General features: G+C 63.1%; 95 protein-coding genes and 1 tRNA gene (2 of these 96 running past the window's edge). 34 read left to right on the top strand and 62 right to left on the bottom strand.

Going from position 1 to position 112,877, the window contains the following annotated elements; genetic code table 11:
* Positions 1-448: the 3' portion of a hypothetical protein gene (locus ACFPQ5_RS19720; RefSeq protein WP_379759745.1), read on the top strand. It extends 815 nt beyond the left edge of the window; only the last 448 of its 1,263 coding nucleotides appear in the window; its start codon lies off the left edge, out of view; it ends in the stop codon at positions 446-448.
* An 81-nt stretch (positions 449-529) separates the two neighbouring features.
* On the opposite strand, the gene ACFPQ5_RS19725 is transcribed toward ACFPQ5_RS19720, so the two are convergent.
* The 4 genes from ACFPQ5_RS19725 to ACFPQ5_RS19740 all read right to left on the bottom strand — a co-directional run bounded on the left by ACFPQ5_RS19725 (position 530) and on the right by ACFPQ5_RS19740 (position 3,697).
* Positions 530-1,861 (bottom strand): TolC family outer membrane protein, encoded by a 1,332-nt coding sequence (locus tag ACFPQ5_RS19725; RefSeq protein ID WP_379759748.1) that lies wholly within the window; start codon positions 1,859-1,861, stop codon positions 530-532.
* Between the two features lie 40 nt (positions 1,862-1,901).
* A complete protein-coding gene (locus ACFPQ5_RS19730; protein ID WP_136221883.1) occupies positions 1,902-2,225 on the bottom strand; it encodes a rhodanese-like domain-containing protein in 324 nt (107 codons plus the stop codon).
* Positions 2,226-2,235: 10 nt separating this feature from the next.
* Positions 2,236-2,889: a protein-L-isoaspartate O-methyltransferase family protein gene (locus ACFPQ5_RS19735; protein WP_379759752.1), complete on the bottom strand. Its 654-nt coding sequence runs from the start codon at positions 2,887-2,889 to the stop codon at positions 2,236-2,238.
* A gap of 157 nt (positions 2,890-3,046) precedes the next feature.
* Positions 3,047-3,697, bottom strand: coding sequence for a TetR/AcrR family transcriptional regulator (locus tag ACFPQ5_RS19740; protein ID WP_379759755.1), 651 nt, complete (start codon positions 3,695-3,697; stop codon positions 3,047-3,049).
* Between the two features lie 170 nt (positions 3,698-3,867).
* On the opposite strand from ACFPQ5_RS19740, the gene ACFPQ5_RS19745 reads away from it, so the two are divergent.
* Complete coding sequence (locus ACFPQ5_RS19745) at positions 3,868-4,125, top strand: YkgJ family cysteine cluster protein (protein WP_379759763.1); 258 nt, start codon at positions 3,868-3,870, stop codon at positions 4,123-4,125.
* 187 nt (positions 4,126-4,312) lie between these two features.
* Here ACFPQ5_RS19745 and ACFPQ5_RS19750 read toward each other — a convergent pair whose 3' ends face one another.
* A complete protein-coding gene (locus tag ACFPQ5_RS19750) occupies positions 4,313-4,723 on the bottom strand; it encodes a hypothetical protein (RefSeq protein WP_379759766.1) in 411 nt (136 codons plus the stop codon).
* A 243-nt stretch (positions 4,724-4,966) separates the two neighbouring features.
* On the opposite strand from ACFPQ5_RS19750, the gene ACFPQ5_RS19755 reads away from it, so the two are divergent.
* Genes ACFPQ5_RS19755 through ACFPQ5_RS19765 form a run of 3 tightly spaced genes read left to right on the top strand, consistent with a single transcriptional unit; the run spans position 4,967 to position 8,997 of the window.
* Entirely contained in the window at positions 4,967-5,818 is an 852-nt protein-coding gene (locus tag ACFPQ5_RS19755; protein ID WP_379759768.1) for an undecaprenyl-diphosphate phosphatase, read from the top strand.
* A 16-nt stretch (positions 5,819-5,834) separates the two neighbouring features.
* A complete protein-coding gene (recQ, locus tag ACFPQ5_RS19760; protein WP_379759771.1) occupies positions 5,835-7,688 on the top strand; it encodes a DNA helicase RecQ in 1,854 nt (617 codons plus the stop codon).
* Between the two features lie 31 nt (positions 7,689-7,719).
* Entirely contained in the window at positions 7,720-8,997 is a 1,278-nt protein-coding gene (locus tag ACFPQ5_RS19765; RefSeq protein WP_379759774.1) for a sugar MFS transporter, read from the top strand.
* Between the two features lie 173 nt (positions 8,998-9,170).
* Here ACFPQ5_RS19765 and trmB read toward each other — a convergent pair whose 3' ends face one another.
* A complete protein-coding gene (gene trmB / locus ACFPQ5_RS19770) occupies positions 9,171-9,851 on the bottom strand; it encodes a tRNA (guanosine(46)-N7)-methyltransferase TrmB (RefSeq protein ID WP_379759778.1) in 681 nt (226 codons plus the stop codon).
* Positions 9,852-10,029: 178 nt separating this feature from the next.
* Between trmB and ACFPQ5_RS19775 the strand changes: the two genes are divergently transcribed.
* Complete coding sequence (locus tag ACFPQ5_RS19775; protein WP_379759781.1) at positions 10,030-11,148, top strand: succinylglutamate desuccinylase/aspartoacylase family protein; 1,119 nt, start codon at positions 10,030-10,032, stop codon at positions 11,146-11,148.
* Positions 11,149-11,151: 3 nt separating this feature from the next.
* Here ACFPQ5_RS19775 and ACFPQ5_RS19780 read toward each other — a convergent pair whose 3' ends face one another.
* From ACFPQ5_RS19780 to ACFPQ5_RS19790, 3 genes are all read right to left on the bottom strand, one after another.
* A complete protein-coding gene (locus ACFPQ5_RS19780) occupies positions 11,152-11,823 on the bottom strand; it encodes a DUF6064 family protein (protein ID WP_379759784.1) in 672 nt (223 codons plus the stop codon).
* Entirely contained in the window at positions 11,820-12,743 is a 924-nt protein-coding gene (locus ACFPQ5_RS19785; RefSeq protein WP_379759787.1) for an aldo/keto reductase, read from the bottom strand. Before ACFPQ5_RS19785 ends, ACFPQ5_RS19780 begins: the two co-directional genes overlap by 4 nt.
* A gap of 80 nt (positions 12,744-12,823) precedes the next feature.
* Positions 12,824-13,063, bottom strand: a complete 240-nt coding sequence (locus tag ACFPQ5_RS19790) for a hypothetical protein (RefSeq protein ID WP_379759790.1) — start codon at positions 13,061-13,063, stop codon at positions 12,824-12,826.
* A gap of 129 nt (positions 13,064-13,192) precedes the next feature.
* Between ACFPQ5_RS19790 and ACFPQ5_RS19795 the strand changes: the two genes are divergently transcribed.
* Both ACFPQ5_RS19795 and ACFPQ5_RS19800 read left to right on the top strand, forming a co-directional pair.
* The gene (locus ACFPQ5_RS19795) at positions 13,193-13,900 is read left to right on the top strand and encodes a S24 family peptidase (RefSeq protein WP_379759793.1); all 708 of its coding nucleotides are present in this window, start codon (positions 13,193-13,195) and stop codon (positions 13,898-13,900) included.
* Positions 13,900-14,190: a hypothetical protein gene (locus ACFPQ5_RS19800; protein ID WP_379759796.1), complete on the top strand. Its 291-nt coding sequence runs from the start codon at positions 13,900-13,902 to the stop codon at positions 14,188-14,190. The genes ACFPQ5_RS19795 and ACFPQ5_RS19800 overlap by 1 nt, the downstream gene beginning before the upstream one ends.
* A gap of 79 nt (positions 14,191-14,269) precedes the next feature.
* On the opposite strand, the gene ACFPQ5_RS19805 is transcribed toward ACFPQ5_RS19800, so the two are convergent.
* The 3 genes from ACFPQ5_RS19805 to ACFPQ5_RS19815 all read right to left on the bottom strand — a co-directional run bounded on the left by ACFPQ5_RS19805 (position 14,270) and on the right by ACFPQ5_RS19815 (position 16,871).
* A complete protein-coding gene (locus ACFPQ5_RS19805) occupies positions 14,270-15,103 on the bottom strand; it encodes a hypothetical protein (RefSeq protein ID WP_379759799.1) in 834 nt (277 codons plus the stop codon).
* 396 nt (positions 15,104-15,499) lie between these two features.
* Positions 15,500-16,609, bottom strand: a complete 1,110-nt coding sequence (locus ACFPQ5_RS19810; protein ID WP_379759802.1) for an acyltransferase family protein — start codon at positions 16,607-16,609, stop codon at positions 15,500-15,502.
* 188 nt (positions 16,610-16,797) lie between these two features.
* Positions 16,798-16,871, bottom strand: a tRNA-Gly gene (locus tag ACFPQ5_RS19815).
* Positions 16,872-17,108: 237 nt separating this feature from the next.
* Here ACFPQ5_RS19815 and ACFPQ5_RS19820 point away from each other — a divergent pair.
* Positions 17,109-18,056, top strand: a complete 948-nt coding sequence (locus ACFPQ5_RS19820) for a NotI family restriction endonuclease (protein WP_379759805.1) — start codon at positions 17,109-17,111, stop codon at positions 18,054-18,056.
* On the opposite strand, the gene ACFPQ5_RS19825 is transcribed toward ACFPQ5_RS19820, so the two are convergent.
* Positions 18,046-19,446 (bottom strand): DNA cytosine methyltransferase, encoded by a 1,401-nt coding sequence (locus ACFPQ5_RS19825; RefSeq protein ID WP_379759808.1) that lies wholly within the window; start codon positions 19,444-19,446, stop codon positions 18,046-18,048. The two genes, ACFPQ5_RS19820 and ACFPQ5_RS19825, sit on opposite strands and share 11 nt — an antisense overlap.
* 450 nt (positions 19,447-19,896) lie before the next feature.
* Here ACFPQ5_RS19825 and ACFPQ5_RS19830 point away from each other — a divergent pair, with 450 nt between their 5' ends.
* A complete protein-coding gene (locus tag ACFPQ5_RS19830) occupies positions 19,897-20,304 on the top strand; it encodes a very short patch repair endonuclease (protein ID WP_379759811.1) in 408 nt (135 codons plus the stop codon).
* A 636-nt stretch (positions 20,305-20,940) separates the two neighbouring features.
* On the opposite strand, the gene ACFPQ5_RS19835 is transcribed toward ACFPQ5_RS19830, so the two are convergent.
* Complete coding sequence (locus ACFPQ5_RS19835) at positions 20,941-22,089, bottom strand: tyrosine-type recombinase/integrase (protein ID WP_379759814.1); 1,149 nt, start codon at positions 22,087-22,089, stop codon at positions 20,941-20,943.
* A 90-nt stretch (positions 22,090-22,179) separates the two neighbouring features.
* Positions 22,180-24,432 (bottom strand): phage/plasmid primase, P4 family, encoded by a 2,253-nt coding sequence (locus ACFPQ5_RS19840; protein WP_379759817.1) that lies wholly within the window; start codon positions 24,430-24,432, stop codon positions 22,180-22,182.
* 831 nt (positions 24,433-25,263) lie between these two features.
* Here ACFPQ5_RS19840 and ACFPQ5_RS19845 point away from each other — a divergent pair.
* Positions 25,264-25,509, top strand: coding sequence for a hypothetical protein (locus ACFPQ5_RS19845; RefSeq protein ID WP_379760173.1), 246 nt, complete (start codon positions 25,264-25,266; stop codon positions 25,507-25,509).
* Positions 25,510-25,684: 175 nt separating this feature from the next.
* Here the strand turns inward: ACFPQ5_RS19845 and ACFPQ5_RS19850 are convergent, their stop codons facing one another.
* Positions 25,685-26,089: a DUF1249 domain-containing protein gene (locus tag ACFPQ5_RS19850; protein WP_379759820.1), complete on the bottom strand. Its 405-nt coding sequence runs from the start codon at positions 26,087-26,089 to the stop codon at positions 25,685-25,687.
* A gap of 204 nt (positions 26,090-26,293) precedes the next feature.
* On the opposite strand from ACFPQ5_RS19850, the gene ACFPQ5_RS19855 reads away from it, so the two are divergent.
* Positions 26,294-27,031, top strand: coding sequence for a hypothetical protein (locus ACFPQ5_RS19855; protein ID WP_379759823.1), 738 nt, complete (start codon positions 26,294-26,296; stop codon positions 27,029-27,031).
* Positions 27,032-27,124: 93 nt separating this feature from the next.
* Positions 27,125-28,165 (top strand): hypothetical protein, encoded by a 1,041-nt coding sequence (locus ACFPQ5_RS19860; protein WP_379759826.1) that lies wholly within the window; start codon positions 27,125-27,127, stop codon positions 28,163-28,165.
* Between the two features lie 215 nt (positions 28,166-28,380).
* On the opposite strand, the gene ACFPQ5_RS19865 is transcribed toward ACFPQ5_RS19860, so the two are convergent.
* From ACFPQ5_RS19865 to ACFPQ5_RS19875, 3 genes are all read right to left on the bottom strand, one after another.
* Complete coding sequence (locus ACFPQ5_RS19865) at positions 28,381-29,730, bottom strand: hypothetical protein (protein WP_379759829.1); 1,350 nt, start codon at positions 29,728-29,730, stop codon at positions 28,381-28,383.
* A 282-nt stretch (positions 29,731-30,012) separates the two neighbouring features.
* The gene (locus ACFPQ5_RS19870; protein WP_379759832.1) at positions 30,013-31,047 is read right to left on the bottom strand and encodes a TraB/GumN family protein; all 1,035 of its coding nucleotides are present in this window, start codon (positions 31,045-31,047) and stop codon (positions 30,013-30,015) included.
* A 99-nt stretch (positions 31,048-31,146) separates the two neighbouring features.
* Positions 31,147-31,488, bottom strand: coding sequence for a hypothetical protein (locus tag ACFPQ5_RS19875; protein ID WP_379759835.1), 342 nt, complete (start codon positions 31,486-31,488; stop codon positions 31,147-31,149).
* Between the two features lie 57 nt (positions 31,489-31,545).
* Between ACFPQ5_RS19875 and ACFPQ5_RS19880 the strand changes: the two genes are divergently transcribed.
* The 3 genes from ACFPQ5_RS19880 to ACFPQ5_RS19890 all read left to right on the top strand — a co-directional run bounded on the left by ACFPQ5_RS19880 (position 31,546) and on the right by ACFPQ5_RS19890 (position 33,796).
* The gene (locus ACFPQ5_RS19880) at positions 31,546-31,908 is read left to right on the top strand and encodes a VOC family protein (RefSeq protein ID WP_379759838.1); all 363 of its coding nucleotides are present in this window, start codon (positions 31,546-31,548) and stop codon (positions 31,906-31,908) included.
* Between the two features lie 168 nt (positions 31,909-32,076).
* Positions 32,077-32,610, top strand: coding sequence for an LPP20 family lipoprotein (locus ACFPQ5_RS19885; RefSeq protein ID WP_379759841.1), 534 nt, complete (start codon positions 32,077-32,079; stop codon positions 32,608-32,610).
* Positions 32,600-33,796 carry a flagellar assembly protein T N-terminal domain-containing protein gene (locus ACFPQ5_RS19890; protein WP_379759844.1) on the top strand — a complete coding sequence of 399 codons (1,197 nt, stop codon included), beginning with the start codon at positions 32,600-32,602 and terminating at the stop codon, positions 33,794-33,796. Before ACFPQ5_RS19885 ends, ACFPQ5_RS19890 begins: the two co-directional genes overlap by 11 nt.
* Before the next feature lie 166 nt (positions 33,797-33,962).
* On the opposite strand, the gene ACFPQ5_RS19895 is transcribed toward ACFPQ5_RS19890, so the two are convergent.
* The 17 genes from ACFPQ5_RS19895 to ACFPQ5_RS19975 all read right to left on the bottom strand — a co-directional run bounded on the left by ACFPQ5_RS19895 (position 33,963) and on the right by ACFPQ5_RS19975 (position 57,410).
* On the bottom strand, positions 33,963-35,468 hold the full coding sequence (locus ACFPQ5_RS19895) for a UdgX family uracil-DNA binding protein (RefSeq protein ID WP_379760175.1): 1,506 nt from the start codon (positions 35,466-35,468) through the stop codon (positions 33,963-33,965).
* Entirely contained in the window at positions 35,465-36,697 is a 1,233-nt protein-coding gene (locus tag ACFPQ5_RS19900) for a putative DNA modification/repair radical SAM protein (RefSeq protein ID WP_379759847.1), read from the bottom strand. The genes ACFPQ5_RS19895 and ACFPQ5_RS19900 overlap by 4 nt, the downstream gene beginning before the upstream one ends.
* 117 nt (positions 36,698-36,814) lie before the next feature.
* Complete coding sequence (locus tag ACFPQ5_RS19905) at positions 36,815-39,577, bottom strand: M16 family metallopeptidase (RefSeq protein WP_379759850.1); 2,763 nt, start codon at positions 39,575-39,577, stop codon at positions 36,815-36,817.
* Positions 39,578-39,674: 97 nt separating this feature from the next.
* Complete coding sequence (locus ACFPQ5_RS19910; RefSeq protein ID WP_379759853.1) at positions 39,675-41,237, bottom strand: SEL1-like repeat protein; 1,563 nt, start codon at positions 41,235-41,237, stop codon at positions 39,675-39,677.
* A gap of 7 nt (positions 41,238-41,244) precedes the next feature.
* Positions 41,245-43,491 (bottom strand): EAL domain-containing response regulator, encoded by a 2,247-nt coding sequence (locus ACFPQ5_RS19915; RefSeq protein ID WP_379760177.1) that lies wholly within the window; start codon positions 43,489-43,491, stop codon positions 41,245-41,247.
* 7 nt (positions 43,492-43,498) lie between these two features.
* A complete protein-coding gene (locus ACFPQ5_RS19920) occupies positions 43,499-45,652 on the bottom strand; it encodes an HDOD domain-containing protein (protein WP_379759856.1) in 2,154 nt (717 codons plus the stop codon).
* A 273-nt stretch (positions 45,653-45,925) separates the two neighbouring features.
* Positions 45,926-47,212, bottom strand: a complete 1,287-nt coding sequence (locus ACFPQ5_RS19925; protein WP_379759859.1) for a multidrug effflux MFS transporter — start codon at positions 47,210-47,212, stop codon at positions 45,926-45,928.
* A gap of 13 nt (positions 47,213-47,225) precedes the next feature.
* The gene (locus tag ACFPQ5_RS19930) at positions 47,226-48,434 is read right to left on the bottom strand and encodes a THUMP domain-containing class I SAM-dependent RNA methyltransferase (protein WP_379759862.1); all 1,209 of its coding nucleotides are present in this window, start codon (positions 48,432-48,434) and stop codon (positions 47,226-47,228) included.
* A gap of 209 nt (positions 48,435-48,643) precedes the next feature.
* Entirely contained in the window at positions 48,644-49,057 is a 414-nt protein-coding gene (locus ACFPQ5_RS19935) for a CopD family protein (protein ID WP_379759865.1), read from the bottom strand.
* A gap of 12 nt (positions 49,058-49,069) precedes the next feature.
* The gene (locus ACFPQ5_RS19940; RefSeq protein WP_379759868.1) at positions 49,070-50,335 is read right to left on the bottom strand and encodes a glutamate-5-semialdehyde dehydrogenase; all 1,266 of its coding nucleotides are present in this window, start codon (positions 50,333-50,335) and stop codon (positions 49,070-49,072) included.
* A gap of 151 nt (positions 50,336-50,486) precedes the next feature.
* Entirely contained in the window at positions 50,487-51,500 is a 1,014-nt protein-coding gene (gene holA / locus ACFPQ5_RS19945) for a DNA polymerase III subunit delta (protein WP_379759871.1), read from the bottom strand.
* Positions 51,500-52,075: an LPS-assembly lipoprotein LptE gene (locus ACFPQ5_RS19950; RefSeq protein ID WP_379759874.1), complete on the bottom strand. Its 576-nt coding sequence runs from the start codon at positions 52,073-52,075 to the stop codon at positions 51,500-51,502. Before ACFPQ5_RS19950 ends, holA begins: the two co-directional genes overlap by 1 nt.
* A gap of 3 nt (positions 52,076-52,078) precedes the next feature.
* Positions 52,079-54,724, bottom strand: coding sequence for a leucine--tRNA ligase (gene leuS / locus ACFPQ5_RS19955; RefSeq protein ID WP_379759877.1), 2,646 nt, complete (start codon positions 54,722-54,724; stop codon positions 52,079-52,081).
* A gap of 165 nt (positions 54,725-54,889) precedes the next feature.
* Positions 54,890-55,489 (bottom strand): YdcF family protein, encoded by a 600-nt coding sequence (locus ACFPQ5_RS19960; RefSeq protein WP_379759880.1) that lies wholly within the window; start codon positions 55,487-55,489, stop codon positions 54,890-54,892.
* A 137-nt stretch (positions 55,490-55,626) separates the two neighbouring features.
* The gene (locus ACFPQ5_RS19965) at positions 55,627-55,953 is read right to left on the bottom strand and encodes a barstar family protein (protein ID WP_379759883.1); all 327 of its coding nucleotides are present in this window, start codon (positions 55,951-55,953) and stop codon (positions 55,627-55,629) included.
* A 4-nt stretch (positions 55,954-55,957) separates the two neighbouring features.
* Positions 55,958-56,767 (bottom strand): 4-hydroxy-tetrahydrodipicolinate reductase, encoded by an 810-nt coding sequence (gene dapB, locus ACFPQ5_RS19970; protein ID WP_379759886.1) that lies wholly within the window; start codon positions 56,765-56,767, stop codon positions 55,958-55,960.
* A gap of 7 nt (positions 56,768-56,774) precedes the next feature.
* Positions 56,775-57,410: an outer membrane protein assembly factor BamE gene (locus tag ACFPQ5_RS19975; protein WP_379759888.1), complete on the bottom strand. Its 636-nt coding sequence runs from the start codon at positions 57,408-57,410 to the stop codon at positions 56,775-56,777.
* A 78-nt stretch (positions 57,411-57,488) separates the two neighbouring features.
* On the opposite strand from ACFPQ5_RS19975, the gene fur reads away from it, so the two are divergent.
* Positions 57,489-57,923 (top strand): ferric iron uptake transcriptional regulator, encoded by a 435-nt coding sequence (gene fur / locus ACFPQ5_RS19980; RefSeq protein WP_379759891.1) that lies wholly within the window; start codon positions 57,489-57,491, stop codon positions 57,921-57,923.
* 291 nt (positions 57,924-58,214) lie between these two features.
* On the opposite strand, the gene hrcA is transcribed toward fur, so the two are convergent.
* Both hrcA and ACFPQ5_RS19990 read right to left on the bottom strand, forming a co-directional pair.
* Positions 58,215-59,246, bottom strand: coding sequence for a heat-inducible transcriptional repressor HrcA (hrcA, locus tag ACFPQ5_RS19985; RefSeq protein ID WP_379759894.1), 1,032 nt, complete (start codon positions 59,244-59,246; stop codon positions 58,215-58,217).
* A gap of 74 nt (positions 59,247-59,320) precedes the next feature.
* On the bottom strand, positions 59,321-60,037 hold the full coding sequence (locus ACFPQ5_RS19990) for an HAD family hydrolase (RefSeq protein WP_379759897.1): 717 nt from the start codon (positions 60,035-60,037) through the stop codon (positions 59,321-59,323).
* A gap of 217 nt (positions 60,038-60,254) precedes the next feature.
* Between ACFPQ5_RS19990 and ACFPQ5_RS19995 the strand changes: the two genes are divergently transcribed.
* Together ACFPQ5_RS19995 and ACFPQ5_RS20000 are read left to right on the top strand one after the other, a co-directional pair.
* Entirely contained in the window at positions 60,255-60,854 is a 600-nt protein-coding gene (locus ACFPQ5_RS19995; protein WP_379759900.1) for a hypothetical protein, read from the top strand.
* A gap of 20 nt (positions 60,855-60,874) precedes the next feature.
* Positions 60,875-61,510, top strand: coding sequence for a hypothetical protein (locus tag ACFPQ5_RS20000; RefSeq protein ID WP_379759903.1), 636 nt, complete (start codon positions 60,875-60,877; stop codon positions 61,508-61,510).
* 179 nt (positions 61,511-61,689) lie between these two features.
* Here ACFPQ5_RS20000 and ACFPQ5_RS20005 read toward each other — a convergent pair whose 3' ends face one another.
* The 5 genes from ACFPQ5_RS20005 to ACFPQ5_RS20025 all read right to left on the bottom strand — a co-directional run bounded on the left by ACFPQ5_RS20005 (position 61,690) and on the right by ACFPQ5_RS20025 (position 67,609).
* Positions 61,690-61,881 (bottom strand): hypothetical protein, encoded by a 192-nt coding sequence (locus ACFPQ5_RS20005; RefSeq protein ID WP_136221935.1) that lies wholly within the window; start codon positions 61,879-61,881, stop codon positions 61,690-61,692.
* A 187-nt stretch (positions 61,882-62,068) separates the two neighbouring features.
* Positions 62,069-62,845, bottom strand: coding sequence for a 16S rRNA (adenine(1518)-N(6)/adenine(1519)-N(6))-dimethyltransferase RsmA (gene rsmA / locus ACFPQ5_RS20010; protein ID WP_379759906.1), 777 nt, complete (start codon positions 62,843-62,845; stop codon positions 62,069-62,071).
* 13 nt (positions 62,846-62,858) lie between these two features.
* The gene (gene pdxA / locus ACFPQ5_RS20015; protein WP_379759909.1) at positions 62,859-63,920 is read right to left on the bottom strand and encodes a 4-hydroxythreonine-4-phosphate dehydrogenase PdxA; all 1,062 of its coding nucleotides are present in this window, start codon (positions 63,918-63,920) and stop codon (positions 62,859-62,861) included.
* Positions 63,921-63,925: 5 nt separating this feature from the next.
* Entirely contained in the window at positions 63,926-65,314 is a 1,389-nt protein-coding gene (locus ACFPQ5_RS20020) for a peptidylprolyl isomerase (protein ID WP_379759912.1), read from the bottom strand.
* A gap of 60 nt (positions 65,315-65,374) precedes the next feature.
* Positions 65,375-67,609 (bottom strand): LPS-assembly protein LptD, encoded by a 2,235-nt coding sequence (locus ACFPQ5_RS20025; protein WP_379759915.1) that lies wholly within the window; start codon positions 67,607-67,609, stop codon positions 65,375-65,377.
* A gap of 95 nt (positions 67,610-67,704) precedes the next feature.
* On the opposite strand from ACFPQ5_RS20025, the gene ACFPQ5_RS20030 reads away from it, so the two are divergent.
* Genes ACFPQ5_RS20030 through ACFPQ5_RS20045 form a run of 4 tightly spaced genes read left to right on the top strand, consistent with a single transcriptional unit; the run spans position 67,705 to position 72,009 of the window.
* Positions 67,705-68,763 carry an aminoglycoside phosphotransferase family protein gene (locus tag ACFPQ5_RS20030; RefSeq protein ID WP_379759918.1) on the top strand — a complete coding sequence of 353 codons (1,059 nt, stop codon included), beginning with the start codon at positions 67,705-67,707 and terminating at the stop codon, positions 68,761-68,763.
* Positions 68,764-68,783: 20 nt separating this feature from the next.
* Positions 68,784-69,503, top strand: a complete 720-nt coding sequence (murU, locus tag ACFPQ5_RS20035; RefSeq protein WP_379759921.1) for an N-acetylmuramate alpha-1-phosphate uridylyltransferase MurU — start codon at positions 68,784-68,786, stop codon at positions 69,501-69,503.
* Positions 69,500-70,831, top strand: a complete 1,332-nt coding sequence (gene pepP, locus ACFPQ5_RS20040) for a Xaa-Pro aminopeptidase (RefSeq protein WP_379759924.1) — start codon at positions 69,500-69,502, stop codon at positions 70,829-70,831. The genes murU and pepP overlap by 4 nt, the downstream gene beginning before the upstream one ends.
* Positions 70,831-72,009, top strand: a complete 1,179-nt coding sequence (locus ACFPQ5_RS20045) for an FAD-dependent monooxygenase (protein ID WP_379759927.1) — start codon at positions 70,831-70,833, stop codon at positions 72,007-72,009. The genes pepP and ACFPQ5_RS20045 overlap by 1 nt, the downstream gene beginning before the upstream one ends.
* Positions 72,010-72,034: 25 nt before the next feature.
* Here ACFPQ5_RS20045 and ACFPQ5_RS20050 read toward each other — a convergent pair whose 3' ends face one another.
* Genes ACFPQ5_RS20050 through ACFPQ5_RS20060 form a run of 3 tightly spaced genes read right to left on the bottom strand, consistent with a single transcriptional unit; the run spans position 72,035 to position 74,970 of the window.
* On the bottom strand, positions 72,035-73,510 hold the full coding sequence (locus tag ACFPQ5_RS20050; protein WP_379759930.1) for an NAD(P)(+) transhydrogenase (Re/Si-specific) subunit beta: 1,476 nt from the start codon (positions 73,508-73,510) through the stop codon (positions 72,035-72,037).
* Positions 73,507-73,848, bottom strand: coding sequence for an NAD(P) transhydrogenase subunit alpha part 2 (locus ACFPQ5_RS20055; RefSeq protein ID WP_379759933.1), 342 nt, complete (start codon positions 73,846-73,848; stop codon positions 73,507-73,509). Before ACFPQ5_RS20055 ends, ACFPQ5_RS20050 begins: the two co-directional genes overlap by 4 nt.
* Positions 73,849-73,857: 9 nt before the next feature.
* On the bottom strand, positions 73,858-74,970 hold the full coding sequence (locus tag ACFPQ5_RS20060) for a Re/Si-specific NAD(P)(+) transhydrogenase subunit alpha (RefSeq protein ID WP_379759936.1): 1,113 nt from the start codon (positions 74,968-74,970) through the stop codon (positions 73,858-73,860).
* Between the two features lie 248 nt (positions 74,971-75,218).
* Here ACFPQ5_RS20060 and ACFPQ5_RS20065 point away from each other — a divergent pair, with 248 nt between their 5' ends.
* From ACFPQ5_RS20065 to ACFPQ5_RS20075, 3 genes are all read left to right on the top strand, one after another.
* Entirely contained in the window at positions 75,219-75,716 is a 498-nt protein-coding gene (locus tag ACFPQ5_RS20065; RefSeq protein WP_379759939.1) for an NUDIX hydrolase, read from the top strand.
* 1 nt (position 75,717) lies between these two features.
* The gene (mnmA, locus tag ACFPQ5_RS20070) at positions 75,718-76,830 is read left to right on the top strand and encodes a tRNA 2-thiouridine(34) synthase MnmA (RefSeq protein WP_379759941.1); all 1,113 of its coding nucleotides are present in this window, start codon (positions 75,718-75,720) and stop codon (positions 76,828-76,830) included.
* Between the two features lie 199 nt (positions 76,831-77,029).
* Positions 77,030-78,691 carry a methyl-accepting chemotaxis protein gene (locus ACFPQ5_RS20075; RefSeq protein WP_379759943.1) on the top strand — a complete coding sequence of 554 codons (1,662 nt, stop codon included), beginning with the start codon at positions 77,030-77,032 and terminating at the stop codon, positions 78,689-78,691.
* Between the two features lie 220 nt (positions 78,692-78,911).
* Here the strand turns inward: ACFPQ5_RS20075 and ACFPQ5_RS20080 are convergent, their stop codons facing one another.
* Complete coding sequence (locus ACFPQ5_RS20080; protein WP_379759945.1) at positions 78,912-80,717, bottom strand: putative bifunctional diguanylate cyclase/phosphodiesterase; 1,806 nt, start codon at positions 80,715-80,717, stop codon at positions 78,912-78,914.
* A 231-nt stretch (positions 80,718-80,948) separates the two neighbouring features.
* Here ACFPQ5_RS20080 and ACFPQ5_RS20085 point away from each other — a divergent pair, with 231 nt between their 5' ends.
* Positions 80,949-81,674 (top strand): GAF domain-containing protein, encoded by a 726-nt coding sequence (locus ACFPQ5_RS20085; RefSeq protein WP_379759947.1) that lies wholly within the window; start codon positions 80,949-80,951, stop codon positions 81,672-81,674.
* Here the strand turns inward: ACFPQ5_RS20085 and ACFPQ5_RS20090 are convergent.
* The 3 genes from ACFPQ5_RS20090 to ACFPQ5_RS20100 are packed head-to-tail and all read right to left on the bottom strand — an operon-like array spanning position 81,661 to position 83,522.
* Complete coding sequence (locus tag ACFPQ5_RS20090; RefSeq protein WP_379759949.1) at positions 81,661-82,059, bottom strand: ANTAR domain-containing response regulator; 399 nt, start codon at positions 82,057-82,059, stop codon at positions 81,661-81,663. The genes ACFPQ5_RS20085 and ACFPQ5_RS20090 overlap by 14 nt on opposite strands.
* A gap of 9 nt (positions 82,060-82,068) precedes the next feature.
* The gene (locus ACFPQ5_RS20095) at positions 82,069-82,845 is read right to left on the bottom strand and encodes a 5'-3' exonuclease (protein ID WP_379759951.1); all 777 of its coding nucleotides are present in this window, start codon (positions 82,843-82,845) and stop codon (positions 82,069-82,071) included.
* Positions 82,846-82,850: 5 nt separating this feature from the next.
* Positions 82,851-83,522, bottom strand: coding sequence for a glutathione S-transferase family protein (locus ACFPQ5_RS20100; protein ID WP_379759953.1), 672 nt, complete (start codon positions 83,520-83,522; stop codon positions 82,851-82,853).
* A gap of 174 nt (positions 83,523-83,696) precedes the next feature.
* On the opposite strand from ACFPQ5_RS20100, the gene ACFPQ5_RS20105 reads away from it, so the two are divergent.
* Positions 83,697-85,274, top strand: a complete 1,578-nt coding sequence (locus ACFPQ5_RS20105) for a methyl-accepting chemotaxis protein (protein ID WP_379759955.1) — start codon at positions 83,697-83,699, stop codon at positions 85,272-85,274.
* A gap of 48 nt (positions 85,275-85,322) precedes the next feature.
* Positions 85,323-86,159, top strand: coding sequence for a DUF72 domain-containing protein (locus tag ACFPQ5_RS20110; RefSeq protein WP_379759957.1), 837 nt, complete (start codon positions 85,323-85,325; stop codon positions 86,157-86,159).
* A gap of 45 nt (positions 86,160-86,204) precedes the next feature.
* On the opposite strand, the gene ACFPQ5_RS20115 is transcribed toward ACFPQ5_RS20110, so the two are convergent.
* The 4 genes from ACFPQ5_RS20115 to ACFPQ5_RS20130 all read right to left on the bottom strand — a co-directional run bounded on the left by ACFPQ5_RS20115 (position 86,205) and on the right by ACFPQ5_RS20130 (position 89,258).
* A complete protein-coding gene (locus ACFPQ5_RS20115; RefSeq protein ID WP_379759959.1) occupies positions 86,205-86,744 on the bottom strand; it encodes an REP-associated tyrosine transposase in 540 nt (179 codons plus the stop codon).
* Positions 86,745-86,857: 113 nt separating this feature from the next.
* A complete protein-coding gene (locus tag ACFPQ5_RS20120) occupies positions 86,858-87,118 on the bottom strand; it encodes a DUF6587 family protein (protein ID WP_379759961.1) in 261 nt (86 codons plus the stop codon).
* Position 87,119: 1 nt separating this feature from the next.
* Positions 87,120-88,997, bottom strand: coding sequence for a ferrous iron transporter B (feoB, locus tag ACFPQ5_RS20125; protein ID WP_379759963.1), 1,878 nt, complete (start codon positions 88,995-88,997; stop codon positions 87,120-87,122).
* A gap of 3 nt (positions 88,998-89,000) precedes the next feature.
* The gene (locus ACFPQ5_RS20130) at positions 89,001-89,258 is read right to left on the bottom strand and encodes a FeoA family protein (RefSeq protein ID WP_136221979.1); all 258 of its coding nucleotides are present in this window, start codon (positions 89,256-89,258) and stop codon (positions 89,001-89,003) included.
* Between the two features lie 211 nt (positions 89,259-89,469).
* Here ACFPQ5_RS20130 and ACFPQ5_RS20135 point away from each other — a divergent pair, with 211 nt between their 5' ends.
* Both ACFPQ5_RS20135 and bfr read left to right on the top strand, forming a co-directional pair.
* Positions 89,470-89,682, top strand: a complete 213-nt coding sequence (locus ACFPQ5_RS20135; RefSeq protein WP_192055798.1) for a (2Fe-2S)-binding protein — start codon at positions 89,470-89,472, stop codon at positions 89,680-89,682.
* Between the two features lie 94 nt (positions 89,683-89,776).
* Positions 89,777-90,247 (top strand): bacterioferritin, encoded by a 471-nt coding sequence (gene bfr / locus ACFPQ5_RS20140; protein WP_379759966.1) that lies wholly within the window; start codon positions 89,777-89,779, stop codon positions 90,245-90,247.
* A gap of 95 nt (positions 90,248-90,342) precedes the next feature.
* On the opposite strand, the gene ACFPQ5_RS20145 is transcribed toward bfr, so the two are convergent.
* From ACFPQ5_RS20145 to ACFPQ5_RS20160, 4 genes are all read right to left on the bottom strand, one after another.
* The gene (locus ACFPQ5_RS20145) at positions 90,343-91,989 is read right to left on the bottom strand and encodes a CehA/McbA family metallohydrolase (RefSeq protein ID WP_379759969.1); all 1,647 of its coding nucleotides are present in this window, start codon (positions 91,987-91,989) and stop codon (positions 90,343-90,345) included.
* 95 nt (positions 91,990-92,084) lie between these two features.
* Entirely contained in the window at positions 92,085-92,942 is an 858-nt protein-coding gene (locus ACFPQ5_RS20150) for an outer envelope protein (protein WP_379759971.1), read from the bottom strand.
* Positions 92,939-101,530 (bottom strand): GH36-type glycosyl hydrolase domain-containing protein, encoded by an 8,592-nt coding sequence (locus ACFPQ5_RS20155; RefSeq protein WP_379759973.1) that lies wholly within the window; start codon positions 101,528-101,530, stop codon positions 92,939-92,941. Before ACFPQ5_RS20155 ends, ACFPQ5_RS20150 begins: the two co-directional genes overlap by 4 nt.
* A 123-nt stretch (positions 101,531-101,653) precedes the next feature.
* A complete protein-coding gene (locus ACFPQ5_RS20160) occupies positions 101,654-103,231 on the bottom strand; it encodes an aminotransferase class V-fold PLP-dependent enzyme (protein ID WP_379759975.1) in 1,578 nt (525 codons plus the stop codon).
* 151 nt (positions 103,232-103,382) lie between these two features.
* Between ACFPQ5_RS20160 and ACFPQ5_RS20165 the strand changes: the two genes are divergently transcribed.
* The 3 genes from ACFPQ5_RS20165 to ACFPQ5_RS20175 all read left to right on the top strand — a co-directional run bounded on the left by ACFPQ5_RS20165 (position 103,383) and on the right by ACFPQ5_RS20175 (position 106,904).
* Complete coding sequence (locus ACFPQ5_RS20165; RefSeq protein WP_136221987.1) at positions 103,383-103,868, top strand: Lrp/AsnC family transcriptional regulator; 486 nt, start codon at positions 103,383-103,385, stop codon at positions 103,866-103,868.
* 69 nt (positions 103,869-103,937) lie between these two features.
* Positions 103,938-105,071, top strand: a complete 1,134-nt coding sequence (locus ACFPQ5_RS20170) for a branched-chain amino acid ABC transporter substrate-binding protein (RefSeq protein WP_379759978.1) — start codon at positions 103,938-103,940, stop codon at positions 105,069-105,071.
* Positions 105,072-105,083: 12 nt separating this feature from the next.
* Entirely contained in the window at positions 105,084-106,904 is a 1,821-nt protein-coding gene (locus ACFPQ5_RS20175) for a DUF885 domain-containing protein (RefSeq protein WP_379759980.1), read from the top strand.
* A gap of 261 nt (positions 106,905-107,165) precedes the next feature.
* On the opposite strand, the gene ACFPQ5_RS20180 is transcribed toward ACFPQ5_RS20175, so the two are convergent.
* From ACFPQ5_RS20180 to ACFPQ5_RS20195, 4 genes are all read right to left on the bottom strand, one after another.
* Entirely contained in the window at positions 107,166-107,963 is a 798-nt protein-coding gene (locus ACFPQ5_RS20180; RefSeq protein ID WP_379759982.1) for a prohibitin family protein, read from the bottom strand.
* A gap of 169 nt (positions 107,964-108,132) precedes the next feature.
* On the bottom strand, positions 108,133-109,803 hold the full coding sequence (locus tag ACFPQ5_RS20185; protein WP_379759984.1) for a PQQ-dependent sugar dehydrogenase: 1,671 nt from the start codon (positions 109,801-109,803) through the stop codon (positions 108,133-108,135).
* A gap of 99 nt (positions 109,804-109,902) precedes the next feature.
* A complete protein-coding gene (locus tag ACFPQ5_RS20190) occupies positions 109,903-111,591 on the bottom strand; it encodes a M14 family zinc carboxypeptidase (RefSeq protein WP_379759986.1) in 1,689 nt (562 codons plus the stop codon).
* A gap of 30 nt (positions 111,592-111,621) precedes the next feature.
* A protein-coding gene (locus ACFPQ5_RS20195; RefSeq protein WP_379759988.1) for an ATP-binding protein crosses the window boundary here: on the bottom strand, positions 111,622-112,877 show its 3' portion. Its footprint extends 250 nt past the window's final position; the window shows 1,256 of its 1,506 coding nt (coding positions 251-1,506); the start codon falls outside the window, past its right edge; it ends in the stop codon at positions 111,622-111,624.

Genomic DNA, 112,877 nt, shown 5'->3' on the forward strand with positions numbered 1-112,877 from the left:
TGCCGATAACGTGCGGCGGGCTTTCCGTTACGACGCCGGCACCGGTACCCGCCTCGATCTCGGCCTGCTGCCCGGCAGCCAGGGTTCGGAACCACGCGCGATCAACGACGCCGGCCACGTCGTCGGCTATGTGGACTATGCCGACGAGCACCGGATCGCCTTCCTGCACGACGGCACGACCCTGCGCAGCCTGGGCACGCTGAAGGACGGCCGCGCTTCCGAAGCCTATGCGATCAATGCCGGCGGATTGGTGGTCGGGTCGGCGCAAGGGATGGCCGGCCAACGTGCGGTCGCCTGGGGCCCGGGCTATGGCCCGGTCGACCTCAACCAGCGCGTCAAGGACTTGCCGGCGGGGATAAGGCTGGTGGCGGCGCTGGCGGTGGCGGATGACGGCGCAATCGCAGTGCGCACGAACAGCGGTCTCGGCTTGCTGCGGCCGCGCAAGTGAGCGCGCAATGAAAACGGCGCCTGGAGAGGCGCCGTCGTTTATTTGCCTCCTGGGCTCAGGATGCAAATTTTATGTGCAAGCTTACTTTTGCAGCAGGTTGTTCACCGGTACCAGGTCTGCTTCGCGCAGCGAGCCCGACGCGGCCTTCAGGCGCAGGCCGTTCAGGATCGTGTTGTAGCGGGCGCGGGCCAGGTCGGTGCGGGTCGAATACAGCTGGCGCTGCGCGTTCAGCACGTCGATGTTGATGCGCACGCCGACCTGGTAACCCAGCTTGTTCGATTCGAGGGCCGACTGGCTCGACACCTCGGCCGCCTGCAGCGCTTTCACTTGCGCCAGGCCGCTGTTCACGCCGAGGAAGGCCTGGCGCGCCTGCAGGGCCGCGTTGCGGCGCGTCGCTTCCAGGTCGTTACGAGCCTTGTCTTCCAGCGCGATGGTTTCGCGCACGCGGCTGCTCACGCCGAAGCCGCTGAAGATCGGCACCGTCCACTGCACGCCGATGGCGTTGTTGCGGGTGTCGCCCGAACCGGCGCTGCGCCCGGACACGTCGGTGCGCGAGGAGCTGGCGACCAGGTCCAGGGTCGGCAGGTGGCCGGCGCGGCTCTTCGAAATCTCCCGCTTGGCCGATTCGACCGACAGTTGCGCCGCCGTGACGCCGTAATTCTGGTTTTCGGCCGAGGACACCCACTGGTCGACGGTGGCCGGGTTCGGCGGCGCCAGCGTGATGCCGGTCTGCAGCGGCGCCAGCGTGCCCGGTTCGGCGCCGATGATCGCCTGCAGCGCGCTGCGCTTGTTGTCCAGGTCGTTCACGGCGGCGAATTCCTGCGCCACCACCAAGTCATACGCGGCTTGCGCTTCGTGCGTATCGGTGATGGTCTGGGTGCCGACTTCGAAGTTGCGCTTGGCCGACGCCAGCTGCTCGGTCACGGCGGTCTTTTGCGCGCGGGTCGATTCCAGCGTGTCTTGGGCCGACAGCACGTCGAAATAAGCTTGCGCCACGCGCGTGATCAGGTCTTGCTGGGCCTGCGCGAACTGGGCTTCGGCAATCGATTGCGCCAGCTTGCTTTGTTCGTAGGTCTGCCAGCGGTCCCAGCGGAACAGCGGCTGGCTCAGCGCCAGCGTGTACTGGTTGCTGCGCAGGTTGGAACCGCCGGCAATGAAACCGTTCTGCGCCACGCTGAACTGCGAGACATCGCTGTCGTTCTTGCCGTAGGAACCCGACAGGCCGACCGTCGGCAGCAACCCCGCCCGCCCCTGGGGTACGCGTTCCCGGCCGGCCGCGAGCGAAGCGCGGGCGCCGGCGAAGGTGGCGTCGTTGGCCAGGGCCTGCTGGTACACCTGGATCAGGTCGATCGCATGCGCATTGAGCGACACGAAAGCGCTGGCCAGCAGCACGGCGATGAGGGGTTTCTGCATTATGGTCTCCGTCGGAGTCATCAAGGTTTTGGAAAACAGGTCAATACTTCGGCATCGCCGGATCGACCTGCACGGCCCAGGCGTGTATTCCGCCCGTCAAATTCGTTACGTTCTCGAACCCGTTACGTTCGAGGAAAGCTGCCACCTGCATGCTGCGCGCACCGTGGTGGCAGATGCAGACGATGTCCTGATCGTCCGGCAGTTCGCCGGCGCGGATCGGGACCAGGTGCATCGGGATCTGGGTCGAGCCTGCGATGTGGCAGGTCTCGAATTCCCAGTTCTCGCGCACGTCGAGCAGGAGCGGACGCGGCTTCGATTCATCCGCCAGGCGCTGCGCCAGCTCCGGCGCGGTCATGTGTTGCATGCTCGTCGCCTCAGAAGGTGAAGCGCGAGACGGCCGGCGCGCCCGTCAGCTGCTTGACGTTGGTCTCGAACACGGTCACGGTGTCGTAAGCCGCTTCCGAAACGCGCGTCACCAGCACGCACTGCATGGCCGGCGCATTGCCGACGATGGCGGCGATGCGGCCACCGACCTTCAATTGCTTGAGGAAGGTCTCCGGCAGGTTCTCGAGGGCGCCCGAGATGACGATCACGTCATACGGCGCATCCTTTTCCCAGCCGTTGGCGCCATTGCCTTCGACCACGCTGACATTGCTGATGCCGGCTTTCTGGAGATTCTGTTCGGCCAGCGCCTTGATTTCCGGCGAGATCTCGACCGTCGTCACGTGACGCGCCTGGTGCGCCATCAGGGCCGCCATGTAGCCTGAGCCCGCGCCGACTTCCAGCACGTTCTCGTGTTTTTTGAGGTTCAATTCCTGCAGGATGCGCGCTTCGATCTTCGGATTGAACATTGCCTCGCCGCCCGGCAGCGGGATCTCGACGTCGGCGAACGCCAGGTTCTGGTAGCCCTGCGGCACGAACTGTTCGCGCTTGACCACGTGCAGCAGGTCGAGCACGTCCTGGTCCAGCACGTTCCAGGGACGGATCTGCTGTTCGATCATGTTGAAGCGGGCTTGTTCGATATTCATCTTGGTACTCGGCGGAAAGGAAATAATCCCGTATTTTATCGTTGACTGCCTCTGGACGCACATCTTATCGGGATGCTATCCAGATAAGGCGAAATTGCGACAGTCTGCAGTTTGGAGGGGGTGAACGCCGGGAAACCGGCGCCATAGCGATGAGCCGTCAGGCCGCCGGGGGCGTTGCGGGAAGCAGGCCGTGCAGGGCCATGTCGAGGAAGGTGTTCAGGAAAGCCTGGGGTTCGAGGTCGCCGCGCTCGCAGGGACCGACCGAATGCTTCCAGGTGACGAGCATGAGCATCGGCGCGATCAGCACCTGGGTCATCTGGGTGATATTGATGTCGCGGAACTCGCCACGTGTGACGCCGCGCTCGAGCATGCTGGAGAACATGCGGGTGCCGCGGCTGATGACTTCTTCCTGGTAAAACTTGGCCAGTTCCGGGAAATTACCCGCCTCCGCCATGACCAGCTTGCCGATGCCCGACACTTTATTGGCGCCGATCCGTTCCCACCAGTCCATCAGCACCTTGCGCAGCAGGTCGGCGCTGTGGCCATCGAAACCGGCGATCGAGGACTCGGCCTCGGCCACGACAGGCACGATGCTGGTACGCACCACGGCCTTGAACAATTCTTCCTTGTTCTCGAAATACAGGTACAAGGTGCCCTTCGAGACGCCGGCGCGGCGCGCGACATCCTCCAGGCGAGTGGACGCAAAGCCGCGCTCGACGAACAGGTCGATGGCGGCGGCCAGCAGCTCTTGTGGACGAGCATCCTTGCGGCGCTCCCAGCGCGGCTTGGTGTCAATGGGGCATTCCATGCTTCTGTCCGACAACTTAGTATTAAGTCATCGAATATAGACCCGGGCTCGGGGGTAGTCAAGCAGGGTTCGTCCACTGCTTACGTGGCAGCGCCCGCTTTCGCCGCGTGACGGTGGTAGTGGCCGGTAGAGAGCGGTATACTGCGCGGTCCCCCTTCCTGTTTCGTCCAATGAATTGCCGCGACCACTGCGGTGCCTGCTGCACCGCCCCTTCGATCACCAGCCCGCTTCCTGGCATGCCCAACGGCAAGCCGGCCGGCGTGCGCTGCGTGCAACTGGACGACGATAACCGTTGCCGCGTGTTCGGCAAACCCGAGCGGCCGGCGTTTTGCGGCGGCTTGCAGCCGTCATTGGAAATGTGCGGGGAGAATCGCGAGCAGGCGATTCGCTGGCTGAATGAGCTGGAGCGGGCGACGGCGCCGGCTTAGCTTGTTAGTAGGGCTGTCGCCTGCCGCGCTAATGGTGTGCGTTGAATCCGCGTGGGCATGCCTACCCTACGGAAAGCGTCGCGTCCCGCTATATTAGAGGCCGCAGGCCGAACCGCCGGCTTCATCCGTAGGGTGGGCATGCCCACGCGGATACGGCACACCGATAGCGCCACAGGCAACAGCCCCACTAAACGGCGAGCACCCGATGTTTGCTCTGCTGCACCTGAGCAAACAAGGCACCCAGGGTCATGCGCTCATCCCAGATGTCGCCCAAGGCCACGCCATAGCGCTTGCGCAATTCCTTCGCCAGACGCTCGATTTCGTTCGCATCCGGAATCCACTTGGCCGGATTCAGTGCGCGATACACGCCGATCAATTGATCGTCAGGGCGGAACTTTTGGGTTTCAGTAGCGCGGAAGGAAAAGGCGTCGGCAAACAGGGAGAGGAATTCGCCGATCTGGCGCTTGGTGGCCGAGGGGAAAGCGCGGCGCCACAGGCGGGCCTGGGAAGTGCGTGCACGGAAGGGATTGGGAATCTGTCCGATGGCAAGGGCGGACCATGCAACCGCCAGCAAGACCAGGATTGCAACAATACTCATCGTCGTACGGCAGAGTGAATCATGAAATCAGTCTAGCACGCGAATCGGCGCCATGGACATACTTTGCCGCGCTATCGTGTTCACGGTGCGTTCGCAACAGAAACATACTAATTGGGCAAGTTTAAGGGCAGAAAATAGCTGCGCCATTGCCTCCGGGCTCAGCGGCACACCCCCCGCTCGTGGTAAGCTTCAGCCCCGCGCAGCTTCTCCACCCGCTTCCCCAGCTACTACGTTAAAGAATTCATGGACATTCTTCTCGCCATCAAGGCGATCATCATGGGCCTGGTCGAGGGCTTCACGGAATTTCTGCCGATCTCCTCTACCGGCCACCTGATCCTGGCGGGCAGCCTGCTCGAGTTCACGGGCGAAAAAGTCAAGGTGTTCGAGATCGCGATCCAGGCCGGCGCCATGCTGGCCGTGATCTGGGAATACCGCGAGCGCATCGCGCGCGTGCTGAGTGGAATGTTTACCGAGCGCCGCCAGCAGAAATTCATCGTCAACCTGATCGTCGCCTTCCTGCCGGCCGCCCTGCTCGGCCTGGTCTTCGCGCACGCGATCAAGGAGCATCTGTTCAAGCCGGTGCCGGTCGCGCTCGCCTTCATCATCGGCGGCCTGGTGATCCTGTGGGTCGAGCGTCGTCCCAAGGGCCAGGAAAAGCAGCAAGGCATGCCGCACGCGTCGCGTATCGAGACCGTCGACGAGATGACGCTGCTCGATGCCTTGAAGGTCGGCTGCGCCCAGGCCTTTGCCCTGATCCCCGGCACCAGCCGTTCCGGCGCGACCATTATTGGCGGCATGCTATTCGGTCTGTCGCGCAAGGCCGCCACCGAATTTTCCTTTTTCCTTGCCATTCCAACCTTGCTGTCCGCGACCGTCTATTCCGTCTACAAGGAACGCGCGCTGCTGTCGATGGCCGATTTGCCGATGTTCGCTGTCGGAGGACTTGCCGCCTTCGTGTCGGCTTTCCTGTGCGTGCGCTGGCTCCTGCGTTACATCAGTTCGCACGACTTCACGATCTTCGCCTGGTACCGTATCGTGTTCGGCGTGATCGTCCTCGTCACCGCCCATTACGGACTGGTGAACTGGGCGGAATGAGCCCGAAAGCAACCCGATGAACATCGAACCCATCGTTCACGACACCGGCCACGACGTCGAAGCGCGCGCGCTGCACCTGCTGCAGACCGTCTTCGGCTATCCCGCTTTCCGCGGGCAGCAGGCCGACATCGTCAATCACGTGGCCAGGGGCGGCGATGCCCTGGTCCTGATGCCGACCGGCGGCGGCAAGTCGCTGTGCTACCAGATCCCGGCGCTGCTGCGCGACGGGGTCGGCGTGGTCGTGTCACCGCTGATCGCGCTGATGCAGGACCAGGTCGATGCATTGGAAGAAGTGGGCGTGCGCGCCGCCTTCCTGAACTCGACCCAGACCTTCGAGGAAACCCTGCGCATCGAGCGCCTGGTACGTACCGGCGAGATCGACCTCGTCTACGTCGCGCCCGAGCGCCTGATGACGCAGCGCTGCCTCGACCTGTTCCTCGATTCGCGCATCTCGCTGTTCGCAATCGACGAGGCCCACTGCGTCTCGCAATGGGGTCACGATTTCCGGCCCGAATACATCCGGCTGTCGATCCTGCACGAGCAGTTTCCCAACGTGCCGCGCATTGCCCTCACGGCCACCGCCGACCAGCAGACCCGCGATGAGATCGCACACCGCCTGCAACTCGATGACGCGCGCCAGTTCGTTTCCTCCTTCGACCGCCCGAACATCCGTTATTCGATCGTCGAAAAGACGACTGGACGCAAGCAGCTGCTCGATTTCATTACCACCGAACATCCGGGCGACTCCGGCATCGTTTACTGCCTGTCGCGCAAGAAGGTCGAGGAGACGGCCGACTTCCTCAACGAAAACGGCATCCGCGCCATGGCCTACCACGCCGGCATGGAACACGCGAAACGCGCCGACAACCAAGCCAAGTTCCTGCGCGAAGAAAACATCGTGATGGTGGCGACCATCGCCTTCGGCATGGGCATCGACAAGCCGGACGTGCGTTTCGTCTGCCACCTGGATCTGCCGAAAAGTATCGAGGGCTATTACCAGGAGACGGGCCGCGCCGGCCGCGACGGCATGCCGGCCAGCGCCTGGATGGCCTACGGTTTGCAGGACGTGGTCTTGCAGCGCCGCATGATCGACGAGTCCGAAGCCGACGAAACGTTTAAACGCGTGCTGTCGATGAAGCTCGATGCCATGCTGGGGCTGTGCGAGACCCTGTCCTGCCGGCGCATGCGCCTGCTCGACTATTTCGGCGAGCGCTCCGGTCCCTGCGGCAATTGCGATACCTGCCTGATTCCGCCGGTCTCCTTTGACGCCACGGTGCCAGTCCAAAAGCTGCTATCGGCGATCTACCGCGTCGACCAGCGTTTTGCTGCCGGCCACGTGATCGACGTGCTGCGCGGCGTGCAGACCGACCGCATCAGCCAATGGCACCACGATTCCCTCTCCGTGTTCGGCATCGGCAACGATCGCAGCGAGCAGGAATGGCGCGCCATCGTCCGCCAGACCATTGCCCTCGGGCTGGTGACGGTCGACCACGATGCCTACAGTTCATTAAAACTGACCGACGCCGCGCGGCCGGTACTCAAAGGCGGGCAGAAGGTGCAGCTGCGCCAGTACCAGAAGCCGGTCAAGCCGAAGCGCGCCTTTACCTCCTCCTCGTCCAAAGGCTACGAGGAAATGGAGCTGTCGAAATCCGAACAAGCCCTGTTCGAGCGCCTGCGTTCCTGGCGCATGGGCGCCGCGCGCACCCACGGCGTGCCGGCCTATGTCGTGTTCCAGGATGCGACGCTGCGCGAGATCGCCAAGGTCAAACCGACTTCGCTCGAGCAGTTGCGCGGCGTGTCTGGCGTCGGCGAAAAGAAACTGGTTTCCTACGGCGACGAGATCGTCGATATCATCAACGAAATGCTGTAGCACCCTGCCGCGGCGCGATTCACTTACTAACATGCACATCGATTCCCCCGCGGCCGCTTCATCGACCCCTACCGTGCCGGCGAATGCCGGCAGCCTGCAGACCTTCGTCTTCGCGCTGTTCTTCATCTTCGGCGGCATCACCAGCCTGAACGACGTCATCATCCCCAAGCTCAAGGACCTGTTCACGCTCAGCTATGCCCAGGCGATGCTGGTGCAGTCGGCTTTCTTCGCCGCCTACTTCATCGTGTCGATTCCCGCGGCCGCCATCGTGCGCCGCGTCGGCTACATGCGCACTGCCGTCGTCGGCCTGCTGACCATGACGGCGGGTTGCCTGCTCTTCATTCCGGCATCATCGTCCGGCGTGTTCGCCACCTTCCTGGTCGCGCTGTTCGTGCTGGCCTCTGGCATCACGATCGTGCAGGTGGTCGCCAATCCCCTGATTTCGCTGCTGGGCGCTCCCCAAACCGCGCACAGCCGCCTGACCTTTGCCCAGGCTTTCAATTCGCTGGGCACGACCGTGTTTCCGTATGTCGGCGCGATCCTGATTCTGGGTTCGCTCGCCACCATCGATCCAAGCACCCTGTCCGGCGTGGCGCTCGATGCCTACCGCGCCGCCGAGACGCGCGTCGTCGTGCACACCTATATCGGCCTGGCTATTGCGCTGAGCATCGTGGCGGCGCTGGTCTGGCATAACCGCAAGAAGCTGGTGGAAACGAAGGCGCCGAAAGTCAGCATGCTGCGCGCCTTCGAGCTGCTGCGCCAACCACGTTTTGCCTTCGGCGCGGCCTGCATCTTCCTGTACGTAGGCGCCGAGGTGGCAGTCGGTTCGCTGATCGTCAATTACCTGATGGAAGCGAACGTACTCGGCCTGGACGCGGAAGCGGCCGGCAAGCACGTGCCCCTGTACTGGGGCGGCGCGATGGTCGGCCGCTTCATCGGTGCAGCCCTGCTGCGCATGTTCTCGCCCGGTAAAGTGCTGGCCTGCGCGGCCGGCATGACGATCACGCTCTTGATCGTGTCGGCGAATACGACGGGGATGGTGTCGGGCTGGGCGCTGCTGGCAGTGGGACTGTTCAATTCGATCATGTTCCCGACCATTTTCTCGCTGGCCTGCGAGGGGCTCGGGGAACGCGCAGCGGAGGGCTCGGGGCTGATCTGCATGGCGATCGTGGGCGGGGCGATCGTGCCCTTGATCACGGGGCATGCGGCGGATAGCGTCGGCCTGAAAATGGCCTTGATCGTGCCGGCAGTGTGCTACGCCATCATCCTGTGCTTCGGGATCTTTGCGCGCCGGCCACGGGCAGTTTAAATACTCTCTGGCGGATTTGGCATACCCGTAAGGTGGGCGGGTCCCCCGCCCACGCGTTCAGATCACGTTACCGGGCCCGCTCCGTGGCTTGTCTGCGTTCGTTGAACGCGTGGGCGGAGACCCGCCCACCTTACGTCCTGCTGCACACATCGCGTGAACAGCACAATAGCCTCTTACTTCTTGGTGAACACCAGGTCCCACACCCCGTGCCCCAACTTGAGGCCACGGTTCTCGAACTTGGTCAGCGGCCGATACGCCGGCTGCGGCGCATACCCTTCCGCCGTATTCGACAGCATCGGCTCCGCGCTCAGCACTTCCAGCATCTGCACCGCGTAGTCTTCCCAGTCGGTCGCCAGGTGGATATAGCCGCCTGGTGCCAGCTTCTGGCAGAGCAGCTTCACGAACGCCGGCTGAATCAGGCGGCGTTTGTTGTGGCGCGCCTTGTGCCAGGGATCCGGGAAATAGATATGAAAACCGTCCAGCGAGCCGTCGGCAATCATGTGATTCAACACCTCGAAGGCATCGTGCTGGATCAGGCGCAAGTTCGTGATGCCCTGCTCGCCGATCTGTTTCAACAAGCTGCCCACGCCCGGCGTGTGCACTTCGACGCCGATGAAATTTTTATCGGGCATCTGGCGCGCGATATGCGCCGTGGTGTCGCCCATGCCGAAGCCGATCTCGAAGATGGTCGGCGCCTGGCGTCCGAAGGCGGCCGCGTAGTCGAGCGTTTCTTTCTTGTACTCGACCAGGAACTGCGGTCCGAATTCCTCGAACGCGCGCGCCTGCCCCGTCGACAGCCGGCCGGCGCGGGTGACGAAACTGCGGATGCGGTGTTCGGTAGGGTCGTAAAGCATCGTACGGGCCGGGCCGTTGTTGGGCGTGTCTTCGGACATGGGAATGTGGGTAAGAGGAGAGAACGGCGGACATTATAGCCTACCGCCCTGCCGGAACAGCCCGCCCCAGCCGCGTGTGGTCATTCAGGCAATCTGCGCCATAATCGGGTTTTAGACACGCATTCGCCAAGGCTTGACCATGCATTCGACCAAACACCCGATCGCAATCGAAGACAACGTCGCCACTTTCCAGCTGACCTCCTTTCACTACGGTACGCCGGGCAGCGGCAAGAAGGTCTACATCCAGGCCTCGCTCCACGCCGACGAGGTGCCGGCGATGCTGGTCGCCCATTTCCTGCGCCAGGAACTGGACCGGCTCGACGCCGAAGGCCGCATTAAAGGCGAGATCATCCTGGTGCCGGCGGCCAACCCGATCGGCCTGTCGCAGACCATCCACGGCACACCCTTCGGCCGCTACGACCTCTCGACCGGCGTAAATTTCAACCGTGCCTATAAACACGTCGCCGACGACCTCAAGGGGTCGCTGGCCGGCAAGCTGGGCAAGGATGCCGCAGCCAACGTCGCCCTGATCCGCGAGCACGCGCGCGCGTCGCTCGAGCAATGGGCGCCCACCACCAGCGGCGGCCTGCTGAAAAAGATTCTATTGTCGATGGCGATCGACGCCGACATCATGCTCGACCTGCATTGCGATAACGAGGCGGTGCTGCATATGTACGCCGGCGAACCGCTGGCCGAAGCCGTGCAGCCGCTGGCCACCCTGATGGGCGCCCACGCCGTGCTGCTGGCGCGCGAATCCGGCGGCGAACCCTTCGATGAAGCCTGCAGCCGCCTGTGGTGGGACCTGGCCGAACACTTCGGCCCGGAGGTCGCGATTCCGCCGGCCGGCATCGCCATCACGGTGGAACTGCGCGGAGAGAACGACGTGCGCTACGAGCTGGCCCGCCCCGACGCCGAGGCCTTGTTGCAATACCTGGCCCGCAACGGCGTGCTCGACATTCCGATCACTCCGCTGCCCGAGCCGCTGTGCGTGCCGACGCCGCTGGAGGCGGTCGAGCCCCTGTCCGCGCCCCACTCGGGTGTGCTGGTCTTCCTGAAACAACTGGGCGACAAGGTCGAGGCCGAGGAAGCGGTGGCCGAGATCGTCAACCCGGTGACGGGCAAGGTGACCCCGGTCCGGCCGAAGCACGCCGGCGTCCTGTTTGCCAGCACGGCGCACCGTCACCTGCTGCGCGGCATGCATGTCTGCAAGATTGCGGGGACGACGGGGTTCCGGGCGGGGAACCTGCTGGGCTCGTAAGCCTCAGCCGCGGCCGCCCCGCACCGCCGTGAGTAGCCTGGCGCCCGCCGCCAGCGCCGCCAGCACCGGCAACACCCAGGCCTGGCCGGCACGCAACTCCACCAGCGTCGCCGTACTGATCGCGCACCACAACAGCGGCACGATCCACAGCAGCGGGCCTGATCGCCACAGCAGCAAGGCGGACAAGCTCAGGGCCACGGTCGGATCGGGCGCCAGGCCGAACAGTTCCGCGCCAGTCCATGGACGCCCGCCCAGCGGCGCCAGCAGTGGATAGCCGAGCAGCGCGATCACGGCAATCGCCAGCCCCAGCTTGCCGAGCGTCCCGGCAGGCTCCACCAGCCGCGGCTCCTTCTTCCTGCTGGCCAGCCAGAGCAACAGCACGGCCTGCAGCGCGAAGCCGAGCGCAAAATACGGTGCGCCGGTGTTGATCGTCGCATAGCGCTGCTCAAAATAATTCCAGGCGACGTGCAGCCAGGCCAGCGCCAGCAGCAGCGCCGCTGTTCGCCCTGACCGCGCGCCACCTTGCACCAGGCAGATCAGGAGCGCGATGCCGATGCCCAGCGCAAGCAGTTGAAAAGGCCACAGCGCCAGGTTCTGCAGTTCGAACAGACGAAAATAGGTCGCCTTCGAGAACATCAGCAAGTCCGACAAACGGTAAGTCCACCACTCGCTCATGTCAGCCGCGCCACATCTGCAGCGATGCGCCGGCGCAGGGCCGCGTCGGGCATCGCTCCTTGCGAGGCCAGCATGTTCTCGCGCGCATGAAGCGGATTGGAGGTGGCGGGAATGGCGCAGCTCACGCCCGGCTCGGCGACGATGAATTTCAGCAGCGCCTGCGCCCAGCTCGTGCAGCCGATCTCGGCGGCCCAGCCTGGCAGGGGCTTGCCGGCCAGCGCCTCGGTCAAGTCTCCCTGGCGGAAGGGCCGGTTGACGATGACGCCGATTTTTCTCTCGCGCGCCAGCGGCAGGATGCGGTTTTCAATCTCCCTATCGAGCACGTTGTAGCTGACCTGCACGAAATCGAGCGGCTGGGTTTCCATGATTTTTATCAGCTCGCCATGCCTGCGGCCTTCGGAAGTGGTGATGCCGACGTAGCGCAGGCGGCCCGCCGCTTTCATCTGCTGCAGGGTACGCAGGTGCTCTTCCCAGGCCAGCAAATTATGTACTTGCAGCAGGTCGAAGCGCGGCACGCCCCACAGGCGGCGCGAGCTGTCGATCTGGGCCGGGCCGCGCTCGCCCGAACCGATCCAGACCTTGTCGGCCGAGAACAAGGTCTTCGGCTGCTTCAGTTGCGCAAGGGCGTGGCCGATGACGGCCTGGGCCGAACCGTACATCGGAGACGAATCGATCAGGCGTCCGCCGCCCGCCAGGAAGGCTTGCACGACTTGCGTGCATCTGGCGCGCGCGGCGGGATCGTCGCCGACATTGAAGGTGATCCAGCTGCCGAGGCCGACGACGGGGAGCGGCTCGCCTGACGAGGGAATCGGGCGCGTGAGGAGCGCAGCGGACGCCGCCGGCAACGGCCTGCACACGGCGCAGCCGGCGCCCGCGAGCATGGCGTGCAACAGCTTCCTGCGTTCGGTAGAGTGCTCCATGATCGCTCCCACAAACGTGACTGATCGGCTGAGACGCCATGTCACCACAGTTTGGATGAGGATTCAATCGTGCCGACGCATCAACCGTTCGACTCCTTTCCCTTCAGCGCCGCCAGCCGCGCTTCGGTCTCGCGCATGGCCAGCTCGGCCTGGCGCTGCTCGCGCGCATCTTTCCTCAGCATATAGAACACGTTGAGGATGCAGGTCGTCAGTCCCGTCAGGATGCCGAACGCCATCCCCACCCGCTCAAGCGTCATCGCGGAACCGACGGCGGTGATCGCGCCCAGAATGCTCGAGATTTCAAAGATGTGCCGTTTCATTGCCTGCCTCCTCCTTCAGCTGTCATTGAGATAACTCAATCGGTATAGTAATACTATACTTTTTAGTTAAGAATTTCTATACTTGCGTGAAGCGAGTTGCTATACAATTTCACGATGGAAGCAAAAACGATGATTGCCAACTGGATCAAGGAGGCGCGGCGCGATGCCGGCCTGTCGGGCGAAGCCCTGGGGACGAAGCTGGCCTTCGAGCTGGGCACGGCGCGCGGCCATACCAAGGCGAATATTTCTCACTGGGAGAACGAAAAGCACAGCCCCAGCCTGCAGCAATTGCTGGCAATCGCCAAGATCACCGGCAAGAGCCTGCCGCACGCGATCATCGCCGGCCTGCAGGGTACGGACCCAAGCGCCCTGTTCCCGGGCGCCATGCGCGTGGTGGTGTCCGACACCAACGACGACACGTTTATTCAGGTGCCGATGGTCAAACTGCGCCTGTCGGCCGGGGTTACCGGCTTCCAGACGGAGCCGGAATTCCACGATGGCGGCACGGTCGGCATGCGGCGCGACTGGATCGAGCGCAAGCGCCTGAATCCCTCCAAGTTGATCGCCATTCTGGTCAAGGGCGAGAGCATGGAGCCAACCTTGTATGAGGACGATATCGTCGTCATCAACACGGCCGACCGCAAGCCGGCGGACGGCGAGGTATTTGCCGTCAATTTCAACGGTGAGCCGGTAGTGAAACGCATGCAGAAGGACGGCGGGCGCTGGTGGCTGGCCTCGGACAATCCGGACCAGCGCACCTATTACCGCCGCGCCTGCGAAGGCGACCTGTGCCTGGTCATCGGCCGGGTCGTGCGCAAGGAAAGCGACCGCATCTGATGCTGATCCAGGTAACGGAATTCGCGCCGCACGGCTCGCCCATCGCCGTGGCGATCGTCGATACGGCGTACACGGTGAAGGGCGCGGCGGAGCCGGTGCTAAAGAAAGTGGCGGAGTATTTTCCGGCCCTGCCGGTCATGCTGGTGTCGATCGAGGCGAATGGCTTCCGGGCCTATGCGCCTTTCCAGACGGGAGAGCTGCTGGCCTTGCTGCAGCTGGAGCAGCTGCATTTCCAGGAAATCGACATCTCCCTGCCGGCGCCGGGGAAGGACGATCCTTTGCCCTTCTAGACCGGAAGCCGCCCCGCTTCAAGACACTATTCAGACATGCCGCGCCACATGCTGGTCGGAGCGGACATGTCTCATGCATTCAACCTGGAACTTCGCAAGCATCCAGGAGAGGAGCTGGCGCCAGTTGGCGGACAGCCACTTTGATATCCAGGCGTCGCTTCGTCAACGAGAATACATACCAGACGAACAGGCTAATTGCGAGCATCTCTCCGCCGTCCTCGACCAAAGCGAGAATCGGACTGATGAGCGAATGGTTCATGAACACGACGTGCACCATGTCGACGCCGACACCAAACGCCACCAGCAAGACCAACAGCAAGCCCAGGTTATGGAAAATCTTTCTGAGCGCCGGGCGTCCCCAGTAGTAAGCCAACAATAATGAGGGCAGGATCAGCAGTCCGGCCGCTGCTGTCACGCTCAACTCCCCTAAATCCTGCTTGCGCAGTCCGAAATAGGAGGGCATGGAGAGTCCCGAAGCGATGACGGAACCCAGCCTTTCGTGCAGTTGGAAGGCATCGTCCAGCAGAAAATACGCAAACAACAGAACCCAGGGAACAAACGACCAAATATTTCTCTTGAGGCACAAATAAGTGAACAGCAGGATGATCGTAGCAAACTTGAAGTGCTGGTAAGTCTCGGCAAATCCGTTGTCCATTTCAATGTTGAACATCGGATTCGCGAGATATGGCGTCAGCTGTTGAAGCCAGCCGCTATTCAAGCTTTGGTAAAACGCAGCATGTCCGCTATCCATCCCAACATGGGACAAAGCATTAGCGAAGTGCTGGGTCAACTTGTGAAAAACGTGAATGATCACAAAAACAAGATCACCCAACAACAATAAAAGCAGTAGAGGCTTGTATGCGCCGGCCTCTTGAAATTCTTTCAGGCTCTCGGCTATGTTTTTTTTAAGCATTTAAAAATCTACAAATAAAAATAGATAATGGGTTTATTGCTGCTTTACATGCAAGGCGTTGCAAATAGCGCCAGTAACTGAATAAATCCGACTTGCACAACGACGTTTGCGCAATTGAGGCGGGCAAGCCAAACGTCAAAAATATGCAGTATGAATAGCAAAAGGCAGGGTGAAACTTCCGTACCAGACCCGGCACGCTTGCGTTTGCGTTCATTTGCTACCAGACACTACGAGCAGCAGACTAAAGACAATTGAAACTAAGTTTGCCAGCTACGGCTCATGGACGCCACGAAAAAGTTGTAATGATACAATTGTTTTTGCTTAATTGACAATTTGTCTCAATTTCGCAGCAGCCGGCGACATGTTTGCATCCGATCTTTGCCCCTTGCAGAGCGCTCACCCCGCGCTGCGCGGCATGTCTTCTTCCAGGTCGTCGTCGACCTGATTGGCGGCGGCCGGCGTTGCGGGTACCTGTGCCGCTGCCGATTTTCTTGCGCCGAGTTCGATTAGCGGCAGCTCGAAATACTTGAACGAATAATGCGCCAGCACGATGCTCAGGCCGATCAGGAAGAGCGTCGTTGCCGGAGAACTGAAACCGTAATCTTCGGTCGCGAGCTGCTGCCACAGGTAGATGCCGTAGGACATGCGCCCCAGGTACGCCAGCACCGGATGCAGGAACACGGCCTGGACGGACGGCCGTTGAATCGGCGTGCCGAAGACGGCGATGCAGACCAGGATCGGAAACACGATCGGGTAGACGTAGATGCGGACAGCCCAGGGCAAGCCGACCGCATTCAGTCCCACCAGCGAAAAGGCCGCGAGCAGCCATGCCCACAAGGGCAGCCGGTTCAGGCGCGGCTGCAGTTCGTCCCAATACAGCGCGCACGCGCACCCGGCCATCAGGTAGATGAAATTGTTGAGGTAAAAGCCGAGGAAAGACATGTGGTCGGCCAGGATCGCGAGCAGGAACAGCACGACCATTCCGGCCAGGATCGAGAGCAGACGCTGGCGCTGGCGGATGATGCCCAGCGAAGCGACCAGCAGCGGGAAGATCAGGTAAAACTGTTCTTCGTACGCCAGGCTCCAGGTATGGCCCAAGGCCCAGCCACAGCTGCCGAGCGGCTTGATATTGCAGAGAAACAGGGCCGCCTGCGAAAACTGCGCCCCCGTCGTCTGGTACAGACCGAATGCCGTGAGCACGGCGACGGCCAGGATAAACGCGCCCAGCGGCGGCAAGATCCGGTATGCCCGCCGGATGAAGAAGCCGCGCATCGAGATGCTCCCGTTGGTGCGGTCCTCACGCATCAGGCCGCGGCAGATGACGAAGCCGCTGATACAGAAAAAGATTTTTACACCGACCACGCCGTTCGGCTCCAGGCGCCACAGCAAGCCGGGAAACGCGTCCCTGTACCAGGGATGGCTATGGGCGACGACGTGGCTGAGCAGTACCAGGAAGATGGCAAAAAAACGCCATACATCGATGTGCTGAAGGCGGACGTTCTGCATGAGATGAACTTAGGCAATAAATGATCATCTTATCAACGAAAATTGCCTATGTATATCTTCGTGCAAAAATACCACGGTAAATACGTGCCGTTTGCCGAAGGCGTGTCAAAGCAGCCCGTGGCAAGACAGATGTGCGGTGTGTGTGAGGGAATTCAAAAAGGCGGGAAGCGGCGCGTGGGCCGTGGCGCTGGAGCGGGTGAAGGGAATCGAACCCTCGTCATAAGCTTGGGAAGCTTCAGCTCTACCATTGAGCTACACCCGCGTTGCCTGCATTCTACGCGCGTTTGAGCGTTGTTGACAACTTCTCAAGCTGGACAGTGTGATCGGAAATGAGATGGCCGCATCTTCGAACGTGTGATGTCTTGTGAATACGCGAATCTGTATTCGCTACCTTAGTTGCATAACACATGTGGTTAAAAGTCAACAAAAATATTTTCCTCAGGACATGTTGCTCTGCTAGACTTATGCCACGAACAACAGGCACAAGTAGAGCAGATAAATGCGCGCATCTAAGAGAGACATTGTAGAAATTTTTGGCTTCGCTCCAAACGATCGCAGCCCTCTTGCTTCTCATCATTGGATGACACAAACTTGCCCCTTCGTCAAGCATCAGTGTACCAAAACTAATCATGACAATTCATTAGTTTATGGTACCTGTTCAGTGTCAAATGGAATTCAGCGAACAGCTGACCAAGATATCATCATTTGCCCCAATCGGTTGTATGCCAACAATTACGCAACCATTAGAGCCGTGGCAAATGAAGTTTGGGGACATCTTCATCCTGATGTGATTATCGGCGGGACTTTGGAGCAGCTTAAATTAGCAGCTCAACGTTCGCGCTCAAACAATATAGTTATCGCATTTGGAAAAAACTCAGGAAGAGAAATAGGTGTAACTTCCAATGGACAGATGAGCATGGACTGGATCCTGCAGCGATACACGAAGACCAGTTATGGGCTTAGGCCAGAAGATTTCGTTGGGATCGAAGTGCAAAGCATCGATATAACCGGAAACTATCGCGAAACTCATGAGGCCTATTCAAATTATGCTCTTGGAAAAGCAGTGACTATTATCCCAGATTCAGGACATGGGTTGAATTGGGCAAACGTCCATAAACGACTCATTCCACAAATAATCAGAAAAGGAAATATTTACCAAGAAAGCGAACGCTGCGTTGGCTTCTATTTCATCCTACCTGACATTGTCTACAAAAAGTTCGAAGAAGTCTTAGGAGAAATTGCGACTGTAAGCCAACACTCTAAGAACGTGGTCTCTATAATGACATATGCCCTTGCAGCAGAATCGCAATTTGGCACACATCGAGACTTAAATTTGGTTCGCACCGCACACCATCGTCTTGCGGATATTAAAGAAGCATTTAGTCACAACACCGGAAGCGACGCTCCGGCGTTGTTAGACAGCTTACTTTGCTCGATTATGAAATAAGTGCAAGCTCAGTTTGGGAACATCTCCCTGCGAAGGAGGAAGGTACAGTTTCACCGTCATCTATCCGATTGAGAACGCTCTGGATCTGATTTCCAATAGCTCTCGCAAAAAGAGGCGGCACCGCATTGCCAACTTGTTCGTACTGCTCGGACAACGATCCGCAAAATCGCACCCGATCCGGAAAAGATTGTAAACGGGCGGCTTCTCGCACACTCAGGATCCTATGTTGGGTTGGGTGGATGTATGCCCCCCAATGAGGGTCACATTTCGTCAAGATCGTACTTGCGATTCCTTGAGGTTCAAGACGACCATATCTCTTAGTATGATCGGACCGCTTTGCTCGCTGCATGCCCTTTGGCAGCAAATCATGCGGAATATCTCGCCACGACCCCCCTGGCGGAATAAAAGGTAGACGCACCGTATTAGCCGGCCCAAGATTTGCGGCTTGATGGCTAGTCAAACATTTAGATCCTGTCCGCAAAAGGTCTTGGTACCCGCTCTCAGCAGGCTTAGAGTAATCCATTAGCGGCGCACCGCCACCATTTTCAAGCTCAGGCAAGTCACCGATGGCATCCCATACGGTAGTATGAGAATGGACCGCATTGCTTGCGACATATTCGTCCGAAAAAATCAGACTATTCCCATCGAGCTTTGTTGTGAAATTCGGGCGTCCTTTAGACAAATGTGACGGAATCGGATACAGCGCTTGCGGCGAAACATCTAACCGAGTTGCCAGGAAAATAGTACGCCAACGCATCTGGGGAACCCCATAATGTGGAGCATATAGCACGCGAACCTCAGGCTTGTACCCCAATCCACGCAAACTACTCATAATCGCGTTAATTGTATCTCCGCCTTCGTACGAAACCATTCCCGGCACATTTTCAATGAGCACAACTTTCGGGAAAAATTCTTTTACAAAATCCAAATAGTTCAAAAACAAGTGATTCCGTCGATCATCACTGGATCTTACAGGTGCGTTAATGCTAAACCCTTGACATGGAGGCCCACCGGCAATCAGGTCAAGCGCACCAACCTCCAAACCCAGCGACATCCGAATGTCATGCGGAGAAACCGATCGAATATCATTCACACATACTTGGCTATTTGGATGATTAAGTGCAAGCGATTCAGCGTATGCAGGCATTATTTCGTTTGCAAACAACACATCAAACCCTGCCAGTTCTAGACCAGTACTTAATCCGCCAGCACCAGCAAACAAGTCAATACATGTACGCTGGCGCTTGACTAAATCTTGCGGCTGAGTGTCGTTTTTCATTGAAATATCATCGAAATTAGAATCGGTTGCCGAAGTAATATACGCCAAGTCAACCTTGTTATTAATGCCACGATTTCCGGAGAAATCGTCCAAAATTTTAAGGTTCATCATGATGAGCATTTCCTTCATGCAGGTCAAGAGGAACCACTGCCACCTGAAGCAGACCTTTAGATCTTGCACTTCTAGGCCCGTCACTAGGTTGCGAAACCTCACAACTACTGTACATTCATACAGCATACACGATTTTTGGATGTTGACAAGTAGCCTACGCATCTAGGCGCCAACACAATTCCCAGCGCTGATCCAATCGCCAACGCAGCAAGCTAGAAGCCTCGCGGACAAATATTCTTTAGGGAAACATTAATCGATTTTCAATAACCGAATGGAAATTGAATTAGCACTTAATTTACAGTTTTATTCTATTGAAATTTCCTATGAACCCCTCAGATAGAGTTCTAAGCGTGCCGTCAGTCCATAGATGAAACTTTCTTAAAAGAGACATTTTTTCTAGCCTTGAGGCTAACAAGATTCGATTTCTCGGAATGACCACTAGAGCTAATAATGGGTGATACCGTAACATCTGCTCAGAGAAGTGAAAACATGAAGCGTATTCGCTCAGCAAATACGCGTCCGGAACTGACAATACGTCGGATGATCTATCGATTAGGTTACCGGTATCGTATTCACGTAAAAAAGCTCCCCGGAACCCCTGACATTGTATTCTCTTCCAAACGAAAAATAATTTTCGTGCATGGTTGCTTTTGGCATTTTCATCAAAACTGCCGTGCTGGAAGAATTCCTAATTCAAAAGTAACATACTGGCACCCAAAATTAATGCGCACACGGGCAAGGGACGAAGCTCATCTAGAAAAATTAGCGAGTTTGGGTTGGAAGGTATTAGTTATATGGGAGTGCGAACTTAAAGATACCTCTGAAGTTGAGCTAAAAATTCAAAAATTCCTAGAATAATAAACTGACCGTTGATGCACTAAGAAAAAATTTAACTAAATTTTACATTGAGCGTGTGCCATACAAGACTTTAGTGTGACGCCACGGAACAATGCGTTTCTAAACCGCATGGTGCCGTCAGGATTCTCGAGAAATGATTCAATCCTAAGATACAACGAATCTTCCCTATTGTACGGAACATCGATATAGATTTCGCCGCGATATCGAACACTTCCAAAACCACTTGGCAAACTGCTGCACTCCCAATGCGGAATACCGTTATCTGTTAGCCAGTTGACGATCGCCGTTCGCGACGCATTCGTTAGATAGTCCTGTGGATGCTCTGAACCGAAATGGTGAAACTCAACGAAGATTACATCATGCTGTCGTTGGCACGCTATTTCGTCGATATGGTGAAGTAACTTTGGCACATCTCTCTCCGATTGTCGTTTCTTCTATTTACGATTGAAACTGGAGTGAGCATGCAGGTTACTGATGAATTTTGGAGATTTTACTGAGGCGATTCCTGCCGTTTAATAAAACTTATCGATTCCGGTGGTTCCGATTTTACCCGCACCTGTCACCTGCACCTGAAATGGGACAGTTCTTTCTCGAAATAGCGCGTAACGCCTATCTGGCATTACGCGCATACTCTGTTTAATCGGAGACAGCGTGGAGAGAGTCGATTAATCCAACTGCTTTGCGACTCGCATCATTCGGCGCGAGGTGAGCATAACGTTGCGTCATCTTGGAATCGCTGTGCCCAAGAAGCACCGAAACCTCATAAAGGCTAATCCCATTTTTCACGAGCTTGCTCGCATATGAGTGGCGAAGGGTGTGCATCGTCACCTTGCCGCCCTTTTCGCGGACTACTTCGGGATCGTTCAACCCGGCTCGATCCATTGCTTTTTTGATAGCCTGCGCTGCATAACCTCGGGCTTTCCCAGCCTTGTTCTCGAAGACGTATCTGGCGTTGGCCTGACGTTCACCGAAACGCCGCAAGAGGACCTCCTTAAGCCTGCTTGTCATGTACAGCATATCCTCATTGTTTACTTTACTTCGGTATATGCTCAGGCTGCCTGCGTCAAGATCCACTCGTGACCAAGGGAGGTTAGCAACCTCCGAGTAGCGGCAGCCCGTATCCAGCAGCATAATGACGAGATCATAGTTGTCCTGAACATTACGCCTCATCTCTGAAGTCCGTTCCTCGAGAGATTTGACGCCATTTCGAGTACTGTGGGGATCAAGTTCACGCAACAGTGCAGCCTCATCACTCGCATCAAGGTAGCGCAATCGATATGACGTTTTCAATTGAGGGAAAACGATATCACGGGCGACTCTATAGCCTAATTTTTGCATTTCCCGAAGCGTCGAGCTAATCAGCCCGACTTCGTGCTTAATTGTCGCCGGCTTGTCGCCTACCGCTTTACGTCGTGCCACCAGGCGCTCAATATCTTTAGTCTGCAGTTCGTGTGCCATGATGTCAGAGGGCAGTCCGTAGCATGAGTAGTCTTTCAAAGTCTTAGGATTGCGTTTGCTCCCAAACATCTTTCTCGAAATTGACTCCATGCCGCGATAGTATGAGAACTGTTTGCGTGTCTCAAGATATTTGAGGACCGCATGTTGTAGTGTAATTTCCTCCGCTTGTCCAAGGAACACCTCTCCGTGCACCTTATTGCGGATTTCACGCTCAACTTGAAGTGCCTTAGTCTTGTTAGCAGTACCGGTGCTGCCTACATACTTCTTATTTTTAAATTGAAATTGGTAGTACCAGTTACTGCTATTTTCTCGTTTATGAAGAGCCATGATCTTTCCCAAACCAATATGAACGTCCACCTTCCACCATTCAAGCGGAAGGGGAAACGCATGAAGAATAAGCAAGCTTGACAGGTTCAGTCAGAACGTTTCTTCATTCAATGACTTTTTCACATGCATGTGAAGTCCGTTGTTCAAAGCAAGCCCTTTATAGATCCTGCCTTTCTTTGTACCAACTTCGAATCCACGTTCACGGATCATTCGACCAAAACGGTTCTTAGAAAACGAGATGTTATAGTTTTCTTCACACCAAGTCTTAAAAGATTTATCCGCATCCGCTGCGGTAACGTAATAGCAAGCGCCTACAACGCAATTTTCCGCAATCCAGGCTCCTACAATATCCATCTCGTTTTTGTAGTCACTTGTAGCCTCCTGCACGGCTTTCGGGAGCGGCATGCGGGAATGTTGCCATTCAAGGCATCCGGCTAGCGCCCAGTTCAAAATTCCAGGGAGCTCTTGTCGTAGTTCGTTCTCCAAATTGGGATTACGGTCCTGTTCCTTGATGGTTACCTTGAATGGAATCAGCCGGATTCGCCGCCAGATTCCATGATCGGTACTCTTAATCACGGGCATATGATTGGATGCAAGAAAAATCTTGTGGGTAGGAGTGAAATGGATCACGCTCTGATAGAGTTCGCGCGCAACAACCATATCGCCACCCGTTAGGCTTTTGACCTGAGCTTCGTTGAGGTGCCGCCCGTCGTCTGACTCGCTCATCGCCACGAAACGCTTGCCACGCAGTCGTGCTAGGTCAGACGAGGTGCCTCCACCAGATCGCTTGTCCATCAGTGTCTCGGATGCAGCTTGGGTGCTGAGCGCTCCAAGCAGCGCCAGCACGAGGTTAAGGAAAGTGCTCTTGCCATTTGCCCCATACCCATAAAGGAAGAACAGGCAATGCTCTTCCGTGGATGCAGTCAGGACATATCCTAAGACGCGTTGAAGGTAGCCAACTAACGCGGCATCGCCGTCCATGATCTGCGACAAGAACGCTTCCCATCGAGGGGCTTTTGCATTCGGATCATACGAAACGGACGCAATCTGGGTGACGAGTAGGTTCCGATCAGGCTCAGAAAACCGTCCGGTACGCAGGTCGATGGTTCCGTTTTTCACAGGAAGAACGAACCCATGTTGATCCAGCATGGACGTTGCAATTCCAACGTCAGGCTCTGATTTGAATAACTCAACCATAGCCCTGATCTTCGTAAGCGCTTCCGAGCGCGCGGCGAATTTCGCAAGCATTGTCTTCATCGGGCCACTTGGAAGTTTTACGGCCTCTGCAGCTAGTGTTCTGGGCACGTCCCTCGCCAATGCGACAATTTTTTCTTCTGGAGCAAGCTCCCAATACGCACCGTTCCAAAGGAGCCAGCACTTCTGGTCAAACACATAACGGACTTTGTCGCCATGTAGCTGCGCTAGCTTGCTGCTGTTACCAAGGTCAGACAAACGGACTTTAAGCTGATCCGCGTATATGCGAAGCGCATTCTCGACAATCTGATTTACTTCGTCATTCTCAAGCGGTGGCTCGCACATTGAACTATTTGCGTTCTCTGCTACCTCTGCCATCTTGTCTGGAGGTGTCCCAACCCGAAGTTGCGTCATTACAAATCGGAACAGCTGATCGTTACGGCTTCCTTGCGCAAACACGTCAGTGCTTTCTCGTTTGGTTTTGCCGGTTGACTGTGAGGAGGCGGAAATTACACTTAACAGCCAGCTTGGTGCTTCGACAATTGGCTGAGTATCATCAATCCATGAGTAGGACTTGCCATCGACTACGGATGGAGGCGCGACGACATACCCGCCCTCGCAACGAACATCGATGCCAGGACGAACTGCCGTTCGGTTTCTAGCGGTTACGCCTGCTGGTAAAAGAAAGTAGCGGTGTTTGCCCCCATTCGCAGTTGAGGCAGTAAGAGTTTCTGGCAACGGGAAGTACTCGCGTTCAAGAATTGCAAGGGATTCCTGTCCCGAAACGCCGTTCTTTTCATCGGTATCAATGACAAGTAGACGAGCAATGCCACCCGTTGGGATACCTACGTTACAGGATGGGTTCTTGTCCCACCACTCTTCGATTTGCTCTAAGGATAACGAGGCGGCCTTATATCCAGTGTGAACCGCCGGGTCTTTCCTGTTCGAACGAAGAGGAAAGACAGGCCACTTTTTGGACCGAACGTAGTGCATACACGCCGAGAGTACAGCCTCGCGATCGAACGCACCTTCAGACGTTTTATCTGAAGACGTTCCCTGGTGGCTTTCCGGAGTATTGACCGCAACAGGTGCGGTTGAGTCTTGATGCTGAGGTGTAGTAACAGCGAGGGGATTAATTTGGTCGTTCATGCAGCGCCCTTTAAGCGACGCGCTGTGGCCAACCAGATGCAAGACGGTTAAGGTGGGGCACAACGCGTCTGTTCGTCAAAGCTACAACTTGTAGCGTCTTGAACAGGGTTATACCCGCCGTGGTGATCTGTCTTACTCAGATCTGACTCTCGTCCAACGCCGTCGTGGAGGGGCGTTACCCAGCTTGATGGTCATTGGCAGAAGGCCAATGAATTGTCACATGCTTCCCTTGTCTTGCGGGCTGCATTGTGTCGAAGGTTCGGCCCGTTGTCAAGCCCGGTCTCTGCGCCACTGTCCACTCTTCACCTTGTGGCAAGCTTTGTACAGAAACGATATAAACGATTTTTCACCTTTTTCTAAAAAATTTAAAAATTTAAACAATTAAAAATAATAAAAATTTTTATCAAAACCCGGCAAAATCGTTCCGTTTCGTTGCAATAATGTCGCACCGACGCTAAATAAGCTTCTGACGTAGCCCCGCAAACCCAGCATTCATGCGGGTCTTGCGTGAACGCTCTCGTAGGTATGATGAGAAATGAGATGGCTGCCCAGCGAAAACCACTTCTGGGCAGTAGGTCGACAGAGAGAAGTACCTAGCGTTGACCTGTGAATGACCGTTGCCTAGTCGTCGAAGACTGTTGATGGTGAAGGATCCTTAACCAGACGAGCGCCCACATCATGAACGCTAAAAGTACTGCAACCGAGCTGTCCAAGACAACGAACGACCAGAAACCAGTAACTTCCGCTGGTGCGGCCGCAGAGCCAGCCGCCATCGCCGCGCAGGCAAGCACGGCTGGACCGATTAAGAACGCTTCTACGGCGATTTCATCGATGACGACGGCAGAGATGACGGGGACAGAAGTAAAATCCGTCATCGAGGGATCTTCGGCTGTCAAAGCCGAGAAAAAACACAAGGCATCAACGAAGATGGAAGTCGCCTCCGGCATATACTCGCGCATGTCCAGACAGAAGGACGTGACTCGCAAGCAGATCGTGGAACAGTTCGTAGCGGAAGCCAAGCTGAGCCCCGCTGGTGCAAGCACCTACTATCAGCTAATCAAAGCGAAGCTGGGTTAAGCGTTGATTCGCACGCAGCCTGTACAGGCTGTCGTGCCATGAGTAGGCAGTTGCGTTAATTTCGCAACTCAGGCCGACTCGGAACGTCAAGTTCACATACGCGCAAGAGTAGCGCAGGGCGGATAGTATCTATGGCAAATCGGCACCAATGCCAATGCCTTAAACAGACGCCTGCTCACTGCGCAATTTCGGCCACCGATTGGCGTCTCCCATCCATAATCATTTTGCTTAACCACTGTTCAAGAAAATTATTCAGCTCTGCCTTGGCTAAAGGGCTGAAGGCCATCAATTCTGGGCAGAACACTTTCCGTGAACCGAAGCAATCGCAGTACGTCAGGGCGCCCACTGCTTCAGCCAACAAGTACACTTCGATAGTCATGTCAGGGTCAGGCATCGCTTCTCTATAAGGCCGTTGGAGATAGCGGCTCATGCGAAGCACGAGACGATGAGGATGCCGCTCGGTCACGCTCACCTCCACATCAGTATCGCCAAGCAAGACAAGTTTGACTGGTGTGCGGATGGTATGCAAATTGGGTAGAAGTTGAAGGAGCTTACGGTAGTTTTGCTTGTAGAGATCCATGTCAAGTCAGCGTCGTTTACAATATGGTAACCATCCATGGAAAAACGAGAATCGACAACAACGAACTAAATGTAAGGGTCTGAAAATATAAGGGGCACGCCCCGCGTTTTAGCGGCGATACGATATCCTGCATGTCTTCCTTCAGACTGCACCAACTTCTTCAAAAAATCTTAAACGGGCCGCGATGAGAAAGGCAAGTAGAAAATGAATAGATTGGATATTAAAAGATCAATGTCCGCACTACCCGAGTATCTTCAGGAGATACCAGAGGAAGTCCGCAAGAAAACTGGAATCGAAGTTGAATTTAAAGAGCCCGATGCGGAGTTCAAAACACGCAATCCTGGGATGGCGGCAACTTCCGCAGGTGTAGAAATTGACCCCGATAATAATTCAATCATTATTTGGCTTACACCAGCTGGCCTCGAAAAAGGAGCGCTAATTCATGAACTCCTCCACTTAAAGCGCAACATAATAGACTCCGTATTAAAGATTTTTCCGAATTCGTCTTCGCCAGTACATATTCAGCAGCAGACCTTTTTCTTGGAAAATGATTTCGAACATCTTTTTATTCTTCCGGAAGAAATTTTGGCAGACCCGGAGCGAGAAAAGGAATGGGTCGAAGTTTACAAAAATGCACTTGAAAAATCACGCGACCGGGTTCTATCTTTATACATGCATTGGTTGGTCCTTAATATAGCATTGCCCAACCAAACTGAATTGATTGCCGAGTGCAAGTCACTTCTGCATGGCTTTCCTCCATATGATGTATTTGGAGCTGCTGAGAGCCTCCGTAATCAAGTTCAGTCCTCTATGCCTGATAAGCATAAAATGCTTAATGTATTGTCTTCAATATTAAGGCCGGAACTTAGATCCCATATGCTAATCGGTCGTTACGTTAGCGCGAACGGGCGGCTGACTGCAGAGTGTCTGGGCGCACTCTGAGACAGGATAGAATAGTTTATTCAAGTTATTTATAGAAATTATAATTACTTGTCTATTTTTCTATTTCCACATCTAGATTCATCAAAGAATAAAATGCCACTCTACGAGCTTTCTTCAAATTCGATAGCCGAAATTCCTTCTGTCACCTATGCGTCACTTGGGCTACGTGAACGGGAGGACGTTCAGCGGATTCTTCGAGATCATGTTGATGTTATATCGCCTAACACCCTCATCCTTGCCGAAGAGTTTGGAGAGTGGACAGACTCTCGCAGACGTATTGATTTACTAGGTTTAGACCGTGATGGCTGCCTTGTCGTCATTGAACTTAAACGTTCAGAGGATGGAGGTCACATGGAACTTCAGGCCTTACGCTATGCAGCAATGGTCTCCACTCTGAAATTTGAACAAGCTGTCGACGTATATCAAAAATTCCGGGCCTCGCGCGGCCAGCTTCCTGATTCTGCTGAGACTATCATTCGCGATTTCCTCGATATCGCTGACGGACCTGTAGCATTCAGCAATAAGGTGCGCATAGTTCTGGCATCTGCCGAATTCTCGAAGGAAATCACCTCGACTGTTTTATGGTTGAATGCTCAAGGACTTGACGTAACGTGCGTCAAAATGCGCCCGCATTCTTTTCAGGGCCGTGTCTTGCTAGACGTTGAGCAAGTGGTTCCGCTGCCGGAGGCAGCTGCTTTTCAGGTCGCGATCCGCGAGAAATCGGTTGCACAACAAGCCGTGGCAGCCAATGGCCGCGACTTCACACGATATCGATTGAAAACGTTTCAAGGTGAAATTTTTTCTAATTTACCCAAAAGACGATTTATATACAAAATTGTTTGCGAGGCGATTAAGCTGGGAGTTAAACCCGCAGAAATTCTTAAGGTTCTACCCTGGTGCCAATCAAATATGTTTATCTCCGCGCCTGGGAAATTAACTGGGGGCGAGCTAATGTCTACCGTTTCAGATAGGTCGCCTATGCGTTACTTCTGCGAAGACAATGAAGTGTTTTATATCGATGGCCACACGTACTCGATGAGTAATCAGTGGGGAACACGTACGGAAGAAGCAGTGAAGAAGATTCTAGAAATTCTTCCAGCCAATCATGGCATATTGTACGAACACGAAGAATGAGTCCAAGCTTGCCTTAATGACAGTCATAATGGATTTTTCTAGCGAAGAAATTCTAACTCAATAAACTTGCAACACTGCCTTTAATAATTATTATTGCAAACTGGCTTTTGGAAATGAGAAAACGCAAGTTAGTGGAATACGTATGTGAGTTTAATAATCTGCGTGCATGGCGCAGAAAGCGTCGAAGACCAATTCAGCCAAAAATTTGAAGCGAGTTAACTAAACCGGTGCATTCGGGCCACTTCAACCAAAGCAAAATGCGGATCCAAGTGAAATCTCATTTTCTCTTGCATTCGATAAGCTTCGTCAAGCTGACTATACAGCTTAAGATTTTTATCAAAATCCGACAACACATCAAGATCAATTCGATTGATTTGCTTTAATACCGAATCGTCGCTCAGAAGAAAATCGGGCAGCATCAAATTTTGCAATCCAGCCTGTGCAGGCGACATTGCAGATAGGACTTGTCTATTAATCAATCCACTTCGAGAAATAATATTCGAATCCGATAAGGTTGAGAATTCGTTAAGCATCTTAACTGATGCCGCGTACGTCCACTCCATAGCAAGCAAGCGAACATCAATTCCGAGCGCTTCTTCCAAAAAAAGATTGATTGCCGAACTAGGATTCCGCTTTAGCTCATCAATATAGCGAGTCTGATTCTGCGGCAAGCTAAGTTGAAGCCACCCATACATTAATAAAATAGTCTTAACAAAGATCACGGCCCTAGACATTCCGCGCCGCAATTCCATGTCAATAGATGGGCCATATTGACTTTGAATAGATTGCTCGACATGATTTGCTAGTGCCGCAAGCAACATATCTCCTGCATCTAGCGTAAAGCGGGCCATAGCCGAAACGAACTCTAGAAGCTCCTGGAATGAGAGCTGCGGGAAATGCAAGATGCAAAGCTTAATCAGGACAGAATATTCCAACCCTTCTTTATCCATTGCCTCATCAAAATCCCTTCGCAAAACTTTTAGCTCGACGTCGTGATACTCATCATGACTTACTTGTTTTAAGTCATAAATCCGTTGCAGATATTCGTTAGCCGTTGCGTTAGCCTCTAATACTGAAAGCATGGTTACTGGCACATGATAGGCTATAGAATCACCGTAAAAATAGGCCATCATGAGAACAGCACCATATTTTTTATCGTATTTGATATAGTGGCTTAACTTGGTGCAATCATTAGGGCCTACCTGGATTTCACGTACTAACAGATCAGTATGAGACTCAATTTCTAAGGTGTTCAGCATAAAAACTTTGGCTCGATCCTCCAGTTCGCACTTCGCCTGAATCGCTTCAACGAGTCTTAGTTTTCTGAATACATACTCGACACCCCATCTGGTTGTTGTCACGTCAAGAAAATGCACAGCCTCATGCATGATCAATGATCTTGCGCGGGAATAGCATTGATATGCTTCTAGATTTGTTTTTCCGTTTAACTTTAGAGCGGCTTCAAGATGCGTTTTTGATTTTTCTTCGTACTTGTCAAGAACAACTACGTTGGAGAAAAAGTCAAAACTTCCATGTTGAACAGGAGAACAAAGAAAGCGGTGCATTGGTACACCTTAGCGAAGAGGTCCTAACGCAACAGCTTTTCGCACCTTATATGGGGACGAAAATGTGATGGCGCCTAACTTGTTGATTAAATTGGTGTTTTTGCTTCTGCGCGGATTTTCGCAATGGAAAAGCGCATGAATAGCGGTTGTTCTTGATGTGGAGGGGCTTGGGAAGCTTCAGCTCTACCATTGAGCTACACCCGCGGCTCGTCGCATTCTACGCGAGTTCGCGCGGCAGTGACAAGCTTGCATCAATCCCTGCAAGCCCCCTGCCCTTGCCGCTTATTTTGGCGCTTCGACCGTATAACCCTTGGCCTGCAGCGTGGCGATCACGCCTTTCGGATCGAGGATTTCCTTGATGTGCACGACGGCGAAGGTACTGGTGTTGGTAGCCAGCGCCTTCTCGGCAGCCGCGACCCACGATGCCAGCGCCCGCTCGTTCAGCGTCAGCAGTTCCGGCTGGTTCTTTGCCAGCGAACTGCTCAGCATCGCCTGCTTGCAGGCGGCGCGGTCGCCGTAGTCGAGCTTGCGGATGTCCTCGTACTCGCCGACTGCCCAGGCGTTGGCGCGGGCGCGCATCGCGACCAGATCGCCGTCCAGGCGGTCGATCGTCTTTGCCAGGCAGGGTACGTCGTCCATGGCCGACTTCTTGAAGTCGCGCACGGCCTGCCCCGGGTCCTTGATCTTGACCTGGACCGTGGCGTCGACAATTTTGACATTGTGCTTGTCGACCAGCTTTTCGATGCTCCGGGTGATTTCGTTGCTGTTGGTGAGGCCGGCCTGCTTGAGGGCGCGGTCCGACAGTTGCGCCGCGACGAAAGAGGGACGTTCGCGCTCGATGCCGTTGTCGTCGCCGAAATACACCTGCTTCAATGGCTTCCAGCGCGCATACACGTCCGGCGGCAGCAGGTCTTTCAGTTCCGCGCCATCGGGATTCTTCTTGACGCCCATCAGGAAGGGCAAGGCCGTCACGGCGCCCCAGCCGACGCTGATGCCCGATCCCGGCGGCTTCAGGTATTCCTGGGATTCGGCGATCTTTTTCTCGACATCGCGCGAGCGCCATTCCATCTTGATCGGTACCGGGGAATAGCTGCCGAATACCCACATCACGTGATCGCCCTTCGACACCTTCCACAAGCCGGGACCTGGCCGGCTGCCGGAGACGAGGATGGTTTGCGGGACCGGCTCGCCGTCATCCGTCGTTGGCGCGGCGACCGCCGGTTGCTGCGCCGGTTCGGGTTCGGGCGCGGTTTGCGCCAGGACAGGCCAGCTCAGGCAACACAGGAACAGTGCGGATACGACTCGTTTCAAGGCCATGCTTGCCTCCTTCCAGTGATTAACTGGAAGGGATTGTGTGGCGAAGCAGCGATATAAGCAAGAAACAAGATGTTACAAAAGCCATATGTATATTGAATATCACGAATTCTCACGCGGACGCTTGCGCTCTGCCCACGGCCGCAGCACCAGGTAGCTCGGTACCGCCGTACGCGAGACGCTCGTGGCGCTGATCAATTGCCGGCGCAGCAGCAGGGCGATGGCGCGCTGGGCGGTGATGCGCGAGAGGCCGGTCTCGAGGCCGATCGTCGCATAGCTCAATTGGACGGCGCGCCCGCCATTCGCCTCGATGCGGTGCCACAGGTAGACGTACACGAGGAAGGCCGAGGGCGCATGTTCGTGGCCGACGAGGTCCGGCATCAGTACGTCGAGCACATAGGGATCGAAAGTCGTCACTGGCATCATGAAGAGTATAGTCATCATGATTATAGCCGGCCGCCCTGTCGTGCGAGAATGCCGGCAAACAATCAGGGAGCCCTCATGATTACCCACATCAAGTTCGTCAGCATTCCGACCCGCGACCAGGACGCGGCCCTCGCCTTCTACACCGAGAAACTGGGCTTTCGCGTGATCACCGACCAGCCTTTCGGGCCGCAGCGCTGGATCGAACTGCGCGTCGGCGCCTCGGAGACGCGTTTCGTGCTGTTCACGCCGCCGGGCCAGGAAGACCGCATCGGCAGCCAGTTCAACGGCTCGCTGGCCTGCGACGACGTCGAAGCAACTTACCGCCAGCTGTCCAGCCGGGGCGTCGAGTTCGTCTCCGAACCGCAAAAGCAGCCCTGGGGCACCTACGCCATCATGAAGGACCCGGATGGCAACCAGTTCGTGCTGTCGTCGAGCTGAGCAGCTTGCACAAGCGGCATCGAAGCTTGACGGACCGCTAATCCAATTGCGATTTTGCGGATTTTTAGGATAAATATTTCCCTGCGTCCATCAAGATCCGGCGGCGGCGGCCGTTATCCAGAGAGTTGGCGCGCCCGTCGCGCATGCCCTACCTACTCCGGATCCGTCATGAAATTCGCCGCCGTTTTCGCCTTTGCCGCCGCCACGCTGCTGTCCGCCTGCGGCACCGCGAGCATCTTCAAGCCCGTGCCGCCGCAGCCGGTCATCGTCACCCTGAACGCCACCGGCTATGGCGCCGTCAACACCGCCGCCTGCAATGGCGAGTGCGACCGCGTCTCGCCGGCCCAGCGCAAGCTGCTGGCCATGCGCGCGTCGCGCCTGGACGCCTACCGCGCCATGGCCGAACAGGTCTATGGCCTGCGCGTCGAAGGCGGCAGCACCGTTGGCTCGCTCGCGCTCAAGGACGACAGTTTCAAGGTGTATATTGACGCCTTCATCCGTGGCGCGCGCGTGACCAACAGCGTCCAGCGCGAAGACGGCACCTACGAGACGACCGTGGAGATGGATTTCGATACGAATGCGGCCCAGTCCCAAGCTTCCACTCCACGCCCGGCCCAGGCAGTGGCCAAGAACGCCCGCACCCTGGTGGGCAACGCCGGTCCCGGCGCTGCCTACGGCGCGTCGTTCTACCATGCGCAGTAAGCTGCGCTTCATCGGCGGCGCCCTGCTGGCGCTGCTGCTTCACTTCTCCTCCCCCGTCGCAGTTGCTGCGGCCTCCGCGCCGCTCGAGGCCGAAGGCGTCGCCGCGATCGCCAACGGCAACGTGGCGCAGGCGCGCCAGGCCGCGATCCGCGACGCCCTCGAACAGCTGGGCCTGCGCAGCGGCGCCCGCGTCGACGTGGCCGCCGGCGCCTCCACGCGCGGCAAGGCCCTCGACAGCAGCCGCGTCCAGCCTGCTGCCGACTTCGAACGCTACAGCGTGCTGCGCGAATGGCAGACCGGCCAGCTGCTGCACGTGCGCATCGCGGTCAAGGAAGAAGACGCGCGCCCGCGTGGCAGCGTGAACCTCGCCTACAAAAAGAAGATCGTCGTCACGCCTTTCCACGTGCGCCGTTCGCCCCAGCTCGACGACGTCGACGACATCGCCGTCCGCCTGCCGCAGGAACTGCTGCGCCGCATGGCCGCCTCCGGCAAATTCCTCGGCAAGGAAAGCCCCTACGTGATTTCCCCGGGCAGCAGCGGCCCGAGCGCGGATACGGCGGCCGTGCGCCGCATCGCCAACCTGTACGAGAGCCAGTTCGTGATCTCCGGCGAGATCGTCGACGCCAGTAACTTCGACAAGCCGACCCTGTATGGCCTGATCAACAGGAACGCGCGCCGCATCGAAATCGATTTCTATGTGCACGACGGCCTGAGCGGCGCCCTGCTGGCGCGCCGCACGGCCGTGGTGGAGCAGGTCGGCGAGCGCCGCGTCGGCCGCGACAAGCCCTTCGGCAGCGCCAGCTTCGCGGCGACACCGTTCGGCGGCGCGATCCTGCGCGCGCTGGACGAGGGTATTGCCGGCATCTCGGCCGACATCGCTTCATTACCCTTCATGGCCAAGGTGGTGCAGGTGCAGGGCGAGCGCATCGTGATCGACGCCGGCAGCACCTCCTCGGTGGCGCCGGGCGACCAGCTCGTGATCTACCGCGCCGACCCGCGCCAGCAGGTCTACGGCGCCGATCCGCTGGTGCCGCTGGGGACGGTGGAGTCGCCGGTGGGCACGGTGACTATCGTGCAGGTGCAGCCGGGATTTGCGATCGGGACGGTGATGCCGCCGGCCGCGGCGCGGCAAGTCAGCGCTGGCGACATGGTGCGGTTCGATGTCGCGGTGATGCCAGGACGGTAAGGTTTTGTAGGGTGGGCACTCCGTGCCCACGCGGTCGTACCGTGGCAAACCGCACGGTGATCGAAACCGCATCGGCATGCGTTGGCGATCGTCTACGACCATGTTGCGGTATGCATAGGTACAACCGCGTGGGCACAGAGTGCCCACCCTACGTTACGCTACAGTCTCAGGCTGGCGGCTCTTCCGGCGGCCTTTCCAATAGCGACTGCGCCAGTTTCAAGCCATCCACCATCACCTTGAACGCCGCCTGCTTGGTCGCCTCGTCCGGCACACGCAAAATGTACGACGGGTGATAGACGGTCACCACCCAGCGGTCCCCAACGCGGATCGCCTTCCCCAGCGATTCCCCCAGCTTCGCGCTGCCGCTCCCGAGCACCGATTTCAAGGCCGTCGCCCCCAGCGCCACGATCACTTTCGGCTTTACGGCGGCCAGCTCCTTGTCCAGCCAGTAGTGACAAGCCTCGACTTCGCGCTGCGCCGGCGTCTTGTGCAGGCGCCGCTTGCCGCGCGGCTCCCACTTGAAGTGTTTGACTGCGTTGGTCAGATAGATCTCGCGCCGCTCGAGACCGGCGGACGCAAAGACCTGGTCCAGCAATTTACCGGCGGGCCCGATGAACGCCTTGCCGGCCAAATCCTCTTGGTCGCCCGGCTGCTCGCCTACCAGCATGATCTGCGCCTTCTTCGGCCCCTCTCCGCCCACGGCCTGGGTCGCGTACTGCCACAGCTCGCAGCGCCGGCATTCGTCGAGCTTCGAGGGCTGCTGGCGCTCGGGCTGGGCGTCGGCCGGGGCGATCGGGATGGTGGCGCCGCTTTTCCGGCCCACGGCCTGGGCCTGGCCGGTGCTGCGCGCGCCGAGTTCGGCGTTGCTGACCATCTGCGGCACGATCGCGCCCTCGGGCAGATTCTTCCAGAAGCGCGACGGAATATGGCTTTGCATCAGCTGGGCGTTCACGCGCGCGGGATTGAAGATGCTGCGGTAGTAGGTAAGCCAGAGCGCTTCGCCGGCGTCGTCCAGGTCGGCTGCGCTCTTCATCAGGGGGCCGGTGTGGTGCAAGGTCGCGCCGTCCCACATGACGCTGGCCTCGGGCGTGCCGATCATCCAGGTCACGTTGCCCATGCGGTCCTTGAAATGCTCGGCCACTTGCGGCAGCACGTCGTGGCGCGGCTCGAACCAGGCGGCAAATTGCGGCGGCCCTGCCTCCAGCGGACGCTCGCGGAATCGGATATAGGCATGCATGTCGTGCTCCTCGCGGCGCACCGCCTTCACCATCGCATGCAGGCGCGAACCGTCGGCATCGGCCGGCGACTGCACGTCGTGCTCGCCGTGCTGCCAGCGCCAGATGACGCGGTACAGGAAAGCCCAGCGGTCGGGCATGCGGCAGCAGGCGGCCGACTGCAGCATTTCCATCAGCGCGCGCGGAATCGATGGTCTGTTCGGCAGTGCGGGTTTTATGGGGGTCAACCCGGCAGGAGCATTATCGGAAGAAGCCGGTAACTCCGGCGCACCCGAGAACAGGTCGGCGGCATGCGTGCCCACTTCATTCCAGGTCACCAGCTCGGGCGCCACCTCGTGCATGAGGAGATCGCGCGCGGCGCTGCGCCATTCGATGAAGCTGGACACCACCAGCGGCCGGCCGGCGGCTACCATCGCAGAGGCAGCCGCCGCGTTCATGCCGCCTTCAGCTCGGGCCACAAATTCATCTGCTCCTGCGGCGCACCCAGATGACGCCGCAGCAGCTCGGAACTGGCGAGACCCTGCGCCGGCTTGTAGTCGGCCGTGACGACGAAGGGCGCGATCTTCTTCATGCTGCAGCGCAGGCGCGACAGATCTTCCCAGCGCACCCGGCGCAGGCGGCGCAGGTCGACGATGCGCTTGGCATTGCGCAGGCCGATGCCCGGCACGCGCGCGATCATCTCGGCATCGGCGCGGTTCAGGTCCATGGGGAAGTGTTCACGATTGGCCAGCGCCCAGGCCAGCTTCGGATCGACGTCGAGCGCGAGGTTGCCGCTCTTGGGCATCAGCTCGCCCGCGCTGAAGCCGTAGCCGCGCAGCAGGAAGTCGGCCTGGTACAGGCGGTGCTCGCGCAGCAGCGGCGGCGGCGCCAGCGGCACGCTGTCCGGGCTTTGCGGGATCGGGCTGAAGGCCGAGTAGTACACGCGTTTCAGCTTGTAGCTGCCGTACAGGGTTTCGGCCGTGTTCAGGATGGTTTGGTCGTCGCTGGCGTCGGCGCCGACGATCATCTGCGTGCTTTGCCCGGCCGGCGCGAAGCTCGGCGCCTTCGGCTCTTCCGCTTTCTCATCCAACTTGCGCCGGATGGAACCCATCGCCAGCTTGATCGTGTGGACGTTCTTTTCCGGCGCAAGGCGGGACACGCTGTCGTGGGTCGGCAGCTCGATGTTCACCGATAAGCGGTCGGCATAGCGGCCCGCTTCGGCGATCAGGGCCGGATCCGCGTCGGGAATCGTCTTGAGGTGGATGTAGCCCCGGAAATTGTGCTCTTCGCGCAGAGTGCGCGCAACGGCCACCAGCTGCTCCATCGTGTAGTCGCTCGACTGGATGATGCCGGAACTGAGGAACAGGCCGTCGATGTAGTTGCGCAGATAGAAATCGTGGGTCAATTTCACAACTTCGGCCACCGAAAAGCGCGCACGCGGGACATTCGAGGTACGGCGGTTGACGCAGTACTGGCAGTCGTAGACGCAGAAATTGGTGAGCAGGATCTTCAGCAGCGAGACGCAGCGGCCGTCGGGCGTATAGCTGTGGCAGATGCCCATGCCGGTTGTGGCGCCGATGCCGCCGTCGTTACCGTCGGAAGCACGCTTCGGCGCCCCGCTGCTGGCGCAGGAAGCATCGTATTTGGCGGCGTCCGCCAGGATTTCGAGCTTGTCGGAAAGTTTCATCGGAGTGGAGAAACTGTATGGTTGTACAGTATAAACCACTCCATGTATGGACGGCGCGCGACAGCGGCCGCAGGCGGGACAAAGCCAGTTCAATGTCCCGCCAAAGCTACTGCAATCTTACCGGATTGGCTTGCCGTCCTGGTCTAGCACGATCACCTCTCCCCAGCCCAATGCACGGATGCCCGGTTCGACCTTGCGCAGGTCGCCGATCACCATCCAGACCACCTCGTCCGGCTGGACGAACTTGCCCGCGGCCTGGCCCAGCTGCGCCGGCGTCAGGCCTTTCAGCCTGGCTGAATACGTGCTCCAGTAGTCCGCCGGCAGGTTCAGGTTGACGCTGGCCAGCGCCGCGCTTTCCAGCGCGTTCAGGGTCTCGAAGCGGCCGGCCAGGCGCGAGGTCATGTTGCGCATGATGCTCTCGTATTCGGCGCCGGCCAGCGGACGCTCGCCAGCCACGCCTTTCACTTCCTTCGCCACTTCGCGCATCGCCTCGACGGTCTTGTCGGTCTGTACCGGCGCGATCGTCATGAAGCTGCGCTGGCCGCGCACTTCGCTCAGGCGCGCAGTCGTCCCGTAGCTCCAGTGTTTATCGAGGCGCAGGTTGCGGTTCAGGCGCGAGGTCGCGATGCCGCCGAAGTTGTGCATCACCGGCTCGATGGCCAGGTCTTCCGGCTGGCCGTAAGGCAGCGACAGGTGGGCCGCGACGATGGTCGATTGCGGCGCGTCCGGCTTGTCGATCAGGTACAGCTTCTTGCCAGCGGTCGCAGCGCCGACCGCCATGGTCTTGGCCGGCGCCGTACCGGCGGCCCAGCGGCCGAACGAGGCCTCGAGGGCCGGCAGCAGCTTGTCCATCGTGGTGTCGCCGGCCACGACCAGGGTCGCGCTGCCCGGCTTGAACCAGTTCGCATGCCACTGCGCCAGGTCGTCGCGCGTGATGCTGTCGACGCTGCCCGCGTAGCCGCTGGCCGGCTTGCCGTAGGCGTGCTCCTGGCCGTACAGCAGGCCCGGGACGAGGCGCATGGCGAGGCTGGTCGGTTGCGCCTTTTCCTGGCCGATCTGCGCCAGGCGGCGCGTCTTCTGCAGCGCGAACTGGTCTTGCGGGAAGCTCGGCGTCAGCGCCGCTTCGGCCATGATGGCCAGCGACGGCGCCAGGTTGGCGGACGTTGCCTGCAGGCGCACCAGCGACTGGTCGGCGCTGGTACCCGTCGCCAAGCGCGCGCCCAGGTTTTCCAGCGCGTCCGACAGCGCAAAGGCGTCGCGCGTCCTGGTGCCCTTGTCGAGCAGGTCGAGCGCGAGCGAGGCGGCGCCGGCCTTGGCGCCGCTGTCGGACGCCACGCCGGCGTCCACCGCCAGCGTCGCGTTCACGATCGGCGCCGTGTGGCGTTCGAGCAGGATCACCTTCAGGCCATTCTTCAGCTGGGCGCGCTGCATGGCCGGGAATTTCACGTCCGGCGCCTCGCCCAGCCCAGGCAGCACCTTGCGGTCGAGCGTCGATTTGACGGCCGCCAGCTTGGCGAACGGACGCACCGTCATCGTGTAGTGGTTCGCGCGCAGCCAGCGGTTGCCGGCAGCTTTCACGTCGGTCGGAGTGGCGTTCGCCATCCGTTCCAGGCGCGCGAGATACGCGTCGGGCGAACCGCCATAGGTCATGCTCTCGGCCAGCACGTCGGAGCGGCCGCCGAAGCCGCCCAGGCGCTCGATGCTGCGCGAGAAGTCGGACAGGTTGCGGGTTTTTACGCGCGCCAGTTCGGCCGCGGTCGGGCCCTTGGCCAGCAGGTCGGCGACGATGACGTCGATCTCGCGTTCCACTTCGAGCGGATCGGCGCCCGGCTTGACAGTGGCGACGATCGTGAACGTGCCGCCCAGTTCGGCGTCGTTGACGGAAGCGCCGACGCTGGTGGCCAGGCCCTTGTCGTAGACCAGGCGCTTATCCAGGCGCGCGCTCTTCGAGCCGGCCAGCACGTCGGCCAGCAGCACCAGGTTCGGCGTATCGAGGCTCTTCCAGTTCGCCGCATGCCAGCTGCGGTAGATGCGCACCTGCGGCACGTGGTCTTCCATTTCGTCGCGCAGGTTGCGGTCGAGTTGCGGAATCCAGGTCTCGGTGCGCGGCAGCGGCGGGCCCGGCGGGATCGCGCCGAAGTACTTGTTGACCAGCTCGAGCGCGCGCTCCGGCGTGATGTCGCCGGCCAGGGAAATCACCGCGTTGTTCGGGCCGTAATACGTGCGGTACCACTCTCGGATGTCTTCCAGCGAGGCGGCCGACAGGTCTTCCATGCTGCCGATGGTGGACCACGAATACGGGTGCGAGTACGGATACATCTTGGCGCCGATCTCGTTGCGCACGCGGCCATACGGCTGGTTCTCTCCCTGCCGCTTCTCGTTCTGCACCACGCCGCGCTCGCGCTCGAGCATCTCCTTCGAGATGTAGTTGCCGAGGAAGCCCATGCGGTCCGATTCGAGGAACAGGGTGCGCTCCAGCGCCGACACCGGCACGTCTTCGAAGAAGTTGGTGCGGTCGGTGTTGGTGGTGCCGTTGCGGTTGTTCGCGCCCAGGTCGTCCATCGCCTCGCGGAAGCCGTGCGGGTAGTTCTCGGAACCGTTGAAGAAGAAGTGTTCGAACAGGTGGGCGAAGCCGGTCTTGCCGCGCTTCTCGTTGCGCGAACCGACGTGGTACCACATGTTCACGCCGACCACCGGCACGCTGTGATCCTCATGCACGACCAGGGTCAGGCCGTTCGGCAGCACGAATTTTTTATAGTTGATCGCGTAGGCCTTGCGGTCGAACTTGAAGGCAGGGGTGGCGGCGGGTGCGGCGTGCGCGGGCAGCGCGGCGCTCGAGGCGAAGGCAAGGGCCAGCGCGGCGAGAAGCGGTTTGTTCATGGGTCTCCGTGGGGAAGGTGTCGTTGTTGTGGGGCGTATTCTAGCGGCGCCCGCCCCGACCCGGAACCGATTTCAGGTATGCATGCCTACGGCGTTCTCAGGCGGTTTCCTGCAGCAGCGCCAGCTGCTCCGCGCTCATGCGCGCCGTGATCCGCTTCAGGTAAGGCGCGGCGCCCGGAATGCCGGCCGCCGCAGCCCGCGTCAGCCAGTCGTGCGCCTCGAATTCATCGCGCTGCGCGCCCTGCCCCGCCGCATACATCACGCCCAGGTTGAACTGCGCGCGCGCATGGCCCTGGCGCGCCGCGCACAGGTACCAGAAGTGGGCCGCCTCGTAGTCGCGTTCGACGCCGTGGGCGCTGTCGTAGCGCAGCGCCAGCGCGAACTGGGCCAGCGCGTGGCCCTGGTCCGCGGCCTTGCGGTACCAGTGGGCCGCTTCGCGCGGATCGCCCGTTTCAATGCGATCGAGCAGCACGCCGACCATGTGCTGGGCTGGCGCATATTCCTGGTCGGCCGCGCGCCGGTACCAGTACAGGGCGCGCGCGGCATCGGCCGCCACGCCGTTGCCGGCCTCGTAGCGCAGGCCGAGGTCGAACTGGGCGCGCAAATGCCCCTGCTCGGCCGCCTGGGCGTACCAATGGACCGCCTGCTCCGAATCCTGCTCGACGCCGCTGCCGGCGTCGTACAGCTGGCCCAGGTGATACTGCGCGGCGGGCAGGCCCTGGCTTGCGGCCTGGCGGTACCAGTGCGCGGCGCGCACCAAGTCGCGTTCCACGCCTTGCCCGTGTTCGTAGCGCAGCCCGAGGTTGTCCTGGGCCGCGGCGTGGCCCTGTTCGGCGGCGCGCCGGTACCAGCCGAGGGCCGCCGCTTCGTCGCGCGCCACGCCGTGGCCGCTGTCGTAGATCAGGGCGAGGTTGAATTGCGAGCTGGCGTGGCCCTGTTCGGCGGCGCGCCCATACCAGTGAATCGCCTGCCGGCTGTCCTGGTCGACGTCCTGGCCCTTGTCGAAGCGCAGCGCGAGGTTGAACTGGGCCGGCGCATGGCCCTGCAGGGCGGCGCGGCGCAGCCAGTCGAGGGCCAGGCGCGGATCGCGCGCGAGGCCCTGGCCGCTGTCGTAGCGCAGCGCCAGCGCGAACTGCGAGCGCGCATAGCCCTGCTCCGCCGCGCGCCGGTACCAGCCCAGCGCCGCGTCGATGTCCTGCGCCACGCCCTTGCCGCCCTCGTACATCATGCCCAGATTGTGCTGGGCGCCGGCGTCGCCTTGGCTTGCCGCCTGGCTGAACCAGTGCAGCGCCTGCGCCACGTCGACCGGCGTGCCCTGCCCCTTCGCATACAGCCAGCCGAGGTTGTACTGGGCCGGCGCGTAGCCCTGGCTCGCCGCGCAGCGGTACCAGTACAGCGCCTGCGCGTCGTCCTGCGGCAGGCCTTGTCCCTTCTGGTACATCACGCCGAGGTTGTACTGGGCCTGCTCCAGGCCGGCGTCGGCCGCCTTGCGGTACCACTCCACGGCGAGCGCGTCGTTCTTCGCCACGCCCTGCCCGTTCACGTACATGAAGCCCAGGCTGTGCTGGGCACTGGCGACGCCGCGCTCGGCCAGCGCCCTGACACGAAGGAACTCGGCCGTGTGGCGCTCGCCCGTTTCAGGCACGGTCGCGGTCTCCATGGGAGAGTCAGGCGCGCAGCGCGCGCGGTGCGGGGAACACGGCGCCGTGGCCGCTTGCCGGCAGCGTGGCCGGCGCCTGGGCGCGCAGCACGCCGATAAAGCTGGACAGCGAAATCGGGCGGTGGAACAGATAACCCTGCATCGTCTCGCAGCCGTTGGCGCGCAGGTAGTTGGCTTGCGTCTCGGTCTCGACGCCTTCGGCCACCAGGTGCAGGTTCAGGCCGCGCGCGATCGAGATGATCGCCAGGATCACCGGATAGTGACCGTCCGGATCGTGGATCTCCTTCACGAAGGACTGGTCGATCTTCATCGTGTGGATCGGGAAGCGGTGCAGGTAGGACAGCGACGAGTAACCCGTGCCGAAGTCGTCGATCGCGACCGACACGCCCAGCTGGCACAGTTTATTCAGCTGCTCGATCGCGTACTGCGGGTTGCGGATGCAGATGTTCTCGGTGATCTCGACTTCGATCTGGCCCGGCGAGATCCCATAGCGCACCAGCGCGCCGCGCATCTTCTCGAAGAAGTCGCCGCGGTCCAGGTATTGCGGCGACAGGTTCAGCGAGAGGCGCACCGCCTGGCCGCTGGCCAGGTTCCATTGCAGCATGTCGCGGCACAGGGCGCCGATCATCCAGTCCGAGATCGGCAGCATCAGGCCGTTCTCTTCCGCGAAGGGCAGGAACTCGCCGGCCGACAGCAGGCCGCGCGTCGGATGGTTCCAGCGCATCAGCGCTTCGGCGCCGACGATGCGTCCGCTGGTCGAATCGATCTGCGGCTGGTAGTACATCTCCAGCTCGTTGTGCTCGAGCGCGCGGCGCAGCGCCTGCTCCAGCGCGATCTTCTGGTGCGACACGTCCAGCATCGAGTCGTGGTAAAAACTGTGGCCGTTCTTGCCGAGCGCCTTGACCTGGTACATCGCGATGTCGGCATGGCGCAGCAGTTCGTCGATCGATTCGCCGTCGCCCGGATAGATCGCGATGCCGATCGAAGCCGAGATGTGCACTTCGTGGCCATCGAGGTCGAAGGGACGGTGCAGGCTTTCCAGGAATTTGTCGGCGATGATGCGCGCGTCGTCGCGGTCGCGCAGTTCCGGCAGCACGATGGTGAATTCGTCGCCGCCCTGGCGCGCCAGCGTATCGCCCTTGCGCAGGCAATCCTTTAAACGCACCGCCACCTGCTGCAGCAGCTCGTCGCCCTTGACGTGGCCGAGTGTATCGTTCACCAGTTTGAAACGATCGAGGTCGATGAACATCACGGCCAGTTCGGTCAGCTTGCGCTTGGCCTGGATCACCGCGAGGCCGAGACGGTCCTTGAACAGGATGCGGTTCGGCAGGTCGGTCAGGATGTCGTGGTAGGCCTGGTAGGAGATCACCTCTTCGGCGCGCTTCCTGTCCGTGATGTCGCGCGCGACGCCATAGGTGCCGAAGAACTCGAGCTTCTGCACTTCGCTGTCGGGCACGTGCATGCCGATCGAGTTCAGCGAGATCGTCATCAGGGTGTTGTTGAAGGTGCGGTCGCCGCTGTTGCTCTTGGCGCCGCGGCACTTCAGGCGCAGCTCGACGTTGCGCGATGCCCGCTCATCCACCCGTCTCTCGTTGAAGACGTAGCGCGCGCGCTCCAGGTCTTCGTCGTGCACCAGGATCGAGTAGTGTTTGCCGATCAGCTCATCGCGCGAGAATCCCAGTAACTGGTAGGCGCGGTCGTTCACGAAAGTAAAACGGCCTTCGTGGTTCAGCGTATAAATGATGTCCGGCGAGCTGTCGACCAGGTAGCGGTACATCTTCTCGGAGTTTTCCAGCTGCTGGGCCATGAGGACGTTGCTCGATGCCAGGCGGCGCTGTTCGAGCGCATTGCCCACGGTCTTGAGCAGCTCTTCGCGGCTGTAGGGCTTGCGCAGGTAGTCGTAGGCGCCGCGTTTCAGCGCGCCGATGGCCGCGTCGATGCCGACTTCGCCGCTCATCACGATCACGTCGGAACCGACGGCGCGCTCGTTCATGAAGTCCATGATCTCGTGGCCGCCGATGTCGGGCAGACGCAAGTCCAGCAGCACCAGGTCGAAGCGGCTGCGCGACAGGTGGGCGATGGCTTCGCTGCCCGAGCTGGCCGTCGTCAGGTCGTAGCCGCGGTCGCGCAGCAGTTCGTAGAGCGAGGCGAGCAGGCGCGGCTCGTCGTCGACCAGTAACAGGCGTGGCAGCTGCGCGCCCTCTCCATGCGCGATGGACAAGGCCGGATCCCCGTTGACGCGATACTCGTTCATCATGACCTTATACAGAACCCAAGGCGCGCGCCGTCAAGGCCGGCGCGGCGCTGGCGCCGGACCATGCCGGCAGCAGAATTTCGAATGCGGTGCCGCCCCTGCCGCTGCGGCAGGCGATCTGGCCGTTCAGTTTTTTCACGAGACCGTGCACGATCGACAGGCCGAGACCGCGGTGCGCGCCATCCTTGGTGCTGCGCACGGCCGAGAACAGGTTCGCCATCACCTCCGGCGCCAGGCCCGGGCCGTTATCGAGCACGGCCAGTTCGACGTAGAGCTTGCGCTCGCGGTGCACATGGCCGCGGTTGACGATCTCGATGCGCCCGCCGCCGCTGCCGCCCAGGGCCTCGACCGCGTTCTTCACGAGGTTGACCAGGATCTGCTTGAGCAGGTCGGCTTCGCCTTCGACCAGGCGCGCGTCCTCGCCCAGCGAGGTGGCGATCTGCACGTTCGGGGGCACGAACTGGCCGGCGCGGAACAGGCGCACCACGTCCTCGGCGACCTTGGCGACGTCGAGCGGACGCGGGCCGCCGATTTCCGGCTTGAGCTCGGCCAGGCTGCCGATCAGCTGGCCGACGCGGTCGATCTCTTCGTTCAGCACCGACATCTCGGTGGCGACCGGTTCCTGGCGCGCGAGTTTGCTGTCGAGGACACTCAGGTAGTTCTTGATGATCGACAGCGGGTTGTTCACCTCGTGCACCACGCGGCGCGAGGCTTCGCGGTATTCGTCGGCCACGCTGGCGAGCTGGCGGCGCGCGTTGCCGCGTTCCGATAGCGCCGTTTCCAGCGCGGTGGCGGCCTGGGCGCCGAAGGACTGCATGAAGCGCTCGCGCTTCTGGCAGCCGGGCACCTGCCAGGCCTTGATCCCGCCTACCATCACGCCCAGGCAGCGGTTGCCGGCCACCAGCGGCAGGCAGACCAGGCTGTCGGTGCCGAGCATGCGCAGCAGCTGTTCCTCGGCGAGGCCGAGCGGCTGGCCTTCGCGTCCGATGTAGGCGGTACGGCGGGCCAAGGCGGCGCCGGCGATCGGGCCGCCCTTGTTCAGCGGGATCGCAAATTCCGCGATGCGCTGGGTGCCGCCGCCGGGCGCGCCGATCAGCATCTGGCCGGTCGGGTTCTCGAGCAGGATCACCGTGTTGTCGAAGTCGAACAGGATGCGCGCCGAACGCGTCATCGATTCGAGCAGGTCGGATTCTCCCTGCTGGCGCGCGAAGGTCTGCCCCACTTCCGACACCAGCACCAGGTTGCGCACCTCTTCCTGCAGGCGCTGCTGGACCGGGTCGACTACCGGCGCCACGTAGGCGGGCGGCGTGGGAATGTCGTCGGCGCCGGCCAGGTCGATGCCGAGATGGATCGCGGCCTTGTCGACCTGGCGCGCGGCGCCGGCCAGCATGGCATCGAGTTCGCCCTCGTCCAGGCCGCACAGGGCGGCGCCGTCGGCCAGCGCCGTGCGGTCTTCCGGATGGTGCGACATCAGGTGCGCCAGGCGCACGATGCGGATCAGCGGATGGGCAGACTCCAGGCGCTCGCTCGACTCGTGGTGGTACAGGACGGCGTCGGCCAGGAAGGAATCGAGCTGCCAGCGCTCGACCAGCCAGGCGCCCGCTTCGGCATGGGTGATCTGCAGCGTGCGCTGCTCGACGGCGCACAGGTCCTCGTCGTCGCGCGCGGTGAAGTTATAGGCGTATTCCTTGGGCGCCGTGGCCAGCAGGGCCAGGCGGCCGACATTGTGCAGCAGGCCGGCGAGATAGGCTTCTTCGAGATGCGGGTAGTCGATGCGGCGCGCGACGTCGCGCGCGATCACGGCCGCGGCCAGCGAGCGCTTCCAGAAGGCGCGCAGGTCGGTGCTGCCCGAATGGGGGAAGCTGTTAAAGGTCTGGAATACGGAATCGCTGATGACCAGCGTCTTGATCATGTCGGTGCCGAGCGCCACCAGCGACTGCTCGAGGTTCACCCCGCGCACGTTGCGGTGGTAGGCCGAGCTGCTGGCCACGGCCAGCAGTTTCCCCGTCATCCCCGCGTCGTTGGCGATCAGGGCGGCCAGCTCCGGCATGCCCAGGTCGTCGGCCTGCAGATGCTCGATCAATTTCACGAGTATCTGCGGCATCGCCGGCAGCCGGGCAATCAGCAGGCGATTGCGGATATCCTGGTCTGGTTGGTGCATTGTCTCAAGCGAGGACGCCACTGAACGAGGTTTCGGGGTGGCGCTCCAGATGACAGAGCTACCACAACATGACATTCATGCATCTCCGAATCAAGAGGATAAAACGTGTTTTGATTCAGAAATAAAAAGCCGTCTTAGCATATATACATTTCTGATCGGGAACAATACTTTCTGTAAAAAGTGTGTACTTTGCCTCATGAATGATGCATACGTGGGACGTTTTATTGCCTCGCAGTCAATAAAGTATTGTCGACTTGCCGCCTGGCAATCAGGTCAGGGTTGTTGGCGCTTGCGTGCCTGAATGCGCCGGTAGTGGCGCGAGGTGGTCCAGAAGGCCAGCGCCAGCAGGGCAAAGCCCGCCTGCCCCAGCGCCAGGGCCAGTACCGAATGCGACAGCGCCGGCGCGATCACGCCGGCCACCACGGCCCCCAGCAGGGTCGAGACGAAGGACTGGCAAGAGGCGACCGTGCCGCGGATGTGCGGGAACAGGTCGAGCGCCAGCAGGGTGGCGCCGGGCGCGATGATCGAGCTGCCGAAGGTGAAGAAGAACATCGGCAGCACGGTCCACGGCAGTGCCGGCGGATACTGCAGGTGGTAGGCGACATTGAATGCCACGGCGCCCAGCATGAAAGCGAAACCGAGCAGGATCTGGCTTTCGAAGCTCTTCTTTCCGGCCATGCGGTTGGCCGCCATCGAACCGAGGAAGATGCCGCTCACGGTCGGCACGAACAGCCAGGCGAACTGGGAGGGGCCGAGGCCCAGGTGCTCGGGCAGCAACACGGGCGACGCGGTAATGTAAAGGAACAGGCCGGCGAAGTTCAGGGCCGTGACGCCCGCCTTCATGTGGAACAGGAAGGAGCTGAAGATGGCGCCGTAGCTCTGCGCCAGGAAGCGCGGATTGAAGGGCTGGCGCCGCGCGGGCGGCACCGTTTCCGGCAGGTGCTTCCAGCATACCCAGCCCAGCAGCACCGTGTAGGCGCACAGGGCCAGGAAGATCGCGCGCCAGTCGAACCAGGTGACGATCCAGCCGCCCAGCACCGGCGCCAGGGCCGGCGCGATCGAGAAGATCATCGTTACCATCGACAGCAATCGCGCCGCCGGCGCATCCGAATACAGGTCGCGGATGATGGCGCGCCCGACCACCACGCCCGCCCCCGCCGACACGCCCTGCATGATGCGGAACACCCACAGGTAGTGGACCGTGGACGCCGCCGCGCAGCCGAAGGTGCCGATCGCGAACACGACCAGCGCCACCAGGATCACGTTACGCCGGCCGAAGGCGTCCGACAGCGCGCCGTGCCACAGCACCATGCCGGCAAAGGCCAGCATGTAGGCCGTCAGCGTCTGCTGCACCTCGATCGAGGAGGCGTGCAAATTCGCCATGATCTGCGGGAAGGCCGGCAGGTAGGCGTCGATCGAGAACGGTCCGAGCATCGACAGGCCGGCCAGCAGGGTCGCCAGGCCGCCTGCGGAGAGCATGACGATCTTGTGCGGGGCCGGGAGCGGCACCGGGACGACGGGGTCTTTCGGCAGCTGGTCGGGGTCGGACGGTGGCAGCATCGGTTCGGTCCTGTTATTGGTCCGTCTTCGGCTTGGCTTCTTCGCGGCGGTTGTAACCGGCCACCATGTCGAAGCGGAACAGGCGGCATTCCAGGGCGCCGTTGAAGAACGGGGTCTTGCGCGCTTCCTTCAAACGCAGCAGTTTGGGCAGGGACAGGTCGGCCGTGAACAGGAACACGGTCCAGCCGGCGAAGCGCTGCTTCAGGGTGGTGCCGAGCGCCGAATAAAAACTCACCGCCATCTCGTCCTGCGGCATCGTCGAGTCGCCGCGCACGCCGATGCGCTCGCCGTAGGGCGGGTTGGTCAGCAGGATGCCGGGGCCCTCGACCGGCGGGCTCACGTGCTGGGCTTCGATCTGCTTCAGCGGCACGTCGAACAGGATGCCGGCAATCTTGAGGTTATGGCGGGTCATGGCGACCATGTCGCCCGAGATGTCGGAGCCGAAGATGGTCGGCTCGCTCGGCAGCGGATTGGCCTTGATGGCCGCCTTCATCTCCTGCCAGGCTTCGCGCTCGAAGTCGGCGAATTTTTCGAAGGCGAAGCGGCGGCGCGCGCCGGCTGGGATGCCCTGCACCATCTGCGCCGCCTCGATCAGGATCGTGCCCGAACCGCACATCGGGTCGAACAGGGGCACGCCCGGCTTCCAGCCCGATACGCGCAGCATGCCGGCGGCCAGGTTCTCGCGCAGCGGCGCGTTGCCCGTCTCTTCGCGCCAGCCGCGCTTGAACAGCGCTTCGCCCGAGGTGTCGAGGTAGATGATGAAGTTGCGCTGGTCGAGGAAACCGACGATGCGCATGTCCGGCTCGCGCGTGTCGACCGACGGGCGCTTGTTGAACTGGTCGCGGAAGCGGTCGCAGATCGCGTCCTTGATTTTCAGCGTCGTGAACTCGAGGCTCTTCAGCGGGGATTTGACGGCGGTGACGTCGACGCGGATCGTGTGGTGCACGCCGAACCAGTCTTCCCAGGGCTGCTCGAGCACGAGGTCGTAGATGTCGTTCTCGTTCATGTAGCTGCGCTGGCCCATGCGCATCAGCACGCGCGAGGCGATGCGCGAGTGCAGGTTGATGCGGTAGGAGTCGACCAGGGTGCCCGAGCAGTGCACGCCGCCGGGCACCTGGTTGTGGACTTTCAGTGTCGGGCTGTATTGCTGGGCGATTTCAAGGAGTTCTTCGGCCAGCGCCGCTTCCATGCCGCGTGGGCAGGGGCAAAAATAGGAGGTCATGGGGGTACCCTTTGTCCGTTGATAAAAAAGTAAAAGCCGGAAGCGCCTGCGCTGCCGGCCGAAAAAATGTTGTGTTCTCGCGGACGAGCCGGTGATGCTCACACGGTGTACCGCGTGGAGTCGGGACTCCACCCTACCGTAGGGTGGAGTCCCGACTCCACGCGTTCAACGCACGGGCGCGTCTCGCGGATGACTTCTGGATCGAAAAATTAGAATGGCTTCACGACCACCAGGATCACGATCAGCATCAGCAGTACGACCGGCACCTCGTTAAACCAGCGGAACCAGGTATGGCTGCGCTTGTTCACGCCGCCCTCGAACTTCTTGAGGATCGAACCGCATGCATGATGGTAGCCGATCGCCAGCACCACCAGCGCCAGTTTCGCGTGCAGCCAGCCGCCCTGTATCCCGAAGCCCAGCCATAGCCAGAGACCCAGCAGCAGCGCCGGAATCATCAGCATGGTCGTGAAGCGGTACAGGCGGCGCGCCATGCCCAGCAGGCGGGTGGTGGCGGTGGCGTCGGTTTCCTGCGCCAGGTTGACGAAGATGCGCGGCAGGTAGAACAGGCCGGCGAACCAGGAAGCGATGAAGACGATGTGAAAGGCTTTGATCCAGAGGTACATGCAGGTCCTTTATTAACTACGTATTTCGCCGTGGCCGAACACGACGTACTTGAGTGAGGTCAGCCCTTCCAGTCCGACCGGGCCGCGCGCGTGCAGCTTGTCGTTCGAGATGCCGATCTCGGCGCCCAGGCCGTATTCGAAGCCGTCGGCGAAGCGGGTCGAGGCGTTCACCATCACCGAAGCCGAGTCGACTTCGCGCAGGAAGCGCAGCGCCGCGCTGTAGTCTTCGGTCACGATGGCTTCGGTGTGCTTGGACGAATAGCGGTCGATGTGATCCATCGCCTCCTCGATGCCTGCCACGACCTTCACGGCCAGGATCGGGGCCAGGTATTCGGTGCTCCAGTCTTCCTCGACGGCTGCGCTCAAGTGCGGATAGCCGGCCAGGATCGCCTGCGCTTCGGCGTCGGCGCGCAGCTCGACTTCCTTGGTCTTGTAGAGCTCCGCCAGCTGAGGCAGCACGGTGGGCGCGATCGAACGCGCGACCAGCAGCGTTTCCATCGTATTACAGGTGCCGTAGCGGTGGCACTTGGCGTTGAAGGCGATCGGCAGCGCTTTCGCGAGATCCGCCTTGTCGTCGATGTAGACGTGGCAGATGCCGTCCAGGTGCTTGATCATCGGGACCGTCGCTTCCTCGATCAGGCGCGCAATCAGCCCCTTGCCACCGCGCGGGACGATGACGTCGACGTACTGCGGCATCGTGATCAGGGTGCCGACGGCGGCGCGGTCGGTAGTGTCGACCACCTGCACCGCGTCCAGCGGCAGGCCGGCCTTATTCAGGCCTTCGGTGACCAGTTTCGCCAGCGCGCGGTTGCAGTGGATCGCTTCCGAGCCGCCGCGCAGGATCGCCGCGTTGCCGCTCTTGATGCACAGGCCCGCCGCATCGACCGTCACGTTCGGGCGCGCTTCGTAGATGATGCCGATCACGCCCAGCGGCACGCGCATCTGGCCGACCTGGATGCCGCTCGGGCGCGACTTCATGTTCGAGATCTCGCCGATCGGATCGGGCAAGGTCGCGATCTGGCGCAGGCCTTCGACCATGGTCGTGATGGCCGATGGCGACAGGGCCAGGCGGTCGAGCAGCGCGGGCGCCAGGCCGGCGGCGCGGGCGGCGTCGAGGTCGAGCTGGTTGGCGGCGGAGAGCGCCGCCGCTTCGCGTTCGATGGCTTCGGCAATGTAGAGCAGCGCGCGGTTGCGCGTCGCCCCATCGGCGCGCGCCATCGCGCGCGACGCCGCGCGGGCGTTGCGGCCCAGCGTGTGCATGTAGTCGGTGATGTCCATCGTTGGTTCCGTTTGCGTTAAACGTTCATGGGAAGAATGTGAGATATGCGTAGGGTGGGCGCCCCGTGCCCACGCGTGAACGATGAACAGACGCGACGTCGATTAAGGCCAACACAGCGCACGCGTCACGCGTGGGCACGGAGTGCCCACCCTACCTGGCCACCTTCAACGCCAGCTGCAGCATCGCATCCCACGCATCCCCCGCAAAGGCCTTGGCCCTTAATCCCTTGACCATCTTGTCCACCTGAGCCGCCTCCTGCAGCGCAGCTTCCAGCACAGGCAGGGAGATGCGGCGCAAGGCCGGATCCATCATCCGTTCGCGCGGGCCCCAGATGCGGTATTCCTTCAGCAGCGCGCCGAGCGGGCGCCCCTGCGCCATCCCGGCTTTCAATTTTAGCAGCGTCCGGATTTCTTCGGAGACGGCCCACAAGACCAGCGGCAGCGCCTCGCCCTCCCCTTTTAAACCCTCGAGCATGCGCGCCAGGCGCGACGGGTCGCCCATCAGCATCGCTTCCGACAGTTTGAAGACGTCGTAGCGCGCCACGTTCAGCACCGCGTCCTGCACCTGCTCGAAGCTGAGTTTGCCCGGCTCGTGCAGCAGGCCCAGCTTCTGGATTTCCTGGTGCGCGGCCAGCAAATTCCCTTCCACGCGGTCGGCGATGAAGTCGAGCGCGGCGCGGTCGGCGCTCTGCCCTTGCGCGCCCAGGCGCATGCCGATCCAGCCCGGCAGCTGCGCCCGTTCGATGTTCGGGATCTCGATGTAGACGGCGGCCTGCTGCAGCGTCGCCACCCACGAAGCCTTGGCCGTCTGCCAGTCGAGCTTCGGTAGCGTGATCAGGGTGAGGTTGTCGGGACTGAGGTCCTTCGCATAAGCCTGCAGGGCGGCGCTGCCGTCCTTGCCGGGCTTGCCGCTCGGGATGCGCAATTCGATCAGCTTCTTGTCGCCGAACAGCGACAAGGCCTGGTTCGCCGCCAGCAGTTCGCCCCACTTGAAACTGCGCTCGACGGTGAGCACGTCGCGTTCGGTGTGGCCGGCCGCGCGCGCGGCGCGGCGGATTTTATCGGCCGCTTCCAGCGCCAGCAGGTGCTCGTCGCTGGTGATCACGTACAGCGGCGCCAGCCCCTTCGCCAGATGGGGCTCGAGCGCTTCAGGCCTCAATTGCATTACTGTCCCGCCGGGCTCGTTGCGCTGGTCGTGCCGGCGGTACTGGCCGCGGGCACCGATGCCGGCGGCTTGAGCGCGGCCAGGCGGCGCATGATCTGCTGCACCAGGTCGGACTGCATGTCGCGGTACAGCAGCGCTTCTTCGCCTTCCTTGGCCAGCAGGGCCTCTTCGCTGAAGGCGAGGTTGCGGCGCAGCGCGATCTCGGTCGGTCCCAGCAGCAGGTTGCCGGTCGCGTCGCGCACCTGGAACACCAGCGTGTAGGTCAGCAGGTATTCGCGCACGCGGCCCAGGTTGTTCAGCGACAGGACCGCCTTGTTGCGCGCTTCGGAGAGGACTTCGAAGCGCGCCTGGGCGCCCTGCTGGGTCGGCGAGATCACGACGCGGTCGCCGGCGCGCAGGTTGCGCCTGAGCTCATTGCCCAGCGACGACGTATCCGGGAAGGCCAGATAGATGCTGGAGAACGGCATATTGTAGGCGCCGTTCGAGCCACGCAGGTGGAAGCCGCAAGCCGTCAGGCTTGCAGCCAGCAGCAGCGCCGCACCTGCGCGCTTAAGGAAAGGGAAATGAGCGCGCATGGGTCAGACCACGATGTTGACGAGTTTGCCGGGCACGACGATGACCTTCTTCGGCGTGCCTTCGATGAACTTCTGGACCGCTTCGGAAGCCAGCGCCGCCGCTTCGATCGCCGCCTTGTCGGCATCCTTCGGCACCTTGACGGAACCGCGCAGCTTGCCGTTCACCTGGATCATCATCTCGATCTCGGACTGCTCCAGCGCGGCGGCGTCGACTTCCGGCCACTGCACGTCGAGGATGTCGCCGTGGACCTTGGCGTAGCCGAGTTCCTGCCACAGCGCGTGGGTGATGTGCGGCGCGACCGGGTTCAGCAAGCGCAGGAAGATCGAGAAGCCTTCGGCGATGACTGCGTCCGACGCGGCGCCTTCGGCCAGCTTGGCCGACTCCAGCGTGTTGAGCATCTTCATGCAGGCCGAGACCACCGTGTTGTACTGGATGCGTTTGAGGTCGTAGTCGGCCTGCTGCAGCACCTTGTGCACTTCGCGGCGCAGGGTCTTCTGGGCGTCGTCCAGCGCCACACCGGCAAGGCTGCCCGCCAGGCCGGCGGCGATGCGCTCGCGCTGCGCGTAGCCGTAGGCCCACACGCGGCGCAGGAAGCGGCTCGCGCCTTCGACGCCGCTGTTCGACCATTCCAGGGTCTGCTCCGGCGGCGACGCGAACATCGTGAACAGGCGCGCGGTGTCGGCGCCGTACTGCTCGATCTGCGCCTGCGGGTCGATACCGTTGTTCTTCGACTTCGACATCTTCTCGGTGCCGCCGATGATGACCGGCTGGCCATCGGCCTTCAGGACCGCGTTCTGCGGACGGCCCTTGTCGTCAAAGGTCAGCTCGACGTCGGCCGGGTTGAACCAGGTCTTCTTGCCCGACGCGTCTTCGCGATAATAAGTCTCGTTCAGGACCATGCCTTGCGTGAGCAGGTTGACGAAGGGCTCGTCGAATTTCACCAGGCCGAAGTCGCGCATGACCTTGGTCCAGAAGCGCGCGTACAGCAGGTGCATGACAGCGTGTTCGATGCCGCCGATGTACTGGTCCATCGGCATCCAGTAATCGTTGCGCGCGTCGACCATGGCCTCGTTCGAGCCCGGCGAGGTATAGCGCATGTAGTACCAGGACGAATCGATGAACGTATCCATCGTGTCGGTCTCGCGGCGCGCAGGCTTGCCGCACTTCGGGCAGTCGCACTTCAGGAAGGCTTCGTCCTTGTTGAGCGGATTGCCGGTGCCGTCCGGGACCAGGTGCTCGGGCAGCACGACCGGCAGGTCCTTCTCAGGAACCGGCACCGTACCGCACTCGGCGCAGTGGATCATCGGGATCGGCGTTCCCCAGTAGCGCTGGCGCGAAATGCCCCAGTCGCGCAGACGGAAGGTGACCTTCTTGTCGCCCAGCTCCTGCGCCGCGAGGTCGCCCGAGACCGCATTCACAGCCGCAGTGTAATCGAGGCCGTCGTACTTGCCCGAGTTGATGGTGCGGCCGTGTTCCTTGTCGCCGTACCACTCCTGCCAGCCGTCCAGCGAATATTCCTGGCCTTCGACGGCAACCACCTGCTTGATCGGCAGCTTGTACTTCTTGGCGAATTCGAAGTCGCGCTCGTCGTGGCCCGGCACGCCCATCACGGCGCCGTCGCCATAGGTGATCAGCACGTAGTTGCCGACCCAGACCGGGATCTGCTCGCCGGTGACCGGGTGCGTGACAACGAGGCCGGTCGGCATGCCCTTCTTCTCCATCGTCGCCATGTCGGCTTCGATGACGGAACCGAGCTTGCATTCAGCGATGAAGGCGGCCAGCTCAGGATTGTTTTTCGCGGCGTGCTGGGCCAGCGCGTGTTCCGGCGCCACGGCGCAGAAGGTCACGCCCATGATGGTGTCGGCACGCGTCGTGAAGACGTAGAGCTTGCCGTCGTTGATCAGTTCACCGGCGTCGTCCATGACGACGTGCGGGAAGGCGAAGCGCACGCCGACCGATTTGCCGATCCAGTTGGTCTGCATGGTGCGCACGCGCTCCGGCCAGCCCGGCAGCTTGTTGTCCACAAAATCCAGCAACTCGTCGGCGTAGTCGGTGATGCGCACGTAGTACATCGGGATTTCGCGCTTCTCGATCGGCGCGCCCGAACGCCAGCCCTTGCCGTCGACGACCTGCTCGTTGGCCAGCACGGTCTGGTCGACCGGGTCCCAGTTCACGGTGCCGGTCTTCTGGTAGATGATCCCTTTTTCCAGCATCTTGAGGAACATCCACTGGTTCCACTTGTAGTATTCCGGCTTGCAGGCGGTCATCTCGCGCGACCAGTCGATGGCCAGGCCCATCGATTCCATCTGCCCGCGCATGTGGGCGATGTTCGAATAGGTCCACTCGGCCGGCGGCACATTGTTGGCCATTGCCGCGTTCTCGGCCGGCATGCCGAAGGCATCCCAGCCCATCGGCATCAGCACGTTGTAGCCGTTCATCCGCAGGTAGCGGTACATCACGTCGTTGATCGTATAGTTGCGCACGTGACCCATGTGCAGCTTGCCGGATGGGTAAGGCAGCATCGAACAGGCGTAATACTTGCCTTTCGGGAAACGTGGATCGTGCTCGACAGCCTTGTAGGCATCGATCGATTTCCAGTACGCCTGCGCGGCCTGTTCAACTTCGGCGGGACTATATTTATCTTGCATGATGTTCTGCGGACGGAATGTGGGAAGGATGGAAAGCGGAGCTTTAGCAGAACATTATACTGTTTCATCTTGCACTGCGGCGAAGCGGAGTCCGTAGCGTTTCTCGTAGGGTGGGCACTCCGTGCCCACCCTACATGAGGCGCCGCGGGCTGAAGATTACCTGCTTCATGCGCCGGCACCCAGCACCGGATACGGCCCATGCCCGTCCAGCTCGCGCAGGAAGCCCTGCTCCAGGTACTGCGGAATCTTGTGGAATTCGGCCAGCACGCGCCGGCGGAACTCGTCGTGCTCGTGCCAGCGCTCTGCCGGCAGGCCGAAATAATTGATGGCGCAGGCGGAGACGGATACCTCTGGCCAGTGGCGCGCCAGGGTCATCAGGTAGCGGCGCATGGCGCAGACTTTGCCGATGACGAGCACGCTGTCGATCTCACCCAGATCGATGACTTCTGCCACCCTGCGGCGGCCGAGGATGACGTTGTCGCCGGTGTTCAGCGCCTCGCATTCGAGGATCAGGATGGATGGGGGGATGCCCAGTTCGACCAGGCGTTCGGCGATGACCAGCGCTTCAGGTATCGCCTGCCCCGCCGTGGCGCCGCCCGAGACCAGCAGGCGTTCGAACATGCCGCGCTGCCAGAGGGCGTATGTCTCGATGCAGAATTCTTCGACGCCGTGGCGGGTGCCGAACAGGAAGCCGAGTTTTGCCGGGTGCAGCGGCAAGACCGGCATCACGTAGCGGGAGATGGAGAGGAGGTCGTCGGCGGTCATGGAGTCATCTCGTCAGTCAGCGGAGCTGCTGCTGAAGCGATAGAGGTGCGCATGATCCGCGTGGGCACGGAGTGCCCACCCTACGAGCGGGGTCCCGGGCCGTTTGCAGAGAAAAGGCAAGGGACCTCGCGGTCTGGTCAGCGGAGGACCAGCTCGAGCGCCGGCTTTTCGCCGTAGTCCTCGTAGCGCTCGTTGATGCCGCCGACGCAGAACGCGATCTCGTCGACCAGGTCCGGCAGGCGCGAGCGCAGGGCGGCGCTGTCGGTGATGACGATTTCCAGGACTTCGTCCGGCTGCAGGCGGAACTTGGTCATGTTCTCGTCGTCGCGCAGGTAGCTCAGGCAATCGACCCAGGTGTCGATGGTGTCGCCGGTGGCCGTGTGAAAGCCGAACGCGCGCCGGCTTTCGGCGAAGAAGCTCGCTTCGTTGACGATCAGGGCGCCGTTCAGTTCCGCTACTGCCATGGGATCAGCCTTTCAGGGAGAGGACGTCCTGCATGTCGTACAGGCCGTTCGCCTTGTCGGCGATAAAACGCGCGCCGCGCAGGGCGCCGTGGGCGTAGGTGACGCGGCTGCTCGATTTATGCGTGATCTCGATGCGCTCGCCGGTGCCGGCGAACAGCACGGTGTGGTCGCCGACGATATCTCCGCCGCGCACGGTGGCAAAGCCGATGGTCGACGGGTCGCGTTCGCCGGTCACGCCTTCGCGGCCGTAGACGGCGCAGTCCTTCAGGTCGCGGCCGAGGGCGTCGGCGATGACTTCGCCCATTTTAAGGGCCGTACCCGAGGGGGCGTCGACCTTGTGGCGATGGTGCGCCTCGATGATCTCGATGTCGTAGCCTTCGTTAAAACTCTTCGCGGCCAGTTCCAGCAGTTTGAGCGTGACGTTCACGCCCACGCTCATGTTCGGCGCGAAGACGACGGCGACCTTCTCGGCGGCGGCGGCGATCGCCGCTTTGCCGGCGTCGTCGAAACCGGTGGTGCCGATCACGATGTTCACGTCGTTCGCGGCGCAGTACGCGAGGTGCTGCAGCGTGCCTTCGGGGCGGGTGAAATCGATCAGGCAATCGGCGTTCGCCAGCGCGCGCGCCAGGTCGGACTCGATCGTCACGCCGGTCAGCTGGCCCGAGAAGGCGCCGGCGTCGTGGCCGATGAAGGGGGAGCCCGCGACGTCGAGGGCGCCGGCAAGCACGGCATCGGGAGCGGCGGCGATCGCCTCGATCAGCATGCGGCCCATGCGCCCGCTGGCGCCGGCGACCGCGATTTTCAGTTGCGTCATGACAGTCTTACGGGGTGTTCGTGGAAGTGGCGGGGGTAGCAGGGGTGGCCGGCTCGACCGGACGGCTGGCGGCCGCCTTTTCGGCCTTTTTCGCTTCCTTGACGACGTTCTTGGCCGGACCGGCGATGCGGGCGATGTACTCGCGCTCGGTCGGCAGGTTGCCGCCGTCGAAGCGCTCGACCACGTCGTCCTTGAAATACACGGTGACGCGGCTGGTAGTCAGCTCGCCATTGCCGCGCGCGAGGTAGAACGGGTAGTCCCAGCGGTCGGCGTGGAACATGTCCGTCAGCAGCGGGGTGCCGAGCAGGAAGCGCACCTGCTCGCGGGTCTGGCCCACTTTCAGCTGGTTCAGCATTTCTTGCGAGACGAAGTTGCCTTGCTGGATGTCCGGACGGTAGGGCGAGAAAATCCACAGGAATTTCTGCAGCCGCGTGCCTTCGGTCGTCTGGGCGCCGGCATTGGCCAGCGAAGCCGATTTGCTGGCGTCGGCTTCAAGAGCGGCCGGGGACGTGTTCACCGGTGCGGCAGGCTTGGTCTGGTTGCGCCATGATGCGCAGCCGGACAGGACCAGCGTGCAGGCGAGGCCGGCGGCAAGCAGGGCCCGGGCCTTGGAGCGATGAACAAGGGCATCAAAGACGCGCATAAGTAACCTCAAAACGTTTAGCGGGAGCTTCCAAAACGCTATATCATAAAGCACTCCGCCCATCTACGAGTAACAAACATGAGTAACAAACCGACCGACCTGAAGGCGAGCGGCCTGAAGGCGACCTTGCCGCGCCTGAAAATCCTCGAAATTTTCCAGAACAGCGAAGTGCGGCACCTGACGGCGGAAGACGTCTATAAAATCCTGCTGGCCGAGAACATGGACGTGGGCCTGGCGACCGTCTACCGCGTTTTGACCCAGTTCGAGCAGGCCGGGCTCCTGAACCGCAACCACTTCGAAACCGGCAAGGCGATCTACGAACTGAACGCCGGCTCGCACCACGACCACCTGGTCTGCCTCGATTGCGGCCACGTCGAGGAATTCTTCGACGAGGAGATCGAATCGCGCCAGAACAAGATCGCCAGCGAACGCGGTTTCAAGATCGCCGAACACGCGCTGGCCATCTACGGCAATTGCACCAAGGTGGCCTGCCCGCACCGCGGCAACAATTGAGCAAGCTGCACCCGCAATGCACAACGGCGCCAATGGCGCCGTTTTTTGTTACAACCTGCATCCACCCGTAGAGCGTGTGAAAAAATCGTCAGGGCAAGGCGCATCGTCGAAGACAGTACGAGGGTACGGCGAGACGATGCAACGCGGCCATGGCGATTTTTTCACACGCTCGTAAGGTGGGCGGGTCCCCCGCCCACGAGTTCGACGCATGAAAACCTGTCGCGAGGTTTCTGGCGCTGGTTGAACGCGTGGGCGGCGGGAGCCGCCCACCTTACGGGTACATGTCAGCCGTTAAGAGTTGCTCAAGGCATTCGACAGCAGCTTCGCCGTAATGTCGACAATCGGAATCACGCGCTCGTACGCCATCCGGGTCGGCCCGATCACGCCCAGGGTGCCGACGATCTTGCCGTTCACCTCGTAGGGCGCGGTGACCACGCTCATCTCGTCCATCGGCACCAGCTTCGATTCGCCGCCGATAAAGATCTGCACCCCGCCCGCCTTGCTCGACATGTCGAGCAGCTGCATCAGGCCGGTCTTTTGCTCGAACATCTCGAACAGCTGGCGTAGCGAACTCATATTCGAGGACAGGTCGGACACCGACAATAAATTGCGCTCGCCTGAAATCACCATCTCCTCGCTGCCTTCGGCCATCGCCTCGCTGCCCGCTTCCACCGCCGTCTGCATCAAGCCGCCGATGTCTTCGCGCAGCTGGCGCAATTCGCCGGTCAGGCGCAGGCGCACGTCGTCGAAACTGAGGCCGGCAAAATTCTGGTTCAGGTAATTGGCCGACTGCACCAGCTGGGCCGGCGTGTAGTCGACGTCGGTCAACAGCAGGCGGTTCTGGACGTCGCCGCGCGGATCGACGATCACCAGCAGGATGCGTTTTTCGGACAGACGCAGGAATTCGATCTGCTGGAACACGGACTCGCGGCGCGGGCTTTGCACGACGCCGGCGAATTGCGTCAGCGAGGACAGCATCTGCGCCGCGTTGGCGATGATCTTTTGCGGCTGCTGGGCGGCGATGCGCATGCGCTCGGGATCGACGCCGTGCTGGCCGTGCTGGCCCTCCAGGTGCTGCACCGTGAGCAGGGTGTCGACGAACAGGCGGTAGCCGCGCGGCGTCGGCACCCGGCCGGCCGAGGTGTGGGGGCTGGCGACATAGCCCATTTCCTCGAGGTCGGCCATGATGTTGCGGATCGTGGCCGGTGACAGGTCGAGGCCGGAAATCTTCGAGAGCGCACGCGACCCGACCGGCTGGCCGTCGGCAATGTAGCGCTCGACGAGGGCTTTCAGCAGGGTTTGGGCTCGGGGTTCAAGTTGCATGGAAGTAGAAGCGCGCGGAATGGTTGCACGGCTATTATGCACCCTGGAAGGCGCCCTGTGCGTGCAGAGTAGGCTCAGGCGTGCTCGCGCTTGAGCCAGTCGATCAGGTCATCCATATTCGAAACGATCGCATCGGGCTGCACGCCCTCTTCCAGGTGCCGGCGGCTGGCAGTGCGGTTCATCCAGATGCCGCGCAGCCCGGCGCGCTGGGCGCCCTGCACGTCGAGGAGCAAATCGTCGCCGACGTAGACGGCGTCCTGCGGGGCCACGCCGAGGGCGTCGCAGGCGGCGTGGAAGATCGCCGCGTCCGGCTTGGCGCGGCCGAAACCGGGCGCCGACACCGAGGCGTGGAAATGGTGGGCCAGGCCGATGGTCTGCAGGTCGGCATTGCCGTTGGTAACCGAACCGATCAGGACACGTCCCTTCAGGCGCAGCAGGCCGGGCAGGACGTCGTCGTAGGGAATCACGGCGTTGCGGGCGGCGAAGAATTCGGTCATCGCCAGTTCGACCTTGTCCGCGTCTTCGCCGGCCTGTTCGAAGGCGGCGATCAGGCCGGCGCGGCGCAGCGCACCGAGGTCGAGCTGGAATTCGGGCCGGCGCGCCAGCAATTCGAGCCTGGCCTGGCGCAGGCTGTCGATGGTGAAGCGTTCGGCCACGCGCGGCGCATTGCTGGCCAGCCACTTGAACAGCGTCTGCTCGGCCTGGAGGATGACGGGGGCGATCGGCCACAGCGTGTCGTCGAGGTCGAACAGGATGGCTTTGGGCCAGGGGCGGCGGTTGGAGGGCTTCATCGGTGGCTGTCGTTTGGGAGAATCCAGCATAGCGAGGCCAGCAGAGAATTGCAAATGCGTGCAAACGGGTACGAGCGCGTGCCCGTCGTTACACCGTGATACAAACCCTAATGAGCCCGGGGCTTGTCAAATGCTCTAAAATGATGGGCAAACTTTCCAGCATGTGGCCAGGCGCCTCCGCTTGCGCGCCTTGCCCCTCCCCTTTTTTGGAGAAATTATGATTCGTTCCCCCCTGCGTGCCGGCATTGCGCTGGCGTGCGCGCTGAGCCTGTCCGCCTGCGGCGGCGGCGACGGTGATGTCTTTGTCGGCGGCACCATCAGCGGCTACACCAAGTCCGGCTTGGTGCTGACGAACAACGACGGCCCGCGCTACGAAGTCCCGGTCGGCACGACCTTCGTCTTCCCCGACCTGGTCGAGACCGACGCTACCTATAACGTGAAAGTGGTCGCCTCGCCCGACAACACCCAACCGTCGACGCCGGGCGGCACCGACGGCTGCAAGGTGGTCGAAGGCACCGGCACCGGCAAGGCCGTCTTCAGCATCTCGAGCGTGCAAGTCGTCTGCACCCTGAAAACCTTCCCGCTGACGGTGCGCGTCAACGGCAGCCACGCCGCCGGCCTGGAAATCGTGAACGGTTCCGACCGCAAGGCCGTCGCCCCGACCGATACCGTCGTCCAGATGTCGCAGATTCCCGAAGGCGCCGTGTACGGCGTGGCCGTGCTGGCTGCTCCTGGCCAGACCTGCACCGTGGCGAACGGCTCGGGCACCATGGATAACGTCGGCAAGACCGTCGACCTCAACTGCACGACGCCTTGATCATTCCTGTGGAGAGTATTTTGAAGAAATCGATTCTGGCGCTGTGCGCGCTGACGGTGGCTGCCGGCCTGAGTGCCTGCGGTGGCGGTACCTCGAGCTATACGATTGGCGGCGTGGTGGCCGGCCTGCAATATCCTGGCCTGGTGCTGCAGAACAACCTGGCCAATGACTTGCCAATCACGCCGCTGGGCCGGGACGCGAGCGGCAACATCCAGAACGTCACCTACAGCTTCCCCAACGAAGTCGACTACGGCGAGCCGTACAGCGTCAGCGTGAAGACCAACCCGCAGCACCAGACGTGCTCGACCTCGAGCGGCACCGCCGATACGGCGGGCCGCCTGTCGTCGATCAACGCCGTGATCGTCTGCTCGCTGGTGGTCAATACGATCGGCGGCACGGTGCGGGGCTTGGCGGCTGACGGCCTCGTGCTCACCAACGGCAGCGCCGGCGGCACCTTCACCTTTACCAAAGATGCAACGAGCGGTGCGTACCCGAGCACCTTCACGTTTATCAACGGCGTGACCTATGGCCAGACCTACGGCGTTACGGTGCTGACCCAGCCAACCGGCCAGACCTGCAGCGTTGCCGGCGGCGTCGGCACGATGGACGACAACAAGGTCGACACGATTGTCGTCACCTGCGTCAATAACTCCTGAGCTTAACAGCGGAGACATTCACCACAACGATGTCGATCATTCCAAAAGAAAATTAGACGTATATGTTGTGGTGCAGCATAATTGCACCTGTCTCCTCCAACTCTCCTCAGAAAAGAATTGGATTTAGCCCGCCCGCAACGGCGGGCTTTTTTTTGCCCGCGTTTCCGGGAGCCTTTGAATCAGCCGAACTTGGTAGCCGGCGCGACGCGCTTGGCGGTGACTTTCACGACCGCCATCTTGCCGCTGTCGCTCGAGACGAGGGAATCGGCCCGCACTTGCGCCTTGTAGCTCTCGGCGCTGGCGTAGGTGGTGCCGACGACGGCCAGGGCGGCCACCAGGAACAGCGTTTCCATGTGTTTGAGGACGTTCATTTCAGGCTCCCTTCGGTGAGTTGGTGCGCCCTTTGCATGTGCGTTCGGGCTTTCGATGGGAGTAGATTAGCAAGCGCCTTTACGCGCCTCCATCGACTTGCGACGAAGTGCGTAAAGGGCGCGATGAAACGTCCAAAATGGGGGTGTGAAGCGTTGTGCAACGCATCACGGATGAGATCGAGCGTTATTACACTGGCTTCAGGATGTTCGCCAGCGCCACGTACTGCTCCAGGCTGACGTTCTCCGGCCGCACGCCCGGATCGATGCCCGCTTCCACCAGCTGCGCTTCGGTGAACATGCCGGCCACGCAGTTGCGGATCACCTTGCGGCGCTGGGAAAACGCCTTCTGTACCACCGCTTCCAGGGTCGCGCCGTCGACGGCGAGTTTTCTCCGGGTCGGCACCATGCGCACGATGGCCGAATCGACCTGCGGCGGCGGGTCGAAGGCGGTCGGCGGGACGATGAACAGCAGGGACATGTCGTAGCGCCATTGCAGCATCACCGACAGGCGGCCATAGGCCTTGGTGCCGGGTTCGGCCACCATGCGCTCGACCACTTCCTTTTGCAGCATGAAGTGCTGGTCCTCGACCAGGTCGGCGAACTCGGCCAGGTGGAACAGCAGCGGGCTCGAGATGTTATATGGCAGGTTGCCGACGATGCGCAGCTTCTGCCCCTCCGGCACCGGCAAGGCGCCGAAGTCGAATTTGAGGGCGTCGGCCGAGTGGACCGTCAGCTTTTCGCGCGGGTAGGCCTTCTCGAGACGCGTCACCAGGTCGCGATCGAGTTCGACCACGTGCATGTGGTCGAGTTCCTTCAGCAGCAGCGCCGTCATCGCCGCCAGGCCCGGGCCGATCTCGACCATTGCTTCGCCGCGGCGTGGGGCGATCGCATCGATGATGCTGTTCAGGACATGGTCGTCGGTCAGGAAGTTCTGGCCGAAGCGCTTGCGTGCGACGTGTTTCATTCTTGCTTTCGTGTTATTGGGTGCGGCTTGCAGCACCTTGACTGGCCGTCACCATCAGCATGGCGGCGCGGATCGCCTCTTCCATGCTGCCGCAGTCGGCCAGTCCCAGGCCCTGCGCGGCCAGATCGAGCGCGGTGCCGTGGTCGACCGAGGTGCGGATCAGCGGCAGGCCGAGGGTGACGTTGATGCCGCGCCCGAAGGTGGCGTGCTTCAGGGTCGGCAAGCCCTGGTCGTGGTACATGGCGAGCACGCAGTCCGCCTCGTTGAGGTACTTCGGCTGGAACAGGGTATCGGCCGGATACGGTCCGCGCGCATCGATGCCGCGCGCCCTGGCGGCCGCCAGCGCCGGCTCGATGACCTCGATCTCCTCGCGTCCCAGGTAGCCGTTTTCGCCCGCGTGGGGATTCAGGCCGGTGACCAGGATGCGCGGCGCCGCGATGCCGAACTTATCATGCAGGTCGGCGTGCACGATGTCGAGCACCCGTGCCAATCCTTCCTGCGTGATCGCCGCCGGCACGTCTTTCAAAGGCAGGTGGGTGGTAGCCAGCGCCACCCGCAGGTAAGGCTGCTCGCCCGCCGGCTGGCCGGCCAGCATCATGACCACCTGCGGCGTGTTCGTTTTTTCGGCCAGGTATTCGGTGTGGCCGGAAAAGGCGACGCCGGCCTGGTTGATGGTGCTCTTTTGCAGGGGCGCCGTGACGATGGCGTCGAACCAGCCGGCCTGCACGCCCTCGATGGCGAGATCCAGCGTCGCCAGCACGGCGCGGCCGTTGTCCTTGTCCAGCGTGCCCGGCACCACGTGGGCGGCGAGCGGCACGTCGACGACGGCGATGCGCTCGCGCCCGAAATGCGGCAGGCCGCCGTTACGCAGTGCCTGGACCGACAGCGCCGACAGGCGGATGGCGGGGTCGATCAGGCTGGCGGTCAGCGCGAGGAAGGCGGCGTCGCCCACCAGCACGCAATTGGCCTCTTCGCGCAGGGCCCAGGCGGCCCGGATCGAGATCTCGGGCCCGATGCCGGCCGGTTCGCCGACGGTCAGCGCCAGGGTCGGGCGCACAGTCTGCGGCACGGCCATGCTGTTTACGCCTCTTCGCGGTACTCGACGTAGGCGCGGTCGCGCACTTCGCGCGCCCAGTCCTCGACGGCTTCGCCGAGTTTACGCTCGCGGATCACGTTGCGTGCGCGCAGGCGCTCGCGCTCCTTGCTCTGGTCTTCGCTCTTGCGCTCGAGGACTTCGATCAGGTGGAAGCCGAACGGCGACTCGACCACGTCCGACACCTCGCCCGGTTTCAGGGCATTCATCGCGTTCTCGAATTCCGGCACCACGTCGCCCGGCTGCAGCCAGCCCAGGTCGCCGCCTTTGGCGGCCGTGCCGTCCTGGCCGTTCTGGCGCGCCAGGTCCTCGAAAGTGGCGCTCTTGGCGACGATCTTCGCGCGCAGCTCGGCCAGCTTGGCCTTCACCTGCGCGGCCGGCATCGCCGGGGTCGCCTTGATCAGGATGTGGCGCGCGCGGGTCTGCTGGACCACGGCCTGCTCCGGCTCCTTGGCCAGGCTGCGCTTGTCGACCAGCTTGACGATGTGGAAACCGGTATTGCTCTTGATGACAGGGGTGACCTGGCCCGGGCTGAGCTTGCGCAGCTGGTCGCTGATCAGCGGCGGCAGGCGGTCCGGATCGCGCCAGCCGATGGCGCCGCCCTTGAGGGCGTCGGGCGCGTCGGAATACGTGGCGGCGATCTTGGCGAAGTCGGCGCCGGTACGCAGCTGGCGCATCACTTCGTCGGCGCGGGCGCGGCGCGCGGCGATCTGTTCGGGCGTGGCGTTGGCCGGGATGCCGACCAGGATCTGGGCGATGTCCATCTCGACCTTCTCGGCCGCGGCGGCCTTCTCGGCGGCGAGATAGGTGTCGACCTCGGCGTCCGAGACCTGGATCTTGCTGTCGACTTCATGCTCGCGCAGGCGCTGCAGCATGATCTCGTTGCGGATCTCTTCGCGGAACTGGGCGAAGGTCAGGCCTTCCTTTTCCATCTGGTTGCGCATCTCCTGCAGCGACATCTTCTGCCCTTCGGCGATGCGGCCGATGGCGGCGTCGAGCGTGCGGTCGTCGACGCGCACGCCCATTTCCTTGGCCAGCTGGATCTGGGCGCGCTCGACGACCATGGCCTCGATCACCTGGCGTTCGATGTCGGCCAGCGGCGGCAGCTGGGCGTTCTGGGCGCGCAGGCGCTGGGTGATCTGGCCGACGCGGTCGCGTACTTCGTTGCGGGTGATGACTTCGTCGTTGACGACGACGCGGATCGCATCGATAACGTTGGCGTTGCTCGACGCCGGCGGGAGGAAGCCGCTACCGGGGGCAGCGGCTTGCGCCGGCGCAGGTGCCGGCTTGGCAGCCTGGGCGAAAGCAGCGTTGGCCGTGAGCGCGCACAGCAGCGCCGCGGCCAGCTTAAGGTGATGCAAACGGGTAGTACGCATAGTCTGGGAAGCACTCATTCAGGTCAAAACATCCAAGGTTCTGGTCATGCGCCGGTCTTGTCAAAGGCGGCCGGCGTTGCCGTTCAGCCGCGTGTAGCCGGGAATACTCTTGTAAAACGAATCCAGCGGGTTGCCCAGGCCAAGGCCCGACAGGCCATTGAGCTCGAGCTGGAAGAACGTCGACGTCGAGGTCGTCTGCGCGGCCGTCACGAAACGTTGTCCACCCATCCGGAAGATCCAGCAATCGGCCTTGTACTCGAGACCGACCAGGCTTTCGAGCACCTTGTGGTCGCGCAGCGAATAGCTGACGCGGCCGACGCCGTACCAGCGCTTCGACAGCGGCCACTGGGCCGACACGTCGGCATTGCGGAAGCTGTCGCGCACGTAGCGGTACTCGGCATTGAGGACCTTCATCGGTCCCGGCGCCCAGCGCACGCCATGGTTCTGGGCATACACGCTCTTGCCCGTAACATCATATTGTACGCTGCTGTCGAAGTTCCAGTGATCGGTAATGCGGCCCGAGGCTGCCAGCAGCAGGTCGGAGCGGCTGATCTTGTTGCCGGTGCCGGTCGCGGAAGGCACGCGCCCCACGCGCGGTTCGTCGAAATAGAAGCGCTGGGCGATCGCCATGCGCAGGCGCTCGGCGCCGTCCGGCTCGACGTAGCGCGACACCAGGGCCGCGGTTACCTGGTTGGCGTCGGAGACGCGGTCGCCGCCGATGTAGCGGTTCTCGGTGAACAGCTGGGCGTAGCTGAAGCCCGTTTCGGCCGTATCGAAGACCGGGAATTCGTCCTGGTTGCGGTACGGCGTGCGCACGTAGAACAGGCGCGGCTCCAGGGTCTGGGTGGCGGCCTTGCCGAACAGGGTGGTGTCGCGCTCGAACACCATGCCGCTGTCGATCGAGAAGATCGGCAGCGTGCGCGACAGGCTGGTCGCGCCACGCGAATTGCTGTCCATCTCGTACTTGGTCGCATGCAGCATCAGCTTGGGCGTGATGTAGTAGCCCGGCTGCACCCACGGATAGCTTACCTGCGACACCGTCAGCAGGCGGTTGCCGCTGTCGAGGGTCGGGTGCGAGAAGCGCGTCGCCTCGGCGTCGATCGCCCAGTCGAAACCCTTCACGTCGTAGCGGCCGGTATGGAACATCACCTGCGGCAGGCGGTCGTAGGGACGCGGGATCGCCAGCGCCGGATTGGCCACTGCCGCCGGTTCCTGCAGCACCTGGATGGTCTGCGCGCGCGCCGTCAGGGTCCAGTACTGGGTGCCGTAGCTGGTGTACGCCTCGCGGATCAGCTGGCGCTCGGCACTGGTGGCGACCGTCGGCGAAAAGTCGCTCGTGTATTCGTCGTCGGAGACGCCGTGCAGGTTCCAGCCGGCGGTCCAGCCCGGTTTGATCGTCTGGTTATGCACCGAATCGACGCGCCAGCGGTCGGTCTTGGTGATACGGTCGTTGCGCAGGAACTCGGCGTGGGTCTCGCCGTTGTAGTTGCCGCCCGTCGTTTCGCCGAGGTAGCGTCCGGTCGCGCCCAGTTGCAGGCCGCGGTTGAACATCAGGCGCGGGAACACCGTCAGGTCGCGGTTCGGCGCGATGTTGAAGTAGTACGGCACCATGAGCTCGGTCTTGCCCTTGGAACCGGCGCCGATGGTGGCCGGCAGCCAGCCCGAACGGCGCGCGCCCGAGAGCGAGAACGAGAAGGCGGGCGTGCCCAGTATCGGCACGTCCTTGAAATAAATGATGGTCTTGCCCGCGGTGCCGACGTCGCGCCCGGAATCGAGGCGCAGCCGGCTGGCCTTGATGTACCAGTCGGGATCGGGCCCCTGGCAGGTACTGTAGGTGCCGTCCACTACCAGCGCCTGGTCTTCGCCGAGGAAGTCGATGCGGTCGGCCTGGCCTTGCGCATTGTTCAGCTGCAGCTGGTATTTCGGATGCAGCACCCAGCCGCGCCCGGTCGACATGTTCAGCTGCAGGGCGTCGCCCTGGTAGCGGTCGCCGAAACGCCACATGTTGACGTTGCCTTCGGCCGTGACTTCGTCCTCGACCAGGCGGTAGCAGGCGGTGTCGGCGGTCAGCTTGGACTGGCCACGCGTGATTTCGACGTTGCGCTCGAGGTTGATTTCGCGGTCCGGACGGCCGCCGATCTCTTCGGCGCGCACGGTGACGGGAAGATCTTGTTCGTCAGCATGGGGAGCAGCCGGCGCAACTTGCGCGTGCAAAGGCCCCGAGGCCACGGTGACGAGGGCGGACAAGGCAACTGCCCGCCGCCGCGGGAATGGGTGGGCCGTAAACCAGCTCATGGAATCTGTGGCAGCACCATAAAGGGCGATTTTTTGGATTGAATCCCTTATTATATGGGAATTGTCTTCCTCAACCGGTTTCCGCTGGACGTTCCATGGCTTCTTCGTATCAAAATTCCCCCACTTCCGCCGAGCAGGACGCGCGTCTCGCGCTTCTTACCGAATGGCTGAGCTCGCTTGACCTGGTGGAAGTCGGTTCGCGCCGCCCGGCCTCCTCGGATGCCAGTTTCCGCCGCTATTTCCGCCTCGATGTGGCGCCGGCGCTACGAAGCAAGCTCGGCGACACCCTGATCGCGATGGACGCGCCGCCCGAGCGCGAGAACGTGCCCGCCTTCATCCACGTGCAGGGCTTGCTGGCCGAGGCCGGCGTCACGGTGCCGGCCATCGTCGCGCGCGACGTCGAACGGGGCTTCCTGCTGCTGTCCGACCTCGGCACCACCACTTACCTGGCCCGCCTCGATTCCGACAATGCCGCCTTCATGTATTCGGACGCGGTCGACGCCCTGATCAAGTTTCAGTTGAACAGCCAGCCGGGCGTGCTGCCCGAGTTCGACCGCGCCTTCGTCCTGCGCGAGATGAATTTGTTCCCGGAGTGGTACCTGAACCGCCATCTGGGCGTGACGCTGGACGACAAGCAGCAGGCCCAGCTCGATAAAGTCTTCGAGACCATCACCGCCAATGTGCTGTCCCAGCAACAGGTCTTCATGCACCGCGATTTCCATTCGCGTAACCTGATGTTCCTCGACCAGGGCAACCCGGGCGTGCTCGACTTCCAGGATGCCGTCTACGGCCCGGTCACCTACGACCTCGGCTCGCTCTTGCGCGACGCCTACATCCAGTGGGACGAAGAGATCGTGCTGGACTGGGTGGTGCGCTACTGGCAAAGCGCCAAGCAGGTTGGCCTGCCGGTCAATCCGGACATCGACGCGTTCTATCGCGACTTCGAATTCATGGCCCTGCAGCGCCACCTGAAAATCCTCGGCATCTTCTGCCGCCTGAACTACCGCGACGGCAAGGCCATCTACATGGGCGACCTGCCGACCGTGCTGGATTACGTGCGCAAGACCGCCCACCGCTACACCGAACTGAAGCCGCTGATCCGCCTGCTCGATAGCTTCGAGGACAAGGCGCCGCAAGTCGGCTACACGTTCTGAGTTTAATTGTCGAGAAGCCCATGAAAGCCATGATCCTGGCCGCCGGCCGCGGCGAACGCATGCGTCCGCTGACGGATGCCTGCCCGAAACCCCTGCTCAAGGTGCGCGGCCGTCCGCTCATCGCCTGGCACCTGCTGAACCTGGTGCGTGCCGGGATCACCGAGATCGTCATCAACCACTCCTACCTCGGCCACATGCTCGAGGAGGCGCTCGGCGACGGCAGCCAGTACGGCGCGAAGATCGCCTATTCGCACGAGCCGACCCCGCTCGAAACGGCGGGCGGCATCGCCAACGCCTTGCACCTGCTGGGCGACGAGCCCTTCGTGGCGCTGTCGGGCGACATTTACGCGCCCTACTTCGATTTCACCCAGGTCTTCGACGCCCTGCCCGACCTCGATGCGGTCGGCCAGCCGATCCCGCCCGAGAAGCACGACATCGCCTGGCTGTACCTGACGCCGAATCCCTGGCACAACCCGGAAGGCGACTTCGGCATCGACATGTACACGCTCTCCAACGAGGGCGACCCGAAGTGGAACTTCGGGAACATCGGCGTCTACCGCCCTGAAATGTTCGACGGCATCCAGCCGGGCGAATTCGTCAAGTTCGGCCCCCTGATGCGCAAGTTCATTGCACAGGGACGCGTCGGTGGCGAGATCTACAACGGTCCCTGGGTCAATGTCGGCACCGTGCGCCAGCTCGAAGAACTGAACGCGCCGCCGGCCAAGAGGGCCGGCGCGTGACCCCCTTCGCCGTCCGCCGCGCACGCCTGGCCGCGGCCATGGAGCCGGGCGGGGTGGCGGTGCTGGCGACGGCGCCGGAAGTGGCGAGGAACAGTGACAGCGACTATCCCTACCGCCACGACAGCTATTTTTATTATCTGACCGGTTTTACGGAGCCGGAAGCCGTGCTGGTGCTCGTCGCGGCTTGCGGTGAGACGCCGGCGCGCTCGATCCTGTTCTGCCGCGAGAAGAACGTCGAGCGCGAGATCTGGGACGGTTTCCGTTACGGCCCGGCGGCCGCGCGCGAACGCTTCGGCTTCGACGAGGCGTATCCGATCGGCGAACTCGATGCGCAGATGGCGCGCCTGCTGGCCGACGTGCCTGTCCTGTACTACGCGCTTTCATCGAATGCGGCGCTCGATGCGCAAGTCGGCGGCTGGCTGAACGCCGTGCGCGCCCAGTCGCGCAGCGGCATCAAAGCCCCGTCCCGCACCCAGCACCTGCCGGCCCTGCTCGACGAAATGCGTTTATTCAAGGACGAGAGCGAGCAGGCGCTGATGCTGCGCTCCGCCACCATCGCCGGCGCCGCCCACCTGCGCGCCATGCGCGCGGCGCGGCCCGGCATGTTCGAATACGAACTGGAAGCGGAACTGCTCTACGAGTTTCGCCGCAACGGCGCCCAGTTCCCGGCCTATACGCCGATCGTGGCCAGCGGCGCCAACGCCTGCGTCTTGCACTACAGTGCCAATAATGCGCAGACGGTCGACGGCGACCTGGTCCTGATCGACGCCGGCTGCGAATTCGACAGCTACGCCTCGGACATCACGCGCACCTTCCCCGTCAACGGCCGCTTCAGCGAGCCGCAAAAGCTGCTGTATGAACTGGTGCTGCGCGCGCAGGAAGCGGCGCTCGCGGCCGTCGTGCCGGGCCGTCCCTACAGCGATGTGCACGAGGCGGCCCTGAACGTGCTGGCCGGCGGCATGCTGGAACTCGGGCTGCTGGACCGCGCACGATACGGCAGCGTCGAGAACGTCCTGGCCGAGCGCGCCTATACTGCCTTCTACATGCACGGCACCGGCCACTGGCTGGGGTTGGACGTGCACGACACCGGGAGCTACCGCGACCTGTCCCTCGAAGGCAAGCCATCGCGCCTGCTGGTGCCGGGCATGGCGCTCACGGTGGAACCGGGCATCTACGTCCGTCCCGGCCCGGACGTGCCAGAACGCTTCTGGAACATCGGCATCCGGATCGAGGACGACGTGATCGTCGGCGCGTCCGGGCCGCGCGTGTTGTCCGGTAGCGCGCCGAAGACGGTGGCGGAGATCGAAACCCTGATGGCGGAGCGGTGATGGACGAGCACAAAGACAATGTCGACGTGGCGATTTGCGGTGCCGGTCCGGTGGGCCTGGCGCTGGCCGCGCTGCTGACGCGGCGGGGCATCGCAGGTTCGCGCATCGCCCTGATCGACGCCCGCGCGCTGGGCCAGGCGATCTCGGACCCGCGCTCGATCGCGCTGGCCTGGGGCAGCCGCCAGCTGCTCGAGGAAGTCGGCGCCTGGGCATTTCCTGCCACACCGATCCACACCATCCACGTCTCGCGCCGCGGCCAGCTCGGGCGCAGCCTGCTCGACCGCAGCGAACACAAGCTCGACGCGCTCGGCTACGTCACGCGCTATGGCGACGTGGTCGACGCCCTGGCGCGCGCGGTCGAGCGTGCCGGCGTGCAGGTGATTCGCCCTGCACGCGTGGCGGCGCTCGACGAAACGTCGGAGCACGTGGCGTTAACGCTCGACGACGGCCGCACGCTCACGGCGCAGGTGGCAGTGGGCGCCGAAGGCGGCGTCTTCGGCCAGCAGGAAGACAAGGGCAAAACCCGCGATTATGGCCAGAGCGCCGTGATCGCGCGCGTCTCTACCAGCAGCCCCATCGCCCACCGCGCCTTCGAGCGCTTTACGGACGAAGGTCCGCTCGCCCTGCTGCCGCAGGAAGGCGCCGATGGGCTGCAGTACGCGCTGGTTTGGTGCGTGCGGCCCGAGCGTGCCGAGGCGCTGCAGGCGATGGACGAAGAACGGTTTTTGCAGGAACTGGGCGAGGCCTTTGGCGGACGGCTCGGGCGTTTTATTAAAGTGTCGCCGCGCTTTTCGTATCCGCTCGGCCTGAACGCCGAACCCCACGCCACCACGCGCACCGTCGCCATCGGCAACGCGGCGCAGACGCTGCACCCGGTGGCCGGTCAGGGCCTGAACCTCGGCCTGCGCGATGCGGCCGTGCTGGCACGCCTGCTGGCGCGCTGCCCGGGACCCGAAGGCATTGGCCGCTTCCTCGATGAGCGGGCGCAGGACCGGCAGTTGACGATTGCGCTGACCGATACGATGGCGCGCGCGTTTGTCGGCAGCGGGCCGCTGCAGTCGGTGCTCGGGTTGGGATTGGCGGCGCTGGATGCCGTCAAACCGGCGCGCACGCTACTAGGGGAGTTGATGATGTACGGGCGCAGGGGTGGGTCCGCGCTGCTGCCGCATAAATCGTAGGGTGGGCACTCCGTGCCCACCCTACTTATTCAACCGCCTTCACCATCGACTCGATCACCTTCTTCGCGTCGCCAAACACCATCATCGTGTTCGGCATGTAGAACAAGTCATTATCCAGCCCCGCATACCCCGAGGCCATCGAACGCTTATTCACGATGATGCTCTTCGCCTTGTAGGCCTCGAGAATCGGCATGCCCGCGATCGGCGATTTCGGGTCTTTCGCCGCCGGGTTCACCACGTCGTTCGCCCCCAGCACCAGTACCACGTCGGTCTGGCCGAATTCGCCATTGATGTCTTCCATCTCCGCCACCTGGTCGTAGGGCACCTCGGCTTCGGCCAGCAGCACGTTCATGTGGCCCGGCATGCGCCCCGCGACCGGGTGGATGGCATAGCGCACGTTGACGCCGTGCTCCGTCAGCTTGTCGACCAGCTCCTTCACCGAGTGCTGGGCGCGCGCCACCGCGAGGCCGTAGCCGGGGACGATAATCACGGATTCGGCGTTCTGCAGGATGAAGGCGGCGTCTTCCGCCGAGCCGGATTTCACCGGACGCTGTTCCTGCGCGCCGCCCGTTGCCGCTGCCGCTTCGCCGCCGAAGCCGCCCAGGATCACGTTGAAGAAGGACCGGTTCATCGCCTTGCACATGATGTACGAGAGGATCGCGCCGCTCGAACCCACCAGCGAGCCGGCGATGATCAGCATCGAGTTGTTCAGCGAGAAGCCGATGCCGGCCGCCGCCCAGCCCGAGTAGGAGTTGAGCATCGACACCACTACCGGCATGTCGGCGCCGCCGATCGGGATGATGATCAATACGCCCAACACGAACGACAGCGCGGCCATGATGGCGAAGGGCGTCCACGCCGGCTCCACCGCGTCGGAGAAGCAGAAGACCAGGCCCAGCGCGATGATGGCGATGGCAATCACCAGGTTCAGGATGTGCTGGCCGCCGAAGCGCACCGGCGCGCCCTGGAACAGGCGGAATTTGTACTTGCCCGACAGCTTGCCGAAGGCGATCACGGAACCGGAAAAGGTGACCGCGCCGACAAAGGTGCCGATGAACAGTTCCAGCCGGTTCCCGAAGGGCAGCGGCTGGCCGCGCGTGGCGATATTAAACGCCCAGGGCTCGGCCACGGCGGCGATCGCGATGCAGACGGCGGCGAGGCCGATCAGCGAGTGCATCGCCGCGACCAGTTCCGGCATCTTGGTCATCTCGACCTTCTTCGCCGCATAGGCGCCGATCGCGCCGCCCACCACCACGCCCAGCAGCACCAAGGTAAAGCCCATGCCGCCAGTGCGGTTCGCATCGGCGGCGGCCGCGAACTCCGCCTGCAGTTTGAAAATCAGGGCGATCGTGGTCGCCACCGCGATCGCCATGCCCGCCATGCCGAAGGTATTGCCCATGCGCGCAGACGACGGCGAAGACAGCCCCTTCAAGGCTTGGATGAAGCAGACCGAGGCCACGAGATAGAGCAGCGTGACCACATTCATGCTGATGTAGTTCATGCGGCCTCCTTCTGCGGCACCTTGGCGGTGGCCGCATCGGCGGAGCGTTTCGGTTCCTTCTTCTTGAACATCTCCAGCATGCGCTGGGTGACGAGGAAGCCGCCGAACACGTTCACGGCCGCCAGCGCCACGGCGACGGTGCCCATGGTCTGGCCCAGCACCCCTTCGGTCAGGCCCGCGGCCAGCATGGCGCCGACGATGATGATGGCGGAGATCGCGTTGGTGACCGCCATCAGCGGCGTGTGCAGCGCCGGCGTGACGGTCCAGACGACGTGGTAGCCGACGTAGATCGCCAGCACGAAGATGATCAGGTTGATGATGGTGTGGCTGATGTCCATGTCCGTCTCCTATTTGCGAAGAGCTTCGCCCTGGTGGCAGAGCAGCGTCGCGCGCACGATCTCGTCCTCGAGGTCGATGTGAAACTTGTCTTCCTTGTCGAAGACCAGTTTCAGGAAATCGAGCACGTTGCGCGCGTACAGGGCCGAGGCGTCGGCCGCGACCAGGGCGGCCAGGTTCGGCTCGCCGATGATGTGCACGCCGTGCTTGATCACCGTCTTACCTAGTTCCGTCAGCGGGCAATTGCCGCCCTGCTCGATCGCCATGTCGACGATCACGGAGCCGGGTTTCATGGCCGCCACCGTTTCCTCCTTGATCAGGACCGGCGCCGCGCGCCCCGGAATCAGGGCGGTGGTGATGATGATGTCGGCCAGCTTGGCGCGTTCGTGAACGAGTTCACCTTGCCGGCGGATCCAGTCGGCCGGCATCGGACGCGCGTAGCCGCCCACGCCCTGCGCGATTTCGCGTTCCTCGTCGGTGAGGAAAGGCACGTCGATGAACTTGGCGCCCAGCGATTCCACCTGTTCCTTCACCGGCGGGCGCACGTCGGACGCCTCGATCACCGCGCCCAGGCGCTTCGCCGTGGCGATCGCCTGCAGGCCGGCCACGCCGACGCCCATGATCAGCACGCGCGCCGCTTTCACGGTGCCGGCGGCCGTCATCAGCATCGGCATGAAGCGCTGATAGGTGTTCGCGGCGAGCATGACGGCCTTGTAGCCGGCGATGTTCGCCTGCGAGGACAGCACGTCCATCGACTGCGCGCGGGTGATGCGCGGCGCCGCTTCCAGCGCGAAGGCAGTCAGACGCGCGCCGGCCATCGCGGCGATGTTCTCGTTATCAAAAGGATTCAACATGCCGACCACGACCGTGCCCGGCCGCATGCGGCTGCGCTCGGATTCGTTGGGGGCGCGCACTTTCAGGACCATGTCGCACTGCAAAGCCTCGTCCGCGCCGACCAGCGTGGCGCCGGCGGCGGCATAGGCCTCGTCCGTGACCGCCGCCTGCAGGCCGGCGCCGGACTGCACCACGACTTGATGCTTCGTCGCTAATTTTTTCACTGTTTCCGGAGTTGCCGCTACGCGGGTCTCGCCCGGCCGTGTTTCGGCCGGAATGCCGATTCTCATGCATCCCTCCTTCATGTTGGTGTTCTGTTCACAATCTAACACGTAAACATGGCCCTTTTGTCATTACATGGAGGCGACCCGGCCGGGCGCATGCCGGGTGGGTGAAATGTGATACAGATGAGGCACATTGGCCACATTTTTTGTATCAGATCGCTGCACTTGATGCTTTTTTGTTGCACTGCACAGGTACTTGCAAGCAACGGTTTGACGGGCGCTGTAGAATATCGGCTCATTTGTCGAGGACGCGCATGACCCATACCTTCAGACCGTCAGTCACCGTTGCCGCCATCATCGAACGGGATGGCCGTTTCCTCCTGATCGAGGAAGAGACGAGCGAAGGCATCAAGCTGAACCAGCCGGCCGGCCATCTCGACCCCGGCGAGTCGCTCGAGCAGGCGGTCGTGCGCGAAGCGATGGAAGAGACGGCGCACGAATTCATCCCCAGCGGCCTGGTCGGGATGTACATGTCGCGTTACTACTCGAAGTCGCGCAACGCCGACATCACCTATTTGCGCTTCACCTTCTGCGGCACGGCCGGCAAGCAGTACGACCAGCCGCTCGACGACGGCATCCTGCGCACGATCTGGATGACGCGCGACGAGATCGCCGCCTCGAGCGAACGCCACCGCAGCCCCATCGTGCTGCAATGCGTGGACGATTACCTGGCCGGCCGGCGTACCGACCTGGCCCTGCTGTACACCCACCCGTCGGTGTTCGAAGAAACACTGGCTACTGACCGAAACTGATATGAGCAAAAAGAAAGTCGTGATCGGGATGTCGGGCGGCGTCGACTCCTCGGTCGCGGCCTGGATGCTGAAAGAACAAGGCTACGACGTGGTCGGCCTGTTCATGAAGAACTGGGAAGACGACGACGATTCCGAATATTGTTCGACGCGCCAGGACTGGATCGACGCGGCCAGCGTGGCCGACGTGGTCGGCGTCGACATCGAGGCCGTCAACTTCGCCGCCGAATACAAGGACCGCGTGTTCGCGGAATTCCTGCGCGAATACCAGGCCGGCCGCACGCCGAATCCGGACGTGCTGTGCAACGCCGAGATCAAGTTCAAGGCCTTCCTCGACCACGCGATGAAGCTCGGCGCCGACCTGATCGCCACCGGCCACTACGCGCGCGTGCGCGAAAACGCAGCAGGCAAGTTCGAGCTGCTGAAGGCCTTCGACCATACCAAGGATCAAAGCTACTTCCTGCACCGCCTGAACCAGGCGCAGCTGTCGAAGTCGCTGTTCCCGCTGGGCGAGATTCCGAAGACCGAAGTGCGCAAGATCGCGGAAAAACTGAAGCTGCCGAACGCGGCCAAGAAGGATTCGACCGGCATCTGCTTCATCGGCGAGCGCCCATTCCGCGACTTTTTGAACCGCTACCTGTCGCATAAGCCGGGCCCGATGAAGCTCGACAACGGGCAAACGGTGGGCGAGCACATCGGCCTGTCCTTCTATACGCTGGGCCAGCGCAAGGGCATCGGCATCGGCGGCCTGAAGTCGCACAAGAATGCGGACGGCACCAGCGAGCCATGGTTCGTCGCGCGCAAGGACATCGCCACCAACACCCTGTACATCGTGCAGGGCCACGACCATCCGTGGTTGCTGTCCGCCCGTCTCGAAGCGGGCCAGGCCAGCTGGGTCGCGGGCGAGCCCCCGGCTCCCGGCCTGCTGTCGGCCAAGACGCGCTACCGCCAGGCCGACGTGGCCTGCACGGTCGCGGCCGATGGTCTCGAGCGTTTTGCTCTCGACTTCACGGACCCGCAATGGGCGGTCACGCCGGGGCAATCGGCGGTGCTGTACGACGGCGACATCTGCCTGGGCGGCGGCATTATCGATGGCGCCAGCGCGGTGGCGCGCTAACGCGCTCTACGCAAACAGATCAGGAAAGACCGGCACGACCGGTCTTTTTTTTGCACAAAAACCACGAAATCGGAAAAATCAGTAATTTCTACCGAAAGTCGTTGGATTAGTTCACCAGACGTTGCTATCCTAGTTGCCACAAGGCAAAACTAGAACCGGGCACGTCTCGTCGCCCTTTACCTGATAAGTAACGTCGACCATGAACATTTCCAATCTTCGCGTCCGGACCCGGCTCTTTGCCGGCTTTGGCATCCTCTGCACTTTCCTCCTCGTCATCGTCGTCTTCGGCACGACCATGCTCGGCCGCATCAATGACGGCACCGAAACCATCGTCAGCAACTACATGCCGAAGATCGAGGCTTCGCACGCCGTGCTTACCGAGGTCAACGTCGTCTCGGTCGCCCTGCGCAACATGATGCTCAACAGCGACGAGGCCGACCGCAAGGCGCAAATGGCCGACATCGAAAAAGCCCGGGCAAAGATCGCCGACACCTTTACCTGGATGCAGGGCGTGATCGTCAGCGAGCAGGGCAAGGCATTGCTCAAGCAAAGTATCGACTTCAACGCCAAGGCAGTGGCCGGACAGGACGAGCTGCTGCGCCGCATCCAGGCCGGCGACATCGCGGGCGCGTCCAGCTATCTCGTCGGCGAATACCGTCCAATGCTGGGCGAGTACCGCAAGGTGCTGAACGCCCAGATCGACATGCAGAAGGGACTGGCCGACAAGGCCAATACGGATGCCCAGCAGACTTACGACAACAGCCAGCGCACCATGTTCGGCCTGGCCGCCGTGATCCTGGCACTGGCCGCCTTCATCGCCTGGCGCACGACCGTCTCGATCACGGCGCCGGTGGCGCGCGCCCTGCGCATCGCCGAGACGGTTGCCGCCGGCGACCTCACCAGCCGCATCGAGGTCACCACGACCGACGAGCTGGGCCAGCTGCTGGCCGCGCTGAAGAAAATGAACGACAGCCTGTTCGACACCGTCTCGACGGTGCGCAGCGGCACCGAGCTGATCGCCTCGGCCTCGTCCCAGGTGGCGGCGGGCAGCCTCGACCTGTCGGCGCGTACCGAGCAGCAGGCCAGCGCGCTCGAGGAAACCGCGTCCTCGATGGAAGAACTGACCTCGACCGTGAAGCAGAACGCCGAGAATGCGCGCCAGGCCAGCACGCTGGCGTCGACCGCCTCCACCGTCGCCGAACGCGGCGGCGACGTGGTCAAGCAGGTGATCGGCACGATGGACGCGATCAACGACGCCTCGACGCGCATCGCCGACATCATCGGCGTCATCGACGGCATCGCCTTCCAGACCAATATCCTGGCCCTGAACGCGGCCGTCGAGGCGGCACGCGCCGGTGAGCAGGGCCGCGGCTTCGCGGTCGTCGCCTCCGAGGTGCGCAACCTGGCGCAACGTTCGGCCGCCGCGGCCAAGGACATCAAGGGCCTGATCGCCGACTCCAACGAAAAGGTCGGCGACGGCAGCCGCCTGGTCGGCGAAGCGGGCCACACGATGGAAGAGATCGTCGCCAGCATCCGCCGCGTCACCGACATCATGAACGAGATCAGCGCCGCCAGCCGCGAGCAAAGCGCCGGTATCGAGCAGATCAACCAGGCCGTCAACCAGATGGACCAGGTAACCCAGCAGAACGCCGCCCTGGTCGAGGAAACCTCGGCCGCGGCGGACGCGATGCGCAGCCAGGCGGCCAACCTGGCGACCACGGTGGCGGTGTTCCGTACCGGGGAGGATGCGCAGCCGGCGCTTGCCGCGGCGGCGCCGCGCCTGGCCAAGCCGGCACCGAAGGCCGCGCCGCGCAAGGCGCAGCTGGCGAGCGCGGGTATCGGCGGCTGGGAAGCGTTTTAAAAGGGAAGCGATGCGGCCGCGTGCCGCGCATGCAGCAACGGCGCACCATTACCTGGTGCGCCGTTTTTATTTGGGCTGCTTGAACCATGTTGAACGTAGGGTGGACTCCTGAGTCCACGCGTTCACCGCAAGCCTCCACGCTGCTTCAATCTTTTCGACGACGCGACGGGCGGAACGCGTGGACTCGGGAGTCCACCCTACATCCGTGGTCGTTCAGCCCTCAGGCGAGCGCCGGCTGACGCGCCGTACGCGGCCTCGCCAAGGTCCACTCCGCACAAATCCACTCTTCGAACTGCTCTGGCGCCAGCGGCTTCGCGTACAGGTAACCCTGCACCTGGTCGCAGCCGGCAGCGGCCAGCAGCTGCGCCACCGGCGCCGTCTCCACGCCCTCGGCGACGACCTGCTGGCCGAGGTCGTGCGCGAGCTTGATCATGGTCGCCACCAGCGCACGCTTGCGCTCGTCGGCATCGAGCTCGCGTATGAAACCCTGGTCGATCTTGACGACCTTCGCCGGCACGCTTTGCAGGTAGGCGAGGCTGCTGTAGCCGGTGCCGAAATCGTCGATCGCCAGCTGCACGCCGCCCGCGGCCAGGGCCTCGAGGGTGGAGGCGGCAAGCGTGCGCTGGCTCATCAGCGCACTTTCCGTGATCTCGATCGCCAGCGCGGAGGGTGGCAAGTTCCAGGCGCGCAGGCGCGCCAGCACGTGGTCGCTAAAGTCGGATTCGAGCAGGTTCACGGCCGAGACGTTGATCGCAAGCTGCAGCGCCAGGCCGGCGCGGCGCCATGCGGCCAGCTGGCGCAGCGCGCGCTCGAGCACCCAGCGCGTGGTTGCGCGCACCAGCGAGGTCTGTTCGATCACGGGAATGAATTCGGCCGGCGAGATTTCGCCCAGGCCCGGGTGGCGCCAGCGCAGCAGCGCTTCGGCGCCGATGCAGCGGCCGGTGTTCAACGCGATCTTCGGCTGGAACACGAGACGCAGCTGGCTGTCGTCCTCCAGCGCCGCACCGAATTCGTTGGCGAGACGGAAGCGCCGCATGAACGCGGCGTTCTGCTCGGCCGAGAAGACGCGCACCCGGTGCGAGCCTTCGATGGCGTCGTGCGCCGCGCTGTACAGGTCGCGCAGCAGCTCGAACACATCGACCTGTCCCGGCACGAAGGGCGCCACGCCGACGGTGGCGGTGGTGACGAAACGGGCGGTGGTGGTCTCGAGGCGCAGCGCGACCCAGGCGGCGAGCCACTCGCAAAAGCGCGCCAGGTCGGCGCCCGGCTCGGCCAGGAAGGCAAACTGGAACGGCGCCACATGGTACAGCTTGCGCGCCGGCCCGAGCGCCGCGCGCAGCATGCGCGCCGCCTCGCAGACGATGTCGTCCATGAAGCCGGCGCCCATCGCGCGCACCGCGCTGCTGATCTGCTCGGGCGTGGCCAGGCTCACCAGCGCCGCCAGGCGCGCGTCGCCGCCCGGACGGTCGGTCGCAAGGTCGGCCAGGTCGTCGACGAACTGGGTGCGGTTCGGGATGCCGCTGACCGGATCGATGCGCCCGATCGCGTGCTGCAGTTCGATCTGCGCCATCACCATCGAGGCCAGGTCAGTCAGCCCCGTGCGTTCGGTCTCGCTGATGGCGCGCGGCTCGGTTCCCACCACGCACATGGAACCGAGGCAGTAGCCGTCGCGCGTCATCAAGGGCGCGCCGGCATAAAAACGCGCACCGGTGCCGGCCAGCGTGCTGTCGCGATACAGCTCGCTTTCATGCAGATCGTGGATCACCAGCATCTGGTGGGAGCCGGTTACCTGGGCACAGGGCGCGTCGTGGCGCGGCATCCGGTCCGTGTCGACGCCGACGCGCGACTTGAACCACTGGCGGTCGACGTCGGTCAGCGAGACCGCGGCGATCGGCAAGTCGAACAGCTGGGCAGCCATCCGCGTGATGCGGTCGAACGCCTCGTTGGGCGGCGTGTCGAGCAGGTCGAGCTTGCGCAGGGCGTCGAGACGGACTGCTTCCAGCTGGGCCGGCGATGGGTGACTCATGGGGTTCCTTGTGCGCCGGCGGAGACCGAACGGTATATGACGAAAATGATGAAGCACTTCATTCTGATCGTCAAATTTCTACGAGTCAACAGAAATGTTCTGAATTGACGCGTAAATACGGTGCTTTGTGGATGAAACGGAAATGAACCGGATACACCATCATCAATTTCGGCATTTTATCCGTTCCTGAAGTAGAATGCTCAACAGTTAGTGCACAGTGGAATTAATACCATGCTTTTATCCCGCCCTGATGACGGGGACGATCCGGTTCTGACCACGCGCCAGGTGGCGCGCATGCTGGGCATCGCCGTCAGCACGGCCCAGCAATGGATCGAAAACGGCGCCATCCCGGCCTGGAAGACGCCGGGCGGCCACCGGCGCGTGCGCCTGAGCGACGTCAGCGCCCTGCTGCGCGAGCGGACCGGCCTGGAGCCGCTGGCGGGCAGCCCCGACCCCAGGGATTTTTTGCCGGATGCGGACAACGCGCAGCCGCAGCAGGAGTACGCGCGCCTGAACGCCCTGCGCGCGAGCGGCCTGCTCGACAGCGAGGCGGAAGCCGTGTTCGACCGCCTGACCTGGCTCGCCACCCAGGTCACCGGGTGCCCGATCGCGCTGCTGTCGCTGGTGACGGCGCGCCGCCAGTGGTTCAAGTCGCGCGCCGGCACGCAGCTGGCGCAGACGCCGCGCGAGGATGCCTTCTGCAGCCACACGATCGCCGGCAGCGGCCCGCTGGTGGTGCCCGACGCGCTGCAGGACGCGCGCTTTCGCGATAACCCGATGGTGCTTGGCGCGCCGCAGATCCGTTTTTATGCCGGCTTTCCGCTGGTCGACGGCAAAGGCTTCCGGCTCGGCACCCTGTGCGTGATGGACCACGAGCCGCGCCGCCTGCGCGCACGCGAGATGCGCGCGCTGGAAGAACTGAGCGCGATCGCGGCCGAGGAAATCAGGCGCCGCTAGCGCCGCCGGCCTGCTGCTTGCGCACCACCGCGATCACGGTATTGCGGATGGTCTTCAGTACGGCATCGGCCTTGAACGGCTTGACGATAAAGCCGTGCACGCCGCGCGCCAGCGCGCCTTCGATGGTCGGCGCATCGAGCGTGCCCGAGACCATGAAGATCAGCGTCTTCGGCAGATTCGCGCGCAGCTGCTCGACGACATTGCTGCCGTCCTCGACCTGTTCGCGCGCGATGCACATGATCTGCGGACGGAACTTCGCCGCCTGCACCAGCGCATTGTGGCCGGTGTGGGCCTGGGCCACGACCTCGTAGCCGCCGTCCGTCAGCACGGTATTCAGCAAACCGCGCGAGATCGCGTTCGAATCGACAATGACTGCTTTCAGCATCTGGTTCTTTCAGTGTGAGTCGTAGGCGAGCATGTTCCAGCTCACCCCGAGGCGCACGTCGGTCTTCAGCTCGACCAGCTGGCGCGACAGGTACAGGATGTCGCGCTCGGCGCGCAGCCGTTCGCCCAGCGGCGTTTTGAGGATGCCGGCGCCGGCCATCACGGCATCCAGGCTGCCGTAAGCGTTGAGCAGGCGCGCCGCCGTCTTCATGCCGATCTTCGAGACGCCCGGCACGCCGTCGGTGGCGTCGCCCATCAGCGCCAGCAGGTCGTGCAGCAGCTCGGGCGCTACGCCGAATTTATTGCGCACCCAGGCGTCATCATGCCACTCGTTCTTGAAATGGTCCCACACCAGGGCCCCGTGCGCGATCAGGACGTGCAGATCCTTGTCGGTGGTGGCGACGATCGCCTCTCCCCGGTTTTCAAGCAGCCAGCGCATCACGCAGGTGGCGACGACGTCGTCCGCTTCGACCTCGGGCAGCATCGCCACCGGCACCCCGGCCGTTTTCAGGCGTTCCTGGAATTCCGGCAGCGCCTCCCGCAGCACCGACGGCATCGGCGCGCGGTGTTCGCGGTAGCGCGGATACAGCGCGTGCCGCCAGGTCTGGCCGCCGTAGTCGAAGGCGGCCAGCACGTGCGTGGGCGCGTGCGTCTCGAGCAGGTTGCGGAACGACGAAAAAGCGTGGCGCAGCGCGATGCTGGCCTTCAGGTCGGAGTCGGGCTCCGGGCTGGCTTCGTAGACCCGGCGCACGATGTTCAGTCCGTCGATCGCGAGCAGCTTGGCCATGCGTTTTACCTTGCGTAGTCGTACTTGCCGCCGCGTTCGAGGGCGCGTGCGTAGGCGGGGCGGGCGTGGATGCGCTGCAGGAAGCTGGTCAGGCGTGGATATTGGGCGCCCAGTCCCGCACGCGACGCGGCCGCCTCCAGCGGAAAACTCATCTGGATGTCGGCCGCCGTGAATTCGTTCCCGGCGAACCACTCGCGCGTGGCCAGCTCCGATTCCAGGTAGGCCAGCTGGTTGTTGATGTTCGGGTTGACCAGCGTGTCCTTTACTTTACGCGCGATGGTGCGCGCGATCGGCTTCGCGAAGAAGGGCATCGGGCCGTTCTCGATGCGGTCGAACACGAGCTTCATCAAGAGCGGCGACATGGCCGAGCCTTCGGCGAAGTGCAGGAAGAAGCTGTACTTGAGCTTTTCCGGCGTGCCGGCGGCTGGCACGAAGCGCCCTTCTCCGTAGCGCTCGACCAGGTACTCGACGATCGCACCCGACTCGGCCACGACCAGCTCGCCATCCGTGATCACCGGCGATTTACCCAGCGGGTGCACGGCCTTCAGTTCCGGCGGCGCCAGCATGGTCTTCGGGTCGCGCTGGTACTTCCTGATCTCGTAGGGCAGGCCCAGCTCTTCGAGCAGCCACAGGATGCGCTGCGAGCGCGAATTGTTCAGGTGATGGACGGTGATCATGGGCGCAGGTCGGGAGGGAAAGAGCGTTAGCTTAGCACTGTTGCGTGCTTACAAAAAGGCATCCTCAATTCCGACGAAAAATGTTTTTTTTGAGCAATATGTGTTTTACAATCGCCAACCTTTGTTGAACATCCCTCAAATCCGACATTTAGCCAGCAGCCTGCCCTCACCCTCATGAAAACGCTTTTTCGCCTGAACATCGCCCAGAAACTTGGCCTGCTGACCATCAGTACCGGCCTCGGCATGGCCATCGTCGCCGCCTGTTTCCTGGTCTCCGAACGCACCCTGATCCTCGAAGAGCGCGGGAATGGCGTACGCCAGGCGGTCGAGGTGGCGACCGGCATCGTCGAGCGCCATCGCCAGCAAGCGGAGGCAGGCGCGGTGCCCGTGGCGGCGGCGCAGGCGGCGGCACTGGACGAACTGAAGGCCCTGCGCTATAGCGGCGCCGAGTACTTCTGGGTCAACGACATGGGTCCGCGCATGCTGATGCATCCATTGAAACCTGAACTGGACGGCAAGGACGTCGGCGCGATCGCCGATCCGAACGGGCTGCGTCTGTTCTCGGTCGCCGTCGAGGTGGTGCGCAAGGACGGCGCCGGCTTCATCTCCTACATGTGGCCCAAGCCGGGCCAGGACGCGCCGGTGCCGAAGGTCTCCTACGTCAAAGGCGTGGCGGGCTGGAACTGGGTGATCGGTTCGGGCGTCTACATGGACACGGTCGGCGCCATCTTCTGGCCGCGCGTGCTGTGGTTCTCGGGCGCGACGGTCGTCCTCTCCAGCGTGCTGATGCTGTTCGGGCTGTCGCTCTCGCGCAGTATCGCGAAACCGCTGGCGCGCGCGGTGACGGTGGCGCGCACGGTGGCCGCGGGCGACCTGACGGCACGGATCGAAGTGCGCGGCAACGACGAGACGGCGCAGCTGCTGCACGCCCTGCGCGACATGAACGCCAGTCTCGGCAAGATCGTCGGCGAAGTCGACGTCGGCATCCATGCGATCGCCAGCGCCTCGAACCAGATCGCCGCCGGCAACCACGACCTGTCGAACCGCACCGAGCAGCAGGCCAGCTCGCTCGAGGAGACCGCCTCGACGATGGAAGAGCTGACCGGCGCCGTGCGCCAGAACGCCCAGCACGCGCGCCACGCGACGCGCCTGGCGGCATCGGCGGCCGACGTGGCCGTGCGCGGCGGCGAAGTGGTGCAGCAGGTGGTGCAGACCATGGAGTCGATCAACGACTCGTCGCGCAAGATCGTCGACATCATCGGCGTCATCGACGGCATCGCCTTCCAGACGAATATCCTCGCGTTGAACGCGGCGGTCGAGGCGGCGCGCGCGGGCGAACAGGGCCGCGGCTTCGCGGTCGTCGCCGGAGAAGTGCGCACGCTGGCGCAGCGCTCCGCTGCTGCGGCGAAAGAAATCAAGGCACTCATCGACGACTCCGTGACCCGGGTCGACGCCGGCAGCGCGCTGGTGCGCAATGCGGGCACGACGATGGACGACATCGTCAGCAGCGTGCGCCAGGTGAACGGCATCATCGGCGAGATTTCGGCCGCCAGCGAAGAGCAGGAAACCGGCATCGCCCAGGTCAACGGCGCGATCGCGGCGATGGACGGCGTCACCCAGAAGAATGCGGCCCTGGTCGAGGAAGCGGCAGCCGCGGCCGAATCGATGCGCCAGCAGGCCGAGCGCCTGGCCGAGGTGGTGGGCGTGTTCAAGGTCGCGGCCTCGAACGAGACGCGCCTGCTCGCGGCCTGAGTTCGGCAACGCACCGAGGCGCCCTGCCCTGCCCTCTATGATGGGCTGATGGGCAAGATCCACATCGGCATCTCCGGCTGGCGCTACCTTCCCTGGCGCGGCAAGTTCTATCCTCCCGGGCTGGCGCAGGCGCGCGAGCTCGACTACGCCGCGCGCCAGCTGCCGACGATCGAGATCAACGGCTCGTTTTATTCCCTGCAGCGCCCCGCAAGCTACGCCGCCTGGTACGCGGCCACGCCGCCCGGCTTCCTGTTCGCGGTGAAGGGCAACCGTTTTATTACCCACATGCTCAAGCTGAACGACATCGACGGCCCGCTGGCCAACGTGCTGGCCTCGGGCGTGTTCGAACTGCGCGAGAAGCTCGGGCCCTTCCTGTGGCAGTTCCCGCCGATGGTGCGTTTTGATGAGGCACGCTTCGAGCATTTTTTCAGCCTCCTGCCGCAGGACACCGACGCCGCGCTGGCCCTGGCGCGCCAGTACCAGCCGCGCATGGAAGGGAAAGTGTCGCTGGCAGTGGACGCAAAGCGCCCGATGCGCCACGCCGTCGAGGTTCGCCACGAGAGTTTTCGCGACGCGCGTTTCATTGACCTGCTGCGCAAGTACAACGTGGCCTTGGTCGTCGCCGACACCGCCGGCAAATTTCCATACATGGACGACGTGACCGCCGATTTCGTCTACATCCGCCTGCACGGCGACAAGGAGCTATACGCCAGCGGTTACGACGACGAAGCGATCGAACGCTGGGCCGAACGCATTCGTGGCTGGAGCAAGCAAGGGGATGTGTACTGCTACTTCGATAACGATATTAAAGTGCATGCCCCATATGATGCGCAGCGACTGATGGCGGCACTGGGTATCGAAACGCCTGATTCGTCGAACACGTAGGGTGGACTCCCGAGTCCACGCGTTACCGCTGCGTACCACCACCGTTCATTCCAACCACACCTCCGCAATCTCCGGTGTTCCTGCCCAATCTGGGGAATACACGCCATCACGCACATACCGGTGAAACGTCGAATACGGCCACTCGCCCACCCGCAGCACCTGCCCATGCTTGACCGGATTGAAATGAATGTAATCGACATGCTTCTCCATATCGAACGCATCGCGAATCTGGTGCTCCCAAAACCGCTGCTGCCAGATCGTCGATTCCCTGCGCTGCCTGGAGGCGCGTGTCAGCAGGCCCGGATCGTGCAGCCGGTCCCTGCAAGCGCTGGTCACGTAGCGTTTGATTTCGGCCCAGCGCATCGAGTAATCCTGATCGCCTTCGGGCAGCGTCCAGATGCAGTGCATGTGGTCCGGCATCAGCACCCAGGCGTCGATGACGAACGGCCGGGTGAGGCGCACGGTATGGATGGCGTCACGCAAGGCAGTACGCAGGATCGGCGTGCAAAAGATGGTGCGGCGCCGGTAGGCGACGAGCGTGAAGAAATAGGTGGAGCCAGTGAATTGGCGGCGATAGCGAGGCATGGTGCGGCATCGTATTTCGAAGCCGCGCAAGGACGGATGTTTTACGTCAATCGGATGTGGAAGAAGCGACGAGGTTCGTCAGCGATGTAGACGCGTGGAGTCGGGACTCCACCCTACTTTTTGTGGAGCTTGATGACGCGGTGCTTGCTGCCTTCTGGCGCACTTGGTTCTTCCGGCGTCTCGCAGGTATTACAGGTCTTGCACCCGCCCCCGCAGCTGTCCGCCGTGTCCAGCCAGCGCACAAGTTTGGAGTCCTGGCCGCCGCGCGAGAGGCGGTTGACGATGCGGATGCGCCAGGCGGCCGGCAGGTACTTGGCGCCGACGTAGACGGCGGCGACAAGCACAACTACCGCGACCACCAGTTCCTGCCACATCTCAGCCGCCGCCCAGCGCCAGGGCGACGCGGTAGGTGATGAAGGAGGCGGCGTAGGCCAGCGCGAACATGTAGCCGGCCATCATCCACGCGTACTTGGCGCTGCCCGTTTCGCGGCGCACCACCGATAACGTCGACAGGCACTGCGGCGCATACACGTACCAGGCCAGCAGCGACAGCGCGGTCGCCATCGACCAGGATCCGGCGATCAGCGGGCCGAGCGTGTTCGCCACTTCGTCGCCGGAGCCGGCCAATGCGTACACGGTGCCGAGCGCGCCGACCGCCACTTCGCGCGCGGCCATGCCGGGCACGAGGGCGATGCAGATCTGCCAGCCGAAGCCGATCGGTTCGAAGATCACGGACAGGGCGCGCCCCAGCATGCCGGCCACGCTGTAGTAGATCGGCGGCTGCGTGGCGCCTTCCGGCGCGCCCGGAAAACTCGACAGGAACCAGACCAGCACCATCAGGGTGAGGATGATGGTACCGACCCGCATCAGGAAGATCTTGGCGCGTTCCCACAGGCCCAGGGCCAGCGTCGGCAGGTGCGGCCAGTGATAGGCCGGCAGTTCCAGCATCAGCGGATGCTGGCCGCTGCCGCTGCGGCGCTTCATGTACCAGGCCACCAGCATCGCGCTGACGATGCCGAGCGCGTACAGCACGAACAGCACCAGGCCCTGCAAATTGAAGATGCCGACTTCGCGGTCGGGGATGAAAGCCGCGATGATCAGCGCGTATACCGGCAGGCGCGCCGAGCAGGTCATCAGCGGCGCGATCATGATTGTCACCAGGCGGTCGCGCGGGTTCTGGATCGTGCGCGCGGCCATCACACCGGGGATCGCGCAGGCGAAGGAGGACAGCAGCGGAATGAAGGCGCGGCCGGATAAACCCACGCCGCCCATCATGCGATCCAGCAGAAAAGCCGCCCGCGGCAGGTAACCGACATCCTCGAGGATCAGGATGAAGAAGAACAGGATCAGAATCTGCGGCAGGAACACGAGCACGCCGCCGACGCCGGCGATGATGCCGTCCACGATCAGGCTGCGCAGCGGACCTTCGCTCATCGCGCCGCCGATCTGCTGGCCGATGCCTTCGACGGTGCTGGTGATGAAGTCCATCGGCGCTTCGGCCCAGCTGAACACGGCCTGGAAGATCACGAACATCAGCGCGGCCAGCAGGATCGGCCCCAGCGCCGGATGCAGGATCACGTGGTCGATTTTTTCCGACAGGTTGCCCTTGTCGTGCGCGTAGCTGGTGGTCGCATCGAGGATGCGGCGCACTTCGCGCTGGGTCTGTTCGACCGGCACGGCGTCGATCGCGGACAGCGGCTGCGGCGCGGCGGGTTCGAGCGGCATGCGGTCGAGCGCGTCCAGCAGCGCCTGTTCGCCGCCGGCCTGGATCGCGACCGTCTCGACCACCGGCATACCCAGTTCCTGCGACAGTTTCGCCGTATCGATCTCGATGCCGCGCTTCTTTGCCACATCGACCATGTTGAGGGCGAGGATCATCGGCAGGCCGAGGCGCTGGATTTCCAGCACGAGGCGCAAATTCAGGCGCAGGTTTGTGGCGTTGACGACACAGACGACGGCGTCCGGCGCCGATTCGCCCGCGCGCAGGCCGGCCACGACGTCGCGCGTGATCGCTTCATCGGGGGTTTGGGCGGACAGGCTGTAGGCGCCCGGCAGGTCGAGCACGCGCAGGGCGCGGCCGGAAGGAGACGTAAAACTGCCTTCCTTGCGTTCGATGGTGACGCCGGCGTAGTTCGCGACCTTCTGGCGCGCGCCGGTGAGGCGGTTGAACAGCGCGGTCTTGCCGCAGTTGGGATTGCCGAGTAAAGCGATCAGGGGCGAGCGCGCCGCCACCTGTTGTTCCATGACGCCCATCGATTATTCCGGCTGGATCGAGACAAGTGCAGCCTCGAATTTACGCAGGGCGAAGGTCGATTCGCCTACTTTCACGGCCACCGGGCCGCCCGGCAGGCCGCGCTTGAGCATGCGGATGCGTTCGCCCGGCACGAAGCCCAGTTCCATCAGTCGGCGCGCCACGTCCTGGCCTCCCAGTGCGTGTGGCGCGAGGTGGATCACGGTCGCACTCTGCCCGGCCTTGAGGGCGTCGAGTGTGGTCAAAGTGGGGACGAGAGTCATGGCGGCGTTCCGATTATGGCGCTGATCTGTAGCGCTGATGAGACAGATACTAGCATCATAAACCTAAATGCGAATTATTTCTATTTGCAGCTTTGATCACACGACAAAACCGCTTGCGTTCCTCAAAAACTTTCCGCAGAATAGAACACGAATGAGAACGATTCTCATTATTCGAGTGACAACTCGGCCGACAACTTCAGGGACCGCTGCAATGATCGTCTGTGTCTGCAACAACATCTCCGACCGTGAAATCCGCCAGGCGGTCGACCTCGGCATCACCTCCATCGCCGCCCTGCGCGCCGAGCTGGGCCTGGGCACCGACTGCGGCAAATGCATCAGCTATGCCCGCGAAGTGCTGCACGAAGCACTCGACAGCAAGACCGTTGTTACCGAACTGAGTTTCCGCGCCACGCAGACGGCGTAAGCACGCCCTCCTCCACGCCGCCGGTTTTCCGGCGCGCGCGTTTGCCCTTCTTGCTATGATTGTGGCAACGCACAACCACAACAAGGCAAACACCATGAAGGGCGATCCCAACGTCATCCGGCTGCTCAACGCGCAGCTGACCAACGAGCTCACCGCCGTCAACCAGTACTTCCTGCACGCGCGGATGTACCGCCACTGGGGCTTCTTCAAGCTCGGCAAGAAGGAATACGACGAATCGATCGGCGAAATGAAGCATGCCGACAAGCTGATCGACCGCATCCTGATGCTCGACGGCCTGCCCAACCTGCAGGCGCTGCACAAGCTCCTGATCGGCGAGAACACCGAAGAGATGCTGGCCGCCGATTTAAAACTCGAGCGCACCGCGCAGCTGACCGTCAAGGAAGGCATCGCCGCTTGCGAAGCGGCCGCCGACTACGTCTCGCGTGACCTGCTGCTGTTGATCCTCGAAGACACCGAAGAGCACATCGAGTGGCTCGAGACTCAGCTCGATCTGATCGTCAAGGTCGGCATTCAGAATTACCTGCAGAGCCAGATGGTCGAATAAGGATTCGGCTGACGTTAGCGTAGGGTGGGCGCCCCGTGCCCACCGAAGGATACTCAGAGATAGCGTAAAAGCTCGGTGGGCACGGAGCGCCCACCCTACAACTGCTCGATCCACACTGGCGCCGACCACAGGATGTTGCCGTCGGCCTGCGTCACCTTCGCATAATAAAAATGCGCGCCCTTCGCGGGCGTGAAGTTCGCCGTCGCCGTGTCGGCCAGCTGCGTCACGGTCCCGTTCCGTCCCGGCACCCCTTCCATGATCGCCACCGAGGCCACCTGCTTGCCCGCCGTGCTGGCGAAGTGCGCGACCAGGTTCAAGGGGCCGCTATTCGTAAAACGCTCGCCCATCATGCGGCCGTTCGCGGTCAGCACCAGTTGCGAGCCCTTGTCCATGGTCGCGAACACACGCCGCGCTTTTAAGGCCTCGACGAAGCTGTCGCGGTTCAGGGGCCTGCCTTCCGGGATCAGCACGCCGGTGCGGTTCGTATAAGCCGTGCCCCAGTTGGCGCAGTGGTTGTCCTGGTTGGTGCTGAAGGCCACGTGATAGCCCGCTTCCAGCACCTTGTTGCAGGCCGCCTCGAAGTTGCTGCGGCGGGTCTCCCCTTCCCTGTCGTTGACGGAAAACGCGGTGCTGTTGACCACTTCGCACAGTGCCATGGCCGCATCGCCGTCCGCCGTGTAGCCGAAAGCGGCGCCGTTGACCACGAACTGGCCGCTCTGCGACGGGTGATTGAACTGGCCGACCCAGCCGCGCTCGCGCATCAGCGTGTAGAGGGAAGCGTAATCGTTGCGCGGCGTGGAGAGATCGGCCAGCAGCTCGCCCTTGCCGTTCTTTTCCCAACCCAGCAGCTGGTCGCTATTGAAAATGTTGACGTGGCCGCCCTTGTTGATGACGCCCCACTCCATGCCGTAGACGGCGAGGAAGTCCGGGTGCGCGGCGTTGAAGCTGGCCGCGGTGTCCAGTCCCTGGCGGTACAGCCCTTTGGCGCGCGCCGGGTCGGCATTCGTTTCGGTGCCATCGGAACCGTCGTACATGTGGTTGTGTTCGGAGGCGACGAGGATGTCGAGGCCATGGTCGCGGGCATAGGCGAAAGCGGCGTCGGGACCGTACCTGGCCGCGAGGGGATCCTGGGCGCCCTTGCAATCAGTGAGCTCGGCGCCGCCGTCGCTGTGGTTCGTCTGGCTGTGCAGGTTGCCGAAATAGACGGTGTAGGGAAGCGCGCCGGTGGCAGGCGCGGCGCCGGGGGAGCGCACGGCGCCGACCGGCAGAGGCGCGAAGGGCGGCAGCACGGGCGTGCGCGGCGGCCCGATCTCGATCTGCCAGCTTTGTTCGTGCACGTCGGCGGAAGGGACGCCCGCCTGCACAGCGCGGCTGGCGGCGCGCAGGCGCACCTGGTAGAGGCCGGCGGCCAGCTTGCTTACGTCCTGGCCGGACCAGGCCACCGGCACCGAGACCGGCCCGCCTGCGAGCGGCGTGCTGCCCTGCCAACGGCGCACGACGCGCTTTGCCGGATCGATCAGTTCCAGCTGCCAGTCGACGAGCTGCGCCTGGCGCGCGTTCGGATAATCGAAGGAAAGCGTGAAGGTGCGCGCCTCGCCTTTCGCGGGATCGGGCGCGCGGTAAGGCGCGTGCAGGGTGGCTTCGAATTCGCTGTGTTCATCGATGGCCGCAAAGGCGCCGGGGGCGCAGCAGCACAGCAGGAACAGGGCGAGCCTGGAGGGGGTATGGGGGAAGGTTTTCATGATGCAATTGTTGCAATTGCATCATGAGTCGCCTTTGCGCCAGGCGGCGCATTAGTTGCTAATAATTATATATTTTTTGATAAAAGGACAGCGTATCAGAAATGGTATTCGGCACGCACCATCGGCGTGCTGGCGCGCTGGCCGCGGCCGCTGGTCGTCGTGCGCGTGTTGCCGAACTTGTTGTTCCAGAACTCGTATTCGAGACCGAGGCGGACGCGGTTTTTCGGCTGGCCGAAGTGGGCGCCGACGTCGTACATCAGCGACATGTCGAGGTGGGTTTCGGCGCCGGTGCCGTTACCGACTTCGTCCTGGCCCTTGGCGCCGATGAACAGGCCGTAGCCCTCGAAGGAGAGGCGCTCGGCCACCGGAATGCCCCAGGTGACCGACAGCGCGGCGTGGGTGTCGTAGGTGTAGCGGCCGTTGACGTTCGAGATCGGCGGGAAGGCGCCGCTCGGCGCATTCGATTCGCGCAGCACCAGCAAGCTCGTATTCAGGAAGCCCGGCACGTCCCACATCAGGGTTGGCCCCGCCACCAGCATGCGCTTGCGGGAGTTGTAGCCGACGTCGTTCTTGGTGTTCCAGTCGAAGCCGACCGTGAGGCCGAGGCCCTTCACCGGACCGTAGCGCATCTCGGTGCCGCGCAGCGCGCCGATGTCGAGCGTGTGGCGGTAGGCGATATAGGCTTCCTGCGCGCCTTCGCTTTGCGTCAGCGAGGCCGGGTCGTTCTTATCGGACTGCAGCAGGTCGACGTTGAAGAAGTTGCTGCCGTACTTGTAGCCGCTGGCGTGGGTCAGCGCGAAGATGTGCTTCTTGATGTGCTCGGGGTTGTAGGGTTCGGCGAAACGGGTGCCGTAGCGCCAGCTGATCGAGGTGTCGCTCCAGTCGGCGGCGCCGGCGGCGGCGCAGGAGAGCAGCAGGGTGGCGCAGGCGGCCAGGTGGATTTTCTTGGTCATGTAATCGTCTTCGACTGAGGTTGTTCGCGTACCGCGAGGGCGGGTTCATGCCGGCGCACGACGTGCAGCTCGACGCGGTGGGCCTGGCCATCGTCGCGCAGCTGCAGCGTATCGCCGCCGATCTCGACGCCATCGACCCGCAGCGCGGCACGTTCGGCCACGCGCACGTCGATGTCGTAGACCGTGGCGCGGTAGCGGTACTGCAGGCGAAAGCCCGGCCAGCCGCGCGGCAGCTGCGGCGCCAGCACCAGCCGCTCGCCGATGCGCTCGATGCCGAGCAGCGATTCGACGACCAGCCGGTACATCCATCCGGCGGAGCCAGTGTACCAGCTCCAGCCCCCGCGCCCAATATGCGGCGCTGCCGCCATCACGTCGCCGGCCACCACATAGGGTTCGAGCCGGTAGCGCGCGCAATCCTCCTGTGTGGCGGCCAGGCGCACCGGGTTGAGCATGTCGAACAGCTCCCAGGCGCGGTCCACGTTGCCCATGCGCGCAAAAGCCATCGCGCACCACAGCGCCGCGTGGGTCGCCTGGCCGCCGTTGTCGCGCAAGCCTGGCGCATAGGCGCGCAGGCTGCCGGGATGCAGGCTGCCGGCTTCGAAGGGCGGATCGAGCAGGCGCACCAGGCGCGATTCCGGCCACACCAGGTGCGTGTCCACCGCCGCCATGGCGCTGGCCGCGCGCTCCGGCCCGGCGGCGCCGGACAGCACGCTCCAGCTTTGCGAGACCAGGTCGATGCGGCATTCGTCGCTGTCCTTCGAGCCGAGCGGGGTGCCGTCGTCGAACCAGGCGCGCCGGTACCACTCGCCGTCCCAGGCGTGGTGGTCGAGCTGGGTGCCGAGAGCCGTGGCGGCGGCGCGGCAGGTGGTGGCGAATCCGTAGTCGGCGCGGCGGTCGGCCAGTTCGGCGAAGCGGCTCAATACCTCGATCATGAAGAAGCCGAGCCAGACGCTCTCGCCGCGGCCCTTGCTGCCGACGCGATCGAGGCCGTCGTTCCAGTCGCCGCCGCCGATCAGGGGCAGGCCGTGTTCGCCGAAGCGCAGGCTGTGGCGGATCGCGCGCACGCAGTGTTCGTACAAATCGCCGCGCTGCCCGGAGATGTGCGGGACGTCGAAGTAGGACTCCTCGCCGAACTCCAGCGCCCGGCCCTCCAAATAGGGCGCGGACTCACCCAGCACGGCGCTATCTCCGGTGGCGCGGATGTAGCGGCAGGCGGCCAGCGGCAGCCACAATAAATCGTCCGAGCAGCGCGTGCGCACGCCGCCGTTGGCCGGCGGATGCCACCAGTGCTGGACGTCGCCTTCAACGAACTGGTGAGAAGCGCACAGCAGCAGGTGCTCGCGCAGCAGTTGCGGACGCGTGTGCACCAGCGCCATCGCATCCTGCAGCTGGTCGCGGAAGCCGTAGGCGCCGCCCGACTGGTAATAGGCGCTGCGCGCCCACATGCGGCAGGCCAGGGTCTGGTACACGAGCCAGCCATTGGCCATGACGTCGAGCGCCGGGTCGGGCGTTTCGATGCGCACGGCGCCCAGGGTTTCGTCCCAATAGCTGCGCACCTGCTCCAGGACTGCCTGCGCTTGCGCGCTGCCCTGGTGGCGCTGGATCGGTTCCGTGCCGCCGGCGCCCAGCATGAACACCAGTTCCTTCTGCTCGCCCGGCGCCAGCGCGAACACGACTTGCAGCGCCGCACAGGGATCGAGCGCGGCGCCGCTGCTGCCCGACAGGCCGCTGCGCTGCAAGGCCTGCGGTTGGCCCAGATGGCCGCCACGGCCGATGAACTCCATCCGGTCGCAGGTAAACGCGGCATCCGGCGTATCGACGTGGAAGAAGGCGCTGTGTTCGCCGTTCCAGGCACTGCGTGCGACCAAGGCGCCACTGAGCGGATCGCGTTCGGTGACGACGTGCATGCTCGAGGCGGCGCGCAATTCTCCCAGCACCCATTCGACATAGCCGGTGGCCGACAGGCGGCGCGGCATCGCGCTGTCGTTGCGCAGCCGCAGGACGCTGTACTTGATCGCCGCATCCAGCGCGACGAACTGCGACAGCTCGGTATGGATGCCGTAAGCGGCGTGCTCGAAGACGCTGTAGCCGAAGCCGTGGCGCGCCAGGTAGGCCCCGCCCGAGGGGGCCGGCAGCGCGGTCGGCGACCAGAATGCGCCGCTGGCCTCGTCGCGCACATAAAAGGTTTCGCCGCCGCGGTCGCTGACCGGATCGTTGTCCCAGGGCGTCAGGCGCAGCGCGTGGGCGTTGCCGCTCCAGGTATAGGCCTGGCCGCTTTCGGAGACGACGGAACCGAATGCGGGACTGGCCAGCACGTTGACCCAGGGCGCCGGCGTCGGGTGATCGGGGACGACGCGGATCAGGTATTCGCGGCCGTCCGGGCTGAAGCCGCCGATGCCGTTGTCGAGCAGGAGTCCGGTCGGCATCGCCATCGATACGCTGTCCGTGTCAGGTTCACACGCAGGCAGCGGCATGCCGGCCGGCGCCGGCGCCGTCGCACGCTGCAGCTGCTCGGCCAGGCCGCCGCGTTCGTCCAGCAGTACGACACGCGCCACCGCCTGCAGCAAGACCCGGTCTTCTTCCAGCACCTGCTCGAACACCTGCAGGTAGACGCCGCCGGGGCGGTCGCGCAGCTCGGCCTGGATCATCTCGCGCAGCTGCGCATGCAGGGAACGCGTAGGCTGGGCGCCGCTGTCGCTGCACCAGATCACCAGATCGAACATGAATCCCTTGCGGCGGCACCAGGCGTGGGCCGCCAGCAGCTGGCGCGCCAGTGGGAGGCGCGATGCGTCGCGCACCCGCAGCAGCACGATCGGCAGCTCGCCCGAGATCGCGTAAGGCCAGAGGCCGGACTGGCCGCGTGCATTGCCCGCGATGAGCGCAGGGTCGGCACGCAGGGCGCGCTGCGGATACAGCACAGCGCCGGCCAGGCGCGCATACAGCTGGGCGTCGGCTTCGCTCACGTGCAGGGATTGCAGCAGCGCCTGGCCCTGGGCCCAGGCCAGCTCGAAGGCATGATCGACACAGCCGCGCTGCGCGTATTTGATGGCCAGGTGCAGGGCGTCGTCGCGGTTCGCGGCCACGCCCAGCACCAGGTCGACCGTCGCCTCCTCGTCCGGGCCGAGCACGAGCACGCGGCGGATTACCAGCGCCGGGTCCAGTACCGAGCCGGCCGCGCCGTCCAGCGGCGGCGCGCCGGATGCCAGGGCTGCAGGCAGCGCGTTGCGCCGGCTGCGGCCAATGAAATCGGCGCGGCTGGTTTCGAAAGAAGCCGTGCCTTCGGTGGCGCCGTGCACCGCCAGCGCATTCACCAGCACCGGCGTGTCCGCACCCTCCCCGCTCGCGCGGCGCGTGCACAGGATGGCATGGTGATCGGCGACGATCTCGCTTTGCACGAACAGCTTGCTGAAGGCGGGATGGGTGTCGTCCTGGTTCGGGGGCGCCAGCACCGGCTCCGTGTAGCTGGTCAGCTCGATACGGCGCGGCCGCCCGGACAGGTTTTTGATCCGCATGCGCCGCAGCTCGGCATCGTCTTCGCTCGCCACCACGATCTCGGTCACGCATTCGATGTCGTCGTCGCGCCGCCGCAGCAGCACCTTCTCTTCGCCGAACACGGCCTCGTAGTGCTCGGGCTGCGCCAGCGTCGGCTGCCAGGCGCCGGACCACAGGGCGCCGCTGTCGAGATCGCGCAGGTAGCAGAACAGGCCCCAGTCGTCGCAGGTGGCATCGAAACGCCAGCGCGTCAGCGCCAGTTCCCCCAGGCGGCTGTAGCCGCCGCCGTCGCTGTTCACCATCACGTGATAACGCCCATTCGACAGCAGCTGCAGCTGCGGCTGGGCCACGCCAACGCGCGTAACCGAACGCGCCGGCAGCGGCGCTTCCGGCGCGCTCCCCTGCACATCGTGTTCGAAGCCGGCGGCCTCGATCGCGCCCGTTCTCGGCACCGGCTCCTGCAACAGCAGCAGCGCCGCGCGCAGCTGCGGGTCGGCTTCGAAACGCGCCTGCATTGGCCGCCCATGCAGCAGCGCGGACAGCGCCAGCAGGCCGGCCGCCTGATGGTCCGCGCACCAGGCGCGTACGACCGCGTGGCGCTGGCCGCGCGGCAGGCGCGCACCGGTGTAGTCGATCGCCTCGTACAAGCCGTAGCGGCCGGCGGCGCCCAGCGCGGCGATGCGCTCCAGGTTGGCGCAGGCCGCCTGTGGCGCCACCATCAGCGCCAGCAGCGAGGCATAGGGCGCGGCCACCAGGTCTTCGTTCATGCCGCGCGCCGCAGCACACCCTGCCACGCCGAAAGCGCGGCGGGCATAGTGCAGCGCGCTGTCAAAACGGTTGCAGGCGGAATCGGACAGGCCCCAGGGGATGCCGCGGCGCGCCGCGTAATCGATCTGGACCCGCACCGCCGCGCGGCAGCTGCGTTCGAGCAGGGTGTCGCGGAAAGCCGGCATCACCAGCTGCGGCATCAGGTAGTCGCCCAGCGCGCCATGCGGCGACAGCAGCAGCTGGTCGCTGCCGACCATGCACAGCTGGCGGCTCAGCGCATGCCAGTGCGCCGGCGCCAGCTGGCCCTGGGCCACGCCGACGAAACTGGCCAGGCGCGCGTTCGAGGCCAGCAGCGTGCAGTCGCCTTCCTCGAGCTGGCCGCTGCCGAGATCGAAGCCCGCTGCCAGCAGGCCGGTCTCATGCCGCAGCAGCCAACTGAAATCCATGTCGGCGAAGGCGCGCGCGACCTCGGCCAGGGTGCCGATCTCGCGCAGGCGCGCCCGCGCCGTGGCCGCGCCCTCTTCCACCATCTGCGCCAGCGCCCGTTCGGCATCGCCTTCGCCGGCGACGCGCATGGCGAAATAAGCCAGTTCGCGCAGCGTCGGGATGCGCGTCAGGCTGGCGTCCAGCACGTATTCCTGCACCACGCGGATCCAGGGGGCCAGCGCCAGCAGGTCGTCGCGCGCGGCGCGGCAGTCGGCATCGAGGCGTTGCGCCCAGTCGCGCAAGGCTGGATCGGCCTCGTCCGGCAGCGTGGCCAGCAGCATCGAGGCCGCGCGCACGGCCGCGGCCAGGCAGTCGGCGAGGCCCGGCAAGGTGTCGCCATTGCGGCAGCGCTCGGGCGCGAGCGCGTCGCGGCAGGCTTCCAGCGCTTTTCTTACCCTAAGCGGCGCTCCCTGCGCATGCTCTTCAACTACCTGCAGGGTCGCGCGCAAACCTTCCAGCGCGCGCATGCCGGCGATCGGCGCATCGAGCAGGCCCTCGAGTCCCGCCGCCAGGGTCAGCAGATGGCCGGCGAGGTTGCCGCTGTCCGTCGTCGATATGCGCAGCGGCTGCAGCGGCGCCAGGGTGCACGTGTCGTAGCCGCTGCAGAAGTGGCCGTTGTGGCGCTCCAGCAGGGCCATGCTCTCGAAAGCGGCGCGCACCCGCGTCAGCACGGTCGACTGCGGTACGAAGCCGAAATCCCAGGCGGTCAGGTTGGCCAGCAGCGACAGGCCGATGTGGGTCGGCGAGGTCGTGTGCGCGGTCGCCGCTTCGGGACGCTCCTGGACGCCGCCGGGCGCCAGCCAGTGGGTGCCTGACGTGACGGCATCCTCGAAGAATGCCCAGCTGCGGCGCGCCAGCTTTTCCAGGAACTGCGTCTGCTCCGGCGCCAGGCCGGCCGGCGGGCGTTCGTAGGGCAGGCTGACCCACCAGGCCACCAACGGCGACAGGAACCATAGCAGGAGCAGCGGCGCCGCCGCGAACAGGGCGAACGGATGCAGGAAGGTCAACAACACGGCCACGACCACCGCGAACAGCGGCGCGAACCACATGCTGCGCCAGGCCGATTCGACGTCGGTGCTGGAGCGCACCAGGCTCGATGCCCTCCACTGCAGCAGGCGCCGGCGCGAGACCAGCATGCGCCAGCCGGTACGCGCGATCGCGTGCACGCTGAACCAGGCTTCGTGCGGCAGGAAGGCGGTGTTCGTCACGGCGTGGCCGAGGCTGCAGGCCGCGCCGCGCGCCCAGTGCGGCAGGTGCTGGCGCCACAGCAGGTCGTGCGGCTTGTCGGCCAGGGACAGGACGATCTCGATAAAGGCGGGCAGGAAGAACACGGACAGGGCGGCGGCGCTCCAGAAGGCCGGTCCCGGCAACAGCGACCAGCACAGCACCAGGAAAGCAGTAAGGCTGGGCGCCACCAGGCTGCGGCGCAGGTTGTCGAACAGCTTCCAGCGCGAGAGAGGATTCAGGGGATTGGCTTCGCGCTGCCCGCCCGGGCCGGGCACGCGCGCGCGCAGCCAGCCCGCCAGCTGCCAGTCGCCGCGGATCCGGCGATGGCGGCGCGCGATGTCGTCGCTGTAGCGTGCCGGCACGGCCTCGACCAGCTGGGTGTCGCCCAGCACCGCGCTGCGCAGGTAGCAGCCCTCCAGCAGGTCGTGCGAGAGCACGGCGTTGTCGGGCAGGCGCCCGCCCAGCACGCGCGTATAGGTGTCGACCTCGTAGATGCCCTTGCCGAGGAAGGAGCCTTCGCCGAACAGGTCCTGGTAGACGTCCGAGGCAGTGTGGGCATCGGGATCGATGCCGGGTCCGCCGCCAAGGAGGCGCTCGTAGCGCGAGGCGTGTTCGCGCGGCGCAGCGGCCGTCACGCGCGGCTGCAGCAGGGCGTGACCGGCGATCACGCGGCGCCCGCCGGCGTCGAGCAGCGGCCGGTTCAGCGGGTGCAGCATGGCGGCGACCATCCGGCGCGCACTGTCTTGCGGCAGGAAGGTGTCGGCGTCGAGCATGATCACGTAGCGCACGGCAGGCAGGTCGTCGATGCGGCCTTCGGCCACCATGAAGCGCTCGCGCGCGCCGCCGCGCAGGAAGGCGTTCAGGTCGGCCAGCTTGCCGCGCTTGCGTTCGCAGCCGATCCAGGCATGCTCGCTCGTGCTCCACTTGCGCGGACGGTGCAGCAGCAGGAAAGGGCCGCTCTCTTCAGCGCCGTAGCGCGCATTCAGCGTTGCGATCCCGGCGCGCGCTTCCTCCAGCAACTCCTCGTCGCCGAACATGGTTTCGTCAGGCGCGTCCGTGAAATCGCTCAGCAGGCAAAAGCGCAGCTGCGGGTCGCGGTTGCTCAGGTAACGCTGTCCCAGGCCCGCGCACAGCGCGCGCACCTGCTCGCGCGTGTCCAGGATCGCGGACACCGCCACCAGCGTGCGCGCTTCAAACGGGATGCCGCCGCCGGTATCCATGCGCGGCAGCAGCCGCGGGCGCGCCAGGCGCGCGGCCATCAGCCTGGTCAGCATCGAGGCCAGCTGGCTGGCGCCGATGGCCGCGAGCATGCCGAGTGCGACCAGCAGCGATGCGCCGGCGCCGCCCTGCCACGCATGTACCAGCAGCGCCGCCGTGAACAGCAGGGTAAAGCCGCCCACTGCGCCGAGATAGCTGGCCAGAGGACGCGCACGCGCTGTGCGCCGCAGCGCAGCCAGCGCGCCGGTCCCCGGTGTCAGTTGCGCGCGCAGCAGCGGCAGGCCGGGGCCGAGCAGGTAGTAGCCGACATGGCGCTCGCCCGCATCGGATGAGGCCGCGGCGCCGGCCAGCGCCAGGGCCGCGGCGGCGACCTCGGTCTCTCCTTGTCCGGATTCGCGCGCCAGGTGTTCGACCGTCTGGCGGCAGGCCGCGCGCGTGGCGGCATCCGTGCGCGCATGCAGGCCGGCAGGATCGCGCCGCAGCAACTGCTCGACCGCGCCGGCGCGCTCGGCGAAGGCAAGCCAGTCGATACGTTCGATTAAGTCCAGGCTGGCCAGGCTGTTGTCCAGCGACTGCGCATCGAGCGTGCTGTCTTCCCGGTCGCGCGCGGCCAGGGTGTCGATCGCCAGGCCGTCGTCGGCCAGGCGCGCATCGACCCACTGCAGCACCTGGGCCAGCACGCCGCCCTGCCCTTCCAGGCGCTGCGCCAGTTCGGCCACAAACGCCGGGCTCAATGGCTGGACCGAGCGCGCCATGTCGGCCACCTGCAGCAACAGGTCGCCGGGCCGGCGCTCGGCGGTTTCCAACAGACGGGCCGTCCACTCGCCGGCCAGGGCGCGCTGGCCGACCGCGGCTTCGAGCCGCACGGCCAGGCGGCGCAGGTTCTCGATCAGGGCCAGGCGCAGCATCGCCGGCAGCGCCCGCAGTTCGCCCAGGCTCAGCTGCGCGCCGTGCTGGTAATGCTCGACAAAGCGCGCCAGGCTGTCTTCGTCGAGCCGGCCGTCGCCGTGCGTGACCAGGTCCAGCGCCAGCGCATAGATGCGCGGCTGGCCGGCAGCCTCGCCCGCCGCAGCAAGGCGCGGCAGCGCGCGGCTCTCGGCCGGCGGCAGGTCGCGTCGGACGCGCAGGATATGCTGGCCAAGCGCGCGCCAGGCGTCGAGCAGGCGTTCGGCTGCGGGCGGCACGCGGCCGGCGCGCGCCGCCTGGGTCAATGCGGCGCAGGCGGCGGCGATGGCATCGGCGTTCTGCGCCAGGCGCGCCAGCAGGCGTTCGTCGCCGTCGTCAAGCGCGAGCGCATGGCGCGCGGCGAGCGCGCGTGCGTGTTCCGCCATCCGCGCGGCATCGACGCGCCGTGCGCGCAGCGGCGCGCCGGCCTGGGTGTGCAGTTCTTCGTTCAACAGGAGCCTCGATGATGAGCGTGCATGGCGGCCGTTGCAGGCCATGCCATGCTAAAACCTCATCGAGGGAGGGACTGTGCGCTGACGAACGCTGAGACCGCGCCGCCCGGGTAATCAGCCGATTCAAGCGAGCAGGGCCAGGCCGCCGGCCAGGTGCCGCACATTGCCGTGGCCGAGTTCCTGGGCCAGCTGCGCCGCCTGCGCGCTGCGGTTGCCGCTGCGGCAGAAGAACACCAGCGGGCGCGTTTCGCGGCCCAGCCAGGCCGCGTGTTCTGGCAGGCGCGACAGCGGCAGGCTGTAGGCGGCACGTCCGTGCAGCAAGGGGGTGCCGAGCGCGTGTTCGCAGGCTTCGCGCACGTCGACCAGCAAGGCGTCGGGATGGCGCTCGAGGAAGCGCGCCAGGCCCTTGCCGTCGATCCCGCAAGGCATCGGAATCGTCGTCCCGCTTTTCGTTCCGCTTTGCGCCGCGGTAGACGTGACGGCCGGCGCGCCCGATCCGGTCACCGGACAGGGCGCCGGCGGCGGCGCCTGCAGCGCCCGGCCGCAGCGCGCGATGCGTGCGCAGGCCGCGTCGAAGAAGGCGTCGTCGGCCAGCGGCCCGAAGGACATGCGCACCGCGTTCGCGCAGCGCTCTTCCGGCAAGCCCATCGCCAAGAGCACGTAGCTGGGCGCTGCCTTCGCCGCCGAGCAGGCCGAGCCCGCGCTGACGCGCACGCCGGCCGCGTCGAACAGGTCGAGCAGGGTCTTGCCCGAGTAGCCGGGTACGCTGAAATTCAGGGTCGTCGGCAGCGCATGCTCGAACGGCATGTTGAAGACGATGCCGGGAAAGGCCGCGCGCAAGCTTGCTGCCAGGCGCTCGCGCGCCGCGGCCATCTGCGCGTGGCTCCGGAAGGTCGTGCCCTCCTCCAGCGCCTGCAGCACGGCCCCGAAAGCGGCAATGCCGGCCATGTTCTCGGTGCCCGAGCGCTGCCCGCCTTCCTGGCCGCCGCCGCACATCAGGGGCGTGTAGGGCGCGCCGGCGCGCACATACAGCATGCCGATGCCCTTCGGCGCATACAGCTTATGACCGGAGAAGGGCGCATAGTCGATGCGGGTGCGGCCGAGGCTGAGGGGCAGCTTGCCGAGCGCCTGCACGCAATCGACCATCCACAAGGCGCTGCTGCCGGTTTCCTCGAGCACGGCCGCGATGCCGTCGAGGTCGGAGACGACGCCGGTCTCGTTGTTCGCCGCCATGGTGCAGACGAAGGCGGCGCGCGGCGCCAGGGCGCGCAGGGAGTCGAGGCGGTGGCGGCCGTCGGCGTCGACCGGCAGCGCCTGCAGGGTCAGGCCCGTGCCGAGCAGCGCGTTCCAGTGCGCCAGGCTTTCCGGCACCGCCTTGTGTTCGGTGGCGCCGTACAGCAGCAGGTCGCCGCAGGGCTCGCCGGCTTCACGCCGCGCCCGCACCGCGCACAGGGCCGAGAGCACCGCGGTCTGGATCCCCTCGGTGGCGCCGCTGGTGAACAGCAGGCGGCCGTCCGGCGCCCCCAGCACGCGCCGTGCGCGGCTGCGCGCATCGTCGAGCAGCGCGCGGGCGCGCAGGCCGGCCGCATGGCTGCTGCTGGGATTGCCGAACAGGGCGAGCAGCGCGGCCTGTGCTGCGTCGATGGCGGCCGGCAGCACCGGCGAGGTCGCGTTCGCGTCGAGGTAGATTTCAGTGTTCATAAACTCAATATCTCAAAAACCGTAAACACGTTCCAAGATCGTGTTATTGTTAAGCAATATGTTACAAACGTGTGACGGAAAGCACGTACCAATTGCGCTACTCAAAACGGATTTTTTAGAATATTTGTTCCATTAGTGACGAAAAACTAAAATGAATTCACTAGACAAGTTTGATTGTGCAATTCTTGCCGCTCTCCAGGCCGACGCAACCCTGTCGATCTCGGGCCTGAGCGACAAGGTTGGCCTGTCCAGCACGCCCTGCTGGAAGCGCGTCAAGCGCCTCGAGGAAGAGGGCTATATCGAAAGCCGCGTCACCGTCGTCAATCGCCAGAAGGTCGGCTTGCCGGTCACCGTGTTCGTCAGCCTGCGCACCACGGAGCATGACGAAAAGTGGCTGGAGCGCTTCGCGGCCGCCGTCGTCGCCCTGCCCGAAGTGCTCGAGTTCCACCGCATGAGCGGCGACGTCGATTACCTGCTGAAGGTCGTCACGACCGACATCGCCGGCTACGACCGCTTCTACAAGAAGCTGATCAAGACGGCGCAGCTGAGCGGCGTCTCTTCCGCCTTTTCGATGGAGCAGATCAAGTGCACCTCCGCCCTGCCGCTGGAGCTGATTGCGCACGGACTGCCTGCCTGAGCTGCCTCGCACCGGCATCGCGTTCTATGCGATGATGACGCCCGTTCGACTATCAACGGAGACAGGCTGATGCCATCGAAATTCACCATGGCGCCGCTGGCGCTGGCCGCACTGCTGTGCGCTTCAAGCGCCGCGCACGCACAAGAACAAAGCGTCAAGATCGGCGTGACCGGCCCACTCTCGGGCGCCAACGCCTTTGCCGGCAAGGACAACGAAAACGGCGTGCGCCTCGCCATCGAGGAACTCAACGCCCAGAAAATCAAGGTCGCGAACAAGACGCTGCGCTTCGAGCTGCAGTCCGAAGACGACGCCGGCGACCCCAAGCAGGGTGTGACGGTGGCGCAGAAGCTGGTCGACGGCGGCATCAAGTTCGTCCTCGGCCCCTACAACTCGGGTGTCGCGATTCCCGCTTCTCGCGTCTACAACGATGCCGGCGCGCTGATGTCGACGGTCGGCACCAATCCCAAGATCACGCAGGGCGGCTACAAAGGCGTGTTCCGCATCGTCGCCAGCGATTCGCAGGTCGGCGGCGCGATGGCCAACTACGCCGCGCGCGAACTGAAACTGAAAAACGTCGGCGTGATCGACGACCGCACCGCCTTCGGCACGGGGATTGCCACCGAATTCAAGAAGCAGGCGCAAGCTGCCGGCATGAAGGTCGCGGGCCACGAATTCACCAACGATAAAGCCAGCGACTTCGCCGCCATCCTCACCGCGCTGCGCGCGAAAAAGGTCGACGCCATCTTCTTCGGTGGCTATGCGCCGCAGGCCGCGCCGATGGTGCGCCAGATGAAGGCCCTCGGCCTGAACGTGCCGCTGCTGGGCGGCGATACGCTGTGCAGCCCCGAGATGGCAAAACTGGGCGGCGCGGCCGTCGGCGAGAACGTGCGCTGCGCCCAGGCCGGCGCCATCATCGCCAGGCAGCCCGCCGGCCCGGCCTTCCTGGCGAAATACAAGGAACGTTTTAAACGCGAGCCGGACGTCTACGCGCCTTCGTTCTACGACCAGACCATGTTCATCGCCGCCGCCATGAAGGCCGCGAACAGCCTCGATCCGGCCAAGGTCGCGCAGCAGCTGCGTACGCTGAACCACCAGGGCGTCGTCGGGACCTACGGCTACGACGACAAGGGCAACCTCAAGAAGACCGCCGTCACCGTCTACACGTTCAAGAATGGCGCGCTGGCGCCGCTGGCAAGCTACTAAGGTATCCACATCATGACCCGTCATATCAAGCTCGGCGCACTGGCTGCCGCCGCCCTCGTCGTCTGTACCTCGGCCTGCGCCCCGGCGATCGCCGCCGACCAGGCCGCAGCACCCGTCAAGCAAAGCGCCGCCACTACGCAGGCGGGCAAGCAGCTCAATCTCCTCGCCGACGAGTACTACGACGCGCTGGCACGCTTCGATCCGGTCGCCGCCAGCGAGAGCGGAGACAATCGCTTCATCGACCAGATCGGCATGTCGATCTCGCCGACCGAGCGCACCAAACAGTTCGCGCGCTATAAAGCGTTCCAGAAGCGCCTGCACGCGATCAAGCGCGCGCAGCTGAACAGCCGCGACCAGACCAGCTACGACATCCTCGACTACGAGCTCGGCATGGCGCTGCGCTTCGAGCCCTTCCCCGAGCACCTGCTGCCGCTGAACCAGATGGACAGCATGCCGGTCACGCTGGCCAACTACAGCAGCGGCCAGGGCGCCCAGCCGCTCGCCACCGTGCAGGATTACCGCGCCTACGCCAGCCGCCTGGCGCAGCTGGGACCATGGGTCGACCAGGCCATCGCCAACATGCGCGAAGGGATCAAGCGCGGCATCGTGCACCCGAAATCGGTGATGCTGTCCGCCCTGCCTCAGTTCAAGCAGCTGGTTGCCGGATCGCCCGAGGAAAGCATCTATTACACGCCCGTAAAAAACTTCCCCGACGGTTTTTCCGATGCCGACAAGCGCGCGCTCGTCAAACTGTACGGCGAGACGATCGGCATGAAACTGAACCCGGCCCTGGCACGCCTGGCCACGTTCATCGAAAAGGAGTATGTGCCGGCCACGCGCACGACGAGCGGCTGGAACGCGCTGCCGAACGGCGCCGCCTGGTACAAGGTGCGCGTGGCGAGCCAGACCACGACGGATTTGACGCCGGAAGCGATCCACGAGATCGGCCTGAAGGAAGTCGCGCGCATCCAGGGAGAGTACGGCCGCATCGGCCCGAAGATGGGTTATACGGGTCCGGCGGCCGGCCTGCCGGCCTGGGTCTCGCAGCAGGCCAAGTTCAAGCCGTTCAAGACCGAACAGGAAGTCATCGAGGTCTACCGCAAGCTCGACGCCCAGCTGCGCACCAGGCTGCCGTCGATGTTCAACCTGCGTCCGAAGTCGCCGCTGGACCTGCGCCTCGAGCCTGAACTGAGCCGCGCCACGGCCTCCGACCACTACACCCCGCCAGCCGTGGACGGTACGCGTCCGGGCGTGTTCTGGTCGGTCGTGAACGATCCGACCCAGTACGGCAGCACCGGCATGGTCACGCTGTTCCTGCACGAAGGCCAGCCGGGCCACCACTTCCACATCGCGCTGGTGCAGGAACTGGGCCTGCCGAACTTCCGCAAGTTCGGCGGCAATAACGCCTTTACGGAAGGCTGGGCGCTGTACGCCGAGACCCTCGGCAAGGACATGGGACTGTTCGACAAACCGGAAGATTATTTCGGCCACCTGAACGACGAAATGCTGCGCGCCGCGCGCCTGGTGGTCGACACCGGCCTGCACACCAAGGGCTGGACGCGCGAGCAGGCCATTAAATATTTCAGCGACACGCTGGGCTACAGCGAAGCCGATTCGCGCGCGCAGATCGAGCGCTACATGGTGTGGCCGGGCCAGGCGCTGGGCTACAAGATCGGTTCCTTGAAAATCCTGGAACTGCGCCAGCGTGCGCAAACGGCACTCGGCGCGAAGTTCGACCTGCGAGCCTTCCACGACATCGTGCTGGGTGAAGGGACGCTGCCGCTGGCGCTGCTGGAGAAGAAGGTGGATCGGTGGATTGCTGAGTCGAAGTAATTAGCCCAGCCGGCGGGGATCCAATCCGCCGGCATTCGCGTTGTATCAGCCGTAGGGTGGGCACTCCGTGCCCACGCGGTTCGGTGTATGTAGATCGTAAAGCGAGTGATGCGCACGTACGTCGATGATGGCAAACGTATCGCCACAGCATACGCTCGTCCGCGTGGGCACGGAGTGCCCACCCTACGATTCACCACGGCCAACGACAGGTCTTGGCTAATTGTCTGACATGAGGTCATCAGCCTCAATGTCCCATGCCAGTTACTGCGCCTTGTTCACATTGATGAACGGGATCGCCCCACCCGCCACGTTCGGCAGCTTGCCATCCCACTTCTCGATCGCCAGCCGCTGGTTTTCCATCTCGCGCAGGCGGATCAGTTCCGGCGTCACCTGCTGGCGCTGGATCGCCAGCGATTCGGCTTCGGCACGTGCTTGCGCCACGCGCTGGCGCGCTTCGACTTCGATGCGCAGCAGGTCGCGTTCGGCTTTCAGTTTCAGTTGTTCGGCCGTGGTCTTGGCTTCGATCGCTTCGTTGAAGGACTTCGAAAAGTTAAAGTTCACGATCGAGAACTCGTCGACCACGATCGCGTGGCGCGCCAGGCGCTCGCGCAGTTGGGTGACGATCTGGTCGCGTACGTCGGTGCGCTTGGCGATCAGTTCTTCGGCCGTGAAGCGCGCCGTGACTGCTTTGACGGCTTCCTGCACCGAGGGGATGATCATGCGTTCGCCCGGCTGGTTGCCGAGGTCGCGGAAGATGGAGACGGCGCCTTCCGGCTTGACGTGGTAGTTCAGCGCCACGCGCGTGTGCACGATCTGCAGGTCGCGCGAGGCGGCGTCGCCTTCTCCTTCTCCCTTCTGGATCGAGACGTTGACCAGGTTGATCTTCTGCGCCAGTGGGATGCGGAAGTGAATGCCCTCGCTCAGCACCTCGTCGCTCGGACTGCCGAAGGTGGTCTTCACGCCGCGGTGGCCTGCAGGGACGGTGCCGAAGGGCGCCAGTAAGAACAGCAGCACCAGCACAATGACGGTGGTGATGAATTTGATGGGCAGTCTCCTCATGTTCTCCCTTTCTAGTGCGTGTTATTGAACGATTGAAGTATATCGTTGCTGAACGCTTGGAAAGTGGGAATTAAAGGAAGACTTGATCGAGAAGATCGAAGCGTCGGTGGGGCTGTTGCCTGGTCCGCGTGGGCAGCAGAGCTGCCCACCTTACACAGGACACATCAGTTTATTTTTCTGGCGTGATTCGCCACACGACGCCACCGCCGTCGTCGACCACCAGCAGCGCGCCATCCGCGGCTACTTCCACGGCGGCCGGGCGGCCCCACACATCGCGGTCGCTCAGCACGGTGCCGGTCATGAAGTCCTGGTACTGCCCGGTCGGTACGCCGTTCTTCATCGGGACGCGTACCACCTTGTACCCGGTACGCATGCCGCGGTTCCAGGAGCCGTGCAGCGCGAGGAAGATGTCGCCCTCGTACTCTTTCGGAAACGCGAACTTCGCGCCCTTCGGTGCCTCGTACACGACCATGCCCAGCGGCGCCGAGTGGGACTGGATCAGGGTGTCGGGGACGATCACCTTGTTCTTCAAATCGGGACGAATCCCCTTCAGCCGCGGGTCTTCGTTGGCGCCGATGTAGTACCACGGCCAGCCATAGAAGCCATCCTTTTTCACGCGCGTGACGTAGTCCGGCGGCAGGTTGTCGCCCAACTCGTCGCGCTCGTTCACGCTGCAGAACAGTTCACCCGTCTTCGGATGCACCAGCATGCCGACGCAGTTGCGCAGGCCGTTCGCGTACGGGCGGCGATTCTTGCCGTCCGCATCGAAGGCCAGCACGGCCGCACGCTCGCTCTCCTCGCCCCAGGCGGCGCCGACGCCGTATTTCACTTCCCACTGTGCCAGCGGCTGCGGCGGCTTGTCTCCGATCTTGGAGGCGTAGTTGGTGGCCGAGCCGACCGACAGGAACAGGGTCTTGCCGTCGTTCGAGAACGCGATCGTGCGCGTGACGTGTCCGCCGCTGGTGTCGCTGATTTTATCGACGACGACTTCCGGCTCGCCCTTCGCTTTCAGGTCGCCCACGCTGTACGCGAAGCGCACCACGGAATTCACGTTGGCGACGTACAGGTACTTCGGGTTCGGGCCGGCCGGCCACAGGGCCATGCCGTAGGGACGCGACAGGCCGGTGGCGAACACGCTGTTGGTGTCGGCCCTGGCGCCGTCCTTCGAGCGCAGGACCGTGATCTGGCCCTTGGCCGCTTCGGACAGGAAGATGTCGCCGTTCGGGGCGCGCAGCGGCAGGCGCGGCTTGCCGAGATTGTCGGCATAGATGCCGATCTTGAAACCCGCGGGAACGGCCGGCGTGGCGCCGTCCGGACGCGGCGCCAGCTTCGGGCCGTTGCCGGCGCTCTCGCTGGCGTAGGGCGCGACCAGGTCGGTGGCCTTGATGTGGTGGACGTCGCCGGGCTTGTCGGCGGTCCAGGCGCCGCTGTCGGCGGCGGCTTTTGCGATTGCAGCGGCGGGTGCGGCCGCTTTGCCGCTCTGCGTGGCCAGGTAGTCGATCACGGCGGCGCGCTGTTTGGCGTCGGCGACGCCGATCGGCATCGCGGTGCCGGGGACGTCCTTGTTCGGGTCGCGCAGGAAGACGTCGAGTTCTTCCTTCGTCCAGGTCTTGCCGGCGGCGCCGGCTTTGCTCAGGGCGTCGGTGTAGTTGAAGCTGGGGACGGCGGCGGCTTTGCGGCCCAGGACGTTGAACAGGCCGGGACCGGCGCGCGAAGACATGGCCGGGTCGACCGTGTGGCAGCTGGCGCAGTTTTGTTCGAAGTAGGTTTGGCCGACGGTCGGGGCGGCGTTCGCGGTGGCGGCGAGCACCAGGCCGGCCGCAAGGATACGGGTTTTCATGGATGGTGGGGCTGTTGCCAAACGTGTTGTTGGTGCGCCGAATCCGCATGGGCACGGAGTGCCCATCCTACAAGATGCGGCGCGTATCTGAGCAGACGATTACTCGACCATGAACACCGGATAGCGGCGCCACTCGGGTTCGCGGTAGGTGTCGCAGTGGGCGAAGATGAAGTCGAGGACGGCTTCCTGGTTGGACAGCAGCGCCGGATTGGCGGCTTTCCATTCCGCGAATTTGGCGGCCAGCGCAGGTTCATCACGCAGCATGCGTTCGGCTTCGTCTTCGAACACGTAGTCCGAATACGCTTCCTTCTTTTCCAGCACGCTGTTGAAGAAGCCCCAGCGGAAGAAGCTGTCGTGCGCCTGCGGTTCCAGGGTTTCGACGACGTAGCGCGCCTTGTCCTGGTCGAGCGGGACGATCACGTCGCCGGCGCGCACCAGCACCTGGCCGCGGCGCTTTTCCAGCTGCACCTCGTCGTGGAACATGTGGCCTTCGTAGGCGTTCGGGCGCGAAGAGACCGAGGCGATGTGATAGTACGTCACTTCCTGCATGCGGTCTTCAGACACGCGTTCCAGCTGCACGCCGTTTAGTTCGAGCCGCTCGATCGCTTCGCGCCAGGCCTGCGGCACGATGTAGGCCTTCGGTGCCTGCACGGTAACGTCGGCTTTAAAGCGGTTGTAGTAGGTGATGTCGCGTTCCCACGGTTTACTACGGTCGTAGTACAGGCGCGAATAATCGCCCAGCACGCTCGGCTTGTAGCAGGCCTCGTAGCCCTTGAAGCGGAAAGTACTCGTGTTTTCTTCGTCCATCGTCCAATGCACCGGCCATTCGGCGCGGGTGCGCCCAAGCGCCTTGGCGGCGTGGCGCAGGGACTGGATCTGGTCCGCGTGCTGCACCGTGAAATCGAGCGCCGTCTCGACCAGGGCGCGCATCGACTCGTAGCGGTCCTTGAAGGGTTTCAGCATGTGCGTCTCGGGCATGAAGCCGATCGTATGATGCAGGGCCGCGTAGCCGGTCGAGAAGCGCGCCGTCTCCAGGAATTCGGCGATGCCGTGGTCCGGGCTGTCCTTCACGGGGTTCACATACGGGCAGGTCGGCCAGCCGCGCGCTTCCATCTCGGCATACATCGCCGGCAGCATGGTGCCCGTCAAAAAGCCGCCCAGCTCCGCGCCCAGTTTATCGGCCTGGGTGTGGATCAGGGTCATGGTGTAGCTGTAGTCGGCGCCGTTGGACGTGTGGGTGTCGACCATCACGTCCGGATCCCAGGTCGCGAACAGTTTATTGAAGGTCTGCGCGGTCAGCGTGTCGCATTTGACGAAGTCGCGGTTCAGGTCGAGGTGGCGGCTGTTGCCGCGGAAGCCGAACTGCTCGGGACCGTCCTGGTTCACGCGCGAGGTGTTGGCGCGGTTGATGCTGCCGTCGACGTTGTAGAGCGGGACGAACAGGAACACGGTCTTGCCCAGCCTGGCCAGGCGCTCGGGCTCGATGCAGAAGTCGCGCACCAGCGCCATGCAGGCGTCGACGCCTTCCGGTTCGCCCGGGTGGATGCCGTTGTTGTTGAAGAAGACCGGACGCCCGGCCGCCTTGATCGTCTCGACGTCGAACACGCCATCGCTGCTGACCACGCCCGCGTGGATCGGCAGGCCGGCATCCGACGTGCCGACGACGCCGAAGCGCAGCACCTGTGGGTATTGACGGGCGAGGTCTTCGTACCAGGCGATGCACTCGGCGTGCGTGGTGGTCTGGTTCTGGTTGCCCAGTTCGTAGGGCGTCTTCAATGCGTTCGACATGGTTTTAAGCGGGGAGTTGAGGCCAAGGCGCTACGATACCGCAGATGGGGCGGAGAGTGGCAGTGCAATCGCCAGCGTCGTACCCCGTTCCGGTGCCGAGCGTACTTCCATCGTGCCCTGCAGCGCATACACGCGCTCGCGCATGCCGATGATGCCGATCCCTTCGGAGCTGCTGGCCGGATCGAAGCCCTGGCCGTTGTCCTCGACCTCGATGCGCAGCGTCTGGTTCGCCGCGTCCAGCACCAGCGTCACCTCGGCCGCCGTGGCGCTGGCGTGCTTCATGATGTTCGACAGCGCTTCCTGCACGATGCGGTAGGCGGAAATGGCCAGCTCGTTGCCGAGCTTCGAAAAGTCGCCTTCGGAGTGGAAGGAGAAACGGCAGCCGGCGCTGTCGTAGTGGCGCAGCATCTCCTCGACCGCGCCGTGCAGGCCGAGCATGTCCAGCACTTCGGGGCGCAATCTGCGCACCAGGCGCCGGCCGTTGGCGTACAGGTCGAGCGCGAGCTTGGTGATCGCCCCCGCCTTGGCACGGATCTCCTCGATTTCCGGCGCTGGCGGCACCTTCCCCGCCAGCGTACCGATGCTCTGCGCTTCCAGGCGCACCGCGATCAGCGAGGCGTTCAATTCGTCGTGGATCTCGACCGCGATGCTTTTACGCTCGTCCTCGATGATGCTGTTCACCTTCTGGATCAGTTTCCGCTTGTCGGCATCGGCCCGCAGCGCTTCGTTGCGCGAGGCGACCAGGTCGCGCGTGCGCTCGGCGACCTTGTTTTCCAGGTCCTGGGTCGACTGGTCGAGCGCGACCGACATCTCGCCGATCGAGGCTTGCAGCTCTCCGACTTCGCCGCCGGTCGTCACCGGCAGCTCGACCCGGTACTGGCCGCCGCGGATCGCGCGCAGCGCTTGAATAGCCTCCTTCAGCGGCAGCGTCAGCGAGCGCGCCAGCACCCAGGCCAGCGCACCGCTCACCAGCAGCGCCAGCGCCGCCATCGCCAGCTCGATCCTGAAACGCCTGGCCTGCTTGTCGAGCATGTTCGAGGGCGACATGCGCACCTGCACCGCGCCGACGATCTCGGTGGTCAAGGTGGGTGGGCGCGCATCGCTCGAAGCCGAGACGTGCGGGGTGCCGTTATCCGTAAACAGGTTGATCCAGACGACCTGCTTGCGGATCGGCGCCTCGTAGTAATGCGGTTCCGCGTCCTGGGCGGTATCCGAGGTGACGCGCACGGCGCGCTTGCCGCTGGCATCGACCACGTCGATCCGGAAGATGTTTTTATCGGACTGCA

The organism is Massilia suwonensis, from assembly GCF_042655665.1.
GTDB classification, from domain to species: domain Bacteria; phylum Pseudomonadota; class Gammaproteobacteria; order Burkholderiales; family Burkholderiaceae_D; genus Telluria; species Telluria suwonensis.

What these genes read in the sequence shown, in the direction of transcription:
- ACFPQ5_RS19915 (WP_379760177.1), bottom strand. Translation starts at nt 43,491, where the DNA reads ATGAACGAGTATCGCGTCAACGGGGATCCGGCCTTGTCCATCGCGCAT.
- murU (WP_379759921.1), top strand. Translation starts at nt 68,784, where the DNA reads ATGAAAGCCATGATCCTGGCCGCCGGCCGCGGCGAACGCATGCGTCCG.
- ACFPQ5_RS19935 (WP_379759865.1), bottom strand. Translation starts at nt 49,057, where the DNA reads ATGTACCTCTGGATCAAAGCCTTTCACATCGTCTTCATCGCTTCCTGG.
- ACFPQ5_RS19725 (WP_379759748.1), bottom strand. Translation starts at nt 1,861, where the DNA reads ATGCAGAAACCCCTCATCGCCGTGCTGCTGGCCAGCGCTTTCGTGTCG.
- ACFPQ5_RS20065 (WP_379759939.1), top strand. Translation starts at nt 75,219, where the DNA reads ATGACCCATACCTTCAGACCGTCAGTCACCGTTGCCGCCATCATCGAA.
- ACFPQ5_RS20105 (WP_379759955.1), top strand. Translation starts at nt 83,697, where the DNA reads ATGAAAACGCTTTTTCGCCTGAACATCGCCCAGAAACTTGGCCTGCTG.
- ACFPQ5_RS20080 (WP_379759945.1), bottom strand. Translation starts at nt 80,717, where the DNA reads ATGAGTCACCCATCGCCGGCCCAGCTGGAAGCAGTCCGTCTCGACGCC.
- ACFPQ5_RS20005 (WP_136221935.1), bottom strand. Translation starts at nt 61,881, where the DNA reads ATGAACGTCCTCAAACACATGGAAACGCTGTTCCTGGTGGCCGCCCTG.
- ACFPQ5_RS20020 (WP_379759912.1), bottom strand. Translation starts at nt 65,314, where the DNA reads ATGCGTACTACCCGTTTGCATCACCTTAAGCTGGCCGCGGCGCTGCTG.
- ACFPQ5_RS19825 (WP_379759808.1), bottom strand. Translation starts at nt 19,446, where the DNA reads ATGATGAACCTTAAAATTTTGGACGATTTCTCCGGAAATCGTGGCATT.
- ACFPQ5_RS19925 (WP_379759859.1), bottom strand. Translation starts at nt 47,212, where the DNA reads ATGCTGCCACCGTCCGACCCCGACCAGCTGCCGAAAGACCCCGTCGTC.
- ACFPQ5_RS19900 (WP_379759847.1), bottom strand. Translation starts at nt 36,697, where the DNA reads ATGAAACTTTCCGACAAGCTCGAAATCCTGGCGGACGCCGCCAAATAC.
- ACFPQ5_RS20090 (WP_379759949.1), bottom strand. Translation starts at nt 82,059, where the DNA reads ATGCTGAAAGCAGTCATTGTCGATTCGAACGCGATCTCGCGCGGTTTG.
- ACFPQ5_RS20045 (WP_379759927.1), top strand. Translation starts at nt 70,831, where the DNA reads ATGGACGAGCACAAAGACAATGTCGACGTGGCGATTTGCGGTGCCGGT.
- ACFPQ5_RS20100 (WP_379759953.1), bottom strand. Translation starts at nt 83,522, where the DNA reads ATGATCACCGTCCATCACCTGAACAATTCGCGCTCGCAGCGCATCCTG.
- ACFPQ5_RS20095 (WP_379759951.1), bottom strand. Translation starts at nt 82,845, where the DNA reads ATGGCCAAGCTGCTCGCGATCGACGGACTGAACATCGTGCGCCGGGTC.
- holA (WP_379759871.1), bottom strand. Translation starts at nt 51,500, where the DNA reads ATGCAATTGAGGCCTGAAGCGCTCGAGCCCCATCTGGCGAAGGGGCTG.
- ACFPQ5_RS19940 (WP_379759868.1), bottom strand. Translation starts at nt 50,335, where the DNA reads ATGGACATCACCGACTACATGCACACGCTGGGCCGCAACGCCCGCGCG.
- ACFPQ5_RS19910 (WP_379759853.1), bottom strand. Translation starts at nt 41,237, where the DNA reads ATGGAGACCGCGACCGTGCCTGAAACGGGCGAGCGCCACACGGCCGAG.
- ACFPQ5_RS19820 (WP_379759805.1), top strand. Translation starts at nt 17,109, where the DNA reads ATGCGCGCATCTAAGAGAGACATTGTAGAAATTTTTGGCTTCGCTCCA.
- ACFPQ5_RS20170 (WP_379759978.1), top strand. Translation starts at nt 103,938, where the DNA reads ATGCCATCGAAATTCACCATGGCGCCGCTGGCGCTGGCCGCACTGCTG.
- ACFPQ5_RS19860 (WP_379759826.1), top strand. Translation starts at nt 27,125, where the DNA reads ATGCCACTCTACGAGCTTTCTTCAAATTCGATAGCCGAAATTCCTTCT.
- ACFPQ5_RS19785 (WP_379759787.1), bottom strand. Translation starts at nt 12,743, where the DNA reads ATGGAGCACTCTACCGAACGCAGGAAGCTGTTGCACGCCATGCTCGCG.
- leuS (WP_379759877.1), bottom strand. Translation starts at nt 54,724, where the DNA reads ATGCAAGATAAATATAGTCCCGCCGAAGTTGAACAGGCCGCGCAGGCG.
- trmB (WP_379759778.1), bottom strand. Translation starts at nt 9,851, where the DNA reads ATGCTTTACGACCCTACCGAACACCGCATCCGCAGTTTCGTCACCCGC.
- ACFPQ5_RS19850 (WP_379759820.1), bottom strand. Translation starts at nt 26,089, where the DNA reads ATGGATCTCTACAAGCAAAACTACCGTAAGCTCCTTCAACTTCTACCC.
- ACFPQ5_RS20120 (WP_379759961.1), bottom strand. Translation starts at nt 87,118, where the DNA reads ATGTGGCAGGAACTGGTGGTCGCGGTAGTTGTGCTTGTCGCCGCCGTC.
- ACFPQ5_RS19875 (WP_379759835.1), bottom strand. Translation starts at nt 31,488, where the DNA reads ATGATGACTATACTCTTCATGATGCCAGTGACGACTTTCGATCCCTAT.
- hrcA (WP_379759894.1), bottom strand. Translation starts at nt 59,246, where the DNA reads ATGCAACTTGAACCCCGAGCCCAAACCCTGCTGAAAGCCCTCGTCGAG.
- ACFPQ5_RS20110 (WP_379759957.1), top strand. Translation starts at nt 85,323, where the DNA reads ATGGGCAAGATCCACATCGGCATCTCCGGCTGGCGCTACCTTCCCTGG.
- ACFPQ5_RS19870 (WP_379759832.1), bottom strand. Translation starts at nt 31,047, where the DNA reads ATGGCCTTGAAACGAGTCGTATCCGCACTGTTCCTGTGTTGCCTGAGC.
- ACFPQ5_RS19905 (WP_379759850.1), bottom strand. Translation starts at nt 39,577, where the DNA reads ATGAACAAACCGCTTCTCGCCGCGCTGGCCCTTGCCTTCGCCTCGAGC.
- rsmA (WP_379759906.1), bottom strand. Translation starts at nt 62,845, where the DNA reads ATGAAACACGTCGCACGCAAGCGCTTCGGCCAGAACTTCCTGACCGAC.
- ACFPQ5_RS19775 (WP_379759781.1), top strand. Translation starts at nt 10,030, where the DNA reads ATGCATTCGACCAAACACCCGATCGCAATCGAAGACAACGTCGCCACT.
- ACFPQ5_RS20075 (WP_379759943.1), top strand. Translation starts at nt 77,030, where the DNA reads ATGAACATTTCCAATCTTCGCGTCCGGACCCGGCTCTTTGCCGGCTTT.
- ACFPQ5_RS19765 (WP_379759774.1), top strand. Translation starts at nt 7,720, where the DNA reads ATGCACATCGATTCCCCCGCGGCCGCTTCATCGACCCCTACCGTGCCG.
- ACFPQ5_RS19750 (WP_379759766.1), bottom strand. Translation starts at nt 4,723, where the DNA reads ATGAGTATTGTTGCAATCCTGGTCTTGCTGGCGGTTGCATGGTCCGCC.
- feoB (WP_379759963.1), bottom strand. Translation starts at nt 88,997, where the DNA reads ATGGGCGTCATGGAACAACAGGTGGCGGCGCGCTCGCCCCTGATCGCT.
- ACFPQ5_RS20060 (WP_379759936.1), bottom strand. Translation starts at nt 74,970, where the DNA reads ATGAGAATCGGCATTCCGGCCGAAACACGGCCGGGCGAGACCCGCGTA.
- ACFPQ5_RS20130 (WP_136221979.1), bottom strand. Translation starts at nt 89,258, where the DNA reads ATGACTCTCGTCCCCACTTTGACCACACTCGACGCCCTCAAGGCCGGG.
- bfr (WP_379759966.1), top strand. Translation starts at nt 89,777, where the DNA reads ATGAAGGGCGATCCCAACGTCATCCGGCTGCTCAACGCGCAGCTGACC.
- ACFPQ5_RS19805 (WP_379759799.1), bottom strand. Translation starts at nt 15,103, where the DNA reads ATGCTTAAAAAAAACATAGCCGAGAGCCTGAAAGAATTTCAAGAGGCC.
- ACFPQ5_RS20135 (WP_192055798.1), top strand. Translation starts at nt 89,470, where the DNA reads ATGATCGTCTGTGTCTGCAACAACATCTCCGACCGTGAAATCCGCCAG.
- ACFPQ5_RS19885 (WP_379759841.1), top strand. Translation starts at nt 32,077, where the DNA reads ATGAAATTCGCCGCCGTTTTCGCCTTTGCCGCCGCCACGCTGCTGTCC.
- ACFPQ5_RS19865 (WP_379759829.1), bottom strand. Translation starts at nt 29,730, where the DNA reads ATGCACCGCTTTCTTTGTTCTCCTGTTCAACATGGAAGTTTTGACTTT.
- ACFPQ5_RS19890 (WP_379759844.1), top strand. Translation starts at nt 32,600, where the DNA reads ATGCGCAGTAAGCTGCGCTTCATCGGCGGCGCCCTGCTGGCGCTGCTG.
- ACFPQ5_RS20175 (WP_379759980.1), top strand. Translation starts at nt 105,084, where the DNA reads ATGACCCGTCATATCAAGCTCGGCGCACTGGCTGCCGCCGCCCTCGTC.
- ACFPQ5_RS20085 (WP_379759947.1), top strand. Translation starts at nt 80,949, where the DNA reads ATGCTTTTATCCCGCCCTGATGACGGGGACGATCCGGTTCTGACCACG.
- ACFPQ5_RS19795 (WP_379759793.1), top strand. Translation starts at nt 13,193, where the DNA reads ATGATTGCCAACTGGATCAAGGAGGCGCGGCGCGATGCCGGCCTGTCG.
- ACFPQ5_RS19730 (WP_136221883.1), bottom strand. Translation starts at nt 2,225, where the DNA reads ATGCAACACATGACCGCGCCGGAGCTGGCGCAGCGCCTGGCGGATGAA.
- ACFPQ5_RS19845 (WP_379760173.1), top strand. Translation starts at nt 25,264, where the DNA reads ATGACGACGGCAGAGATGACGGGGACAGAAGTAAAATCCGTCATCGAG.
- ACFPQ5_RS19790 (WP_379759790.1), bottom strand. Translation starts at nt 13,063, where the DNA reads ATGAAACGGCACATCTTTGAAATCTCGAGCATTCTGGGCGCGATCACC.
- ACFPQ5_RS19965 (WP_379759883.1), bottom strand. Translation starts at nt 55,953, where the DNA reads ATGGCAGTAGCGGAACTGAACGGCGCCCTGATCGTCAACGAAGCGAGC.
- ACFPQ5_RS19740 (WP_379759755.1), bottom strand. Translation starts at nt 3,697, where the DNA reads ATGGAATGCCCCATTGACACCAAGCCGCGCTGGGAGCGCCGCAAGGAT.
- ACFPQ5_RS19920 (WP_379759856.1), bottom strand. Translation starts at nt 45,652, where the DNA reads ATGCACCAACCAGACCAGGATATCCGCAATCGCCTGCTGATTGCCCGG.
- ACFPQ5_RS19830 (WP_379759811.1), top strand. Translation starts at nt 19,897, where the DNA reads ATGGGTGATACCGTAACATCTGCTCAGAGAAGTGAAAACATGAAGCGT.
- ACFPQ5_RS19800 (WP_379759796.1), top strand. Translation starts at nt 13,900, where the DNA reads ATGCTGATCCAGGTAACGGAATTCGCGCCGCACGGCTCGCCCATCGCC.
- ACFPQ5_RS19880 (WP_379759838.1), top strand. Translation starts at nt 31,546, where the DNA reads ATGATTACCCACATCAAGTTCGTCAGCATTCCGACCCGCGACCAGGAC.
- ACFPQ5_RS20025 (WP_379759915.1), bottom strand. Translation starts at nt 67,609, where the DNA reads ATGAGCTGGTTTACGGCCCACCCATTCCCGCGGCGGCGGGCAGTTGCC.
- ACFPQ5_RS20115 (WP_379759959.1), bottom strand. Translation starts at nt 86,744, where the DNA reads ATGCCTCGCTATCGCCGCCAATTCACTGGCTCCACCTATTTCTTCACG.
- ACFPQ5_RS19840 (WP_379759817.1), bottom strand. Translation starts at nt 24,432, where the DNA reads ATGAACGACCAAATTAATCCCCTCGCTGTTACTACACCTCAGCATCAA.
- ACFPQ5_RS19975 (WP_379759888.1), bottom strand. Translation starts at nt 57,410, where the DNA reads ATGCGCGTCTTTGATGCCCTTGTTCATCGCTCCAAGGCCCGGGCCCTG.
- ACFPQ5_RS19950 (WP_379759874.1), bottom strand. Translation starts at nt 52,075, where the DNA reads ATGCGCGCTCATTTCCCTTTCCTTAAGCGCGCAGGTGCGGCGCTGCTG.
- ACFPQ5_RS19780 (WP_379759784.1), bottom strand. Translation starts at nt 11,823, where the DNA reads ATGAGCGAGTGGTGGACTTACCGTTTGTCGGACTTGCTGATGTTCTCG.
- pdxA (WP_379759909.1), bottom strand. Translation starts at nt 63,920, where the DNA reads ATGGCCGTGCCGCAGACTGTGCGCCCGACCCTGGCGCTGACCGTCGGC.
- ACFPQ5_RS20160 (WP_379759975.1), bottom strand. Translation starts at nt 103,231, where the DNA reads ATGAACACTGAAATCTACCTCGACGCGAACGCGACCTCGCCGGTGCTG.
- ACFPQ5_RS19735 (WP_379759752.1), bottom strand. Translation starts at nt 2,889, where the DNA reads ATGAATATCGAACAAGCCCGCTTCAACATGATCGAACAGCAGATCCGT.
- mnmA (WP_379759941.1), top strand. Translation starts at nt 75,718, where the DNA reads ATGAGCAAAAAGAAAGTCGTGATCGGGATGTCGGGCGGCGTCGACTCC.
- ACFPQ5_RS19895 (WP_379760175.1), bottom strand. Translation starts at nt 35,468, where the DNA reads ATGAACGCGGCGGCTGCCTCTGCGATGGTAGCCGCCGGCCGGCCGCTG.
- ACFPQ5_RS20030 (WP_379759918.1), top strand. Translation starts at nt 67,705, where the DNA reads ATGGCTTCTTCGTATCAAAATTCCCCCACTTCCGCCGAGCAGGACGCG.
- ACFPQ5_RS20150 (WP_379759971.1), bottom strand. Translation starts at nt 92,942, where the DNA reads ATGACCAAGAAAATCCACCTGGCCGCCTGCGCCACCCTGCTGCTCTCC.
- ACFPQ5_RS20165 (WP_136221987.1), top strand. Translation starts at nt 103,383, where the DNA reads ATGAATTCACTAGACAAGTTTGATTGTGCAATTCTTGCCGCTCTCCAG.
- ACFPQ5_RS19755 (WP_379759768.1), top strand. Translation starts at nt 4,967, where the DNA reads ATGGACATTCTTCTCGCCATCAAGGCGATCATCATGGGCCTGGTCGAG.
- ACFPQ5_RS19745 (WP_379759763.1), top strand. Translation starts at nt 3,868, where the DNA reads ATGAATTGCCGCGACCACTGCGGTGCCTGCTGCACCGCCCCTTCGATC.
- dapB (WP_379759886.1), bottom strand. Translation starts at nt 56,767, where the DNA reads ATGACGCAACTGAAAATCGCGGTCGCCGGCGCCAGCGGGCGCATGGGC.
- ACFPQ5_RS19855 (WP_379759823.1), top strand. Translation starts at nt 26,294, where the DNA reads ATGAATAGATTGGATATTAAAAGATCAATGTCCGCACTACCCGAGTAT.
- ACFPQ5_RS19810 (WP_379759802.1), bottom strand. Translation starts at nt 16,609, where the DNA reads ATGCAGAACGTCCGCCTTCAGCACATCGATGTATGGCGTTTTTTTGCC.
- recQ (WP_379759771.1), top strand. Translation starts at nt 5,835, where the DNA reads ATGAACATCGAACCCATCGTTCACGACACCGGCCACGACGTCGAAGCG.
- ACFPQ5_RS19960 (WP_379759880.1), bottom strand. Translation starts at nt 55,489, where the DNA reads ATGACCGCCGACGACCTCCTCTCCATCTCCCGCTACGTGATGCCGGTC.
- ACFPQ5_RS20190 (WP_379759986.1), bottom strand. Translation starts at nt 111,591, where the DNA reads ATGTCGAACGCATTGAAGACGCCCTACGAACTGGGCAACCAGAACCAG.
- ACFPQ5_RS19930 (WP_379759862.1), bottom strand. Translation starts at nt 48,434, where the DNA reads ATGACCTCCTATTTTTGCCCCTGCCCACGCGGCATGGAAGCGGCGCTG.
- ACFPQ5_RS20180 (WP_379759982.1), bottom strand. Translation starts at nt 107,963, where the DNA reads ATGAGGAGACTGCCCATCAAATTCATCACCACCGTCATTGTGCTGGTG.
- ACFPQ5_RS19990 (WP_379759897.1), bottom strand. Translation starts at nt 60,037, where the DNA reads ATGAAGCCCTCCAACCGCCGCCCCTGGCCCAAAGCCATCCTGTTCGAC.
- fur (WP_379759891.1), top strand. Translation starts at nt 57,489, where the DNA reads ATGAGTAACAAACCGACCGACCTGAAGGCGAGCGGCCTGAAGGCGACC.
- ACFPQ5_RS19835 (WP_379759814.1), bottom strand. Translation starts at nt 22,089, where the DNA reads ATGGCTCTTCATAAACGAGAAAATAGCAGTAACTGGTACTACCAATTT.
- ACFPQ5_RS20145 (WP_379759969.1), bottom strand. Translation starts at nt 91,989, where the DNA reads ATGAAAACCTTCCCCCATACCCCCTCCAGGCTCGCCCTGTTCCTGCTG.
- ACFPQ5_RS20055 (WP_379759933.1), bottom strand. Translation starts at nt 73,848, where the DNA reads ATGGACATCAGCCACACCATCATCAACCTGATCATCTTCGTGCTGGCG.
- ACFPQ5_RS20050 (WP_379759930.1), bottom strand. Translation starts at nt 73,510, where the DNA reads ATGAACTACATCAGCATGAATGTGGTCACGCTGCTCTATCTCGTGGCC.
- ACFPQ5_RS20185 (WP_379759984.1), bottom strand. Translation starts at nt 109,803, where the DNA reads ATGAAAACCCGTATCCTTGCGGCCGGCCTGGTGCTCGCCGCCACCGCG.
- ACFPQ5_RS19995 (WP_379759900.1), top strand. Translation starts at nt 60,255, where the DNA reads ATGATTCGTTCCCCCCTGCGTGCCGGCATTGCGCTGGCGTGCGCGCTG.